Source organism: Pasteurella dagmatis (assembly GCF_900186835.1).
In the GTDB taxonomy this organism is placed as follows: Bacteria; Pseudomonadota; Gammaproteobacteria; order Enterobacterales; family Pasteurellaceae; genus Pasteurella; species Pasteurella dagmatis.
On record NZ_LT906448.1, the window covers coordinates 691000 to 806342 of the forward strand.

Consider the following 115343-nt stretch of genomic DNA (forward strand, 5'->3'; position numbering starts at 1 on the left):
ACCGAATCGCCAAGATTGAAATAACATTCGCAATAGCATTTTTTTATTTTCCCTCTTGTTGTTTAATGTAGTTTTCTGGTGCATCCCGGAAGCTGTTAAGGTTACTTTCATTGGCAAAGAAGTAGGTTTTGCCTTCGTAGCTATATTTATGTTCTGTTTGGGTATTTTTTAATTTGCTTTGATCTACGGGATCGATGACGTCAATTTCTACGATAGTTGAGAAGTAATTTAAACCGTCTTCTAAATTTTTTTTACTTAAAACCACATAATTTTCTGTTTGTTGCCAATTTTCAATCGGTACAGGGTTACAGCCACCAGGTTTGCCAATAGATGGAATAAACATTCGCACGCCACAGCCGACACAAACGACTTGGTCTCCTTCCATTACATAGCCTTGATCACCACAAAGAATACAAGCATCAAACACCGCTGCAAGACTTAAACGATCTGATAAGCGATTAATCAGGAAGAAACGTACCGCTTTACCATCATCTGCAATCCAGACAAAACGATGTAATTTGCCATCACTGACTTGCTCAATTGGAATATGAATTTGGTTATTATGATCTAAGGTGACAGGGGTAGCTGCGGATAATTGTGGGGGCTGAGAGGCTATTTTATCCCAATATAATTGGCTTCCTACAATGATTAAAATGGCAAAAATGCCCCATAAGATCAGGCGTTGAGATGTTAACAATATTGATAATTTTTTACGTTTTTCAATCGGGTGAGTCTCATTATTAAATGTTAATTTTCTCAATAGATGCACTCGTGAGAAGAATAGTATGATACATGACAGTAAGATTATGCTGTGCAAATAATTGAAATATTGGGTGAGACTGCCTGATTTTGCTACAAAACTTAACCGAACTTTGGTCAGTTCAATTTGTTGTAGTTTCATTAAATTTAATAAAATATCTCCACAAAGTGGCGTCAACAATAATAGTAAAATGATTGTGATGATCCATTTGGGAAGTGCGGTTAATTTTTGTTGCGTTTTGCTTTGTTGGATTAATACAACAAGCCAAGCAACTAAGAATAAACAAAGGAAAATCGCAAGAACGATCGCACTGATATTTAAAATGAAATCAGTATTAATGACATCTGTTTGTGTGATTGCCACAATATTAGGATCTTTACCCCAATAAATTCCTGCGATAAAAAGCAGTACGCAATGCCAGAAATAACGTAGTTTTTCAATATACAAGAAAATATTGGCATAAAACAAAATAAAAGAAAGTAATAGGAAGATATTTAGACCTAATAAAATTGTTTGTTTATTGGGTAGGTTAAGAATGAACAATGCGCCTACAAAAAAACTCAATACGCTTAGCCAAATCACTCGTTTAATTTTTATTTGTGATGAGTAAGACCACATTGAGCCGAGTAAAAGTGCAAAAGGCAGCTCATTTTGCAAGAAAAAAGTAAAGAAGTAATTCATAAAAACCTCTTGTTATCAAGGGCAATCCCAAATATACAAATATTAGAATATTTTAGAACACTATAAATACGCTAAGATTTGCCTATTTTTTATAATTTTTATAGAAAGATATGCCGAGCATTTGCCCGACATATCTTAAGCTGATCAATTTAAGCCTGTGTACTTAAATTCATAATTTACATCGAATGGTTTCCACCAGCGGCCTACACCTGTTTCTTCATCAGTGTGGCGGTGCATACCTGCTTTTGGTGGTGGCTCAATATGGTAGGTTAATTTGTAGTTACCTACGCCCATCATTTTAATATTTAAACCATAGTGAGGACCATCACTTGCCACCATTGGCATAAATGTACCTTCTTGTTTTTCATTAGTATCTGTATTGATTAAGGTATAGTTGATAGTCAAATACGGCATCCATTCACCTTCGCCAAAGCCATTTACGTTACCTTTGATAGCATGAATATCTGCTTCTAAGTGAATATCAGACGCTTTCGCAGATAATCCCATACCTCGAGGCTCCATATCAACAGGCTGTAAGTAAACTGCTGCAATTTCCATACCATTCATTTCAACAGGCTCACCAATTGGAAACTCTTTGAAAGCTAATGCAGATGGCGCAGCTAAAATGCTTGCCAGCAAGGTGGTTGTTAAGAGTGCTTTTTTCATACCTAATCTCCTCTGTTTTTAAGTATTTGATTGTGAAATCGTAGCTGCTTTTTGGCTTTGGTACTTCATATAGAAGAAAGCGAATACAGCAGCAAGAATGAGTATTGCTTGCGGAATCAAGGTTTCCACATAAGGATAAATTCCTAACCAGTTGATTTGTGGTGCGCCCTCAATCAGAGTAGGTTCAAATAATTTACCTTCGATTAATTCAAGAATACTTTTACCAGCAAAGACAAATGCCATTATGTACATAAAAGAGCCTGTGAACATAAAGAATGGTTTGAGAGGCAATTTGATAACTGAGTAACGCATAATTAAATAACAGGCGACGAGAATAATGATACCGAGAATAAAGCCTGCTAAAAGATAGAAATAACTGACCGCACTTTGTGCATCACTAACTAACGCATAGTAGAACAGGACAGTTTCGGCCCCTTCTCGATAGACGGCTAAAAAGCTCGTGAGCCATAAGCTGACTAATGATCCTGCGGTGAGCGCAGTAGAAAGTTTTCCTTCTAAGTAACGTTTCCAGTTCTCTGCTTCAACTTTTGATAACAACCAATAGCTCATCATAAACAGCATTACTACAGCGATCATCATTGTAAAACCTTCAAGCAACTCTCGGCTTGCACCTGCATTTGAAAAGGCGAACTGGAAAATTATTGCAGTAATCACACTCGCAATTAGTGCGATATAAACGGATTGGCGAATAATTGGAAGTTTATCTTGATGATTGTTTTTCACTAAATATGCCACAATCGCAGCCACAATTAGAAGAGCTTCTAAACCTTCACGTAGAATAATCAATAAACTATACAAGAACATAGACCAATGATCTTGCTTGTCACCCTGTAACATTGTGACTGCTTTATCTAAGTTTTGTGATAAGTTAGTTGCTTGTTGCTGTAAACTTTCTCTGCCTGCATTAGCTTTCATTAAACTGACTAAGCGAGTGAAATAACCTTCCAAGTCAGCTTTAAATTGACTATCACGAGAGCCAATTTTGCTTTCCATCCCGCTACTCTCAAACACGTCAAAATAGGTATCTTGCACCGCAAGCATTGCTTTTTTCTGTTCGCCTTTTTCGTATAACTGAATGGCTTGTTGAATCCGTTGGTTAATGTCATTACGCAATTTTCCCCAATTTTGTTCATTGACCGTTGTGCTAACATTCTCATTATGGGCAATTTGGGTTTCTCTGGTTGTCGGCAAATTTGGCAACTGTTCTTCAATATCTTGTAATAGCGTTGTAATTTGATAACCAATACTATTGATTTGATTAGGTTTGTCACTTAAACGAATAAGATCATAGAATTGTTGATTGATACTAGCAGCTTGGCTTGCTGAACGATTCTGACGAATCGACATTTCCATTTCGGAATTTTTATAGCCGTCATATTGTGCTTGTTGGACTAATTTTTTTGCTTTAACAAAGTCACCATTTTCATAAGCATTAATCGCATCAGCGAGTAAGTCATCTATAATTTGGAAACTGGTTTGCCAATGTGCTGCAATATTTTGGTTGGCATAAACTTCGTGTTGTCCTGAAGCATTGAGTTGGTGACCTTCACTTAATACAGGGAGGACTTCTTGGAGTTCGGTTTTAAGTGCGGTGATTTTTTTCTGAATTTCTGCATAAGGTTTTTGTTCCCCTATCATTTTGCGGATTTCGCCAAAAGTGGCTTCCATTTGGTAGCTTTTTTGTGCAGAAAAATTAATTCGGATCGGGCCTTCTAGGTTTTCAAACACTTCGAAATAGACCATCTGGACTTCAGTTTTCGCGTCATCGATTTGATTTTGTTGATATAAAAGTGCTGTCTTATCTAAGCGATTCTCAATATCTGTTACCCATTCTCGATAGTCTGGTGCAGCTTGTAGAGAGGATATACAAAATAATACAAGGATAAAGAGAATATATTTGCTCGATTTGAAATAATGCATAATTTTCCCTAATCTAAATGAAATTAATTCTTATCTTCATTTCTTAATTATCCTCTATTTATTTTCTTTATCAACTCAAAATCCCAATTAATGATGAAAATGTGACCTTGAACACAAATTTTTTAAGAAAAACTTTGAATAAGCTCTGTTTTATAAATGTACGATGAATACTCTTTTTCTGCGATAAAATCGTACTTTTTGTGATTCACATCACGAAATTGACATCTTAATTTCCTCTTTTAATTTTTAACTTACATAATGGGGGTTATAGCTAGCATGTAATATGTTTTATTTAATGGAGGAGTCAATAATGAAACAAATGTTATTAATGAGCGGTTCAAAATATAAAGAAACTGACTATCTAGTTCACACTATTCCTTGGCTAAAGTCATTTTTAGCAAAATATGAAGGGAAAAAAATTGCTTTTGTGCCTTATGCGGGTGTACGCCAAACCTATGCTCAATATGAACAAAAAGTACAAAAAGCACTTGCTGATTTGAATATGGAGATTATCTCTGTGCATCACGGAGAAAAACATATTGATATTATTGCACAAGCTGATGTGATTGCTATTGGCGGGGGGAATACGTTCTGTCTATTAAAAGGGCTATATGAGCATCAATTATTGCGTTTAATTCGAGATAAAGTCACTGCAGGTACACCTTATTTTGGTTGGAGTGCAGGTGCAAATGTAGCAGGATCTTCAATCATGACGACAAATGATATGCCAATTACCTATCCACCATCTTTTGAAGCATTAAATTTATTTCCTCATCAAATTAATCCGCACTTTATTTCAGGAAAAATGCAAGGTCATAATGGTGAAAGCCGTGAAGAGCGTTTAGCAGAATTTTTAATTGTGAATCCAGATGCAAAAGTGTATGCCTTGCCAGAAGGAACAGCATTACATATTCATGGTGATGATATGACTGTTTTAGGTGAACAAGATGTATTGTGTTTCACTGAAAATATGCAACTGACGACGATTCCAACAAAAACAACATTAACCTACTAGAGGTGAGCAATGAGCGAATTAAAATCCATTATCGCAATTCTTGGTATTATTTTGACCATTTATTTACTGATAAAAAAATATGAAACACGTACCGTATTAATTGGTGTGGGTTTATTAATGTCCATTGTGACACTTAATCCAATGGGGGCATTAAATGCATTTGCTAAAACAATGACATCAGGTGGCTTAATTATGGCGATCTGTTCAAGTATGGGTTTTGCTTATGTGATGAAATACACCCGTTGTGACACACACTTAGTTCACTTGTTGACCAAGCCATTAAGTGGGTTGAAATTCTTTTTAATTCCAATAGCTACTATCATTACATTTTTCATTAACATTGCAATTCCTTCTGCCGCAGGCTGTGCAGCAGCAGTCGGTGCAACATTGATTCCAGTACTAAAAAGCTCTGGTGTTCGCCCTGCAACGGCGGGTGCGGCAATTCTTGCGGGCACATTTGGCTCAATGATGAGTCCAGGTTCTTCTCACTCTGCAATGATCAGTGAAATGTCTGGTTTAAGTATTCCAGAAGTCAACCTTTCTCATGCGCCTTACACTATTATAGCTGGTGCAATTGGTGCATTCGTGTTAACGGTTTTAGCAGTTATCCTCAAAGACTATGGTAAAGAACATAGAGATGCTTATTTAAATGAGAACAAAGAAGCTGAAGCGAGCTTTGGTAAAGTCAATGTGCTTTATGCGTTAGCACCATTAGTCCCGTTAGTGATCTTAGTTATCGGTGGTACTTCATTACAAAAAGTACCAGGTCTTGAATGGACAAAAATGGGCGTTCCACAAGCAATGTTAATCGGTGCAATTTATGGCTTAGTTGTAACTCGTATTTCTCCAGCAAAAATTACAGAGGAATTTTTCAATGGTATGGGGAATGCTTACGCTAATGTATTAGGTATCATTATTGCTGCAAGTGTGTTCGTTGCTGGTTTGAAATCAACAGGTGCAGTAGATTCTGCGATTGAATTCTTGAAACATTCAAATGAGTTTGTGCGTTGGGGGGCAACAGTTGGACCATTCTTAATGGGGGTTGTTACTGGGTCAGGCGATGCGGCAGCAATAGCGTTTAATACTGCGGTTACACCACATGCTCCAGAACTTGGGTATACCTATGTGAACTTAGGTATGGCTGCAGCAATTGCAGGCGCAATTGGTCGTACTGCATCACCAATTGCAGGGGTGACTATTGTTTGTGCAGGTCTTGCGATGGTGAGCCCTGTTGAAATGGTAAAACGTACTGCGCCAGGTATGGTACTTGCTATTTTATTTTTAGCATTATTTATGCTTTAAGCACACTTATTTTTTAATGATATATCTGCATTCTATTTACAAATAGAGTGCAGATTTTTTATTTAATGCTTATAATTAGTCAGATTTTTTGATTGATGGAGAACAATAATGACTGCACAAAGCGGAGTTTTACTGGATCACAGTAAAGCAGCAATTTTTTTGGAAGCTAATATTACGGATTTATCTATTATTCCTCAAGCAAGTCGCAGATTTTGTGAAAAATTAGCGCAATTACAGCAACAATATCCAGATGCGAGATTAGGGGCTGTAGTTGCTTTTGGGGATAGAGTATGGAAACAGCTTGCTGGTGCACAAAGTGCGGTAGAGTTAAAGCCATTTGTGACTTTAGGTCGAGGTGATCTATCTGCACCTTCAACACAAAATGATTTACTCGTACATATTCAATCTTTACGTCCTGATGTGAATTTTTCAGTTGCTCAAGCTGCAATGGCTGCATTTGGCTCTGCTTTAGATGTGCATCAAGAAATTCATGGTTTCCGTTGGGTAGAAGAGCGAGATTTCACTGGTTTCATTGATGGTACGGAAAATCCACAAGATGCTAAATTAGCCGAAGTTGCATTAATCGCAGATGGTGAAGATGTGGGCGGAAGCTATGTGTTTACACAACGTTATGAACATAACTTAACGAAATGGGAAAAATTAAGTGTAGAAAAACAAGAAAATGTGATTGGACGCACGAAGCCAGATAGCGTTGAGTTAGATGATAAAGCAGATACGTCACACGTTGGGCGTACAGACTTAAAAGAAAATGGTGTTGGTTTGAAGATTTTACGTCATAGCTTGCCTTATGGTACTGCTAGCGGAAAACATGGTTTATTTTTCGTGGCGTACTGTGCGAAACTATATAATATAGACCAACAATTACTGAATATGTTTGGTGAGAAAGATGGTAAAACAGATCGTTTACTAGGTTTCACAAAAGCCGTTACAGGTAGCTATTATTTTGCCCCTTCATTGGAAAAATTAATGAACTTGTAATTACTAATATTAATGATAGATAGAGGAAACTAAACGTTTCCTCTTTTTGTTTTAAAATTTACTCCATCATGACAGAATTTTAGCTATTTTGAATAAAGAGCGGTCATTTTTTAAGAATTTTCATTTGTCAGCTATAAAGGGATAGAGGAGAAGAATACCAATAAAATTGGTGGCAAAATATTGGTAATAAAACCAAAACTAATTGCTAGTGGTAAAACTTCGATCCCGCCTGATTTTTGAATAATTGGTAAGGAGCAATCTAGTGCAGTTGCACCAGATATACCTACGGCGGTTGAGCGGTGTTTAAACATCAAAAAAGGAATTAAGAATAAGCTGACAATTTCACGTGAAAGATCGTTAAAAAATGCAATACTCCCAAATACCGGTCCCCAAGCATCATTAATCACAACACTAGACAGTGAATACCAACCAAATCCAGAGGCAATCGCTAGGCCTTGAGTTAATGGTAAATCTAAAATCAAGGCAGCAACGACTCCACCAAAGAGAGATGTTGTAATAAAAATGAAGCCTGTCGCTAATCCTCGCTTATTGAAGAAAACCTCACGTAGTGTGATACCGTTATTACGTAGTTGTACTCCTACACAGAAAATCAAGCAAATTAACACATAAGTACTTGTACCAAAAGGCAATGTGAAAGTGGATTTCAACACAAAACCAAGAATAAAACCGATTACGACCATTCCACATAATTTGCCGGAATCTAGCAACAATTTCCAACGAGGTGGAATTTCTTTCGTGGACAACTTGATTGGTTTAGGAAATAATCTATCGTAAATCACTAAGCCAGTGATATTTAATGATTGAATGATCACTGCAAAAGTTAATGCTGAAATTGCAATAACAGGGAGCTTTTGAGCTAGGTTATCTAGTTGACCTAATGAGAAGCCCATTAAAAATAAGATGATATATAATAAAATCATCACAATTTTGTTAATTGGGGATAATATTTTTTCATTTTGTGTTTTGATGAGATACCCAGCAAAAAGTGGGCACAAAACAATCAGCAATCCTTCATACATAAATGTTTTCCTTTGATAGTACAGCTTTTCCATTCTAGGCAAGGCGAGGAAAAAAACAAGAGGTGATTATGTATTTACGACAATTAGAAATTGTAGGGTTTCGTGGTATTAATCGATTATCTATAAAATTTCGCCCAGATATGGTGTTAATTGGTGAAAATATGTGGGGTAAATCCAGTTTACTTTCTGCATTAAGTTCTATTTTTAATCCTGAAAAAACGTTATATCAGTTTTCACTGAAGGATTTTCATATTTCCAATGCAAATCAACAACCTGTGCAAAATATTACCTTGCTTTTTACTTTTTGTGAGCACGAAAAGAATGAAGATAACGCAGATTATAATCTCCCTTATGTAAGGCACCATTTATTTATTCATCATCCCGATGGATACCAACGATTATATTTGCGTGTCGAGGGAGAGAGAAATGCTGAAAATGAAGTGACCACAGAGTATTCATTTTTAGATCAAAATGGTGATTCGGTTGTCGTAGATAATATTGAACAGCTGGTTTTTTCTTTGATTTCTCGCCACCCTGTTTATCGTTTCCGAGATGCTAGACTCAATAAAAATCCACATACTTTAAGGCTAATTAAACAAAACTCAGCTATTCAAGATCCGCTACAAAGTGAAATTCAGGCTGTCATTTTACTTTTACGTTATTACTTTTTAAATCGCCATAGCAATGGTGAGTTAATGCAAGATACTACAGTGTTATGGCAGAAGGTAAAATCATTGTGTGGTAGGCTTCAACAAGATGAAACCCAACGCTTACGTCGTAAAGTGTTTTTTTCTTTAGCTTCATTATTTATTGAAAGTGAATTTGTGCATTTTGGGAAATTTACTCACCCTATCATCTTATTTGAAGATCCTGAAGCACGTTTACATCCTCGTATGGTAGCAATTTTATGGGAATTAGTCAGTTATTTGCCAGTGCAACGTATTACCACTACTAACTCGGTTGAGCTGATTTCACAAGTGCGATTAACGTCAATTTGTCGCTTAGTTCGAACACCATTGAGAACTGAAAGTTTCCAATTAAGCCGCCGTGATTTAGGTAAAGAAGATTTCCGCAGATTAAGTTTCCATATTCATCATAATCGGAGTTTAGCCTTATTTGCACGTATGTGGATCTTAGTAGAAGGGGAAACAGAAGTGTGGATTCTATCAGAATTGGCTAAGCTATTGTCGATTAATTTGGATATTGAAGGGATCCGTATTGTTGAATTTGCACAGAGTGGCTTAAAGCCTTTGATTAAATATGTCAAAGCAATGGGTATTGAATGGTATGTTTTAGTCGACGGTGATGAGGCTGGGAAAAAATATCGAGAAGTTGCGACTTCTATGTTAAATAGTATGGAGCATATTAGCGATAGATTAACGATTTTACCACGTCGAGATATTGAACACTTTTTCTATGTTAATGGTTTTTCAGAGGTATTTATTCGTTTAGCACAATGGCAAATGAATAAATCAAATTTTTTGCCGACTAGTAAGATTATTCAACGTGCGATTCAGAGAACATCAAAACCAGATTTAGCTTTGGCGTTATCGAGTGAAATGGAAAAACGAGGAGTTCAGTCAATTCCTTTGTTATTTAAACGATTATTTTCTAAGGTGTTGAGCTTAGCCAAATTATAAAATCAAAAACAATATAAAAGGCGGTTATCAATGAGATAAACCGCCTTTCTATTATTGGGATTGAATTAAACGATTAGATCTTACAAGCACCACCTGCACACGCATCATCAATATCATCTTGACCGTCATCTGCACCATCGCGAGTGTTTTGATAGTAAAGTGTTTTTAAGCCATATTTGTAAGCGGTTAATAAATCTCCAAGTAATCGTTTCATTGGAACTTTACCATCTTCAAAACGTTGTGGGTCATAGTTGGTATTTGCTGAAATGGCTTGATCCACGAATTTTTGCATAATACCCACTAAGTGCAAGTAACCATCGTTATTTGGAAGTTCCCACAATAATTCGTAGTTTTCACCAAGTGTTTCATATTCAGGAACAACTTGTTTCAAAATACCGTCTTTTGATGCTTTCACGCTGACGTGTCCACGTGGAGGTTCAATACCATTTGTTGCATTCGAAATCTGTGAAGATGTCTCTGATGGCATTAAGGCGGTTAACGTTGAGTTGCGTAAGCCAAACTCTTGGATCTCTTTACGTAAAGTTTCCCAGTCATAATGTAATGGTTCTTGTGTTAAAGTATCAATATCTTTCTTATAGGTATCAATTGGTAAAATGCCTTTTGCATAAGTAGTTTCATTGAAGTATTCACAAGGACCAATTTCTTTTGCTAAATTCATTGAGGCTTTCAATAAATAATATTGGATAGCTTCAAAAGTACGGTGAGTTAAATCGTTTGCGCTGCCGTCTGAATAGCGTACTCCATTTTTCGCCAGATAATAAGCGTAGTTAATTACACCAATACCTAATGAACGGCGGCCCAATGAGCTACGTTTTGCTGCACGAACAGGGTAGTCTTGGTAATCTAATAATGCATCTAATGCACGAACAGCAAGATCCGCTAAACTCTCTAATTCATCAAGATTCTCTAATTTACCTAGGTTAAAGGCTGAAAGTGTACATAATGCAATCTCACCATTTTCATCGTGGAAATGTTGTAATGGTTTAGTTGGTAATGCAATTTCTAAACATAAGTTTGATTGACGAACTGGTGCAACTACAGGATCAAACGGAGAGTGAGTATTACAGTGATCCACGTTTTGAATATAAATACGGCCTGTTGAAGCACGCTCTTGCATTAATAAAGAAAATAACTCAACTGCTTTTACAGCGCGTTTGCGAATTGTTGGATCTTGTTCGTATTTTAAATATAACTCTTCAAATTTCGTTTGATCTGCGAAGAATGCTTCGTAGAGTCCCGGTACATCAGATGGGCTAAACAATGTAATGTCAGCACCTTTAATTAAGCGTTGATACATTAATTTGTTTAGCTGTACACCATAGTCCATATGGCGAACTCGGTTGTCTTCTACACCGCGGTTATTTTTTAATACTAATAAGCTTTCAGCTTCTAAATGCCATATTGGGTAGAACACTGTTGCAGCACCACCACGCACTCCACCTTGCGAACAAGATTTCACTGCTGTTTGGAAGTATTTATAGAATGGAATACAACCAGTGTGGAACGCCTCACCACCACGAATTTGGCTACCTAAAGCACGAATTGCACCCGCATTAACACCAATTCCCGCACGTTGAGAAACGTATTTCACTATTGCAGAAGCTGTTGCGTTGATTGAATCTAAGCTATCGCCACATTCAATTAATACACAAGAACTGAATTGACGTGTAGGGGTTCGTACACCCGCCATAATTGGTGTTGGTAACGAGATCTTAAATGTTGAAGTTGCATCATAGAAACGACGAATGTAATCCAATCGAGTTTCTTGCGGATATTTAGAGAATAAGCTCGCAGCCACTAATAAATATAAGAACTGTGCTGACTCATAAATTTCACCAGTTACACGGTTTTGAACAAGGTATTTACCTTCTAATTGTTTCACTGCTGCATAAGAGAATGTCATATCGCGCCAATGATCAAGGTAAGTATCCATTTCATCCCATTCTTCACGACAGTAGTCCGTTAATAATGAGGCATCGTATTTGCCCATACGTACTAATTTTTTCACGTGCTCATAAAGACGTGGTGGGTCGAAATGACCATAGGCTTTTTTGCGTAAATGAAATACAGCAAGGCGAGCAGCCAAATATTGATAATCAGGACTTTCTTTACTGATTAAGTCTGCAGCAGCTTTGATAATGGTTTCGTGGATATCTGAGGTGCGAATACCTTCATAAAATTGAATGTGTGAACGTAGCTCAACTTGTGAAACAGAAACGTTCTCTAGACCTTCAGCAGCCCAAGTAATAACACGGTGAATTTTATCAAGATCAATTGGCTCAAGATGCCCGTCACGCTTAGTGACCATCAGTGCTTTATTCATTGTTGCAGACCTGTTTGTTAAAAGTGAAACACTATATAGGCTAAAAATACTATATGTAGTGTTAGGATGTAAGTTTCGATACAAGATAATGGGATGAAAAGGAAAATTCAAGCTTTAAATTTTTTATAGTCATTATTGACAGAGAATAACTTATTTATAAATAAGTAAAATTTTTTTATATCTTAAAATTGAATTATTAAATTTTGTGCACTGGATCAAGTTTTACTCATTGGCGTTAATTGAGCATAAAGTGCGGTTAATTTTCCTTGATTTTTTTGTAAACATAGAACAGTTGTTTAAAGGTTAGTTAGAGTAGCTGAAGTTCATCACCTACATAAATTACACCAGAGTTTAATGGGACTAAATTAATTCCAAACAAAGGTTTCCCTTTTTCATTTGGATTGATTTTTTTTAATGTGCGAAATGGCTCCATTTTAGGGTGCATTTGGGCATTATGTGGATCTCGAGTAGTTAATATGCAACGTTCACAAGGTTTCGTATGGATAAATATGACTTCACCAATCTGTATTCTTTGCCATTCTTGCTCAGCGAAAGCGACTTCACCATCAATCACAATATTAGGACGGAATTGTTGCATTTGAATTGGCTGTTCACAATATTCTTGAATAGATTTTAAAGAAGTATGCGAAGTCAGTAAAATAGGATAACTATCGGCAAAAGAAACACTTTGTTCAGTATTTTTAATATACCGTTGAGACGTTTCGCCTAACCAGCGTAATTGAACGTCTCTCCCCATTTTTGCACTAAACCATTGATTGATGGTCTCAGGTGCAATCCAAGATGGAAAATGATTACCCCACACTTCACATTGTTCTTGTTGCTTGAAATCACGATAGGCAATTTGAATAGAATCGCCTTGACGATGATGCACTGATAACCCTAAAGGAAGTGGAAATGCTGAAAAAGAAAAAAGTTCCGCCTCTTTTCTGGCAGTAATAAATGTACCATCAACTTCGGTGAGCATAAATTCACGGTCAAAATTTAACCCTTGTGGTTGTACAAAGGCCTGTGATACTTGATAAGCTCGTGTTGATTTAATTGGATAGATATAAAGTTGTTGAATACGCATATTATTCCTTATACAAAGTGTTATAAAGCCCACTTTCGAACTGCACTAATGGCGCACGTTTTGTTTTACTTTCGAAGTCCCCCGTGGAATAACCGTTGATAAATTGTACGAATGCTAGGGTTTCATTTCGTGAGTTTGTCATAAAACCAGCAAGATTATAAACGCCTTTTAACGCTCCAGTTTTGGCAATAACATTTTTAACGAGTGGCGGATTAATTAGCGATCCTCGCCCACTTAGAGTACCATCAACGCCTGCGATTGGAAATGAGTCCATTAATTTCAATGTAGCTTCGTTTTTCGCAATATAATCGAGTACTTGTAACATTAAATTCGCTGAAATTAAATTGTGGCGAGAAAGTCCTGAACCATCAGCAATAATGCTATTACTCAATTTAATTCCCGCTTTTGAATGTAAAATTTGGCGCATTGCTTGGCTGCCTAGTTGGAATGACGCAGGGCGTTTATAGTAATGAAATGCCACACTACGGAAAAGTGCATCTGCAATTTGGTTGTCCGATTTTTTCATCATTTTTTTGATTAAATCAGGTAATGGTTTTGAAAAATGCTGTGCTAGCAATTGTCCTTTTTGTTGCATTAACGGTGTTTGCACTTTGCCATTAAACTCAATGCCTAAACGTTTTAATTGGCGTTGAATCATCGCCGCACCATAAGCACTAGGATCTTGTATCGCAAAACTCAACCCGAACGGCTTATTTTGGCGAGCAAGACAACCTTTGACTTGATAGCGGTTATTGTCATTTACCATTACATCTAATTGGCAATAAGGAGCTTCTTGTTGGCTTGCTACATACACTTGTCCAAACACTTGTACTGGATATTGTGCTGGAATATTAATTTTAACTGACTCACCGATAGCTTGATTCGCATCGAGTTCCAAATAAAAACAATTATTATCAATATTCACTGCGGCTGGAGGTGCATTAAAACACATTGTTAAATCATTCCAAATCCAACCTAATCCACGATCGTGGCTAGTAAAAACAGCGGTATCTAAAATTAAATTACCAGTGATTTTAGTAATTTTTTGTTTTTTGAGTTGTGCGAGTAAATTTGAGAGTTGACCGCTTGTTAAATCAGGATCACCTGTAAAACGAACGATTAAATCACCTTTTAATGTATTACCTTGTACTTTCCCATTGGTCAATAAACTGGTTTCAAAACGAAATTCATCACTTAATGCTAATTTAGCTGTAAGTGCAGTTAATACTTTTTGAGTGCTGGCGGGTAGCATAAATGTATTTGCTTGATGTTCAGCGATAATTTCATTGCGAGTTAAATTTTTAGCAATAACACTGGAGCTTGTACCGTCAGGTAAAACTTGATTTAGCGAGGAAACATCAACACTTGTGTAAGCAAACGGAGAAAATAAACAAAAAAGGGCTAGTTTAGTGACTAGCACAGTTTTATAAGTAGGAAAAAGTGCGCTTAAGAAAGAAGATGATTTATACATAATGAATGAGTTTGGTGGTTGCTATTTTTTTTCAGACGAACAATAATAGTACCTGAATCTGAGGGAGTAAATCCTTTTCTCATTAAACAAGAATTTTAATTTGAACTTCGGCATCGTTTTTACGATGCCGCAGTTTTGTTTTATCTATAAAGGAAGAAATACACAATTATGAAACAAATTCCAATGACTGTACGTGGAGCAGAACAATTGCGTCAAGAGCTTGATTTCTTAAAAAACACCCGTCGTCCAGAAATTATTAAAGCGATTGCAGAAGCGCGTGAACACGGTGATTTGAAAGAAAATGCGGAATATCATGCAGCACGTGAACAACAAGGATTCTGTGAAGGTCGAATTCAAGAGATTGAAGGAAAATTGTCTAATTGCCAAGTGATCGATGTGACCAAAATGCCAAATAATGGCAAAGTGATTTTTGGTGCTACAGTAGTGTTGTTAAATGTAGATACCGATGACGAAGTGAGTTATCAAATCGTGGGCGATGATGAAGCAAACATCAAAGATGGTTTAATTTCAGTAAATTCACCAATTGCACGCGGTTTGATTGGTAAAGAAGTTGATGATGTTGTCGCTATTCAAACTCCAGGTGGCAAAGTTGAGTTTGAAATCATTGAAGTAAACTACGTTTGATCATTGAGAGAAGCTGATTTAAACAAAACTTATAATAAAAAAGCTATGAATTTTAAAGTTCATAGCTTTTTTGTTTGATTATTTACGTGGTAATTGAATTTGCGGTTCCTTGCTTGCACGGTAAAGTACAAGAACGTGTCCAATAGTTTGTACTGCAGTTGACTTTGTTTCACGCACAATAGCATCAATGATTAACTGTTTAACTTCACGATCTGCACCTGCAATTTTCACTTTAATGAGTTCGTGGTGTTCAAGTGCGTTATCAATTTCGGCTAATACGCCCTCAGTTAAGCCATTGTTACCAATCATTACCACTGGGTTAAGATGATGAGCAATGCCTTTTAAAAATTGTTTTTGTTTAGTAGATAATGTAATTGACATAATTTATCCTAGTAAAAGAAAGTGCGGTCTATTTTTGAAAAGTTTTTGTAAAATTGACCGAATACAACTCAATTGAGCAATTTTAACCGTAAATTGTATTTATATAAAGTCATTTGACTCAAGATTAGGTCGTATAACAATGAATAATGCCGATTTTTTCTCTTCTTTTGGGTTTTCAATGAGTGTCACAATGCCTACTGTGTTTATGTTAGTTTTGGGCATCGTATTACGTAAACGCAAAATGATTGACGATAAATTTACTGGACAAGCGACAAAAATCATCTTTATGATCACTTTACCATTCTTGCTTTTCCTTAATATCATTAGTAATCCTGTCGATTATCGTTCACAATTACTTCCTATTTTGGCCAGTATTGTAGGTACCTTGATTTTATTTGTATCAGCTGAACTTTTTGCGGCTAAATACATACCTGAAAAACAAGAGCGAGGTACTTTTGTGCAGTCGGTTTATCGTGGTAATAACGGCATTTTAGGTTTAGCACTTTGTATTAATGCTTATGGTGAGGCGGGTTTGGCACCAGCTTCAATTTATGCAGCAGCGACTATTTTTCTTTTTAATGTATTAGGCGTGATTACTTTAAGTCGATCTTTTGCAAGAGGTAAAGTGAGTTGGTGGGAAGTTTTAAAAAATGTAGTGAAAAATCCGTTAATTATCGCCATTGTGCTAGGTTATATTGTGAATGTGTTGGAATTGAGTTTACCGAAAACATTATTAACTACTGGTAATTATTTGGCTAGTATGACCTTACCACTAGCTTTGATCTGTACTGGCGCAAGTATTCGTATTAAAGGCTCATTTTTTTCATCGTCAGTGGTGATGTGGGGGAGTTTTGCGAGAGTCTTGATCGCACCTATTTTTATGGTGATTGTTGGCAAACTCTTTGGTTTGTCGGGAATGCAAATGGGGATTTTATTTTTAATGGCAGCAACACCAATGGCAACGGTAGTATATACAATGGTGAGAGGAATGGGGGGTGATGGTACAAATGCTGCAAACGTCATTGCATTGACAACTTTAGGCGCTATTATCACATCTTCTTTGGGGCTAATGATTCTAACTCAGCTCGGTTGGGTTTAATTATAAATAAAGCGACAATAAAAAAGAAACGATAGACTTTATCGTTTCTTTTCATTTTTAATAGACAAAACTTTATAAAAGAGACCGCACTTTTTATTTTACTTTGAATAAGACTGATACTTGTTCACTTTGTTGTAATGGTTTGGAAATACGAGCAGTTTCTACACAAACCATTGTTTGATAGCCTGTTTCACTCATTCCACTGGTCGTTTTATGCCAAGGATTCCAAAGTACAACATCACTGGAATTTTGTTGTTCGATCTTAATGTGACGTTGTAGCACAGGGTCAATGATGGTATTTTGTGCATTATTAATTTGATAAATACAATCTACATTTTCAGCAATTTTGCGTGGTGAGGGAACGGTTTCTTGTTGTTTAGTCAGATTACTTAAACAGTTTGTTGTCAATCCGTGCACTTCGATTTGTTCAATATTACCGACATTAAAATAACTGTGTAGCGCTAATTGAGCTTCCTTCTCTCCGTAATGAGTAAAAATTAACTCGCAAGTTTCACTAAAGATCATGGTGATTTTTGCTTCGATTAGAAGATCTTCAGAAAATAATCCAAATTCTAACCGCACTTTTTCATCAGCGATTTGATAATCTATTAGTTGCCATAAACGAATGCGTGCAGTGCCGTGAGATGGGTTTTTTATTGTTCCAAACCAAGGGTAGCAAATGGGGACGCCACCACGGATGGCGTTGCCTAATTGAAAGGGTTCAACGTCACTTAACCAAAGTACTCCTTGTTCTGCTGCTGCAGGTTGCCATTGCAGTAATTGCGCTCCCTGTAATGCAATTAATGCTGAGCCTACAGGATGTTGTAGTGAAAGTGCAGGGATTTGATTATATTCAACTAAACTTAATGAAGGGGCAATTTTCTTGATAAATTTGGCTTGAATTGAGCTATTCATAGGACCTCTTATACTGTTTTTTTATTCAGTGTATTATTTAGTGGCGACATAAAATCTGATACACTATGTCGCAATTTTTATATGAATCTGAAAAATAATGGCGAATATTGATAAAATAATCAAGGTCTTTTCTGAACAAGGTGCGTTAAGCCAAAGTATCAAGGGGTTTCGCCCTCGTTCTGAACAATTGGAAATGGCCACAGCAGTTGGACAAGCAATCAACAACAAAAATTCACTAGTTATTGAAGCAGGGACTGGTACTGGTAAAACTTTTGCTTATCTTGCACCAGTGCTATTAAGTAATAAAAAAACCATTATTTCTACAGGGTCAAAGAATCTTCAAGATCAGTTATTTAATCGAGATCTTCCCGCTATAAAAAAAGCATTAAATTACACAGGTAAAATTGCCTTACTTAAAGGGCGCTCAAATTATTTGTGTTTAGAACGCTTGGATCAACTGATTGCACAAGGCGTACTTGGTGATCGTTCTGTATTGGCTGATTTATCAAAAGTACGAAAATGGAATAACTCCACCAAAACGGGCGACTTAACAGAATGTGTTGAGTTAGCAGAAGATAGTCCTATTTTGCCACAACTCACTAGTACGACTGAAAGTTGTTTAGGTGCAGATTGCCCCAATTATACTGATTGCTATGTGGCTGCAGCGCGCAAACGTGCATTAAATGCTGATTTGGTAGTTGTCAACCATCATTTGTTCTTTGCCGATATAGCAGTCAAAGAAACAGGATTTGGTGAGTTGATTCCACAAGCAGAAATCGTGATTTTTGACGAGGCACATCAATTACCTGATATTGCTAGCCAATATTTTGGTCAGTCGATTACTGCTCGTCAACTGTTTGAAATCTGCAAAGATATTAATATTGTTTACCGCACTGAAGTGAAAGATATGGCGCAATTAGGAGTGGCATCGGATCAATTGCTTAAAAGTGTACAAGATTTCCGTTTATTATTGGGTGAAAGCAATATTCGTGGCAACTGGCGAGAGATATTGTCACAAAATGTGGTCAAAAATGGCTTTGAGCATTTGATAGATAAGCTTGAGTTTGTATCGCAAGTCATCAAATTAGTGCTTGGTCGTTCACAAACGTTAGATAGCATTTTTGAACGTATAGAGGCTGTAAAAATTCAATTAAAACGCTTATCTGAAACGGAAATTACAGGCTATTGTTATTGGTATGAGACAGTTGGTCGTCAGTTCGGTTTGTATATCACACCATTAACCGTTGCAGATAGATTTGGTGAAGAAATGCAAAAGCGAGAAAGTACGTGGATTTTCACTTCAGCAACATTAGAAGTGGGGGGAACATTTGATCATTTTTGCCAGCGTTTAGGCATTATGAGCGCGGAACAAAAAATTCTACAGAGCCCATTTAATTATCTTGAACAGTCTTTATTATGTGTGCCTCGTTATTTACCAAGTAGCAATCAAAATCATACAATGAAACAGTTAGCGCAAATGTTATTACCTGTGATTGAAGCAAATAGAGGGCGCTGTTTTGTACTGTGTACATCATATTTAATGATGCGTGGTTTAGCAGAATATTTTCGTGAAAATAGTGGGTTATCGATTTTATTGCAAGGTGAAACCTCAAAAGCCAAATTACTCGATCAATTTATTTTGGAAGAACATTCTGTTTTAGTTGCAACTTCCAGTTTTTGGGAAGGAATCGATGTGCGAGGTGATGCTTTATCTCTCGTGATTATTGATAAATTGCCATTTACCTCCCCTGATGACCCCTTATTAAAGGCGCGTATCGAAGATTGTAGATTGCAAGGAGGCGATCCTTTTAATGATATTCAAGTGCCAGAGGCGGTGATTACCTTAAAACAAGGTGTAGGACGATTAATTCGAGATGTGACAGATCGTGGTGCGGTGATTATTTGCGATAGTCGTTTGGTCATGCGTACTTATGGTGCAACGTTTTTGAAAAGTTTGCCTAATGCAAAACGTACCCGAGATTTGAACAAAGTGATACAATTCTTGATGAATACAAATAATGGATAACAACAATGAACAATGTGACTTTATTAGCCTTAGACACTTCAACCGAAGCTTGTTCTGTAGCATTGCTTTATAAAGGCGAAAAAACAGTTTTAGATGAATTAGCTCAGCGTACGCATACACAGCGTATTTTGCCAATGGTGGACCAAATCCTTTCACAGTCGGGGATCTCATTAAAACGAGTTGATGGTTTGGTGTTTGGTCGCGGGCCCGGTAGCTTTACGGGGGTGCGTGTGGGGGCTGGCATTGCACAAGGCTTAGCCTTGGGGGCTGATTTACCCGTTATTCCTATTTCTAATTTAACAACAATGGCACAAGCTGCTTATGAACAGCTCAGGGTAGAAAAAGTGCTTTCTGCCATTGATGCTCGAATGAATGAAGTGTATTTTACACAATTAAAAGCGGAAAAAGTGCGGTTAAATTCACAAGAATTTATTGAGTGGCAAACTGTAATTGAAGAACAAGTAGCTAGTCCTGAAAAAGTGTTAGTAAAAGTTGGACATTTAGAAGAAGATTGGAAAACAGTTGGTACAGGTTGGTCTGCTTATGCACAATTCTCGTCGATTATTGAAAATCGTGAAACTGAAATTTTATTGCCTTCAGCGCAATATATGCTCTCGTTAGCGCTACCAAAATGGTACAAGAAAGAAATACTCAGCGCATTAGAGATTGAACCAATTTATTTACGTAATGAAGTGACTTGGCAAAAATTACCAGGTCGTGAATAAACGAGGAAAATGTTCTTTATGTAAGGAGGTAAATAATGAAAAAAATGACCGCACTTTTCAGCGCATTGTTGCTAACAGGTTGTATCATGCCACCTAAAGGATTAGAGCGAGATGATTTTACCTTACAGCATTTAGATAAAGTCCAACTAGAGGATTATGCTTGCCAATGTAAACAAGCACGTTTTGGTGGAAAGATTTTATCTGCACAAGCCTTAGCTGGCAAAATGCGACTTGAGATTTTAAGTTTACCACTGGTATCTTTATCCGCTAAGCCACAACTTTCTGCACAAACGAATGGCCGTTTTATTGCCTATCTTGATGGGTTTATTGATCCGGAAGTGTTAAAAGACCAGTACATTACGGTTAAAGGCACGCTGAAAAAACAAGAGAAAGGTAAGATTGATCAAGTAGATTATTCATATCCGGTAGTCAATGCTGAGTATTATAAGCAATGGCAACTCGTCCAAGAATATTATTACGATCCTGATGAAATGGCAGATTGGCGAGAAAGTCGCCGTCGTGGTTGGGGCTATCCATTCTGGCAACCTGAGCCACGTTTACGTTATGTATTATACTAACCTATTATTTTATTAACGGATAAAGAATTAACTATGGATAATAAGCCTGCCTTAAATCAGTATTATTGGTTAGTATTTGCCGCATTTGTTCTATTGGGTGGAGCATTAGGTGGTTTTTCTATCATGTTCATTTTTACAAGTATTGAAATGATTTACTCTGGTTACGTAAATGACTGGTCAGGAAAATTAGCATTTGCTGCTATTTTAGGTGGTATTTATGGTACAGTGCCTGCTACCTTAACTGGGGCAGTCACTATACTGTGGTTAAGATTAGTTCGTAGTTGGGTAAGCACCTTAGTCACTATGGTTATAGGTATGTTATTTGCCGGTTTGACTTTTATTGTGCTTTCTAAGGGTGAGGTACAGGATACCAGTTTATTTCTTTTTCCAGCAGCAATTTCAGGCGCAATTCTGAGTGTTTTCTATCCGGCTAAAGATAAAGTTGAGCGAAAAATTGACTGTAACAATAATGACCACAATATTTCTAGTTAACAGAAGAGAATTATTTACGTTATAATTTCCAATATTTTATAAAAAGAATAAGGATGTGAGATGGAAAAGCCTTGGTTTAAGAATTATCCAGATGGTTCGCCTCGCGAGCTAGATTGTTCAAAATATGAATCGTTGCTTGATATGTTTGATAATGCTGTGCGTGAGCATCCAGACCGTGCTGCGTATATCAATATGGGACAAATTTTAACGTTTCGTAAATTAGAAGAACGTAGCCGAGCTTTTGCTGCTTATTTACAAAATGAATTAAAACTTAAACGTGGTGACCGAGTGGCATTAATGATGCCCAATTTATTGCAATATCCTATCGCATTATTTGGTGTGTTGCGTGCAGGTATGGTAGTTGTGAATGTGAACCCGCTTTATACACCACGTGAACTTGAGCATCAATTACAAGACAGTGGAGCAAAAGCCATTGTTGTTGTATCAAACTTTGCGTCCACCTTAGAAAAAGTTGTTTTTAATACAGATGTTAAACACGTTATTTTAACTCGTATGGGTGACCAACTTTCATTTGGTAAACGTACATTAGTGAACTTTGTCGTGAAGTACGTTAAAAAATTAGTGCCAAAATACAAATTACCTAATGCAGTAACTTTCCGTGAAGTATTGAGTGTGGGTAAACACCGTCAATATGTTCGTCCACAAATAGAACGCAAAGATCTCGCATTTTTGCAATATACAGGTGGCACAACAGGTGTTGCAAAAGGTGCAATGCTGTCTCATGGCAACATTATTGTGAATGTTTTCCAAGCCAATTGGATCGCAGAGCCTTTCGTAGGTGATCGTTCAAGAGAACGTAAGGCAATTATTGCACTACCGCTTTATCACGTATTTGCGTTGACAGTAAACTGTCTATTATTTATTGAGTTAGGTATTACGGCAGTTTTGATTACTAACCCTCGCGATATTGATGGTTTTGTTAAAGAACTGAAGAAGCACCGCTTTATTGCTATCACAGGTGTGAATACATTATTTAATGCCTTATTAAATAATGAAAATTTCAAAGAAATTGATTTTTCAGCACTGAAATTATCTGTAGGTGGCGGTATGGCTATTCAACAATCTGTAGCAACTCGCTGGCACGAAACAACGGGTTGTAACATCATTGAGGGTTACGGTATGACTGAATGTTCACCATTGATTGCTGCTTGCCCGATTAATATGGTGAAACACAACGGTAGTATTGGTGTGCCAGTGCCTAATACTGATGTTCGTGTTATTAGAGAAGATGGCACAGAAGCTGAACTAGGTGAAGCAGGTGAGCTTTGGGTGAAAGGCGAACAAGTGATGCAAGGTTACTGGCAACGTCCTGAAGCAACAGCAGAAGTGCTCCAAGATGGCTGGATAGCAACTGGTGACATTGTGGTGATGGATTCTGACCACTATTTACGTATTGTCGATCGTAAGAAAGATATGATTTTAGTATCAGGTTTCAACGTATACCCAAATGAAATTGAGGACGTTGTAATGTTGAACTATAAAGTGGCAGAAGTAGTCGCAATCGGTGTCCCAAATGAAGTTTCTGGCGAAACTATTAAAATCTTTGTAGTCAAAAAAGATGATAGTTTAACTCGAGATGAGTTACGTAAACATTGTCGCCAACATTTAACTGGCTATAAAATTCCGAAAGATATTGAATTCCGTGACGAATTACCGAAAAGTAATGTTGGAAAAATTTTACGTAGAGTGTTACGTGACGAAGAGTTGGCAAAACGTCCTGCTGAAGAAGAATAATGATTCATTTCATTTTTTTGGGGGCGTTTAATGCCCCCAATTTGTCGTATTAAGATGAACAAACAAGTAAAAGAAATTAAAAATCCACCGCACTTTCAGCTCATTACAACTGATCAAGCATTAGCTGATGTGTGCGTTTTTGCTCAACAAAAAAGTGTAGTTGCTTTGGACACAGAATTTGTTCGAATTCGTACACTGTATCCTCAATTAGGGCTTATTCAATTATATGATGGCGAACGGGTGAGTTTAATTGATCCTTTAAGTATTCAAGACTTTTCTCCTTTTATCGCCTTGTTAGCTAATCAAAATGTTTTAAAAGTACTACACGCTTGCAGTGAAGATTTAGAGGTGTTTCAACATTACTATCAACAAATGCCAACACCAATGATCGACACGCAAATTATGGCTAGCTTTTTAAGTTTTCCAAATTCGACAGGGCTAGCAACTCTTATCCAACATTATTTTCAACTTGAAATTGATAAAGGTGCCTCTCGAACAGACTGGCTTGCTCGCCCTTTATCAGATAAACAATTAGTATATGCTGCAGCAGATGTATGGTATTTGTTGCCTCTTTATCAACGAATGCAACAAGATTTGCAACAAACTCCTTGGCAAAGTGCGGTCGAAAATGATTGTGAAATGTTATTGGCCAAAAGAGAGCAGGGAAAAGATCCAGAATTCGCTTATTTGAATATTCCAAATGCTTGGCGCTTAAATCAGCAAGAATTAATGCGTTTAAAAGTGTTAGCTAAATGGCGTTTAGAAGATGCAATGAAACGTGATTTAGCCTTGAATTTTGTGGTAAGAGGTGAGCATTTATGGGCAGTAGCGAAAAACAATCCTAAACATACTTCTGAATTGTTAGCACTCGGTTTAACGGCATTGGAAGTACGAATTCACGGTAAAAAAATCTTACATCTTTTATCACAAGCGAATCGAATGGAGGAGGCGCATTATCCAAATTTAATTACGCGAGTAGTGGATGATTCTCGCTATAAAAAAGCTTTAAAACTTCTACAGCAACAATTGAAAACCTTGCAACCTATGGATTTAGCAAGAGAAGTAATCGCAAGTAAACGGATGTTAGATGGTTTAATTAAATGGTACTGGATAGAACAAGAGGATCCAAATGCATTGCCTGAATTACTAATAGGTTGGCGTCGTGATTTTGGTTTAGCCTTTTTAGAAACGTTGAAAGGTTTATAAAACATAATGCTTTCTAAGTAAGTCATTCAACTTGATTTCTCTAAAATTATGTAAAAAAATACCGCACTTTGCTTTCACAAAGTGCGGTTTATTTTTAACAAGTGTTAGCTGCTTATTGTGTTGCTTGGATTGCTGTTAACGCAATTGTGTACACAATGTCATCAACTAATGCACCACGAGATAAGTCGTTCACTGGTTTACGCATACCTTGTAACATCGGTCCGATAGACACTAAGTCTGCAGAACGTTGTACCGCTTTATAAGTGGTATTACCTGTATTTAAGTCAGGGAAGACAAATACAGTTGCTTTACCTGCAACAGGTGAGTTCGGTGCTTTTGAACGAGCCACATCTTCCATCACTGCTGCATCATATTGTAATGGACCATCGATGATAAGATCTGGGCGTTTTTCTTTTGCTAAACGAGTCGCTTCTTTCACTTTCTCAACATCAGCACCGCTACCAGATGTACCAGTTGAGTAAGAGATCATCGCTACTTTTGGATCAATGCCAAATGCTTTTGCAGAATCTGCTGATTGAATTGCGATTTCAGCTAATTGTTCTGCTGTTGGATCTGGGTTAACAGCACAGTCTCCGTAAACTAATACTTGATCTGGTAATAACATAAAGAAGATTGAAGAAACAATCGAGCTACCAGGCGCAGTTTTGATGATTTGCATTGGTGGACGGATAGTATTTGCAGTTGTGTGAACAGCACCTGATACTAAGCCATCAACTTCGTTTGCTTCTAACATCATTGTACCTAATACTACAGTATCTTCTAATTGCTCACGCGCTGAATCTTCAGTCATACCTTTGTTTTTACGTAATTCAACAAGGCGAGCAACGTAGTTTTCACGTACAGTTACAGGATCAATGATTGTGATACCTTTACCTAATTGAACACCTTGGGCTTCAGCAACACGCATTACAGAATCTGGGTTTGCTAATAGTACACATTCTGCAATACCTCGTTCTGCACAAAGCGCAGCCGCTTTCACTGTACGAGGTTCATCACCTTCTGGTAATACAATGCGTTTTTTCGCTTGGCGAGCCAATTCCGTTAATTGGAAACGGAAGGCTGGTGGAGATAAACGACGTAAACGTGAAGATGCCGCAACTAAAGAATCAATGAATTGAGTATCAATTTGTTCGCTCACATAGTTTTTGATTTTTTCGATACGTTCTTTATCGTCCACTGGTACTTCTAAATTGAAGCTTTGTAATGCTAATGCAGTTTGCCATGTATTACCTTCAACTCGGAATATTGGTAAACCTGTGCTTTCGATAGCATGTTCACATAATTTCTTGATTTGAGCATCAATTTTATAACCGCCAGTTAAAAGTACACCCGCAATTTCCACTCCGTTCATTGCTGCTAATGATGCAGCAACAAGAACATCAGGACGGTCAGCAGAAGTAACTAGTAGGCTACCTACACGGAAGTGATCTACCATATTGGTTAAGTTACGTGCACAGAATGTAATACCACGAATACGACGTTCGTTGATTAAACCTTCATGAATAATAGCGGCACCCAAATGTTTTGCTAAGTCGCTAGCACGTGTTGCAATTAATTCAGCACTCCAAGGGATACATGCAAGTACCTTAATTGGACTTTTCTCAAATAAGTGATAAATTTCAGAAACTTGGTTTTGTGTATGTTGGAATGAATCGAAAATTTCTGCGAGATCTGGGCGAGTACGACCGGATTCATCGATTGGTGCATTGAACTTATTGATTACAACACCTAATAAGTTAGGGTTATTCTTGCCACCGAATAATGATGCAGCTGCTTTGATGCGTTCTTTTAATTCCGCAGGCGTTTCAGTTGCAGGCGCAGCAACTAAAATGATTTCCGCATCGAGTGCTTGTGCAATTTCATAGTTAATACTATTCGCATAGCTGTGTTTACGAGTAGGTATTAAACCTTCAACGACAATGATGTCATTATTTTTTGCTAATTGTTGATGATTTTCAACGATTTTTTCTAATACAACATCAGATTGATTTTGACCAATTAATGATTCAGCCACGCTTAACATAAATGGCTCTGCTGTATCTAATGAGGTGTTTGTACGTACGATAGATGTTGTACGATCAATAGTATCCTCACCAGAGTATGGTTGAGAAATTGGCTTCATAAAACCAATTTTTGCGCCTTTTTGCTCTAATGAGTGAATTAAACCAAGACTGATGCTAGTTAAGCCAACACCAGAGCTGATTGGAATAAGGATAATTGTACGGGACATAATAAACCTTAACTTGTTGATTATTTATTAAAACAGAAACTGCCGAAAGATCGGCAGTTTACTATTTCTGATTAGATACAAAGACGAGCTGTATCTTGAGCAATCACTAATTCTTCATTTGTTGGAATTACGATTGCTACTGGAGTGTTATCTGTTGTAATCACACCTTCGTTACCGAAACGTGCTGCTTTGTTTTTCTCAGCATCTACGCTATAACCGAATAGTTTTAAGTGATTTAATGTTAACTCACGTACAAGTGATGAGTTTTCTCCGATACCGCCAGTAAATACGATAGCATCTAAACGGTCACCGATAACAGCCATATAAGAACCGATATATTTTGCTAAACGGTAGCTGAATACATCCAAAGCACGTTTTGCAGCTTCTTCTTTATCATAGTTATCTTCTGAATAACGGCAGTCACTTGTTACTTCTGTTAATCCTAATAAACCAGATTTTTTGGTCAATAATGTATTGATTTCATCTACTGATAAGCCTAAGTTATCGTGTAGATAGAATACAATTGCAGGATCTATATCACCTGAGCGAGTACCCATTACTAAACCTTCTAATGGTGTTAAACCCATAGAAGTATCGATACATTTACCATTACGAATTGCGGCGATTGACGCACCATTACCTAAGTGACAAGTAATTACGTTAACTTGATCTGCAGGTACATTTAAACGCTCTGCTGCTTGTTGGCTAACGAAGAAATGGCTAGTTCCATGAGCACCATAGCGACGAACACCATGATCTTTGTATAAAGAGTATGGAAGAGCATATAAATAAGCTTGTTGAGGCATTGTTTGGTGGAATGCAGTATCAAAAACAGCCACATTTTTATCTTTTAAATGTGGGAACATTTTAAATGCTTCTTCGATACCAATTAAGTGAGCTGGGTTATGTAATGGGGCAAATTGAACAGCGTCTTTAATGCCTTGAACAACTTCATCATTAATAACAACAGAAGAAGTGAATTTCTCTCCACCGTGAACGATACGATGTCCGATTGCAACAATATCATCTTTTAATGATGGATCTAATGGGAAAATATGGTTCACAATAAAGTTAAGTGCTTCACTATGTGCAGCACCTGCACCTAAATCAGCATTACCTTTTTCACCGTGTAGCTTCCATTTGATACGAGCATCATCTAAATGAAAAGCTTCTGCTAAACCTGATAATTTTTCATCACCAGTTTGCGGATCTAAAATAGAGAATTTTAATGAAGAACTACCACAGTTTAAGATTAGGACTAATTTTTGAGACATAAGAGACCTATTAATTTGATTTTAAGTTAAAAGAACTTATTTGATCATCTTGAACAAATAAGCAGATGAAAATCTGATTGCCATAGGATACACCTTTCGGACGATAAAATAAATTCACTAGAAGCCAAAAATGAGACTTTCATCAAAAAATTTATGAATTTTTAAACATTTTTTGTAAAGGCTGAGTGGGTTTATCAGAATAAAAGCTGAATATTTAATCTATTTATGGTATTTTTATGTCTCAATTTTCTTTTCATAAATGAAATAATTATGTATTTTTTTTCGACTCTAAAACAGGGGCAACATTATTTAAAAACTTGGCCTTTGGAAAGTAAATTAGGAATGATTTTTCCTGAAAATCGTATTATTAAAGCAACGTTATTTGCACAGAAATTTATGCCATTTTTAGCTGTATTTTCAGTAGTTTGGCAACAATTCTATGCTAAACAAGAAATTGCCGCATTGGCTGTGGCAGTGATAACAGGGCTTTTTGCGTTATTCATTCCCATTCAAGGGTTATATTGGTTGGGCAAACGGGCAGCAACCAAATTATCGCCTGAAAGTGCGGTCTGGTTTTATCAAATTTGTGAACGTCTAAAACAAGTAAATGAAGCTGTACCCTTAGTAAAAGAACAGCCAACTTATCAACATTTAGCTGATGTTCTCAAAAAAGCACAACGCAAATTAGACAGCCATTTTTGGCAAGAACTATAAAATAACATTCACTTTATTTTATGATGGGGTGTGAAAATAATTTTTTCGCATTTGTTAAATTTTATTGAATTTTTAACTACGCAAACGTTTTCTTTTTTTGTAGAATAGCGCGGTAAAAAATTCATATACTCTTAGAAAGAAGAGAGCTACCAATGATTGATTACATTATCATCGCTATTATTGGATTTTCCATTATCGTGAGCTTATTACGTGGATTTGTTCGAGAAGTGATGTCTTTAGTGAGCTGGATCTGTGCGTTTCTTGTCGCAAGCCATTTTTATCCTTATCTTGCTAATTACTTAACCCAGATTGAATCGCCTTATATCCGCAATGGTAGTGCGATTGCAATTTTATTTATTGCGACATTAATTGTTGGCGCTATTGTTAATTATACAATTGGACAGTTAGTGGACAAAACAGGGTTAAGTAGTACAGATCGTGTATTAGGTGCATGTTTTGGTTTATTGAGAGGTGTGTTGATTGTTGCTGCATTGCTCTTCTTTGTGGATAACTTTACAAACTTCAGCCAAAGTGAATTGTGGAAAGAATCAAAATTAATACCGCACTTTGGCTTTATTGTTGAATGGTTCTTTCAACAAATACAAGCAAATTCTACTTTCTTAAATTCAACTTTAAACAAATAGGGGATCAATACGAATGTGTGGTATTGTCGGTATTGTTAGTCAAACACCAGTGAATCAATCTATCTATGATGCATTAACATTGTTACAACATCGTGGGCAGGATGCAGCGGGTATCGTTACTGTAGATGATGAAAATCGTTTCCGTCTGCGCAAAGCCAATGGATTGGTAAGTGATGTATTTCAACAAGTACATATGTTACGCTTACAAGGCAATTCTGGTATCGGACACGTTCGTTATCCTACCGCAGGTAGCTCAAGTGTATCTGAAGCTCAACCTTTTTATGTAAACTCACCTTATGGCTTAACCCTAGTACACAATGGTAATCTCACTAACTCACTGGAGTTAAAAGACAAATTATTCAGTCTTGCACGCCGTCATGTGAATACCAATTCAGATTCAGAGTTACTGCTTAATATTCTTGCTAACCATTTAGATCAATTTAAAAAATATCAACTTGAGTCAGAAGATATCTTTGATGCAGTGAGCAAGACACATCAAGATATTCGAGGTGCTTATGCTTGTGTGGCAATGATTATTGGACACGGTATGGTGGCATTTCGCGATCCGAATGGTATTCGTCCATTAGTATTAGGTAAACGTGAGGAAAATGGACATACAGATTATATGTTTGCTTCAGAAAGTATTGCATTAGATACGGTGGGTTTTGAATTTGTACGTGATATTCAACCTGGTGAAGCAGTTTATGTGAGCTTTGATGGTAAATTATATTCAAAACAATGTGCAGAAAATCCAAAATTAACGCCTTGTATTTTTGAATATGTGTATTTTGCCCGTCCAGACTCTTGTATTGATGGTGTGTCTGTTTACGCTGCGCGTGTACATATGGGGCAGCGTTTAGGTGAGAAAATTGCACGCGAATGGTCAGATGTTGATGATATCGATGTGGTAATTCCAGTGCCAGAAACTTCAAATGACATTGCGTTACGCATTGCACGTGTATTAAATAAACCATATCGTCAAGGTTTTGTGAAAAACCGATATGTAGGTCGTACATTCATTATGCCAGGTCAAGCACAGCGTGTAAGCTCAGTAAGACGTAAATTGAACACTATAGCTTCTGAATTCAAAGGCAAAAACGTGTTATTAGTGGATGACTCAATTGTACGTGGTACTACCTCCGAACAAATCGTAGAAATGGCAAGATCGGCGGGAGCAAAGAAAATTTATTTTGCATCTGCTGCGCCAGAAATTCGTTATCCGAATGTGTACGGTATTGATATGCCTACTAAAAACGAATTAATCGCTTACGGACGTAACGTCGATGAAATTGCAAAATTAATTGGTGTAGATAAATTAATTTTCCAAGATCTTGATGCGTTAACAGGTTCAGTACAGCAAGAAAATCCAAACATCCAAGATTTTGATTGTTCAGTCTTTACCGGTGAATATGTCACAGGTGATATCACACCAGATTATTTAGACAATATCGCAGAGCAACGTAACGACAGTGCGAAACGTAAACGTGAAAAAGATGCAACTAATTTAGAAATGCATAACGAAAAATAGTTGATGTCATAAGAAATAGGGCGGTAATGAAACCGCCCTTTGTTTTTGTAGTATTAGACTGAAAATGAATACATAATCTCTTCATTTTCTTGTAAGAAAATGTGCTAGAATCAGGCTATTTTTGAAAATATACGATTTATGTTATGAAAAATGAGAAAAAACGCTTAGTTATTGGAATTTCAGGGGCATCGGGAGCGATTTATGCAATCCGATTATTGGAAGTACTAAAACCATTAGAATATATTGAAACTCATTTAATTATCAGTAATGCAGCTAAACAAACCATTGCAGCAGAAACAGAGTATAGCATTCAAGATGTCAAAGCGCTGGCGGATGTAAATTATGATGTGCGTGATATTGGCGCAGCAATTTCATCAGGATCTTACCGCACTTTAGGGATGATTATTTTGCCTTGCTCGATTAAAACCTTGTCTGGTATCGCATATAGTTATACAGATGATTTAATCACCCGAGCGGCAGATGTTTGTTTAAAAGAGCGTAAACCTTTAGTGTTATGTGTGCGTGAAACACCATTACATTTAGGGCACTTACGTTTAATGACCCAAGCTGCAGAAATTGGTGCTCAAATTACGCCACTGATGCCTGCGTTCTATCATCACCCCAAAACGGTGCAAGATATTGTGGATCAAAGTGTTAATCGTTTATGCGATCAATTTGAGATTCAATTAGAACAGGATTTATTTCAGCGTTGGGGCTGTGAAACAAATTAAATAGATAAAGAATGCCTGTATTTAAACAGGCAATTTTATTTCTCGAATTGACATTGTCATGCCATCAATCATCAGTAACCTTCCACACAAATTTTTACCGACTTTCAACCGCACTTTGATCGCTTCTAACGCTTGAATTGAGCCAACAACGCCAACAATAGGGGCAAGTACACCAGATTCCACGCAACTTAACACATTTTCACCAAACAATTGGCTTAGATTGTGATAAGTTGGGGTATTTTCTTCATAAGTGAATACTGTGACTTGACCTTCCATACGAATGGCAGCTCCAGAGACTAAAGGTACTTTGGTTTGTTGGCAACAGCGATCAAGTTGATTGCGGATGTCAACATTGTCGGTACAATCTAATACCACATCAAAGTGCGGTATTATTTTTGCAAGTTTTTGTTCCGATAATTTTTCATTAATAGTATCTATATGAATATGTGGATTTAAACGTTGCAATGATAAACGAGCAGATTCTACTTTAGGCATATCTAAACGGCTATCATCGTGTAACACTTGGCGTTGTAAATTAGAAAGTGACACTGTATCAAAATCTAATAAAGTTAAATGCCCAACGCCCGCTGTCGCTAAATATTGACTTGCTGCACAACCTAAACCGCCTAAACCAACAATCAACATTTTGCTGGCTTTTAAGCGTTCTTGACCGTCAAAATCTACCGCTTTGAGAATAATTTGACGGTTATAGCGCAATTCTTCTTGATAACTTAATTCTGTCATATTAGCTGATCAAATGATTAAAAGGCTCAATAGTGACTGTTTCACCCGCTTCCACATTGCCACGTTCACGCTCTAACACGATGAAACAGTTACTTTTTACAAATGAACTGAATAAATGCGAGCCTTGGAAACCTATTGGTTGTACTTCAATTTTTCCGTTGCCATTTACTTGATAATAGCCTCGTTGGAAATCTAAACGACCTGGTGCTTTTTTCATTTTAGTCGTTGCAATAGCAGAAAAACGTTGTGGTGCTTTCCATTGGCTATAACCGCTGAGTTTTGCAATAACGGGTTGCACCAATTGATAAAACGTGGCTAATGCAGATACAGGATTACCCGGTAAACCGCAGAACCACGCATTTTCTAATTTACCAAAGGCAAAGGGCTTGCCTGGTTTCATTGCAATTTTCCAGAAATTGATTTTTCCGACTTTTTCTAAAACAGTTTTGGTAAAGTCTGCTTCACCCACAGAAACACCGCCACTAGTAATGACAAGATCTGCTTGCTGTTGTGCTTTCACAAAGGCTTTCTCAAATTCTTGTTCATTGTCAGGTAATAAACCGAAATCCAAAATTTCACAATTCAATTTTTCTAGCATCAATTTTACCGTGAAACGGTTAGTATCATAAATTTGCCCCTCTTTCAATGGTTGGCCTACTGGCACAAGCTCATCACCTGTGGATAACACGGCAACTTTCAAACGAGGAAATACCTTCACTTTATCAATACCCAAAGAGGCAAGTAGAGGTAATGAAACTGTATTTAACAAGCTTCCTTTGGCTAAAACAACATCGCCTTGTTTAACATCTTCACCAATTCTTCGAATATTTTGACCGCACTTGATATTGGCTGGAAAAGTCACAGAACCATCTTCATTTACAATCACATCTTCTTGCATTACCACCGCATCTGCCCCCACTGGCAACATCGCCCCCGTCATAATACGTACAGTGCTTTGCGCAACCCATTCTCCAGTAAAAGGCGCACCCGCAAAAGATTTACCCGCCACAGATAGGGTTAAACTTTGTGCTAAATCGGCTAAACGCACTGCATAACCGTCCATTGCAGAATTATCGAAAGAAGGCACATTGATCGGTGAAATTATATTTTCCGAACAAATACGATTTACCGCTTGTTCTAAAGAAATTTGCTCATCTTGTTTGCTATCAGGCGAAGGCAGAGCATTCAGCATTTGTGTCAGTGCTTGTTCAAGAGGCAACATAATAGAGTCCTTTGTTGAATTAAATGAGCATTATTTTATACCAAAAACGTAAAAATAGGTTTGACAAGCCTGATTATTTATAAAAAATTTGAAAAATGGACCGCACTTTTATTTAAAGTCTAACTCTAGCTTAAAGGACTAGCTTTAATTTAAAACTTTTCATACGAGATACCATTTATTCTCATTTTATTCTTAAGCAAGAGTTTGCTAGAATGTGTAGGTTATTTATCGGGAGTTTTAAATGAACAAGATTTCACCAGAAGCAGAAAAAGTCCGCAACGCATTGTTAAGTAAAGGGATTGAAACCCCAATGATTCGCTTAGAGCAAGATAAAGAATCTCGCCGAGTGGGAATTGAAAACCATATGCGTGAAGTGATGAAACTGATTGGTTTAGATTTACGTGATGATAGCTTAGAAGAAACGCCAGTCCGCTTGGCAAAAATGTTTGTGGATGAAATTTTTAGTGGGTTGGATTATGCCAATTTCCCTAAAATCACTAACATTGAAAATCGTATGAAAGTAAGTGAAATGGTACTCGTAAATGATGTGACGTTGACTAGTACTTGTGAGCACCATTTTGTGACAATTGATGGTATGGTTTCTGTGGCATATTATCCGAAAAAATGGGTGATTGGTCTTTCAAAAATCAATCGAATTGTGTCGTTTTTTGCACAGCGTCCCCAAGTGCAAGAACGTTTAACTGAGCAAATTTTATTAGCATTTCAAACGATTTTAGAAACTGAAGATGTGGCTGTCTATGTGAAAGCGACGCATTTCTGTGTAAAATGCCGTGGGATTAAAGATACAAACAGCTATACAGTAACTTCTGCATTTGGTGGTGTATTCTTAGATGATCGTGAAACACGTAAAGAATTTTTAACCTTGATTAATAAGTAGTTTAAAACTTATTAAAAAAATCGACCGCACTTTTTAACAAAAGCCCCTTGAGTTGTTACTCATGGGGCTTTTATTATGTAGTAAACAATCCTATTTTCAATAGTTTTACAGTCCTATATCTAAATCTGCATTGATGGTTGCTTTTTATGAAATAATTTTCCACCACTTAAGAAGTTGTTAGCTGTAATGACTAATTTTATTTCTGTGTTTTCAATATGAACATGAAATGCACTTATAGAAAATCTACCACATGTTACTGAAATGATATTAAGTAGAGAAAGCAAAACCCAAACCCAAACCCAAACCCAAACCCAAACCTAATCAAATGCAGGTAAATAGCTCTTGAAATCATAGTCACTTATTAATACAAGAGGAAAAAGTGCCAGTTTTATCTTTTGGTCTAGCTAGGTTATTCGGTATAATGGCACGCTTAAACTATCCCAAGTGAAAATAGGAATACTTAGAAATGAAAATTATCTCTTTTAATATTAACGGATTGCGTGCACGCCCTCATCAATTAGAGGCTATTATTGAAAGATATCAGCCTGATGTTTTAGGGCTACAAGAAATTAAAGTTGCGGATGAAGTCTTTCCTTATGAATTGGTTGAGCACTTGGGCTATCACGTTTTTCATCATGGTCAAAAAGGGCATTATGGTGTTGCACTTTTAACTAAACAAGAGCCAAAAGCAGTTCGTAAAGGTTTTCCAACTGATGCAGAAGATGCTCAAAAACGTATTATTATGGCTGATTTTGAAACTGATTTTGGTTTATTGACTGTGGTTAATGGTTATTTCCCTCAAGGGGAAAGTCGTCAACACGAAACTAAATTCCCAGCAAAAGAAAAATTCTATGCAGATTTACAGCAATATTTAGAAAAAGATCATAATGTAGATAATCCAATTATTATTATGGGTGATATGAATATTAGCCCAACAGACTTGGATATTGGTATCGGTGATGAAAATCGTAAACGCTGGTTGCGCACAGGAAAATGTTCATTTTTACCTGAAGAAAGGGAGTGGATGAATCGTCTATATGGTTATGGTTTAGTAGATACTTTTCGTCATTTAAATCCTGATGTAAACGATAAATTCTCGTGGTTTGATTATCGTTCAAAAGGGTTTGATGATAACCGTGGTTTACGTATTGATCATATTATTGCCAACCATAGTTTAGCCGCTCGTTGTGTTGATACTGGGATTGCGTTAGATATTAGAGCAATGGAAAAACCTTCAGATCACGCACCGGTGTGGGCTGAATTTAGATAAGGTAACATAATGGATTACGAAAAAAGTTGGCAAACTTACCGGTCAATGGTGAATGATGCATTGGCAATTTTTTCAATCAATTTGGATATTTTGAAAGAATTTCCCTCTGATTATATGCATAAAGTTGTGCAGTTTTCATTGTCATATCAAGCAGATAAAAACGGATTGCCTGATGCTAATCATTATCAAGAATTGATGAATCAGATTTTTAAAATTTTGGTTCAAGTGGGTGCACTTTCTAACACATTATATGCAGGTCATGTCTTTTCTTTAGGTAAAGCACAATTGTATTTTTATTGCCAAGAGCAAGAGCCAATTTTAGAGGCGTTAAAACAGTTTGAGCAGATTGATGCAAGTTCAGTGCAAGATGATCCAAATTGGGATACTTATTTTGATTTCTTATTACCATCACCCTTAGAAATGAAAATTAATGCGACAGAAGAAGTACTTGAAATGTTGAGGCAAAATGGTCGTGATCTTTCGGATACGTTTTTAGTTGAGCATAATTTTCATTTTGAAGATGAAAATAGTATGTATCGTTTTATGGAGCATCTGAATTTACAAAATACTGATTTTACTGTAATGAAATATAGCAATTCACCTGTTGTCATAGATGATGAAGAACCTTTCTATGTCATCAAGCTAGAACAAGAGTTAATGCTAAATACATTAGATATTTTCGGCTATGTTGAAGAGTTTGAAAATATAGCGTCACAATTCGGTGGTGAGTATATCGGTTGGGAATGTGATGCAATTAATGCAGATAAAGGTCAGTTAAATTAAGAAGAGGGTAAAATCCCCTCATTCTTAATTATTATATATTCTATAAATAAGATACAAAGTCTTCAATATTTTGGATTTTTTTCTCACGCTCATTTTTTTCTTCAGCTGTGCCAAGCATAACTAATCCTATGACTTGATCATACTCTTCACAACTAAAGGCTTTACGTAGTGCGTTACCGTTCACCCATTTGCCTGAGATCCAAACATTAGCAAAACCCTGAGCATTGGCGGCTAATTGAATAGCATAAGTAGCACAACCTGCGCTCAACATTTGTTCCCAACCTGGTACTTTAGGAATATCTTTTTTTATTTTAGCTACAACACCAATGACCATTGGGGCTCGATGAGCAAGATTTTCTGCTTTTTTTAATGCCTCTTCACCCAACTCAAATTCCTCAACAGCTGCTTGTAAAAGCGTTTTAAATTTATTTAGCCCTTTTCCTTCAATAATAATAAATCGATAAGGGTGTAATCGACCGTGATCTGGCACATTTAAAGCTGCTTGGAAGATCTGTTTGAGTTGCTCTTCGTTAGGTGCTGGTTCCGATAATCTTTTTTCTGAACGACGTGTTGTCAATAATTGCAATATTTCCATTGGCTTTTCCATTTAAGCAAAGTGCGGTCAATTTTAGCATATTTTTTATTGGGTGTTTTATTGAAACTCAACTTTATGCTATGTTAATGAATATTATTTTGTTATTTAATTGAGGTTATATGAATCCTATTTTGGTAGTTATTCGTTTTGTATGGAGAGCAATTAACTTTATTCGTGATCTTATAATGAATTTAGTTTTTCTAACTTTTGTTTTATTGTTAGCGCTCTCGATTGGTTTGTTTATTTCCGGTGATAGTAAAAAAGCTCATGGTCCTTTAGTCGGCGATCAAGGTGCGTTATACCTAAATTTAGATGGTTATTTAGCTGATAATAGAGAAGAACCTTCTTGGGAAAATGCATTAAAAGAATTTAATGATCAACATATTCCACGTCAGATTTCGACCTTTGATGTTGTTTATGCAATTACTAATGCAGAAAAAGACGAACGTATTAAAGGCCTAGTATTTGATTTGAATTTCTTTGAAGGGGGCGATTTACCAGCTTTAGAATATATTGGTAGAGCAATTAGTGATTTTAAACGAAGTAAAAAACCAGTGATTGTTTTTGCTGATAATTACAATCAAAAGCAATATTTATTAGCCAGTTATGCCGATCAGATTTATCTTAATCCCGTAGGTAAAGTTAGTATTCTTGGGATGAAACAGCAAAACTTGTATTTCAAATCAATGTTAAATATGTTGGATGTGACAACAAATGTTTTTCGTGTAGGTACTTATAAATCAGCGGTTGAGCCGTTATTACGTGATGATATGTCAGAAGCTGCAAAAGAGGATATGAAATCCTGGCTTAATCAAATGTGGACAAATTATGTAAGTATTGTGGCAGATAATCGACAAATAGAACCAAGAGCTGTTCTTCCTGATGCAAAAACTTATGTAGAGGAATTACGAGTATTAAAAGGAGATAGCTCAGCTTATACAAAACAAAGAGGACTGATTACTGAATTTGCAGATCGTTTGACTGTTGAAGATAAACTTATTGAAATCTTTGGTCAGACAGAATTGGGTGAATTAAAAATGGTTGAATTCGATCGTTATTTAGCTGATTTACCTGATCGTATGACAAGTTCTGATAAACATAAAATTGCGGTTGTGAATGTTGAAGGCGCAATCATTGATGGTGAAAGTTTTGAAGATGATGTCGGTGGTGACACAATAGCACGTTTATTACGCCAAGCAAAAGATGATGAATCTGTAAAAGCTGTTGTATTACGTGTAAATAGCCCAGGCGGTAGTGCGTTTGCTTCTGAAATTATTCGTCAAGAAGTGACACATTTACAAAAAGCGGGTAAGCCAGTCATTGTTTCTATGGGGGGAATGGCTGCTTCAGGTGGTTATTGGATTTCAAGTACTGCCGATTATATTGTTGCAGATAAAAATACAATTACAGGTTCCATTGGTATTTTTGCAGTATTACCAAGTTTCGAGAAAACGATTAAGAAAGCAGGGGTATCAGCAGATGGTGTTTCAACTTCACCGCTAAGTGAACTTTCACTATTTAGCCCACTTTCAAATGAATTAAATGATGTTTTCCAATTAGAAATTGAGCACGGCTATGACAAGTTTATCTCTTTGGTGGCAGAAGGGAGAGCTCTTGATAAAGCAGATGTAGAGAAAGTTGCACAAGGTAAAATCTGGTTGGGTCAAGAAGCGTTAAAGCATAATTTAGTGGACCAGATTGGCACATTTGACGATGCTGTTGATATTGCTATTATTAGTGTAAACGATCTATTAGAGCCAGATGAAAGAATCAAGGATTTTGGGATTGAGTGGATGGTTGAAAAGGATAGTAGCTGGTGGAATATGTTAATTGGTGATTTTAAACATAGTACACAAAGTTTAGTGAAAAATACACTCATTGATTTTTTAGGTTTGCCAAAAGAATATCAACAAGTGAAAAAACAGTTAGGTATTTTAAATAGTATAAATGATCCAAAAGGTCAATATTTGTATTGTTTGAATTGTAGTAACGTGAAATAAAGTTTATTAGGCAGTGCAACAATTGGTATTTTATAAGTAAATTGTTGCAATATTTTATTTTATCCTGTTGGAGAACATTATGAAAAGATTAAAACAAATATTATCAATCGCACTATTTACTTGTGTGCTAGTGGGCACGGCAAACGCACATGTACGTACTGAAATGAACCAAATGAAAGGTGCTGCTAGTGCTTTAACTCAAGCGAGTGATGTAATGGCATTTGAGAAAGCTGCAATGGAATTACGCGCGTTAGCAGTGCAGTCTTCAGAGAAAAAACCAGCGAGTATTGATAATGATGAGGATTTCAAAGGTTATCAAGTTGGTATGCAAGAATTTATCACTGTGCTAGATGAAGCGACAAAACAAGCTAAGTCTGGTGATCTGGAGGCTGCAAAAGCAACAAGTAAAAAATTATTTGATATAAGAAATGAATATCATAAAAAATATAAATAACGGATTTTAAATCAAAAGAAAATAGCCTGTTTTGACAGGCTATTTTTTATTAAAATTTTTCTTTAAAATTGACCGCACTTTATAGGCTTAACTATCTTGCTTTTGGGGTTTAATAGCTAATAAATTACAACTTAAGCGATTAATAACATGCTCTGCAGTATTACCAAGGAAAGCTGCTGAAAGACCGGTTCTTCCAATTGTGCCTAGTACGACTAATTCTGCTTCTAACTCTTTTGCTACTTCAGGGATGACTTCTTCAGGAAATCCTTCTTTTACATGAGTATGATCTTCATCAATCCCAAATTGTTGCCGTAATGCTTTCATATTAATTAGATATTGGCCACGAATATTTTTTTCATATTCACCACCGTTAAACTCAGGCAGGTCAATTGCCATATTAACTGGTGTTGGAGGATATGCTGTGACTAAATGTACATTACCACGTTCTAAATTAGAGGCAAGGTCAATACCTAATGCAACAAGTTGTTGGTTTATCATACTGTGATTACGATCCTCATCATCGTCACTGGTATTGACTGCAATTAAAATGCGTCTTTGATGTTTCCAATCCCCATCTCTTACCATTAACAAAGGTGTAGGGCATTTACGTAAAAGTTGCCAATCCATAGGAGTAAAAATCAAGGAAGTAATGCTTTCTTCCTCTTTTGTGTATTTCACTACTAAATCATAAGCGTTTTTTTCCACTTCAGCGGCAATGGCTTCTGCTTCATTACTGTGCCAAATCACTAAAGGTGTGAATTCAATGTTTGGATCAGCATATTTTTCCAAATAAGGTTGAATTAATTGTGTGCGTTGTGTAATAACACCACGATGCATTTCTTCACGTTCTTCGGAAGAAAGTAGCGCAGACATTTCATAGGAGAGATCATAAACAGCCAAAAAGACTGTAATGTGAATCTTTTGTTCACTCTTTTGTTCCTTTACTAAACGAACCGCTCTTGCTAAAGCATATTGTTTTTCATTTTCAGGATTAAGAACGACCAATATATTGTTAAATTTCATAACAACCTCCATTTTTGATGTACTACTAATAGGATAGAGAAGATTCTTTGAAATGACAAGGGAGGATTTTAAAAAGAAAAAGGCGCAATGTTATTTACGCCTATTTAACTGCTTAGAAGAGTTTAAATTCCCATTCGAATATTAGTTTTCATTGTCCCGGATAACTCAATGAGTTCATTCATATTGTTGATAGTTATGTATTTTCCTTGTACAGAAAGGATACCCATTTTTTGTAGACGACCTAGTAAACGACTAATAGTTTCGACGGTTAAGCCAAGATAGTTACCAATATCGCCGCGAGTCATTGTTAAACGGAATTCTCTGGGTGAGAAGCCTCTAGCTGAATAACGGCGAGAAAGGTTGTAAATAAACGCAGCTAGACGTTCTTCTGCATTCATTTTTGAGAGTAACAGAATCATTTCTTGATCATTTTTTATTTCATTACTCATCAAACGCATAATTTGTTGACGAAGTTTAGGCATTTTACCAGATAAATCATCCAAAATATCAAATGGAATTTCACACACCATTGATGTTTCGAGTGCTTGTGCAAAACTTGGATGCTCCATATTCATAATGGCATCGAAACCCACTAAATCCCCAGGTAATTGAAAAGAGGTAATTTGTTCTTCACCAGTTTCACTTATAGTATAAGTTTTAATTGTGCCAGAACGAATTGCATAAAGCGATGTGAGAGGATCACCAGCTTTAAATAAAACTTGAGATTTTTGTATTGGCTTTTTACGCTCAATGATATTATCTAGCTGATCTAGTTCATGTTCATTGAGTGTAAAAGGAATACAAAGCTGGCTAATACTACAATCTTGGCAATGTATTGCACAGCCACCAGATTGCACTTTGCGCCCAATTTTAGTATCCATTGAGAAAACTTTCATTTAATCCTCTAAAAATGCCGAGAAAATAACTTAAACTTGATCTACCTCAAATAATATCATTAAATGTTAAAATTAAGAAGTATTAAATAGACTGAAAAGGAATAAAAAATGGCCGCAGAGAAATTGACCAAGAAACGTTTAATCCAAATCTTGGTGATGCTATGTATTTTGATTTTTCTCTTTTTTTACCGCACTTATAACTATTAGAGTTTCAACGACAATTTTCAATGAGAAATTAGACGTTTCACACTAAAAAAGGACGCAATAGCGCCCTTTGATATCAATGTGTTGCGAATTATTTAACGGTGTTTGCAGCTTCACCGAGATCTTTATCAATTAAGAATAGACCTTTGCCATCTTCACCAAGTAAGTGAAATTTATCAAGAATACCGCTAAATAATTTTTCTTCTTCGTGCTGTTCAGCCACATACCATTGTAAGAAGTTAAATGCAGAGTAATCTTTTTCTTCAAAAGTTTTCCCTACAAGTTCATTAATTTTTTCTGTAATTAACTTTTCGTGACGGTATGTCATTTCAATCACTTCTTTTAATGATGAATATTCATGTGCAGGAGCTTCAATTTCACCGATGATTGCTAATGCGCCAGTCTCATTTAAATAGGTAAACAATTTCCGCATATGTTGCATTTCTTCTGCTGCGTGTGCTGCTAAGAATTTTGCCGTGCCATCGAAACCATTTTGTTCACACCACGCACTCATTTGTAAATATAAATTGGAAGAATAGAATTCTAAATTCATTTGATCATTTAATAGCTTGATCACATTTTTTGATAACATCGTTTTCTCTCCTACAATTATAATGTCGATAAATCACGGTCAATGAAATACAACGAACGACCATCTTCGCCTAATAAGTTAAATTTGTCGATGATACTATTAAATAACATTTCTTCTTCGTGTTGTTCAGCTACATACCATTGTAAAAAGTTAAAAGTTGAGTAGTCTTTATTAGAAAAAGTCACTTCAACTAACTCATTGATTTTTGAAGTGACAAATTTTTCGTGTTCTAAAATAATTTCAAACACTTCTTTTAAAGAAGCATAGTTATTTTTTGGTGCTTCAATTTTACCTAATAATGGCATACCGCTTGTTTCGCTTACATAAGTAAATAATTTATGCATATGTTCCATTTCTTCATCAGCGTGGCGTAATAAGAATGCTGCCGCACCTTGATAACCGTTATGTGCACACCATGCGCTCATTTGTAAATAAACATTAGAAGAATAGAACTCTAAATTAATTTGTTCGTTTAGCTTATCTGCGATGTTTTTATTTAACATAGCTAACTCCTTTGTTTGGAATGTTAAGAAACCGTAAAAATAGATTGATATTTAACCTATAACTGAGACAAATTGTATAGTTGTTATTGAGAATAAGCAAGTTGTATTTTGTTTATTTTGATTATAAATATATAATTTATAATGACTTTTTAACAAAAAGCATTCTCATTTAGATGTGGTAATTGAAAGAGATTATCACTTCTGCTTTTACAATAAATATTAACAATTATAAAACAAGAACATAGCCAAAATACTCATAAAAAGTGCGGTCCATTTTGTCAGAATTTATTGCAAATTGGTTGATTAGGTTATTGAACTCTTGTTTTATTTGGTGTAATTTAATTTATACACAATTGTAATAAAATGTTTACAATGTTGATTTTTTGATGTGTACTCTGTTTGATAATTGTTACTGAAGGAAGAAATAATGAATAAAGACAGTATTCATAATGTCAATATCGTTGGTGAAAAAGTGTTAATTACGCCTAGTGAGTTGAAAGAAAAATTGCCACTAACTGCTGTACTTCGTCATCAAATTGAGCAATCTCGCCGTGATATTGCGAATATTATTCATAAAAAAGATCCAAGATTGCTAATTGTCATTGGTCCTTGTTCCATTCACGATACTGTGGCTGCATTAGAATATGCTCAGCGTTTAAGAGTGTTAGCAGAAGAATTAAAAGATACACTTTATATTGTTATGCGTGTTTACTTTGAAAAACCAAGAACCACTATTGGTTGGAAAGGTTTGATTAATGATCCGAAAATTGATGGCTCTTTTGATGTGGAACGGGGTTTACATATTTCTCGGGATCTTTTGTTACAGCTAGCTGAAATAGGATTACCTTTGGCAACAGAAGCCTTAGATCCAATTACGCCACAGTATATGGCAGATTTGTTCAGTTGGTCAGCTATTGGTGCACGTACAACAGAATCACAAACCCACCGTGAAATGTCATCAGGTTTGTCCATGGCGGTAGGTTTTAAAAATGGTACAGATGGTAGTTTGTCAACAGCAATTAATGCAATGAAAGCCGCATCAATGGGACACAGTTTTATTGGTATTAATCAACAAGGGCAAGTGAATTTATTACATACTGCAGGTAATCCGCACGGTCATGTGATCTTACGTGGTGGTAAAATGCCAAATTATCAAGCTGAATTTGTTCAACAATGTGAAAGAGAACTTGAACATGCAGGCCTAGAAAGCGCTATTATGATTGATTGTAGTCATGGTAACTCAAATAAAGATTATCGCCGTCAACCTATCGTTGCAGAAGATGCTTTACAGCAAATTGTTGATGGAAATCAGTCAATTATTGGCTTAATGTTAGAAAGTCATTTGTTTGCGGGAAATCAAAGTGCAGAGCAACCTGTGAGTAAAATGAAATACGGTGTTTCTATCACTGATGCTTGTATGGATTGGGATACTTCAGAGAAATTATTGCGTCAAATGGCTAGAAAACTGAAAAGAATTAAATCAAATCAAAGTAAGCAATGAAGGAAGGCGTAGTGGAAGCTTTAGTAGAATTAAGAGATAAAATTGATCAAACTGATCGTCAATTATTACAACTTTTGGCAAAACGTCTTGAATTAGTAAGACAAGTCGGTGAAGTAAAACATCGGCACGGCTTACCTATTTATGTGCCAGAGCGAGAATTGAGTATGCTTCAAGCAAGACGTGATGAGGCCGAACAATTAGGTATTTCTGGTGATCTTATTGAAGACATATTACGCCGTGTAATGCGTGAGTCTTACACTCGTGAAAATCAGTTTGGTTTTAAAACAGTAAACAGTGACATTAATAAGATTGTCATTGTGGGGGGGAAAGGCAAACTTGGGAGTTTATTTTTACGTTATTTTGCTTTATCAGGTTATTCTGTTTCAGTATTAGAGAGAGATGACTGGGGAAATGCTGGTGAGATTTTAGAAAATGCAGACGTAGTTATCGTATCTGTGCCAATATCTTGTACTATCGAAACTATTGAGCGACTTGCCCCTTATCTCACTGATAATATGCTATTGACAGACTTGACCTCAATTAAACGTGCTCCGTTAGAGAAAATGTTAGAAATACATAAAGGGGCTGTATTAGGCTTACATCCTATGTTTGGGCCAGATATTGCCAATATGGCAAAACAAGTGATTGTCCGCTGTGATGGACGCTTCCCAGAACGTTATCAATGGTTATTAGAACAAATGCAGATGTGGGGTAGCCGTTTATATCAAGTCAGTGCTGAAGAACACGATAAAAATATGACTTACATTCAAGCATTACGCCATTTTTCAACCTTTGCGAATGGATTGCACTTATCTAAACAACCCATTAGTCTTGCAAAATTATTGGCGTTGTCATCACCTATTTATCGCCTTGAATTGGCTATGATTGGAAGACTATTTGCACAAGATTCAGCGTTATATGCAGATATTATTTCAGATAAGCCTGAAAATTTGGCTGTCATTGAGAGTTTAAAACAAACCTATGAGGAAAGTCTGAAGTTCTTTATCAATGATGATAAAGAGGGTTTTATACATAGTTTTGAGCAGGTTAAAGCATGGTTTGGTAACTATTCAGACGTATTTTTGAAAGAGAGCCGACAATTACTGCAGCAAGCAAATGATGGCCGTGATATTAGCGAATAAATAAATACTAAAACTTAGATTACCTTCAAATTTTTTGACAAAAAACAATCCCTCTTTTTATGCAAAAAGTGTATAATAAATTCTCATTTTTTGTATAAAGAGAGTGGATAATGAGTCAATTTTTCTATATTCATCCTGAAAATCCACAAGCAAGATTAATTAATCAAGCAGTCGAAATTTTACGACGTGGTGGAGTGATCATTTACCCAACTGATTCTGGCTATGCGTTAGGTTGCATGATTGGTGATAAGCACGCAATGGATCGTATTGTCCAGATTCGTCAATTACCTGAAGGACACAACTTTACCTTAGTGTGTAGTGATCTTTCTGAATTATCAACTTACTCTTTAGTGAATAATACAGCATATCGTTTAATTAAAAATAATACACCAGGACGATATACCTTTATTCTTGCTGCAACAAAAGAATTACCACGTCGCTTGATGACGTCAAAACGAAAAACCATTGGTATTCGCGTACCAGATAATCAAATTGCATTGGATTTATTAAAGGCATTAGGCGAACCAATTCTATCCTGTTCTCTGATGTTACCAGGAGAAGAGTATATTACTCAGTCTGATCCGGAAGAAATCCGTGATCGTTTAGAACGCCAAGTAGATTTGATTATTCACGGAGGTTATTTAGGACAAGAACCGACAACAGTGGTTGACTTGACCGAAGATACTCCCGTGATTTTGCGTGAAGGCAGCGGTTCTATTACACCATTTATTTAATAAAGACGCTTGGGAAAGCGACAATAGAGGAAATATGAGATCAAACAACACAAATTCTCGTCAAAATCGACCGCACTTTAAAAAAGAAGAAAGAAAAAAAGTCGTTAATAAAATGATAAAAACAACTTCTCTAAAAAAGGAAGATGAGAAAAGCTCGGTAAAAAATACGGTGAAAAAACCAAAAGTTGAGGGAGAAAAACTACAAAAAGTCTTAGCTAGAGCGGGACAAGGCTCACGTCGTGAAATTGAAGCAATGATTGCGGAAAATCGAGTGAGTGTTGACGGCAAAATGGCAACTTTAGGTGACCGTATTGATGTGCGTTCTGGCGTTAAGGTACGTATTGACGGGCATATTGTAAATTTAATGCATGCACAAAAAGAAGTGTGCCGTGTGTTAATGTATTATAAACCTGAAGGTGAGCTTTGTACTCGCCATGATCCAGAAGGTCGTGCAACTGTATTTGATCGTTTGCCTCGTCTAACTGGTTCACGTTGGATTGCAGTAGGTAGATTGGATATTAACACATCAGGTTTATTATTATTTACTACAGATGGAGAGTTGGCTAACCGTTTAATGCACCCAAGTCGTGAAGTGGAACGAGAGTATTCTGTACGTGTTTTTGGCCAAGTGGATGATGCTATGCTTAATCGCTTGAAAAAAGGTGTGCAGTTGGAAGATGGACCTGCAAACTTCAAGGAAATTAAATTTGCCGGAGGTGTAGGAATGAACCAATGGTTTGATGTTACGCTAATGGAGGGACGTAATCGTGAAGTTCGTCGTTTATGGGAATCTCAAGGTGTTCAAGTAAGTCGCTTAATTCGTACACGCTATGGCAATATTTCGTTAATGAAATCGTTACCTCGTGGTGGGTGGGAAGAAATGGATTTAACCAATGTGAATTATTTAAGAGAACTTGTTGGTTTACCACCAGAAATGGAAACGAAGCTTGATGTCACGAAACCTCGTCGTAGAGCGAAAACAAGTCAAATTCGTAAAGCAGTTAAACGTTATACGGAGTTGAGTAAACGTTATAAAAAATAAATTTTTTCTTTCTTAGTATATGTGAGTCTACAAAAAGGGAGCGAATATGAAGATCCAGCAACTACGTTACATTGTTGAAATCGTTAATCAGAATTTAAATGTTACAGAGGCCGCCAATGCGCTTTATACTTCTCAACCAGGTATTAGTAAACAGGTTCGGTTATTAGAAGATGAGCTCGGTTTAGAAATTTTTGAGCGAAATGGTAAACATATTAAATCGGTAACACCTGCTGGAAAGAAGATTATCGCAATTGCGCGTGAATTGCTGGTGAAAACACAAAGTATCAAAGCTGTGGCGAATGAGTATACTCAACCTAATCATGGCGTACTACGTATTGCGACCACCAATACACAAGCACGCTATGTGTTGCCGCCTGTGATTGAGCGTTTTTCAAAACAATATCCTGATGTTAGCTTGCATATTCACCAAGGTTCGCCTACACAAATTTATGATGCGTTACTTTCTGGGGAAGTGGATTTAGCTATTACAACGGAAGCTCAGTACTTATTTGATGATGTAGTATTGCTACCTTGTTATAAATGGAATCGTTCTGTTATTGTGAAACCCGATCATCCATTATCAGAATGTAAAAATCTAACTATAGAAGAGCTAGGTAAATATCCGCTAGTGACTTATACATTTGGCTTTACTGGTGTTTCAGATTTAGATTATGCGTTTAACACTGCAGGTATTTTGCCTAATATCGTATTTACTGCAACAGATGCAGACGTAATTAAAACTTATGTTCGCTTAGGCTTAGGTGTGGGTATTATGGCATCGATGGCACATACCAAAGATGATACAGATTTACTTGCAATTGATGCGCATCACTTATTTAACTCAAGCACTGTGCAAATTGCATTTAAACACAGTACCTTCTTGCGTACCTATATGTATGACTTTATTAATTATTTTTCACCGCACTTAACTCGTCAAGTGGTTGAAAAAGCAGAGAGATTACGGGATAATAGTGCAGTAAAGCGCTTGTTCGAAGGGATTGAATTAGAAACTCGTTAATATTTTAGACAATCTCAATATCTAAAATCACTTTATTTTAAGTCAAAAAGAATGCCCAGATTTGATACTGGGCATTTTGTTTATCTGAAATATGGTTATTTTTCCACTTTAATTTGTTTTTCTTTTGCAGTATATGCTTTAATCGAACGATCATACATACTTTCTGCATAGGCTGGTGGAATTTGGTAAGTACCTGCATTCACCGCTTTTAATTGATAAACAAATGTATTGGATTCACTGCTAACATCACCATAGCTAATAATGCGATCTTCTCTTAGCTCATAATGTGTTGGTGACCAATATTCTGTTTCACCTTCTTCAACATCGGATTGCCAGATAACCTCAAAGCCAGCAGGGTAGAGGTCAGTAATCACAACATCAGAAACAAAGTCAGATGCAGTACGCACTTTAACAGTCACATTGATGACATCACCACGTTTCACGCTAGTCACTGGCTTACCGTCTTTATCGGTATAAGTGCGGTGAATTTCTAAGCCGTTTGATAATGCTTTCTCATCAGCTTGTTGCGGATAACCTTGTTGGCTTAATGCGAACCAAACCGGTTGTTGGCTTTGGTTGATAAAGCTTACATCTGCTTGGTTATCTTTTAATTCAGCTAAGCGGAAAATGCCTTTATCTTGATCTACGTCTTGATTGGCTACTTGGATCTTCAAGTTAGCCACTTGTGCTTGGTTGTGTTGACCATAAGCATCCAATGCTAATAATACCATTGCAGAAGAAAGCGTATTATAACGTTGTTGGTTTAAGTCTTGCGCAATTCGCTCAATTACCACATCACCTACTTTGTTCAAATGTTGTGGAAAATGACGAGCGATGACATACAACATTGTGCTATCTTTAATTAATGGGTCATTGTAATTCTCGTAAGCCCAATTTTCTTTACGTGGTTTATTGAGTTGTTTTAACGTAAACTCAATTAATGCATTTGCTTGATCATCTTGTTTCAACATTTTGTATGCTGCTGCAAGCCAAGCGGTGCTTGAGTCATTTTGCCAATCCTCAGGCTCAAAGTTATGTTCTAACGCAGAACGGATAGACATTAACGCATTTGATGGCACTTGACCTAAACGAGTGAGTAGATAGGCTGAATATGCACGATCACGTAATTCACTTAAGCTACCTTCACTTTCTTCAGTGCTTTGTGCTTCAAGGGCTTCAATAGTTTTATTAAATAAACCATATTGACCAAACCATGCTTTTGGTAAGCGAACTTGACGCTCTTGTGCTTCAATTAAGAAATGGCTGACGTACGCCGTCAAGAAACCACCTTCCACATCTAAATTATTCCACACACCATAAGCGCCAAATTCATTTTGACGGCTTGGTAGTATTGATAAAAGTTTATCAAGTGCGGTCTGAATTTCTGCAGAATTTGCACTACTTAATTGTTTATCATTTACAAATGAAAGAGTTTTAAATAAAGGTTGATATTCTTTATTTTGTGCAAACAAGAGCGTTGGTATTGCTGCACTTATCATTTGTTCTGTGCAATAGTTGTCATATTGTGCTAAGTAAGTCGCAATACCTTGTGTTAATGCAAGTGGTACAGGCGACATTAATGCATGTTGTTGACGATATTGGGGGAATAGCATGACTGGTAATGTTTGTGTTACCTTTTCACCTGCATCAATACGACCAATTTTTGTGACAAATTGTTGTGTCATAATTGGACGCACAGAGAGGCTCATATTACGAACAACATTAGCAGTTTGTTGTTGCTCATTTTGGTAAGTAGCAGTGACTTTAATATTTGCTACACCTAAGGTATCTGTTGCTTTTAAACCAAAACTGACAACACCTTCAGACATTGCGGCGATATCGACAATTTTCTCTTTCTCACCTTCAATTGCAACTTGAGGGTCGCTTTCTACTTTAACAGTCACTCTTTGTGCCATTTTCGTATTATTCGCAATGGTTAAGTTCATTTCAGATTGATCCGTTGGTGTTAAGGTCAACGGCATATTTGGAGAAAGGATTAAATCACTACGTACAACAGTGTTACTTTCAGCTTTACCAATCTGGTTACCTTTTTCACTCACGGCAATTGCCATCACTTTTAAGTTACCGTTAAATGATTCCGGTAGTTGATATTTCACAGAAGTATCACCGTTGAGATCAATGACATCTGACCAATAAGCTACTGGTTTATCAGCTTTACGTTTGAATGGGTTTGTATTGGCCATCGCTAATTTTGCCATAATGCCCATTTCTTCACCTATATCACCACCAGTTTGAGCAAAGCGCATTACTTTACTAAATTCAGGTAATAACAAGTCTAAAATTTGTGAGGTTTTCACTTGTAGTGCTGGTTTTGGGAAAAAGTAGCGTAGTGGGTCAGTAAATTTATAACCTGATACTTGCAAAATACCTTCATTTACTGCATACACAATAGCTTTACCAGGCTTATTGCTGCTTAATTTAAACTCAACAGTTTCTCCAGCTTTCACCATTTTAGGAGCATTAAGTGTCAATTGTAGACGGCGATTATCCACATTGACACTGAACGGTACTACGCCATAACTTAATGGACTTGAGAAGATGCCATCAGAATCAATATCACGGGAGAATTGAACATTAATATAGCCACTGCCCTCAAAATTCTCTGGAATTTGAATTCGTTGTATAGAGCTATTTGTGGTTGCATTAAACCATTTGTATGCATAGACACGATCGCGTTCAATAGTGATTAAACCACTGCCTGCATAAGGTGCTTGAATAGCTATTTCAATTTCTTCATTTGGTTGGAATTGTTTTTTGTTTAAGCGCAATTTCAATTCAGTGTTCTTATCCATTGAAACAGCCATATCTTTATTACCTACAACGGTATAATAAATACGGTTTACTTCTTGATCGTGTTCATTGGTTAAAACTAACACAAAATCGCCGCTCTTTTGTGTATTAAGTTTAAAGTCTAAACCACTTTGTGAGAGGTTAATTGGTGTTTGCTCCACTTCAGTTTCAGCTAATTGAGACTCATATTTGTAAGCGCCAGAGCTTTGCTGTGTTAATACAGAAACATAATTACGTGTCATTAAGGTGGCTTTCAGTTTTTCAACTGTAACAGCCTCAAGTTTTGGATTAATTGCAAGGAAATGCACGCTTTCTTCACTATTTTGTTTTAAATAAGCCAAATCATTTTGATTTTTATAACCTAGTAACCAAGGTTGTGCAGAAACCATGATAGATTTAACTGTTGATACTGAACGACCACTTTCATTTTCAAATCCATCGGCAGTGAAATAGAGCATTTGTGTCGTATTTTCTGCATATTGGCTTAAATCAATAGGGAATTCAGCAATGCCGTGAGCATCAGTTTTCTGACTGTTGAGCTCAGTTTCATATAAAATTGATGATTTATTACGCTGGTTATCGAAGAAGTGATAATCCTTATATTGGCTGAATTTAGGTAACAATGAATGTAATACTAAATTGGCATTAACATTTCGATTTTGTGCTGGCGTACCAAATAAATTGGTTACATTAACGGTAGCGACTAAATCAGACGGTGACACCCAACCATCTACGTGTGATTGATTAAATGATGCTTTAATTTTTAGTGTATCAGGTTGGAATTCTTGTACCTGGAAGGTATTTGAACCAATTGAGATTTGATTGTTTTCATAACTGATTAATAAATCCACAGACCATTCACCCGTTTCAGCATTTTCTGGTAGGTTGAAACTCACAGAATTTAGACCGCTCTTATCTAAGCGAAGAGTATGGTTGAATACAGCAAAACCACTTGGTGAGACTACACTCAATTGCAGTGGTACATTCGTTAGTTCTGTTTTCCAATCCAGTGATTTAGTCAACGCTCCAATATGAACAGTCTCACCTGGGCGATAAATGCCACGGTCATTGAATAGATAAGATTTTAAGCTCGCCTCGCTTTCATCAACCATTACACCATCAATATCAAAGCGTGAATAATCAAGATTACGGCTATATTGGTTAATTGGTAAGAACGACATTTGATCTATCGTTGTAACGAGGTACATCACAGGGTAGTGGGATTTAGTATAATTCTCTAAATTACCGAAAGTGACCATTCCATTTTCATTGGTATAAGCTTTCTGTATTACATCACCATTACGACCAATAATGGACACATTAGCACCTAAGACTGGCATTCCAGAACGGATAGATTGTACAAAGATAATCTGTGAACCATCAGTAGCTTTTTTTGCGATTATGCCCAGATCGCTGACAACAACTAAACGATAATCGGTATATTGATTTAGTTCATCATTACGCCAATCCTCACTTTGAGAATTATCTACTGTGTTTAAATTATCAGGCTCTTCATCATAACCAGTTACCTTCACCCAATACACACCACCTTGTTTAGTTTTTGGATCGTTATTAATAGATTCTGCTAAATTAGCACTAAAATAGCTTGCTTCTTGTGGTTTCTTATTGTTGATTGTGTAAGTTTTAGTTTTGAAGGTTGCAATATGATCAAATTTCAATCCCTCTAAGCTTGGATTTTGGAAGTCACCAGAGTTTAATGCAGCAATGTGACGTAATTGTTCTGCTTGAACTTTACCAACTTCTAATTGTACGTGTTTGAAGTTACGTGCGCTGAATGTTAAACGCTGATCACCAAATGTAGATAATAACGAGCCTTTTCCTACAAAGCCGACATATTTCGGATAATTTGGTGCACAAACTACTTCACCTACAGGTTGTGATAATTGATATCCGCCCATCGCAGAAATATTGTTTGTTACATAAAGATATAGGCAACGTTTATCTGGCACATCAATACGGAAGTTATGTACATTCGAATAAGTAGTCGTATTTGGAATATAGTCGAGTTGAATTTCTTCTGCGTTATTCAATACTTCTTGTGTAACTTGGTTGAAATACCACACTTTACCTTTTTTGGGGTTTTCTTTCGGGAGTAGGAATGCACGCAAGTTCTCCATTACTTCTTTTCCTCTTACTGAGTGGTTGAAGTTCAAACGAAGAATTTGTTCAGCAAGATTTTTTTCATTATTTACAATAGAAATATTGCTGTTTAAGGAAAGGCTAAATTTTGTAGGCACTATAACCTGATTAACTAAGTCCTCTTTTAACTCATTCTTACCCCAAAGTGCGGTAAAATTTTTAAGAATTTTAGTTTCAATCACTTGATTATTACTGGTAGCAAGATTGATGTTATCAGAACTAATCCACGCAGATAAATCATTTTCAGAGTAACGTATTTTGAATTTGAGTGGTGAGATAGTGCTATACGTTTTATCTTGATTTTTACGCATCAAATTAACTTGAATGCTTTGTTCAAACTTTTTGCGATCAACTGGGTGGCTAAAATTTACTTGTACGATACTTTGACGAATATGTGCCTGATTTGGATCTTGATAAAATTCGGAGTTTTCAATATTTGCTGAAAAAGGTGTTGTTTCAACCGTAATTGGTTGTTTAACAGCCTGTTTATATCTGATTTTGGGATTGAGTATTTTATCGTTGAGATAAATTTTATAGTGCTCACCTGCGACCCAATCATTTTCAGGTTGGAAAGTTAGCATTGTATCGTTCTGCCATTTCCAAGTTCCTCGAATTTCAGGCTCAATCTTCACATCTTTTAATGGTTTATTCATCATTTCAAGTGGTGCAGCTGATCCAGAAAAGGTCAATACGAGAGGATAAACTTCTTTAGGACTTGCAAAATAGTTGGTTGGCTCAATAGGATTGACTGTGAATCCAATCGCTTGTGGATCATCCTTTACTGTATTCTCATCACAGCTTGTAAGAGTAAAGATCATTACAAATATTGTGGTGATGGCATACAACGTTTTTTTCAGCATAATATGCTCCTTATTTTTACGCATTTTTTCGATTTTACTGAAAGTTCATTATTTCTTCAATCACTGTAAATTTTATTTCTCAAACGTTTTAGCATAAAAATCGATTTTTCTTTTTAAATTAAAAGATGAGTTTTAAAATGAAATATGATAAAAATAGAAGTTTAGTTTTAACCCATTAAGGAAAAGAAAATGTCATTACAAAATATTATTGAAGCAGCTTTTGAAAAACGTGCAGAAATTACCCCAAAAACAGTGGATGCACAAACTCGTGCAGCGATCGAAGAGGCTATTGAAGGCTTAGATAGCGGTAAATATCGCGTTGCAGAAAAAATTGATGGGGAGTGGGTGACTCATCAATGGTTAAAAAAAGCAGTTTTATTATCATTTCGTATTAATGACAATGAATTAGTCTCTGGTGGAGAAACTAATTATTACGACAAAGTGCCAATGAAATTTGCTGATTATGATGAAGCACGTTTTCAACAAGAGGGTTTCCGTGTTGTACCACCAGCGGCTGTGCGTAAAGGTGCATACATTGCTAAAAACACTGTCTTGATGCCATCTTATGTCAATATCGGTGCACGTGTTGATGAAGGCACAATGGTTGATACTTGGGCTACTGTAGGATCTTGTGCACAAATTGGTAAAAATGTCCATTTATCTGGAGGTGTTGGTATTGGTGGTGTGTTAGAGCCGTTGCAAGCAAACCCAACAATTATTGAAGATAATTGTTTTATCGGTGCGCGTTCTGAAATTGTAGAGGGTGTGATCGTTGAAGAAGGTTCAGTGATTTCTATGGGAGTATTTATCGGTCAATCTACTAAGATTTATGATCGTGAAACAGGTGAAATTACTTATGGTCGTGTGCCAGCAGGTTCTGTGGTAGTTTCTGGTAGCCTCCCATCTAAATGTGGCAAATACAGCTTATATTGTGCAGTCATCGTGAAAAAAGTTGATGAAAAAACAAGAGGTAAAGTTGGTATTAATGAATTACTACGTACAATTGATGAGTAGTGAGTCTATATTACTAGCTTAAAACTTAATTAAAACTGACCGTAGTTTACTTAAGAAGAGTAAAGTGCGGTTAGTTTTTTGTTAGCTTATTTGCAGTTAGTATGCTAATTCATTGTACGACACTGAACAGTATGATTTTTTATATGAGGGTAGATTATGTATGATCATATCTTAAATGCATTAATTAACATTGAAGCATATTTAGATAATGAGAGCTACAGTGTTGAAATACCTAATAACCTATTTAAAACAGACATTTTGCTTGATTACTATTATTATCCAACGCATTTTGTTGATGTCGATGATGATGAAAAAGAAATGATTGTACTCACCTTAGCAGATGCAGGTTATACAGATCATTATGATGCTTTAGCCGAATTGTTATGGAAAGTAAATATAGAACCTGTTCCTAAAACAGAATTAATTGATGGCAATAATTATTGTTTTATTATGATCAGTTTTGGTACAGCACCGATTCAAGCATATTTGAAAGCAAAAAAAGCAAAATATGAACAAGTGACTTTCTTTTGTACACCTTATACTGATCGGCAAGGAGATCAGCGCTTTAAAATTTTAGTTGTGCCAAATAAATTTGGTAGCATTTTTGAAGAGATGAAGCATGCTCGTAGCTTAGAAATAGACAGTGAAGAAAAATTAGATCAAACATATTGGTCATTATTAGAACAGGCAATTGGACAGATATGTCAATTTCTTTCTATTGAGGCAGAAGGTTTTTCCTTACCAGAAATGCCACTTAAACAAAAAAACTTGGAAGCCTATTCATTGTATTTAGAACAGTTTTGTCAATTGACAGGGATTCAAAATATAGAGGGGTTTAAAGCGCGTTGGATCGACATTCAACAGCAACAAAAACAGTTAATTCAGCAAGTGAAAGATGAAGGTTTTTATGGAACCGTCAAGCCTCATTTTTTAAATTATCGCTTTCTATTATGTGAATATTTAACTTCAACATATGAAGACCATTGGCAAATGGATTATGAGGAATTAGTTAATTATCTTGCTAAATATCAAGATAAACCTTTTGAATTTAATGAAGAAGAGAACTTGCAGCTTGATGAGCTTGCTAGAAAATTTGAAACAGGATCAAATTATAGTTTATTAGATATTGAAACCTGTTTAGAAAGTTACTGCTTTTTACCCTGCCTAAAAACGGACGTAGAAACAGTACTGAGTCTAGCAGAAATTTTAGATTTCCCAATCCGAAAATTAGGAGATTAAAGGAAATAAAACGCCCTAGTAACAGGGCGTTGTTGCTTATTTTTTCTTTGCTAGCATAGTCACAAATTTCATTTTAATTCGATTACCATTTTCATCAGTTTTATGTAATTCACCCATTTCTTCATTATATTTAATCAACTCCCAATCTTGATAATATTGTTTTAATTCCCCTGCTTTAAATGTAAAAGAAAAAGGTATTGGGCAAGGCACATCATCGGTAGACATTGCTGCAACAATTAAATTATAACCACCAATATTAGTATGGCTTTGCATATTTTCAATAATCTGTGGAACTCGGTCACGATTTAAGAACATAAAGACTACAGTAGAAAGAATAAAGTCATAGTTTTCTTGAATATTGGCTGAATTAATATCATAAAGTGCGGTCTGAATTGGCAAATTTTCTTTTTCAGCTGTGTCAGTTAAGAATTTAATACTATTTTCATTATGATCCCAAGACGTGACATTGTAACCTAATAGACTCAAAAAGAGGGAATTTCGACCCTGACCACAACCTAAATCTAACACTTTGCAAGGTTTTAATATTTCGACCGCACTTTTTACTTCTGAGTGAGTAGGAGTCATATTATATTTTTTACTGAAGAAATCTTCTTTTTTACAATAAAATTCCAGATAACATTCTAAATCGTCAGAAATAGGTTCGACTTTATGCCAGACTTGTGGTTCAACTAATGGAATGTCACTTTTAGAGGTAAAAAAATGTTCACTTACAACTGTTCCGTCTTCTGTTAACTCGTAGAATTTGAGTTGCCCCCTTAAAATAGTAAGTTTTCCCCAAGTTCCTACTTTTGTATTGTGTTTTTCTTGAAACATTTGTGGTAAAGATTTTGCTGTCCAAACTGGCATTTTTTTATAACAAATTAGTTCATTTTTCATAACTTACCCTTTGATATTTTTAATAGTTGACTCAAAAAGTAGGATAATGAAAAAGTTTTAGAAAAGCAAGGTATTGGAAAAAAATCCACATTTATAGGTAGAGCTTTTTTAACTCTATGAAAAATAGTTGTAAATATAGTTTGCTTTAATTATGGTAACGTGTTCTAATGCTTACCGCTAAACCCGTCTTTATATAAGTTAGTTAGTACAGTTCTTCCTCATTTACAAGCGTTATTTGTTACTTGAAAAGCACTTTTACTCTTTCTATTTAAGTAACAGTTATTAGCACTACGCTTGATTCAAGCATGATATCTTTAAATTTTAATTCATAAGAGGAAGACAAAATGTCTAAATTCAATGGTACAGTAAAATGGTTCAATTCTGATAAAGGTTTTGGTTTCATTACTCCAGCAGATGGTGGTAAAGATTTATTCGTACATTTTTCTGGTATTATCGGTACAAGTTACAGAACATTAAATGAAGGCGACCGTGTGCAATATAGTGTACAAGATTCACAACGAGGACCTTCAGCAATCGATGTACAAGTTATTTAATTAACTGCTGGATATAAAAATCCCCCAACTATTTAGGGGATTTTTTGTTTTTAGAATTTTATTTATTTGATTTTTCTAATACTTCATCCAAATCGAAAGGTGAACTTAATATGACGGTTTCGCCAACATCTTCATATACCCATAAGGCATCGGCAGAGGCGTTAGAAAGTTTAAGTTTTAATTCTTCTTTTGGTTCTAATGTTACGTTTTCAAGTGTTACTGGAGAATCATCAACATAAGCTGAGTAGACGTTGAATTCGTGTTTTACATCAGTGTCGTTTTTCAAGGTAACTAAAATATTGAAATCCAAGTTATTGATAAATTCATTTTCCACAAAACTACGGATGTTTTTAGCTAATTTTGGGCTTGTTCTAACATTCATTTGACGGTACTTATAACTATAAATACTCACATCATTTTTCAGCTCAGATTCATTTTTCATATTGCCAATATCAATGGGGATCTCAAAGCTAGCAAAAGAATCGAACTGTTTAGAAAAACACTCTTTATATTTAGCTTGTGTGAAAACGGTAGGAATTTTTTGTTGAATTTTGGTTAAATCTTCTGATGGTTTTCTTGAGTCTTCATGATCGTGACAAGATGTAATTTGCACATTTAATGTAGCCGATTCGGTACGAACGGGATCGTTTAATAGCGATTTAAGAGAAACGTCTTTTTCAATTTCTGTTTTACACGCTGTTAAAGCGAACACACAGCAGGTAAGTAAAAATAGCTTTTTCATATTTTTCCCCTATAGTTTGTTATATGGAATTAATGTATGAATAAATGAATCAACATTGATGAATTAATGAATATGCTGAAACAGAACCCAACATTGATTGTACACAAATTACTCTCAAATAACAGTATCTGAAACTATAAAATAGTTAATTTTTATATGCTAGTTGTAGCAATATAAGCAGAAATGTATAAATAAAGTCTAGCAATAAATTATGCTATTTATTCATATAAACAGAAAAATTGCTAGTGGATGTGTATATAAAAAATTCTATATAATACTAATCCCTTTTCTCAAATTTATTTTATAGGAGATATTATGTTTGCAGACTGGAAAAATGATGTTTCACACGTCAAAAAATCATTTGGTGCATTAGGTCAAAAATACCCTAAAATGTTACAAGCTTATGGGGCATTAAATACAGCAGCTGCTGAAAATAACGTATTAGATGTAAAAACCCGAGAATTAATTGCATTAGCTGTTGCAGTAACAACACGTTGTGAAAGTTGTATCGGTGTTCATGCGGCTGAAGCTGTAAAAGCTGGTGCAACAGAAGAAGAGGTTGCTGCTGCATTAGCAACTGCAATCGCACTTAACGCAGGCGCAGCATACACTTATTCATTGCGAGCATTAGAAGCATTTAATGAACAAAAATAATAAGTGATATTTCAAAAAGCTCACATCATAGTGGGCTTTTTTGTTCTCTGGTTGCTGATTTCTCTATTTCATCAAATGCGCAATAAGCATATATCCTGCGATGGCTAATAAGATTATGCCTAAGAGTTTTTTTGCTACGTCTGGATGTAAAATGCCACGGATTTTCATTGAAAGAAAGCTAGTAGCGAATGAGCTTAATACCACAATCGCAACAATTGAAAAATTGACATATCCAATTTGCCAGCCATAATCCAAGTGAAATGGTGGCGTTTTGGATAAATAACCATATAGGCTACCGAACCCACCAATTACCATCATATAGTTAGTATATGGTGCGATTTGATGAGGTTTGATGCTATGGAGTTGTCCAATTAATGGTGCCATAATTGAACCCCCACCAATGCCTGTCATTCCGGCTACTGTGCCGCCAAATAAGCATAAGCCTGCACCTTTAAGATTCTCATTTTTTTCGACGCTATCGGCTTTTGTCGATTTTGAAAAGAAGATCGTTCGAATCGCTAATATCGTTAGCACGCTAATAAAAACGACAATAATGAAAATATCTGGTAAATAGAAACTGGCTTCAAACCCTAATTGAACTCCGATAATCATTCCTAAAGACCAAAGTAACATTGCTTTAAAATTAATTTGTATTTTTTGTTTGTAAAAGTAAGTTAAATTAATTAATGCCGATCCAATTACAATGGTAAGTGAGGTTGCTGCGATCATTTGTAAGGGAAATTCAGGAAAGAGCGTATATAAGATAGGGACCATCAGTACACCACCTCCAATCCCAAATATTGCGGACATTAAGTTTGTCATCGCTCCACATATAATAAGGATAAAAATTAACTGCAAGCTCATAAAATGACTCCATTTTTTATTTTATTATGCCCTTACATTAAAAGGCGAGTTTATGATCACGCTCATATCGTGAAACATTTTTTGAATTCTGATTAAAATCTGTGATCAAACTCACTATGGTTCTATGATGATTATCATAAGTCTTCATTTTCGGCTGTATTATCCTAATCCTGTATCTTTTTAGATGCCTTTATTTTGGACTAAATATAAGAAAAGGAGGACGTTATGTTCATTACAATCGCCAGCTTTCTCGTTGTAACGGGAATTGTGGCATATATCTCGTGGAGAAAAACAAAGGGTGATGATTTAAGCACCTCAAAAGGCTATTTTTTAGCTGGCCGTGGGTTGAGTGGACTTGTGATTGGCTGCTCAATGGTATTAACCTCACTATCAACTGAGCAACTTATTGGTGTAAATGCGGTTTCTTATAAAGGTAATTTCTCAATTATTGCGTGGACTGTACAGTCAGTAATTCCTTTGTGTTTTTTAGCTCTTTATCTATTACCGAAATACATTAAAAATGGTTACACAACGATTCCAGAATTCTTTGAAAATCGTTTTGACCGTCAAACTCGTTTAATTATGTCAGCACTTTTCTTAGTGTTCTATCTTTTCATCGTTATTCCGACCGCACTTTATACCGGTGCAATTGCATTTAATAAAATTTTTAACTTAGAAACGGTATTTGGTATTACTTATGGACAATCTATTGTTTATACCGTAGTCGCAATTGGTATAGTAGGTGCAATTTATGCTATTTTTGGTGGATTAAAAGCAGTCGCAGTTTCTGATACGTTGAATGCAGTCATTTTAGTTATAGGTGCGTTATTGGTGCCAATCTTTGCATTAGCTCACTTAGGTGATGGTAGTATTTCTGAAGGTCTTAAAGTTATTACCACTACTCACGTTGAGAAATTTAATGCTATTGGTAATGCAACAGATGCGGTGCCTTGGCCAGCAATGTTTACCGGTATTTTAATTGTAAACTTCTTCTATTGGACAACTAATCAAGCGATAGTACAACGTGCATTAGGCGCGAGAGACCTAAAATCAGGTCAAAAAGGTATCCTTTTAGCAGCCTTATTCTTATTAACTTTACCTGTGATCTTGAACTTACCGGGTTTATTAAGTTTTCATATTCTTGGTGATGGCTTAAATCCAATTGATACGTCTTACCCAGCATTAGTCAATAAAGTATTGCCAACCTTCTTACAAGGTTTCTTTATTGCAGCATTATTCGGTGCGATTTTAAGTACATTCAACTCATTCTTAAACTCAGCGGCGACTATCTACTGTAAAGACTTATTACCATCAATCAGTAAAAAACAACGTACAGAGCAAGAATTAATCGCTCATGCAAAAAAAGTATCAACCATTATGGCGATCTTAACCATGATCATTGGACCATTATTGATGTTTGGTACAGACGGTATCTTCTTGTTAACTAAACGTTTTGCTGGATTTGTGAATATCCCAATCGTTGCATTATTTGCAGTAGGTTTATTTAATAAAACAGTTTCTGGTTTAGCTGCACGTATTGCCTTGTTATTACACGTTATTTTATATTTCAGTATTGTTTGGGTATTCCAAGTGAAAGTAAACTTCGTTTATGTAATGGCTGCATTATTCGTATTCGATGTTATTGTAATGTTAGTATTAGGTCAATTCTTAAAACGTGAACCATATCAAGAAAGCAAAGAAAACAAAGAGGGAGTAGACTTAACATACTGGGAACATGCTCGTGTGACGGTAGCTTCTTTAGTACTTGGCTTAATTTCACTACACGCATTCTTATCGCCAATTGGTTTAGCTTCACCAGACGGTCAGCCAGGATTAATTTTGGGTATCTATGCTGTGTTACAAGTGATTGTATTATTTGTATTCCGTATGAAAAAAACGGCGATGTAGATCATCGTAAAATAGAGGTGTAAATAATGAATATTGTCTATATTCTCTTAGATCAAGTGAGAAAAGATATGCTTGGTGCCTATGGGCACCAAGTAGTAAAAACCCCTAATATTGATAGGTTAGCCCAAGAAGGGATTCGCTTTAATAATGCGTTTACCCCAGCTTCTGTTTGTGGACCAGCAAGAACTTCATTGTTCACTGGGTTAATGCCTTCAACACACGGTATTATCAAAAATGGGGAAAAGGGTGGAACTGGTGAAATTAGTAAACAGGCACCAAATATTGCGAGATTAGAGGGATATAACAGCTATGTTGTAGGAAAATGGCATGTGGGTACTAAGTCTGTCCCGGAAGATTATGATATTAAAGGTCATAATTTTGATGGTTATGGTTACCCTGGTAGTGGTGTGTATAAAAACTTAGTTTTTAATCAACCTCCAACCCACTCTAACCGCTATCACGAATGGTTATTAGAAAAAGGACATCCAATCCCGGAAGTTAGTCGAGCATATTTTGGTGATAATCCACATTTACGTGTTCAAGAATTATGTGGTTTATTATCTGGTACAAAAGCAGAAACAATCCCTTATTTCATCATTGATGAAGCAAAACGTTATATCAAAGAATCACTTGATGAAAATAAACCGTTCTTCACTTGGATTAACTTCTGGGGTCCACATACACCTTGTATTGTGCCAGAGCCTTATTATTCAATGTATAGTAAAGATGATGTTGTGCTTGATGAAAGTTTCTTCAAACCACTTGAAGGAAAACCAGGTCACTTCCGCACGATTTCAAAAATGTGGGGAATGTGGGAAGCAAGCGAAGATCATTGGAAAGAAGTGATTACTAAATTCTGGGGGTATATCACGTTAATTGATGATGCAATTGGTGAGTTATTGGATTATTTAGAAGAGCACAATCTATATGAGAACACATTTATTGTTGCAACCGCTGATCACGGTGATGCAATGGGTGCCCATAGAATGATTGAAAAAGGCGAATTTATGTTTGATACGACCTATAATATTCCATTGATTGTCAAAGATCCTAAATCTGATCGCATAAATGAACAAGATGATAATTTAGTTTATTTACATGACTTGACTTCAACGGTTTATGATATTGCAGAACAGCAAATTCCAGAAGTTTTCCAAGGGGAAACCTTACTGCCAATTACACGTGAAAAACAACAAAATGATCGTAAGGGTATTTTGGCACAGCTTGCAGGGCATTTTGTCTATTTTGAGCAACGTATGTGGCGTCGTAAAGATTATAAATTAGTTTTTAATGCAACTGATGTGTGTGAATTATATGATGTTCATAACGATCCTGGAGAAATGCATAATCTTTTCTATGATGAGCGTTATCGTGAAGTTAAAAAAGAAATGCTAGAAGAAATGCGTGTAGAAATGAAACGGCTGGGTGATCCACTTGAAAACTGGCTTTATCGTATTATTGATGAAGTGTAATCATAAAAAGGCGGACAAAAGTTCGCCTTTATCACTATAATAAATCATAGGACGAAATTTTAAACACAATATCAATAAGCTAAGGAAATGATACGATGGAAAGCTATAATATCCAGCCAGAAGAATTAAAACATTGTCAACTTACTCACCTTCATCAATTAACAAAGGGAATGACTGTTTATCAACAAGGTGAAGTCGCACAAGAATTTTATTATATAAAACAGGGTTTAGTTGGGTTATATCATACATTGGATAATGGTAAAGAAAGCCTTGTACGACTGTATCGGCAAGGGGATTATTTTGGTTTTAGAACATTATTTGGGCTAGGGGATAGTCGTTATCACTGTAATGCAAAGATCCTAATTGAAGCGGAAATTATTCGTATTAAACCGGAAGATATTGAGCAATTTTTCTTACATAACGTCCAACTAAGTAAATCACTTTTACAAACATTAGCCAATGAACTACGTGATGCAGAGCAACGCTTAGCCAAAAGTGCTTATTTACGCACATTAGATCGAGTGATTGATAGCCTATATTTTTTAACGAGTAATTTTCCTTATTATAACTGGACGTATCGTGAAATTGCTGAATATGCAGGTTGTGAAACCGAAACAGCAATTCGTATTGCTAAAGAACTAAAACAAAACGGCTTATTTACCGAATTGTTGCCTTCTTATAAGAAATAGTCTTTTTTATGCTGATTTTGGAGCGAGAAATGTCATTTTTTTCACCAAAACCACATTTCCACTTAATGGCAAAGCCAAGTAGCTTCCATTGTAATATTCAATGTGAATATTGTTTTTATTTGGAGAAAGAGCAGGATTTTGGCAAACAAGCACGGTTTATGTCTCAAGATACTCTCAAAAACTATATTAAGAACTATATTGAAGCACATGCTGGCAATCAGGTGGATTTTGCGTGGCAGGGGGGAGAGCCTACTTTATTAGGTTTAGATTTCTTTAAAAGTGCGGTCAATTTTCAGAGAGAATTTGCAAAAGGTAAAACCATTACTAATGCCTTCCAAACTAACGGTATTGCGCTTAATCGCCAATGGGCAGAGTTTTTTAAACAAAACGATTTTTTGATTGGATTATCGATTGATGGATTAAGTGCCGTGCATAATCGTTATCGTATTACTAGTTCAGGGCAGCCTACTTACGATCGCGTTGTCAAAGCTCTTGAATTATTAAAAGAATATCAAGTGAACTTCAATACGCTTACGGTAATTAACGATCAAAACTGGCAAAAAGGAAAAGAAACCTATCAAGCATTAAAAGCATTAGGCTCGACCTTTATGCAGTTTATTCCTATTGTGGAAAAAACAGATTGTCCTAGTAAAAATGCTACTACTTCATTTTCTGTACCGCCAGAAGGTTATGGCGTATTTCTATTTGATGTTTTCCAAGAATGGTTAAAAGAAGATGTTGGGCGCATTTTTGTATTGGAATTTGATAATTTACTTGGACAGTGGCTAGGGTATCCATCGAGCAGTTGTATTCATCAGCCAACCTGTGGCAAATCCCTCATCGTTGAAGCTAATGGTGATGTGTATTCTTGTGATCATTATGTGTATCCAGAGTATCGTATTGGTAATTTAAATCAACAATCGCTGGTGGATTTAGTTTTATCACAGCAACAACAGCAATTTGGTTTAGCGAAACAAAACCAATTAACCTCTATTTGCGAATGCTGTGAGTTTAAATCTATTTGTTATGGTGGCTGTCCTAAACACCGTATTATCGAAGTCGCTAGCAATGAATTTAAACATAATTATTTGTGTCAGTCATATCGTTATTTCTTTAATAAAACTGCACCACATATGAAGCAAATGAGACAAAAAATTTTAAATGGTCAATAATTTTAATGGAGTCTGCTATGAGCGTACAGCATATCAAACAAATTACGCCAGAACTGAATTTATATCACTATAATCAAATGCCAGTCTTGGAGCTTAAACACGCTGTTGGACAAGCAAAAATTGCACTACAAGGCGCACAGTTATTGCAATGGCAGCCCAAAGGGGAGCGTGAATTGTTATGGCTTAGTAAGATTGAATCTTTTGAATTAGGTGTGCCAATTCGTGGTGGTATACCGCTTTGTTATCCTTGGTTTGGTAATAAAAAACAGCCTATTCACGGCACAGTGCGTTTATATTTATGGTCTTTGAGTGATTATGCGATCGAAGAAGATAAAGTGCGGTTAGTTTTTTCATTATTTAATGAATTGAATTGTATTGAAGCAAAAGTCCTGATGGTATTTACACAAGATTGCCAGATTGAATTTACCCATTATGGTGAAACACCTGCACAAGCAGCATTACACACCTATTTTAATGTGAGTGATATTGCACAAGTTGAAGTCAACAATTTACCTCAAACAGGACTAAATGCGATTACACAACAAATCGAAGTATTACCTTCAACACGTAAAATCGCTGGAAATGTGGATTGTGTTTATACTCTAGAGAATGTACAAAATTATACAAATAGCATCAATGATCTTGGTTTTACGCGCCAAATTGTCTTAGAACATCAAAAAATTAGCGATCTTGTATTATGGAATCCTTGGAATAATACAGTGAGTGCAATGCAAGACAGTGATTATAGGCAAATGTTATGTTTAGAAAGTGCAAGGATTACGAAACTTTTGCAAACAGGTGAAAAAATCGGAGTTAAAATTAGTACTAAGAATATTAGGTAAAATGTGTATTTCTAGGGCAAATTCTCCTTATTTTAAAAGTGACATAGTGTATTACTTATTGCATAAATCATTAAAATAAAGTAAAATTGCGCCCGTTTTGCTCATATGAGAGCACTGAATCATCTTCTTCTGCTAAGTAGATGATGTTATGTCAACCAATAGAGGAATAAGACTATTAAAACCGTAAAAAAAGCACCAGTTGCTAATCGTCCGAATCGCATTAATGATGAAATTCGAGTGAAAGAAGTTCGTTTGATTGACCAAGATGGCGAACAAGCAGGTATTGTATCAATTCAACAAGCATTAGAAATGGCTGAGCAGGCTGAGTTAGATCTTGTTGAGATTAGCCCAAATGCAGAGCCTCCAGTGTGTCGCATTATGAATTACGGTAAATTCCTTTATGAAAAAGGTAAAGCGGCAAAAGAGCAGAAGAAGAAACAGAAAGTTGTACAAGTGAAGGAAATTAAATTCCGTCCTGGTACAGATGAAGGCGACTATCAGGTAAAACTACGCAGCCTGATTCGCTTTTTAGAAGATGGGGACAAAGCTAAAATCACAGTTCGTTTTCGCGGACGTGAAATGGCTCACCAAGACATCGGCTTAGATGTATTAGAGCGTGTTAAAAACGATCTGGCGGATATTTCTGTTGTAGAATCTGCACCAGGTAAGCTCGAAGGTCGTCAAGCTGTTATGGTACTAGCCCCTAAAAAGAAATAATTAGTGCAAGATCAAGTAATTAAGTGCGGTTGAAATTTCAAGAATTTCGACCGCACTTTAATTCGCCTAATTATCCTGTATTAACTTAAAAACAATGCGGAGTTATTCAACAATGCCTAAAATTAAAACAGTACGTGGTGCTGCGAAGCGTTTCAAAAAAACAGCTTCTGGTGGTTTCAAACGTAAACAATCTCACTTACGTCATATTTTGACTAAAAAGACAACTAAGCGTAAACGTCATTTACGTCACAAATCAATGGTTGCGAAAGCTGACCAAGTTTTAGTAGTAGCGTGCTTACCATACGCATAAACTGCGTTTTAAGTACAGTCGTACGATTAGTTAAATTTTAGATTAAATAGACAATAGGAGATTAAATAATGGCTCGTGTAAAACGTGGTGTTATTGCAAGAGCACGCCATAAGAAAGTTCTTAAGGCTGCTAAAGGTTATTATGGTGCTCGTTCACGTGTTTATCGTGTTGCGTTCCAAGCAGTAATTAAAGCTGGTCAATATGCATACCGTGACCGTCGTCAACGTAAACGTCAATTCCGTCAATTATGGATTGCACGTATCAACGCTGCAGCGCGTCAAAACGGTTTATCTTACAGTAAATTCATCAATGGCTTGAAAAAAGCTTCTGTTGAAATCGACCGTAAGATCCTTGCTGATATTGCTGTATTCGACAAAGTTGCTTTCGCTGCATTAGTAGAAAAAGCAAAATCTGCACTTTAATTTCAAAGTAAAGATGAATTAGGACGCTATTTAGCGTCCTTTTTTATATTAACTAGATATAAGTTGATAATAAAAAGCCACTTTATAAAGCAGCTTTATTATAAATAGAGTAGTTTAGAACGTATAGCTTGCAGTAAAGCGAGCATCTCTTCCTTTACCAACTAAGCTATTATGACCTGCACGTTGGCTATGGCTACGGTAAGTTTTATCAAAAATATTATCAATAGAGATATTTAAGATTAAGCTATCATTTGCTTTCCAGCTAGCATAGAGGTCATGTAAGCTATAACCAAGTTGTTTGACTTTTGTTTGATTACCACCAGAGTTACGGCTTGGTGAACCCGTAGTACTCTCAACGAAACGACCTTTCCAACCAATTTCTAAGTCTGGATTGTCGAAATGATAAGATAAACCAGCCGTCCAAGTTCTGCCTGTTTTTACAGCAAATACAGTATTGTCAGCAGTATTTCCATAAACTTCAGGAGAACTATCCGCAACACCTAAACGGGTTGTAAAACCTGCTTTTTTGTAACTAGTACTGATTTCATAACCTTTATTACGTAATAAAGCGCCATTGTATATTTCACGTTGTTCATTGCCAATGCTTCTCATTGAGTGAGCATTTTTTACGCGTTGCCAGAAATAACTACCTTCTAAGCTTAGCTCATTGTTAAGGTTATAGTTAAAGCCAATTTCTGTATTACGAGCTTTTTCTGCTGTAATATCATCAGCAATACTAATATTTCCATTTCCAGCTAGCATGATTTCATATAAACGAGGACTACGTGTAGCATAGTTTAAGTTTGTGTTTAAACTGAAATCTTGCTTAATTTCCCAAATTAAGCCCAGACTAGGGTTAAAATGTCCTTTGCTGACTTTTTTACCATTAGATGCTCTAAAATCAAAATGATCATAGCGTGCGCCTGTTGTTAAAGTAACTGGACCTATTCCCCAGATTCCTTCAAGATAAATACCCGTATCTTGTTTTTTCTGATTATGTGCCTTTGCTGCTAATTTGTTTGGTTTACCTACTTGTTGGCGGTAATTTAAGCCATATTTGATCATATGATTATTGCCAATAACAGAATCAAAATTGATATTTGCACCTGTTGTTTCTAGTCTAACTCTGTTATTTTGCATTGGTTCTTCACGATTACGATGAATATGGTAAATATTCGCTTTTATTTCACTAATAAAGCCAAGATTTTTACCAGACCATTCTAGATTTGTAGTATCTTGCGTTGTAATGCGATATCTAGGATTATTATTTGCACCATTTACGATATAGTTACCTTTTTCATCTAATACATAATAAGTATTACCGCCTTTACGATCTTTGCCAGCTACAACATCGCTTAGGGCTTGTCCAGGCGCTAGGGGATCGTTTTTTGATTTTGTTAGATAAGAATTGGTAAAATCAAATTCTTCTCGTAAAGCTCTTTTTCCGTGATAATGCTCTTGGCGGTGACTTAGAACAATGCGATGATCTTCATTTACATCAGCACCGGCTTTAAATAATAGACCACGTTGATTCAATGCACTATTTTGGACACGTTGTTCACCAGATAAATTACGATACTTTTTTCCACCAAGATAATCTTTTTCATATATCCAGTTCCCAGAAACTAAAGTATCAAATGCGCCATATTTAGCATAAACACTAGCACCTTGGTGATATCCTTTATTACTATTTATGCCCGTATTTAGTTTAAAACCAATCTGTTGATTTTCTTTTAAGAGATCTTTAGCATCTTTGGTGATTGCTTCAATCGAACCACTTGTTGCACCAATGCCTGAACTAGCGGAGCCAGCTCCTTTTTGCACATTTATTTTTTTAATTAAACTAGGATCTAAAATAAAACGAGCCTCATGATGAAAGAGCTGTGAGTCTGAATAGGTATTATCAACTTTGATATCAATTTGATCTTGTCCCATTCCTCTAATTGTTGTCCATTGAGATGTTCCACCAACACCCCCTCCAAAGTTAATAGAAGGCTCGGCACTTAATAAGCCTCGCAAATCCGTTTGTGTATTACGCTCTATTTGTTTTAACGTAACAACATTTGTTGCATTTTTTGTACCTGAGTGCAAGGTAACATCAATAACCTCTAAATGTGCTGTATTTGACAACGCATAATTAGTGTACATCGCACAAAAAATTACCATGGACAATTGAGTTCTCTTGAAAGACATATTTTCTCCGTTTGATTGATTAATAAAAACACATAAAATGCACGCAATATACACAAAATATAAATGATAATCAATATTACTTGCGTTTATTTTTTAAAGCTTGATTTACAAATAAAAAATTGATTTTTAATAGAATTTTATTGCTCTAATACATGAATAGGATAGCGTATATCTATTGACAAGTTTAAATTAATAACAATTATCCATATAAAATGTAGTGTTAATTTTTATATAAAGTGTTAAGTAATGCTAATGATTTCACTGCATTAGTGAAAAAATTTTTATCATAAATTAAATTGATGAGATGATTTAGATAGGGTTATTAAATTTTATTGAGCAGGGTGGTTTAATAACTGAAATATATAAAAAGAGCTATTTCATAATGAAATAGCTCTTTTGATAAGGAATGTTTTGTTATGAATTAGAATTCAAAATTCACACCAACATTATATGATGTTCCACTACCGTTAGGTCCCATTGAGAAACCTGCTTTCGCAGCAACATTTTTGCTAAAGCGGTAACCAGTACCCACTGCCACTGCAGTTTTACCTTTATAACCACCTACAGCTGCACTTACGTTCACTTTTCCTACGTTATATGGTTGGAATAAGCCACTTAATGCTGCTTGAGTTGCAAGGCCAGTTTGAACCTCTTTATTTAAGCGATTAACACTTTGATCAAGTCTTGCAATACCAGCTTTGTTGACTTCGATGTTTTTCGCATTTGTCTCAACATTTCCTGCATTCACATTAATATTTGATTTAATGATCTGAATTTCTTTGCGGTTATTCGCAATATTCACAGTATTTTGTTGAATGTTGTTTTGGTTAATAGTGATATCTTTGCGGTTTTGTTCAATATTCACTGCGTTATTGTGAATATTAGTTTGGTTCACTTGGATATCAGTACGGTTTTGTGCGATATTCACATTATTATTGTGGATGTTAACGCTGTTGTTATGAATATTTTGTTGGTTATTCGCAATATTCGTTGCATTAACATTAATATCCTTACGGTTATCAATCACGTTAACAATAGTTTTGTTGATATCGGTACGGTTATTCGCAATATTTTGCGTATTCGCATTAATATCAGTGCGGTTGTTTGCGATGTTTTGAATGTTCACATCAATATCAGCACGATTGTTCGCGATATTTTGTGCGTTTACGTTGATATCATTACGGTTATTCACGATATTTTGTGCGTTTACGTTAATATCAGTGCGGTTAAGCGCGATATTTTGAGTGTTTGCATTAATATCAGTGCGGTTGTTCACGATATTTTGCGTATTCACATTAATGTTATTGCGGTTATGTGCGATATTTTGAATATTCGCATTAATATCGGTACGGTTATTCGCGATATTTTGAATATTCGCATTAATATCAGTACGGTTACTTGCAATATTGCCTGCATTAATATTGATATTGTTGCTGTTGTTAGCAATGTTACCCGCATTAATGTTGATGTTGTTTGCATTGTTAGCAATGTTGCCAGCATTTACATTAATGTTATGAGAGTTGTTTGCAATGTTACCTGCATTCACATCAATATCGTGACGGTTATTCGCAATATTCACAATGTTTGTGTTGATGTCTGTACGGTTGTCTTTGATATTCGCAATGTTTGTATTGATATCAGTACGGTTATCACGAATATTAGCAGTATTACGGTCGATATCGGTACGGTTATCGCGAATATTAGCAATATTGCGGTTGATATCGGTACGGTTGTCTGCAATGTTTTTCGCATTATTAATAATATGTGAACGATTTACATTAATATCTGTGCGGTTAGCGTTGATATCTGTGCGATTGTCTTTGATATTCGCAATATTACGATCAATATCAGTACGGTTATCACGAATATTAGCAGTATTACGGTCGATATCGGTGCGGTTATCGCGAATATTAGCAATATTGCGGTTGATATCGGTACGGTTGTCTGCAATGTTTTTCGCATTGTTAATAATGTGACCACGGTTATCCGCAATGTTTTTCGCATTATTAATAATATGTGAACGATTTACATTAATATCTGTGCGGTTAGCGTTGATATCTGTGCGATTGTCTTTGATATTCGCAATATTACGATCAATATCAGTACGGTTATCACGAATATTAGCAGTATTACGGTCGATATCAGTACGGTTATCACGAATATTAGCAATATTACGGTTGATATCGGTACGGTTGTCTGCAATGTTTTTCGCATTGTTAATAATGTGACCACGGTTATCCGCAATGTTTTTCGCATTATTAATAATATGTGAACGATTTACATTAATATCTGTGCGATTGTCTTTGATATTAGCAATATTACGATCAATATCAGTACGGTTATCACGAATATTAGCAGTATTACGGTCGATATCGGTACGGTTATCGCGAATATTAGCAATATTGCGGTTGATATCGGTACGGTTGTCTGCAATGTTTTTCGCATTGTTAATAATGTGACCACGGTTATCCGCAATGTTTTTCGCATTATTAATAATATGTGAACGATTTACATTAATATCTGTGCGATTGTCTTTGATATTCGCAATGTTTGTATTGATATCAGTACGGTTATCACGAATATTAGCAGTATTACGGTCGATATCAGTACGGTTATCACGAATATTAGCAATATTACGGTTGATATCGGTACGGTTGTCTGCAATGTTTTTCGCATTGTTAATAATGTGACCACGGTTATCCGCAATGTTTTTCGCATTATTAATAATATGTGAACGATTTACATTAATATCTGTGCGATTGTCTTTGATATTAGCAATATTACGATCAATATCAGTACGGTTATCACGAATATTAGCAGTATTACGGTCGATATCGGTACGGTTATCGCGAATATTAGCAATATTGCGGTTGATATCGGTACGGTTGTCTGCAATGTTTTTCGCATTGTTAATAATGTGACCACGGTTATCCGCAATGTTTTTCGCATTATTAATAATATGTGAACGATTTACATTAATATCTGTGCGATTGTCTTTGATATTCGCAATGTTTGTATTGATATCAGTACGGTTATCACGAATATTAGCAGTATTACGGTCGATATCGGTGCGGTTATCGCGAATATTAGCAATATTGCGGTTGATATCGGTACGGTTGTCTGCAATGTTTTTCGCATTATTAATAATATGTGAACGATTTACATTAATATCTGTGCGATTGTCTTTGATATTCGCAATGTTTGTATTGATATCAGTACGGTTATCACGAATATTAGCAGTATTACGGTCGATATCGGTGCGGTTATCACGAATATTAGCAATATTGCGGTTGATATCGGTACGGTTGTCTGCAATGTTTTTCGCATTATTAATAATATGTGAACGATTTACATTAATATCTGTGCGATTGTCTTTGATATTAGCAATATTACGATCAATATCAGTACGGTTATCACGAATATTAGCAGTATTACGGTCGATATCAGTACGGTTATCGCGAATATTAGCAGTATTACGGTCAATATCAGTACGGTTATCGCGAATATTAGCAATATTGCGGTTGATATCGGTACGGTTGTCTGCAATGTTTTTCGCATTGTTAATAATGTGACCACGGTTATCCGCAATGTTTTTCGCATTATTAATAATATGTGAACGATTTACATTAATATCTGTGCGGTTAGCGTTGATATCTGTGCGATTGTCTTTGATATTAGCAATATTACGATCAATATCAGTACGGTTATCACGAATATTAGCAGTATTACGGTCGATATCGGTACGGTTATCGCGAATATTAGCAATATTGCGGTTGATATCGGTACGGTTGTCTGCAATGTTTTTCGCATTGTTAATAATGTGACCGCGGTTATCTGCAATATTCGCTGCATTATTGATGATGTGAGCACGGTTTACATTGATATCGTGACGATTGTGTGCAATGTTGTGTGCATTGTTAATAATGTGACCACGGTTATCTGCAATATTCGCTGCATTATTGATGATGTGTGCACGGTTTACATTAATGTCAGCACGATTGTGTGCAATATTGTGAGCGTTGTTAATAATGTGACCACGGTTATCTGCAATATTCGCCGCATTATTGATAATGTGGGTGCGGTTCACGTTGATATCGTGACGATTGTGGTTGATGCGTGATGCATTCACATCAATGCGGTGACTATTGTGATCAATACGAGCAGAATTAATGTTAATACGTTGGTTATTATGCGCAATATTATGTGCATTATTAATGATATGAGCACGGTTTACATTAATGTCAGCACGATTGTGTGCGATATTGTGTGCATTGTTAATAATGTGACCACGGTTATCTGCAATATTCGCTGCATTATTGATGATGTGTGCACGGTTCACGTTGATATCGTGACGATTGTGTGCAATGTTGTGAGCATTGTTAATAATGTGACCACGGTTATCTGCAATATTCGCCGCATTATTGATAATGTGGGTGCGGTTCACGTTGATATCGTGACGATTGTGGTTGATGCGTGATGCATTCACATCAATGCGGTGACTATTGTGATCAATACGAGCAGAATTAATGTTAATACGTTGGTTATTATGCGCAATATTATGTGCATTATTAATGATATGAGCACGGTTTACATTAATGTCAGCACGATTGTGTGCGATATTGTGTGCATTGTTAATAATGTGACCACGGTTATCTGCAATATTTGCTGCATTATTGATGATGTGAGCACGGTTCACGTTGATATCGTGACGATTGTGGTTGATGCGTGATGCATTCACATCAATGCGGTGACTATTGTGATCAATACGAGCAGAATTAATGTTAATACGTTGGTTATTATGCGCAATATTATGTGCATTATTAATGATATGAGCACGGTTTACATTAATGTCAGCACGATTGTGTGCGATATTGTGTGCATTGTTAATAATGTGACCACGGTTATCTGCAATATTCGCTGCATTATTGATGATGTGTGCACGGTTTACATTAATGTCAGCGCGATTGTGTGCAATATTGTGAGCGTTGTTAATAATGTGACCACGGTTATCTGCAATATTCGCCGCATTATTGATAATGTGGGTGCGGTTCACGTTGATATCGTGACGATTGTGATTGATGCGTTGGGTATTATGCGCAATATTTACACTGTTATTATGAATGTTGTGTTTATTAGCTTGGATATTGCCTGTATTTTTTTGTATAGCACCTTTATTTTTATTTATTTCAATTTGAGCATTTAAAATATCTTTACTGTTTTTTGAAATATTTATTTGATTCGCTTTAATATCTTGACGATTATTGACAATATTTACATTGTTTTTGTTGATATTATTTTGAATGTTCTTAATGTCTTTCTTATTTTGAGCAATTTGAGCGGTGTTTTCTTTATTATTTCCGTGATCAATTCTAATATTATTAATTTTAATATTGTTATTTTGAGTGATTGATAATGTATTATGAACAACAGCTGAAACAATATTTGTTACATTTGTTTGATTATGTTTATTGATTGTAACATTAGTAACACTAGGTTTTTGTACTTGAGGTTTATGTTGAATTTGTTGCTGTGGAATTTGTACTATCGGTAGGCTTTGTTGTTGAATTTGTCTATCGATAATATCATTTCTGTGTTGGTTAATTTGACCTTTCTTTTTAGCTAAATTAAGGGTTCTATCTGTTAATGCTAATTGCATTTCAACAGAATTGAAGCCATGCTGTAAGTATGATCTTCTATTTGGAAGAATAGCTTGTTGATGGTTCATAATTGGCGCAGTGCCTGTAGTAGGCAACTGTGCTCCCATAATGTTAGCTCTATATTGATTGTTACTTACTGGTATAAGGTCAGGTGTTACTGCAAAACCTTCCGTTGTTAACATCCCTGTTACCAATAAAGTAAGTAAGCTATTTTTAAATGTTAAGTTTTTCATTCGAAAGCCTCTTAAATATCTTATATTTGATGCCTATACATCACTAGCTTTTTATTTGAACAAAACTGTTATATTTTATGTTCTATAATAAAATACTCTTATACTAGATATTATTAAAATGACTTTTACAAACTTTTACACATTAAAAAATGAACTTTTTAATAATGACAAGCCCTTATTTAAAAGCTTGTTTGTTTATTAATCTTATTATTGTAAATTTATTTTACTTATATTTAATTAATGTAAATAAGGTAAGTTGAATATAAGTTATGAAAATAAAAAGCCGAAATTTTATTTAAATTTCGGCGTAAGTTAAATATAAAGCAAAATAGCCTTATTTATTTCCATATTTCTTCAAATTTTACTTTTGCTTTTAAGAATTTAGGGGTAGCCACAAGGGTACAATACGTATTTTGAGGATTTTGTAAGAGGTATCCCTGGTGATATTCTTCAGCAGAGTAGAATATTTGAGCTGGAAGAACTTCAGTTACAATAGGAGCTTCGAAGTGCGGTTGTAATTCTGCTATTTTTTGTTCTGCAAGTTGTTTTTGTTGATCGCTTAAATAATAAACTCCACTACGATATTGTGTACCAATATCTTCCCCTTGATGATTTAATTGTGTTGGATTATGAATAGAAAAGAAAATCTCCAATAATTTTTCATAACGAATCACAGATTCGTCAAATTCGACTTTCACCGCTTCTGCGTGTCCCGTTTCGCCTGTACAGACTTCTTTATAAGTTGGGTTCTCAGTGGTTCCATTAATATAACCAGAGGTCGCTTTTTTCACACCTTTAATTTGATTGAAGACGGCTTCGACACACCAGAAACAGCCACCAGCGAAGATTGCTTGTTGAGTCATATATTCTCCTTCGTATTAGTTTTCTCTTTTATTTTGTCGTTCCAATTGTTTTATTCTTACACAATAACAAAGTATTATTGAACTTGTTTAAATTGGATCATTTCATTTTCTGAAAAATCATTCTGATCTTCGTCATCAATTAAGACTTGGGAAGAGAAGTCTGGTTTGTCAAAAGCAATATCGCCTTCAATATTCTCTAAAATTTGACCGCGCTTAATGTCTTTAAAATTAAAGAGTGCTGTGTCACATAAATGAGAAGGTACAATATTTTGCATTGCGCTAAACATTGTTTCAATACGACCTGGATATTGACGATCCCATGTTTGTAACATTTCTTTGACGACTTGGCGTTGTAAATTCGGTTGAGAACCACAAAGGTTACAAGGGATAATCGGGAATTGTTTTGCTGAAGCATATTTTTCAATGTCTTTTTCTTTACAATAGGCAAGTGGACGAATCACAATTTGTTTTCCGTCATCGCTAATTAATTTAGGTGGCATACTTTTTAATTTACCGCCATAGAACATATTTAAGAATAAGGTCTCTAACATATCATCACGGTGATGACCTAGTGCAATTTTGGTCGCCCCTAATTCAGTTGCAGTACGATATAAAATACCTCGTCTTAAACGTGAGCAAAGTGAGCAGGTCGTTTTACCTTCAGGAATTTTTTCTTTCACAATACCATAGGTGTTTTCTTCAACGATTTTATAATCAACACCAATGCTTGCTAAATATTCAGGCAAAATATGCTCAGGGAAACCCGGTTGTTTTTGATCTAAGTTAACCGCCACAATATCAAAATGGATCGGGGCATTTAAACGTAAATTTAATAAAATGTCTAACAGCGTATAGCTATCTTTTCCGCCTGAAAGGCAAACCATTACTTTGTCGCCATTTTCAATCATATTGAAATCAGCAATAGCGTTGCCGACATTGCGACGTAAGCGTTTTTGCAACTTATTAAAGTTGTAAGTCTGTTTTTTATCTTGTTGAGTTGTTTCTGTCATTCTCTTTATTCGTCATTCGTTAAAAAATCTGCGTATAGTAAGGCTTAATCCGGATTTTTCCAATAAAAATTCGTAAATGAGGAAAAGTGCGGTCGATTTTTTGTGAATTTCTTCACTGTTAGAATGGACAAAATCCTGTATAATCAACCAAATTTTTTTGCGTAATTTACCCCCGTTGTGAGACTTTTTTAATGCTTGAAACATCACAAACAATTCCTGAGCTCGTTTCTTGGGCAAGAGAGCGTGAGTTTTCTTTAAATTTATCGACAGAGCGTTTAGCCTTTCTATTGGCTATTGCGATTTATAATAACGAACGCCTTGATGGCGAGATGCTAGAGGCAGATTTAGTCGATATTTTCCGCCATATTTCGAGTGCGTTTGAGCAGTCCTCAGAAACCATTTCTACACGTGCTAACAATGCTATTAATGAGCTTGTAAAACAGCGTTTTCTAAATCGTTTTAGTAGTGAATTTACTGAAGGGTTATCGATCTATCGTTTAACTCCATTGGGTGTAGGGGTGTCAGATTATTACATTCGCCAGCGTGAATTTTCAGCATTGCGTTTATCTGTTCAACTTTCTATTGTGGCTGATGAAATTCAACGTGCTTCAGAAGCAGCAGAAGAGGGAGGTGATGAGCATCATTGGCGTCGTAATGTGTTTGCTCCACTGAAATATTCTGTGGCAGAGATTTTTGACAGTATTGATTTATCTCAACGCGTGATGGATGAAAATCAGCAGAGCATTAAAGAAGAAATTGCTGAATTATTAACAAAAGATTGGCAAGCGGCAATAGCAAGCTGTGAACGTTTATTAGATGAAACATCAGGCAACTTACGCGAATTACAAGATACGTTAAATGCCGCAGGGGACAAATTACAAGCACAATTATTACGTATTCAAGATTGTGTGATCGGTCAGGAAAATTTGTATTTTGTGGAACAATTAATTACCGATTTGCAATCAAAACTCGACCGTATTATCAGCTGGGGCCAGCAAGCTATCGATTTATGGATTGGCTACGATCGCCATGTACATAAATTTATCCGTACCGCAATTGATATGGATAAAAACCGCGTATTTTCACAACGTCTGCGTAATTCTATTCATCACTATTTTGATCAGCCTTGGTTCTTATGGACGGCTCAAGCAGAGCGTTTAATTGATTTACGTGATGAAGAATTAGCACTACGTGAAGAAGATGCCTTAGGTGAATTGCCAGAAGAGTTACAATATGAATCCCTTGCGGATTTACACGATCAAATCGTGGAACATATGCAAGGCTTATTAATTGATTATCGAGAGCATAACCGCCCAATTAATTTAAGTTTAGTGTTAAAAGAACAATTAGAAAATTACCCTGTCACAAAACATTTTGATGTAGCACGTATTATCGTTGATCAAGCAGTCCGTTTAGGTTTGGCAAAAGATGATTTAAGTGGTATTTATCCGCATTGGGAGCCAATCAACCAACGTGGTGCGGAAGTGCAGGCTCATCCAATTGATGAGTATAAATAAGTGCGGTAAGTTTTAGCGAAATTTTATAAATAGAGAACAAACAATGACAGACAATCTTCAAGATCTCATTTCAACTAAATTGGCAGCGGCGATTGCAAATCCGCTATTTCCTGCTGTGGATAGCCAATTGCGTTCAGGCAGACATATTAGTATTGATCAATTAGACAATCACGCATTTTTAATGGATTTCCAAGGTGAATTAGATACTTTCTACCGCCGTTATAATGTGGAGCTCATTCGTGCGCCAGAAGGTTTCTTCTATTTACGTCCCAAAGCAACGACATTAATCGCGCGTTCTGTGTTGACTGAGCTCGAAATGTTAGTAGGAAAAGTGTTATGTTATCTCTATTTAAGCCCCGAGCGTTTAGCCCAGCAAGGTATTTTTAGTACACAAGAAGTGTATGATGAATTATTAAATTTAGCGGATGAAAACAAACTATTAAAAGCAGTAAACCAACGCTCTTCAGGTTCTGATTTAGATAAACAAAAATTAGCAGAAAAAGTACGTGCAGCGTTAAACCGTTTACGCCGTTTAGGTATGATCCATACAGTTGGTGAACAAAATAGCGGTAAGTTTACGATTTCAGAATCAGTATTCCGTTTTGGGGCAGAAGTGCGCTCAGGCGATGACCCACGAGAAGCACAATTACGCTTAATTCGTGACGGGGAAGCGGCAACACCAGAATCTTTAGCATTAGAACGACAAGCCAACGCAGAAAGTGCGGTCGAAAATGAAGAAATTGAAGATGAATTAGATGATGAGGAATAAAGAGAATGTCTGAAGAATTAGCCCTTGAAAACATCGAACAAGCAGAATCTGTTGTTCCTCAAGCTACCCTTAACCACGCTCACAATGTGCCGCGTGGTAAATTCCGTTCATTAACTTTAATTAACTGGAACGGTTTTTTTGCACGTACTTTTGATTTAGATGAATTAGTGACGACGCTTTCTGGAGGTAATGGTGCGGGTAAATCTACCACAATGGCAGGCTTTGTGACTGCATTGATTCCTGATTTAACCTTATTACATTTCCGTAATACCACAGAGGCGGGCGCTACTAGTGGTTCACGTGATAAAGGGTTACACGGTAAGTTACGTCCAGGTGTGTGTTATGCGGCATTAGATACGATCAACTCACGCAACCAACGAATTATCGTCGGAGCAAGACTACAACAAGTGGCAGGGCGTGATAAAAAAGTGGATATCAAAACCTTCTCTATTCAAGGTTTAGCCTTATCTGAAAATCCAACAGCTGTTTTCACTGAAATTGTTGGCGAACGCCAAGCGCGCGTGCTTTCATTAAATGAATTAAAAGACAAAATGGAGCAGGTGGGCGCACAGTTTAAGCAATATCATTCTATTACGGATTACCATGGAATGATGTTCGATTTAGGGATTATCCCTAAACGTCTGCGTTCTTCTTCTGACCGTAGCAAATTCTATAAATTGATCGAGGCTTCTCTTTACGGTGGTATTTCAAGTGCGATCACCCGTTCTTTACGTGACTATTTATTGCCTGAAAACTTAGGCGTGCGTAAAGCGTTCCAAGATATGGAAAGCGCATTACGTGAAAACCGTATGACTTTAGAAGCGATCAAAGTGACTCAATCTGATCGTGATTTATTCAAACATTTAATTACTGAAACTACCAACTATGTGGCCTCAGACTATATGCGTAATGCAAATGAACGTCGTGGCAACATCGAAAGTGCGGTGCGTTTTCGCCAAGATTGGTATAAAGCCAAATCAGAACAACGTCTTTCCCAACAACGTTTAGTCGAATTAAGTCGTGAGTCAGCAGAATTAGCAGAAAACGAAAAAACATTGGAAGTGGATCACCAAAGTGCGGTTGATCACTTGAATTTAGTACTCAATGCGTTACGCCATCAAGAAAAAATTTCACGTTATCAAGAAGATGTTGCAGAAATTGTTGAACGTTTAGAAGAGCAAAAAATCGTTGTTGAAACCGCAAATGAGCATTTAGAAGAAGCGCAAATGCACGTTGAGCAAACTGAGCACGAAGTGGATCAAATTCGTGCACAATTAGCGGATTATCAACAAGCATTAGATGCACAACAAACCCGAGCATTACAATATCAACAAGCTATCGCTGCACTTGAAAAAGCAAAAACATTATGTGGCTTAGCGGATTTAAGTGTTAAAAATATTGATGCGTATCATGAAGAATTTGATGCTCACGCAGAAAGTTTGACTGAACAAGTGCTTGAACTTGAACATAAAATGTCAATTTCTGAAGCCGCAAAAACGCAATTCGACAAAGCTTATCAGCTTGTGTGTAAAGTGGCTGGCGACATTCCACGTTCAGCGGCATTTGAGCAAGCAAAAGAATTGTTACGTGAATATCCAAGCCAAAAAGTACAAGCCCAACAAACACCACAATTGCGTGCTAAGTTACACGAACTTGAACAGCGTTATGCACAACAACAAAGTGCGGTGCGTTTATTAAAAGATTTTAATCAACGTGCAAACTTAGATTTAACGACCACAGACGAGTTGGAAGAATACCACGCAGAACAAGAAGCATTGTTGGAAGATGTGAGCGCAGAATTATCTGAACAAGTGGAACAACGCTCAACTTTACGTCAAAAACGCGAACAATTGACCGCACTTTATAACGAAAATGCACAAAAAGCGCCAGCTTGGTTGACTGCACAATCTGCGTTAGAACGCTTACAAGAGCAAAGTGGACAATCGTTTACAGATAGCCAAGATGTCATGAATTTTATGCAATCACAATTGGTGAAAGAACGTGAATTGACGATTGAACGTGACCAATTAGAGCAAAAACGCCAACAATTAGAAGCACAAGTTTCACGTTTAAGCCAGCCAGATGGTTCAGAAGATGCTCGTTTGAATGTGCTTGCAGAGCGTTTTGGTGGTGTGTTGCTTTCAGAGCTTTATGATGATGTACCAATTGAAGATGCGCCTTATTTCTCAGCACTTTATGGACCTGCACGCCACGCGATTGTGGTGCGTGATTTGGAAGCTATCAAAGCACAATTAGAACAATTAGAAGATTGCCCAGATGATCTCTACTTAATCGAGGGCGACCCAGCAGCGTTTGATGATAGTGTTCTATCTGCTCAAGAACTGGCACACGGTGTAGTTGTTCAGGTGTCTGAACGTGAATTACGTTATTCAAAATTCCCTGACATTCCATTATTTGGACGTGCAGCGCGTGAGAAATATTTAGAAGAGTTACAAGTACAACGTGATGAAGTTGCAGAGCAGTACGCACAGCGTGCATTTGATGTCCAAAAATGCCAGCGTTTGCACGAACATTTCAGCCAATTCGTGGGGTTACATCTTGCATTAGCCTTCCAACCAAACCCTGAAGAATTAATGGCAGAAATTGCTCAGCAACGTAATGAAATTGAACGTGAATTAAATCACTTTAATACAACAGAACAGCAATTACGTATTCAGTTAGACAGTGCAAAAGAGAAAATGCAACTGTTGAATAAAATTCTTCCTCAGTTAGCCTTGCTTGCAGATGAAAGTTTAATTGATCGTATTGAAGAATGCCGTGAGCAACTAGATATTGCAGAGCAAGATGAGTTATTTATTCGTCAATACGGCGCTACGTTGTCACAATTAGAACTAATTGCGAATACTTTACAAAGCGATCCAGAAAATTATGAACGCTTAAAAGCAGATTATGAGCAAGCCATTTCTCAACAAAAACAGGTTCAACAACGCTTATTTGCATTGGCTGATGTGGTACAGCGTAAACCACATTTTGCTTATGAAGAACGAGTCCAATCTGAAACGTCAGAATTAAACGAACAATTACGTGCACGATTAGAGGAAATGCAGCAACAGCGTGAACTTCAGCGTGAGCAGTTACGCCAAAAACAAGCACAATATAGTAATTACAACCGTGTATATATTGAGCTACAAACTTCATTCAATAACAAAAATCAAATGTTACAAGAGTTGTTGCAAGAAGTTGGCGAGTTAGGCGTGAGAGCAGATGAAGGCGCAGAAGAACGAGCACGACAACGCCGTGATGAATTGCATCAATTATTATCGACGAGCCGTACTCGCCGCTCACAAGTCGAAAAACAATTAACCTTAATTGAAAGTGAGGCAAATGGTTTAGCTGCACGCATTCGTAAAGCAGAACGTGATTATAAAACACAGCGTGAATTAGTGGTTGCAGCCAAAGTGAGCTGGTGTGTGGTGATGCGTTTATCTCGAGGAAGTGATGTGGAAAAACGTTTAAATCGCCGTGAGTTTGCTTATTTATCTGCAGATGAATTGCGTTCAATGTCGGATAAAGCGTTGGGTGCATTACGTACTGCAGTGGCTGACAATGAATATTTACGCGACAGCCTGCGTTTATCAGAAGATAACCGTAAGCCAGAAAATAAAGTCCGCTTCTTTATTGCCGTGTATCAACATTTACGTGAGCGTATTCGTCAAGACATCATTAAAACAGATGATCCAATTGATGCAATTGAGCAAATGGAAATTGAGTTGTCTCGTTTAACCGATGAGTTGACACGTCGTGAGCAAAAATTGGCAATCAGTTCTGAAAGTGTGGCAAACATTATGCGTAAGACTATTCAACGTGAACAAAACCGTATTCGTATGTTGAATCAGGGCTTACAAAATATTGCGTTTGGTCAGGTGAAATCGGTGCGTTTAGTGGTGAATATTCGTGACACCCACGCAATGTTGCTTGATGCTTTATCAGGCACACAAGAAGAGTATCAAGATCTCTTCACGGATAATCGAATGACTTTCTCAGAAGCTATTGCCAAACTTTATCAACGTTTAAACCCACATATTGATATGGGGCAACGTACTGCACAAACTATTGGTGAAGAGTTACTCGATTATCGTAATTATCTCGATCTTGAAGTGGAAGTGTATCGTGGTGCTGACGGTTGGTTGCGTGCAGAAAGTGGCGCATTATCAACAGGTGAGGCGATCGGTACAGGTATGTCAATCTTATTAATGGTTGTACAAAGTTGGGAAGAAGAATCCCGTCGTATTCGCGGTAAAGATATTGTGCCTTGTCGCTTATTATTCTTAGACGAAGCTGCACGTTTAGATGCCAAATCCATTTCAACCTTATTTGAATTATGTGAGCGTTTAGATATGCAATTGCTTATCGCTGCACCTGAAAATATCAGCCCAGAAAAAGGCACAACCTATAAGCTGGTGCGTAAAATTGCAGGCAACCAGGAACACGTTCACGTGGTTGGCTTGCGTGGATTTGGTGCAACAGAGTAGTTAAAGACGAGAAAAAGTGCGGTCAAAACTTTCAATATTTTGACCGCACTTTCTGTTTCAATGATAAGAGAAAATGAATTACTTTTTAGTAACAATGCTTGGAATTAATTTCTCTGCACCTTTTAATTTTCCATATATGTCTTCAGATAAACCGTGTTTTTTACCAATAGTATCAGTATCATTTAAGGTTACAAATACTTCACCCGTTTTATCTTCCCAAACAAGTGCTTTGATAGGTAAATCAATTGCTAAAGTTGGCGAAGCAATCATCATTGGAGTTCCCACTTTGGGTGTACCAAAAATCACTACACTGGCAAAAGGCATAGTTAAACCAGCCTCTTTAGCCGCCGCTTGATGATCAATAACCGTAAAGACTTTCATGCCTTTTTCAGTCACAGCATTTTTAATTTTTTCTACAGTTTCGACTGCAGTATATTCACTTTTGACTGTTTTAAGTGCCGTATTCTCAGCTTGAGCAAACATTGTTGTTAAAGCTAAAGGTAATGCGAGCAGCAATGATTTGAATTTCATATTTATCTCCATTTATTGATATAAAAGTCCTTCGTATTCTAGGCATATTAAATATACATTTCAACTAACAAATAAGATTGAAACGTATTTAAATTTTTTCATTGGTTCTTTCTTCATAAACAAGAAAAAGATTATAATCGAACCTTTCTAACCACTTAAGGAAAGCAAAATGCATAATCTTATTATTGCCGTTCTCTGCAGTGTAGCGGTTTCAGTTTTACTTAAAGTTGCACGTAAAAAAAATATTGTAATTCAACAAGCGATTGCCTTTAATTATATTGTCGCACTTGGGTTAAGTTACTTTTTATTAAAACCTGACTTTAAAGGATTAGGTTTCACAGAGTTTGTGGTGCAAAGTGAAAATGCGCCAGTATTTTTCGCACTCGGTATCTTATTACCTACAGTGTTTATCATTATGTCGAAGGCTGTTGAATTTGCGGGCATTGTTCGCTCTGATGCAGCACAACGGCTATCGTTATTTTTACCTATCGTTGCTGCCTTTTTAATTTTTGGTGAACAACTAAGCCAAGCACGTTTAATTGGCATTATATTGGCGTTCGTAGCGTTGTTCTGTCTATTAAATAAACCGACAGATACAGAAAGCAACATTAAAGGTATGGTTGGACTTATTTTAGTTTGGTTTGGTTACGGTATTATCGATATTCTGTTTAAACAAGTTGCGAAAAGTGGCGGTGCATTCCCAGCAACGTTATTTATTTCCTTTGTGTTAGCAGCCTGTGTAATGTTTGGTTATTTATTACTAAAACGTGAAGTGTTTACAGTACCAAGTTTTGTTGGAGGGATTATTCTCGGTGGTTTAAACTTTATGAACATTCTTTTCTATATTAAAGCGCACCAAAGCTTCAGCGAAAATCCAACATTAGTTTTTGCGGGAATGAACATTGGCGTGATTTGTTTAGGCACGATTACCGGGGCATTAGTCTTTAAAGAAAAAATAAGCAAAATCAATGGGGTAGGGATAGCCATTGGAATTTCAGCTATTTTCTGCTTATTCTATTTAGATAAAATCATCAATTAACCCTCAAATTTATGATAAGAGCCGCACAAAAGTGCGGTTTCTTTTTTCTCAATTTTCTCTGTTGTGTTAGAATCCCTTTTATTTTCAATCGAGTTTTCCTATGTCCACAACAGGTGATTTCAGCTTTTTTATTTACGATTATGAAAGCTTTGGTGTCAATCCAGCTTCTGATCGCCCAGCTCAATTTGCTGGCATTCGTACTGATATTGATTTCAATATTATTGGTGAACCAGTAATGCTGTATTGCAAGCAAACTAACGATTATTTGCCTTCACCAGAAGCTGTTTTAGTGACTGGCATTACACCACAAGAATGTAATGAAAAGGGGATTTCTGAACCCGAATTTGCTGAGCGAATTTTGCAAGAATTTAGCCAGCCAAATACTTGTGTCATGGGATTTAATAATATTCGTTATGACGATGAAATGACCCGTTATACGTTTTACCGTAATTTCATTGATCCTTATGAATATAGCTGGAAAAATGGTAATTCACGTTGGGATTTACTTGATCTTGTCCGTGCTTGTTATGCACTTCGTCCAGAAGGAATTAATTGGGCACATGATGAAAATGGTATGCCATCATTTCGCTTGGAAAAATTAACACAGGTAAATGGCATAGAACATAGTAATGCACACGATGCAATGGCCGATGTTTATGCAACGATTGCAATGGCAAAACTAATCAAAGAAAAACAACCGAAACTTTTTCAGTTTTTCTTTGAGAATCGTGGTAAGAAAGAAATTGAAAACCTAATTGATGTTGCTAATATGACACCTTTAGTTCACGTGTCGGGTATGTTAGGTAATTATCGTGGAAATACTGCTTGGGTTGTGCCACTTGCCTGGCATCCAATCAATCAAAATGCTGTAATTGTTTGCGATTTATCGGCAAATCTTGATGATTTACTCACTAAAAGTGCTGCTGAATTACGTCAAAATTTATATACGCCCAAAGCAGAACTCTTAGAAAAAGGGATTTTACCTGTTCCATTGAAATTAGTTCATATTAATAAATGCCCAATTTTAGCCCCCGCTAAAGTTTTATTGCCAGAGAATGCACTGCGCTTGGGAATTGATAGAGAATTCTGTTTGCAAAATTTACAACGCTTAAAAAATTCTGCAAACATTCGTGACATTGTCACTGATATTTTTACAAATGAAGATAAAGTGTTTGAACCAAGCTTAAATGTGGAAACTGAGCTATATAGTGGATTCTTTGATTTTAGCGATAAAAACAATATGGCGATTTTGAGAAATTTACCAGTAGATAAACTTGCTGAGCACGGTTTGGCATTCAAAGATAAACGAATACCTGAATTATTATTTCATTATCGAGCAAGACATCATTTCAGTACATTAACACGTGCAGAACAAATCAAATGGCAAAAATATCGCCATAAGAAACTTGAACAAAGTGCGGTCGAATTTGAGCAAAATTTACAACGCTTAATTGAAGAGAATCATAATAACCCTGAGAAGTTGGAATTATTAAAAAAAGTTTATGAATATGGTGCTAAATTATTAGCCTAATTATGAGAAAATAGTGATAACGCTAGATAAATAATTCAATACATCAGATAAGATAAAATTTCAGATTTTACGTAGCGCAATCAAAAAAATAAAAGCCGTAGCGAAAAAAGCTACGGTTTTTTATTTTCCCTCCAACAAAAATGCAATCTTTATATTTAAATTTAGCTTACATTGTAAATATGTCAGGGTATAACTCTGTAAACATACCTGTGACAAGGTGCTATAAACCAATATTTAACATTGCTTAGATAGTAAATGTGACTTGTGTATAAGTCTGTGATTTTCTTAGTACGTAGTTTTTACTAACCTTATAACTAATTTCGCATAATGTATATTATGTTAAATTAAATGTTAATGTGACACTATTGTTCAATGAACTAACTACCCTAGGTATAAATTTGTATATAGGAATATAATTTTAAGAAAAGATTATTTGAATAGAGTTAATTTAGATCACTTCTATTTTATGAATTTATATAGGAAGCTATAAGATAATTTTCCTTATAGAAAAATCTAAGAAATAAAACCATTTATTATATAAAGGTTCATCAAAAGTAATTTGATGAAATAAATTTGTTATCTGTGACATCGTCACCAGGATAGAAATAAAAAACCATCTTTGTATTAGAGCAAAGATGGTTTTCTTTATCTTTAATTTATAGATGAGCTTTTTTAAAATGGTTGATTGGCTTCTCTGACCAAAATCCCCCATTTTTGCGATGCTGATTCAAACGCTTCTTTTTGATTTTTTAAAATTGTAATTATACAGTAAGAATCGCTATTGGTCTCTGCATTGTATAAAAGTATGCCTTCTTTATAAAAATATTCATGAGCTATTTTCATCAATTCTTCAGGTAAATCTTCTTCTAGATTTTTTTGTGTCCATTCTATCTCTTTTATGTGATAAAACTTTGTAATTTTACTAACTCGCCATATGAATTCATCACTATCACGCCAGTCGATAAAAAAGAGAGCTATTTCACTTGGCAAATGTTCTGATAAAGCAAAATTGAGCAGTTCTTCTGGCTTCCAACTATCCTGTTCCCCTAATTTATTTATAATTTCATCTGCTAATTTTTCAAAACTATAAACAGATTTTAACCATTGCCGAAAATTTTCTTTATCTGAAGTTGTTTCATCTCCAAATAAAATTCGTACGACAAGGCAAGGCATGATGAAAAAGAAAGTGAGAAAAACAGAACTTAATCTCATCAAAAATGAGGATTCTTTATCAATGAATAAATTTTTAATGGCAGCAAAAGGCAGTACGAAAACGGTAATAAGTGAAGTGATAATACGTTGAAAACAATTCATTTGAGCTCCTAGATCATCTAATACTACTACTTTCACTATAACCTAGAAATCATATGATATATAGCAGTTTCTATATTCTTTATGGTGTTATAATTTGACCAATTATGTGCTAATTCCTTTAAAAAAGAAGGTTATTTTAATATCATTTTTTATGCTATCAATTTGACTTTTTGATTCAGATCAGTTTAGTATGGATCTGTCTAGCTTATTTTTTGAGTTAGATCATTCCTTAAAAATTAATGGAGGTATCTATAAATGAGTAAAGAATTCGATAAGAAACGCGATGAGTTATTAAGTGAAATCCGTGATATTTTAGATAATGCGGAAGAGCTTTTTGATGAGAAATCAAAAGCTGGTGCAGATGAACTCAAAAAACTTAAATCGAGTCTTGATTCACGAGTTTCTAAATTACAGAAACAATTCGGTTCATTAAAAGAGGATGCTGTAGCGGGAACTAAAGAAGTTATCAAGCAAACTGATGAATTAGTACAAGACAATCCTTATAAAGCGATTGGTGTTGCTGGAGTGATTGGTTTATTGTTAGGTGTCTTAATCTCTAAGAGATAAGTCTTTACGGTTGTAAAAGGCTACAAAATGTAGCCTTTTCTTACAATTTAGGACGATAAATGCAAATTTTACATAAAGTTAAAAATATTACCCTAACCTCATTAGAGCTAATTCATGTTCGTTTAGAAATGGCGAGAATTGAGCTCGTTGAACAAAAGAATTTTCTCGTAACCTTGTTTACAGCATTATTCTTGATCTTAATTTTATTATTAATTTCTTTTATAAGTTTATTGTTTGGTTTAAATAGTATTATTGCACCAGAAATTAAACACCTTGTTTTCTTTGGTATAAGTGCGGGTGCTTTTTTGATTATTTTGATTTTATTACTGGTAATGCGTAATACCGTAACAAAACAACGTAATTTTATGGTGACTACCCTTGATGAAGTGAAAAATGACATCCAGGCACTGAAAGGTGCTTTAAGTAGCCAAAACAAGAAAGGATCTAGTAGTGATACGGAGCTTTTATGAGAACAGAACTTGATGAAGAAAAAGAATTATTAATTATGAAGGGAAATGCATTACGTATGAAACTTTACGGGCTTGCTAAGAAACCTAAAGCAGATAATTCATCTTTTCTAGCCGATTCGGTTTCACAAATCGCATCTTCATTAAATCAGCCTGTTGTGCGCTCTCTTGCAGTCTCTCTTTTGAGTAAAAAACTCTTAAGTTCCAAGTTTTTGGCTTACTCTGCATTGGGGGCTATTGCTTTATTTTTATTAAATAAGAGTGATAAAACAGAATAAGCATTCATTCAAGAAGAAAAGACTAGCAATTACTCTAGTCTTTTCTTTTTGCAAAAATTATTTTTTTCTTTCAACCCATTGATTATCAAGATAATCAACAATCCACTTAGTCGCTTTACCATTCTTTTCAGAAGTTACATATTGGCGTTTTTCTTTTCGGCTAAAACGGATAATAGCATCATTTCCTTCTGGATCTAATTGTGGAGCATCCGCTAAATAACGTAATTTTTCAGGTAAGCGATCGCGATATAATGCTAATTCGGCTACTTTTGGTGCACGTGTTTCACGAGATTTTGGGAAGTTATGTGCTGACATAAACACACCGCTTGCTCCATCACGTAATACAAAATAAGCATCTGATTTTTCACATTTTAATTCAGGGAAATGAGTTGGCTCTTCTTTTGGTGGAGCAACTTCGCCATTTTTGAGAATTTTACGGGTATTGTCACAGTTTGTGCAGCCCATATATTTACCAAAACGACCAAGTTTCAAATGCATATCTGCACCACATTTATCACATTGTACGATTGGACCATCATATCCTTTAATTTTGAAACTTCCCTGCTCCAATACATAGCCATCACAATTTGGGTTATTACCGCAAATATGTATTTTACGTTGAGGATCAATTACATAACTATCCATAGCAGTACTACATTTTGGACAGCGTTTACGTTCCATTAAGGCTTTTGTTTCAGAAGATTCGTCTAATACGTTTAATAATTCAACTTCTGGAATCAAATTGATTGTTGTTTTACAACGTTCTTTTGGAGGTAATGCATAGCCAGAACATCCTAAAAATACGCCAGTGCTCGCTGTACGAATTGCCATTTTACGGCCACAAGTTGGACAATCTATATCAGTTGGAACCAAACTATTTGGTTTCATTCCACCTTCAAGCTCATCTAATTCTGCTTGAGTCAATTTTTCAGAAAAATCTTTAAAGAATTGATCTAATTCTGTTTTCCAATTTTTCTCACCATTTGCGATTTGGTCCAAAATATTTTCCATATTCGCTGTAAAATCATAGTTCATCAAATCTGCAAAGGATTGATTTAAGCGATCTGTCACAATTTCTCCCATTTTTTCCGCATAGAAACGACGGTTTTCTACACGAACGTAACCCCGCTCTTGAATAGTCGAAATAATAGCTGCATAAGTTGATGGGCGACCAATACCACGTTTTTCTAATTCTTTAACTAACGCTGCCTCACTGAAACGCGCAGGTGGTTTTGTGAAATGTTGTTCTGGTAATACTTCTTTTAGAGTAAGTTTATCGTTCACAGACACATTTGGTAGTACTTGATCTTCAGCACTTTTACTCATTGCTGGCAACACTTTTGTCCAACCATCAAAACGTAAAATACGCCCTTTCGCTTTTAATTCATAGTCTCCTGCTTTTACTACCAGTGTTGTGCTGTCATATTGTGCCGCAGGCATTTGGCAAGCAACAAATTGGCGCCAAATTAAATCATATAAACGAATTGCATCTTTTTCCATACCCGCCAAGCTTTCTGCTAATGTATTTACATCAGAAGGGCGAATAGCTTCGTGAGCTTCTTGAGCATTGTCTTTGCTTGAATAGAAATTAGGTTTTGTTGGCAAATATTGATTGCCATAATGTAACTCAATATAACCACGCACCATATTTAATGCATCTTGGCTTAAATTAGTTGAGTCTGTACGCATATAAGTGATGTAACCTGCTTCATATAAGCGTTGTGCTAACATCATTGTCTTTTTAACCCCAAATCCTAAACGCGTACTTGCAGTTTGTTGTAAAGTTGAGGTAATAAAAGGTGCTTTGGGTTTAGAGCTTGTTGGCTTGGTTTCTAATTCTGAAACGACATAATCAGATTTTTGCAAGAAATCGACCGCACTTCGAGCATCTTTCTCATTTTTTGGATCGAATTTCTTACCTTTAAATTGAGTAACTTCTAAGTGAAGTGCATCTTTTACTTGAGTTTGAGTAAGAACATCAACTACCCAATATTCTTCAGGCTGAAAAGCTTTAATTTCACGCTCTCGCTCTACAAGTAATTTAACTGCAACTGATTGTACTCGACCAGCTGATAAACCACGTGCAACTTTTTTCCACAATAATGGAGACACCATAAAACCTACAACACGGTCTAAGAAACGGCGCGTTTGCTGCGCATTTACACGATCTAAATTTAGGTGTTCAGGTTTATCAAAAGCTTGTTTAATCGCATTCTTTGTAATTTCATTAAATACTACACGGCTGAAACGTGAATCATCACCACCGATAACTTCACGTAAATGCCACGCAATCGCTTCTCCTTCTCTATCCAAATCGGTTGCTAGGTAAATATGATCAGCCTTTTTGGCGAGGGATTTGAGTTCAGAAACAACTTTCTCTTTGCCCGGTAAAATTTGATAATTGGCTTTCCATTGGTGATAAGGGTCGATTCCCATACGTTTCACCAATGCATTACGATCTTTTTCTTGTTTGAGCGCTAATTTTTCTTCTGTACTTAATCCTTTTGTTGAAACCGGTTTTGCTTTTTCGCCCGTACTTGAACCTACCGTTGGCAAATCACGAATGTGACCAACACTAGATTTAACAATATAATCGCTACCTAAATATTTATTAATGGTCTTCGCTTTAGCTGGCGATTCCACAATAACCAGGGATTTACTCATTATTTATTACCCAATTTACTCAAACTTATATAAAATAGTCGCTATATTGCTAACTATCTGCTTTCAGGTCAACTCTTTTTTTAAAAAAGGTATATAAATGGACAAACTCAATGCAATCTCTGTCTTTTGCAAAGTCATCGAAACGCAAAGTTTTACACAAGCTGCAGCGCAGCAAAATATTTCGGTTGCTATGGCAAGCAAATTAGTTGCTCAACTTGAAGAACAACTTAAGACAAGATTATTACAACGTACAACTCGGAAAATCTCACCTACAGAAGCTGGACTTGTTTACTATCAACGCTGTCTGCCAATTTTAGTTGAGCTAGAAGAAGCTGAATCAAGTATAAGTTCACTAGCCACTGCATTACAGGGAAACTTGACTATTTCCGTACCACGTGATTTTGGCTTGCTCTTTATTACGCCAAATCTTGCTTCTTTTATTAAAGCACATCCCAATTTGCACATAGACATTTCTTTTAATGATCGAATGATGGATTTAATTTCTGAAGGTTATGATCTCGCCTTGCGAATTGGTCATTTACAAGATAGTTCGTTAGTAGCAAAAAAAATAGCCACTGCTTCAATGCATGTTGTAGCTTCTCCTGAGTATTTAGAAAAGAATGGTACACCACAAACACCGGAAGAATTACACAAGCATCATTGTTTATTGTATAAAGCACGAGGCAACCAAATTTATTGGGAATTTCAGCAAAAAAAACAACTTTGTCGTGTCAAAATGCAATCAAGAATGGTATGCAATAATGGTATGACTTTAATGGAAATTGCAAAAACAGGCTTAGGGATTATTAATACACCAAGCTTTTTCATTCAAGAAGCCTTAAAAAATGGAGAACTTGTAGAGATTTTAGCTGATTATGAACAGCAACCACTTGATATTAATGTGGTTTACCCGCATCGACGTCATTTGCCAGCCAAAACCAAAGCATTTATTGAGTTTTTACAAGATTTAAAACTCTGCCAATTTTGATAAGGTTAGCAATTTATTAATTTATCCCAAATAGGTTCACAACCATCTGGTAAATGTAAGGATTTACCTAATTCAATCCAACTGCAAGGGAAATGAAAATCTGACCCCACAGAACTTAATAATTCATTTTCCTTTGCCCATTTGGCTAATAACAAACGTTGATCTTTAGTTTGACCACAACCGGAAACTTCAATTCCATCACCACCCCATTGTTTAAAATCTGTGATCAGTTTTTTTAGCCACTTCGTTGTCATTGTATAACGTAATGGGTGAGCTAATACAGCCAAGCCTCCTGCTTGATGAATAGTATCAATTGCGGTTGGAATATCACACCACTGTGATTTCACATAGCAGGATTTTCCTTGTGACAAGTATTTTTTAAAGGCCTGATTTTCATTGCTAACCTTACCTAGTCGTACTAATAAACGAGCATAATGGGCACGAGTTACTTCGCCTGTAGCAAATTTTTTAGCCTCATCAAAGGCATTCAATACACCAATTTTTGCTAGTTTCTCACCTATTTCAATCGCTCTTTGATGACGTAATGCTGCTTGTTGACCTAAAAGTGCGGTCATTTTTTCACAATTTTCATTAAAGCCTAAACCAACAATATGAATTGCTCGATTTTCCCAATAGGTAGAGATTTCGACACCGTTGATTAATTGAATGCCTTGTTGATTCGCGGCTTGTTTGGCTTCTGCTAGGCCTGATACAGTATCGTGATCTGTAAGAGCCAAAACATTGACACCTTTTTCAGCAGCTCTATTCACAACATCAGTTGGTGATAAAACACCATCGGATGCTGTACTATGACAATGCAAATCATAAATTACTGTCATTTTTGATTCCTAAATAAAAAGTGCGGTCATTTTTCAAAAAATTTCCCGCACTTTATTGAATAAGTATAGAAAATTATTTGATTGTTTCCACTAATTGTTTGATTAATTTTGGACCGTGATAAATCAATCCAGAATATAGTTGTAATAATTCTGCGCCTGCACTGAGTTTTTCTTGTGCATTTTGTACACAATCAATACCGCCACTGCCAATAATCGGAATACTGCCTTTAAGTTCTTGATGTAAATAAGCGATGATTTCGGTGCTTTTATTTTGCAATGGTTTACCACTTAAACCGCCTTGTTGTTCTGCATTTTTAAGACCGTTCACGGTATCACGTGAAATTGTTGTATTAGTCGCAATGACCCCATCCATTTTGTGACGATGTAACGTATCTGCGATTTGTACTAACTCCGCTTTCGTTAAATCAGGAGCGATTTTCACTGCAATCGGCACATATTTATTATATTGCTGAGTTAAAATTTGCTGTCTTTCTTTTATGCTTTGCAATAAATCATCTAATGCATCGCCATATTGTAATTGGCGTAAGCCTGGAGAGTTTGGGGAAGATATATTGATTGTGATGTAGTCTGCGTAGTTATAAGCTTTATTTAAGCAGAAAATATAATCCGCCTTGCCATTTTCTACGCTAGTAAAGGTATTTTTACCAATATTAATGCCTAAAATACCGTCATATTTTGCTTGTTTGACATTTTCGATCAGATAATCAATACCATAATTATTGAAACCGTTGCGATTAATAATACCCTCTGCTTCAGGTAGGCGGAATTGACGAGGTTTTGGGTTGCCGTCTTGCGCCAATGGTGTTACGGTACCAACTTCAATAAAACCAAACCCCATTGCACCAAAGCCGTCAATCGCCTCACCATTTTTATCAGCGCCTGCAGCTAAACCAATTGGATTCTTAAATTGTAGTCCCATTACTGTTTTTGGAGAACCAGTCGGGCAAGATAAAATCATTTTCAAAAGGGGATTTAAAGGCGATTTTCCAATAATTTTTAACGCCTGAATAGTAAGATCGTGTGCTTTTTCAGCATCAAGGGAAAAAAGTGCCTTGCGGACTAATGAATACATACTCGTTTATCTCTCTGGATAGTTTAACTGTGAATACGCACTGAATTATACGCTTTTCAACATAAAAAGTAATGAAAAAATTCTAGTATTTTTAGCTAATTAAGTTTGAAGCAGGTCATAAAAAAGTGCGGTCAAAATTTTACTTTTTTAACCGCACTTTGGGTTTCTATGAATTATTGCAAGGCTTTTTCGATTTTCTCATATAAATCACGAGAAACCTTTTCTAGCTCACTTATACGCTCTAAACCACGTTTCATCAAAGTTTGGCGTTGACCGTCATAACGAGAGAAACGAATTAATGGCTCTATTAAACGAGAAGCTACTTGCGGATTACTTTCATTTAAACGGATAAGAACATCAGTCAAGAACCGGTAACCTGAACCATCAATAGCGTGGAACGCTTTGAGGTTTTGATTTGCGAAACTACCGACCAATGCACGTAAACGGTTAGGGTTATTAAAATTGAAACTTGGGTGATCCATTAATTTCATTACATTTAACAATACATCTTCATCGGGGCGTGTTGCTTGTAGTGCAAACCATTTATCCATCACTAAACCATCATGCTGCCATTTGCTTTCAAAATCAGCTAATAACGAATCACGGCAAGGTAATTGCGCTTTAGTTGCTGCACTCAATGCTGCAAGTGTATCAGTCATATTGTTCGCATAACTATAATGCTTGTTAACAATATTATTCCCTACAGTGGTATAAGCCAAGTAGCTCACACACAGATTACGCAGAGCACGTAACGTAATATCTTCTGCTGTCACACGGTATTCGTCCAAACGAATTTCGTTATACACTTTCAATAGCGTTTGTTTGAGGCTTTCTGCAATCGTACGTACCATAAAATCACGCACAAATGTAATTCCCTCTGGGTCTATAGTTTTGAATAGCTCTGCAAATTCAGTGACTTTAGGTAATGTAAGAATTAATGTAGCAAGTTCAGGATCTTGTTGATAATGATCTAAGACTTGATACAACTCTGATAAAATTTCAGCCGAAAACTCAAGTGTTTTACTCTGTTGATGACGAGTTAAGTTACGACGTAACTCCATAGAATAAAGCATTTGCGCAACATCCCAACGAACAAAATGATTTTCTGCATGACGAAGTAACGTTACTAATTGTGCAGTACTATATTCGTAATTTAATTTCACTGGTGCAGAAAAATCACAGAGTAATGCCGGCACTGGTTTACTATGAATATTAGTAAAAGTAAAAGTTTGTTCCGTTTGTTTCACATCTAAAACTGGATTAACCTCTTTGCCCTCATTTTCTAAGGTGAGAGGTATGCCAGATTTATCATATAAGGCAATTTTTAATGGAATATGTAAGTTCACTTTTTCCATTTGATCTGACGTTGGTGGTGTCATTTGCGAAACATGTAGAGAATAAACCGCTTTTTGTTCATCATAACTATCAGAAATAGTCAATTCTGGTGTACCTGATTGACTATACCAATGGCGGAACTGTGTTAAATCAATACCTGATGCACGTTCCATTGCAGAAACAAAATCTTCACAAGTGGCGGCCTTACCATCTTGCTCTTCCACATAAAGACGCATTCCTTTTTGGAAACCTTCTTCGCCTAATAACGTATGCATCATACGAATGACTTCAGCCCCTTTTTCATACACTGTCATTGTATAGAAATTATTCATCTCAATGACTTTTTCAGGGCGAATTGGGTGAGACATTGGGCTTGCATCTTCGGCAAATTGTGCTGTGCGTAATAAGCGAACATCCTCAATACGTTTACCTGAACGAGACCATAAATCTGAAGTAAACTCTTGATCGCGGAAAACCGTTAAACCCTCTTTTAAGCTTAGCTGGAACCAATCACGACAAGTAATACGGTTACCTGTCCAGTTATGGAAATACTCATGAGCAATGACACTTTCAACAGCTAAATAATCTTCATCTGTGGCTGTGCTCGGGTTAGCGAGCACAAATTTTGAGTTAAAAATATTTAACCCTTTGTTTTCCATCGCCCCCATATTGAAGAAATCGACTGCCACAATCATATAAATATCTAAATCATATTCTAAACCAAATCGCTCTTCATCCCATTTCATTGAGCGTTTTAAACTTTGCATTGCCCAAGCAGCACGATCTAAATTGCCACGGTCAACATAAAGTTCGAGTGCGACCTCGCGTCCACTTTTCGTGATAAAGGTGTCTTTTAATAGATCAAAATCCCCTGCCACTAAAGCAAATAAATAGCTTGGTTTCGGGAATGGGTCATTCCATTCAACCCAGTGGCGACCGTCTGGTAACTCGCCGCTTGTGATGCGGTTACCATTCGATAATAAATAAGGATATTTGCTTTTTTCTGCTGTAATTCTAGTAGTATAGCGTGCAAGCACATCTGGGCGGTCGAGCATATAAGTGATTTGCCGGAAACCTTCTGCTTCACATTGAGTACAAATGCCCTCACCTGATTGATATAAGCCTTGTAATGAGGTATTTTTTTCAGGGTGTAAGATCGTAACAATTTCTAGTTCAAACTGATTTTCTTTTAATTGGCTCAGATCTAAAGTTAAACTTTCGCTATCTTGCTTAAAATGTTTGAAATCTTTGCCATTTAATTTAATGGTCGAAAATTGGAAACTATGACCATCTAAACGTAATTTTATTGCTTCTGGATTTAAACGCTTATATTGGCTAGTCGCGGTAACAATTGTTTTCTTAGAATTGAGTTGAAAATCAAGGAAAATATTGCTGACAGTGAAATCAGGCGCCTTATAATCTTTTCTATATTTTGCTTTAGCTTGCATAAAAAAACCTATTTCTTTTTTCGAACTGAAAAACTTGATTAGGATATGACTTTATATCCTAAGTTGCAATCAGATTTTACTTCATCAAACCTTAACCAAACACTAAGCAAACGTTTGCTTATTGTTTATAGTATGCTATCCTAGGTAGGTTTTTATTTTTTGATTTTATAAGGAAAAAAATGTCACACACCCCCTCTTCAACAGAACCTCAAATTGCGATTGTAATGGGCTCAAAAAGCGATTGGTTGACAATGCAAGAAGCCACTCAAATCCTTGATGAATTACAACTGTCTTATCACGTTGAGATCGTTTCTGCACACCGGACTCCCGACAAACTTTTTAAGTTTGCAGAAAGTGCGGTTGAAAAAGGTTATAAAGTGATTATTGCAGGTGCTGGTGGCGCAGCACATTTACCTGGAATGATTGCAGCAAAAACTTTAGTGCCTGTGTTGGGTGTACCAGTAAAAAGCTCTATGTTAAATGGTGTGGATAGTCTTTATTCTATCGTACAAATGCCAAAAGGAATCCCAGTAGGAACATTAGCTATTGGTCCCGCAGGTGCAGCGAATGCAGGTTTGCTAGCTGCACAAATTCTAGCGTCGTTTGATAGCGCGCTTTTGGATCGTTTAATACGATTTAGAGAAAATCAAACTAATACAGTGTTGGACAATCCCGATCCACGTGTCCAATAATATTTTCGTTTGTCTGATGATTCCTGCTATTTTAAATTTTTCCAACTGGTTTTTATTTTATGCAAAAAAGTGCTTTATACCCGACGGTTTATGTTCTTGGAAATGGTCAACTTGGTCGTATGTTACGTTATGCTGGGGCACCATTAGATATTCATGTACAGCCTCTTCCTTTTGATGCACCTGTCTTTGATTTACCTCAGAACAGTATTATTACCGCAGAAATTGAGCGTTGGGAAAAAACACCTTTAACAGAAATGTTAGGCAATCATAAGCTTTTTGTGAATCAAAGCGTATTTGCAACACTAGCTGATCGTTTGTCACAAAAGTCACTCCTTGATGAATTAGCATTACCAACTTCACCTTGGTGCCTATTAAAAGAAGAAAATCAATGGCAACAGGTTTTTACTGATGTAGGTGAAAAAGTTGTTGTTAAACGCCGTATGGGTGGTTATGACGGTCGTGGTCAATGGATTGTAGATCAAACGAATATACAATCCATAACACAAGACTTATATGGAGAAACAATTGCTGAAAAATTTATTCCATTTGATTACGAAGTATCTATCGTAGGAGCTCGTTTTAGAAATGGCAAAACTCGTTTTTACCCAGTAACTCACAACTTACAACAAAATGGTATTTTACGTTATAGTGTGGTCGATACCAATTTTCCTCAACAAGCGCATCAGCAACTACAGGCTGAAGCCATGTTAGGCAAAATTATGCATAGACTAAATTATGTTGGTGTAATGGCGATGGAATGTTTTGTCGTTGGGGATCAATTATTAATTAATGAACTTGCGCCACGTGTACATAATAGTGGCCATTGGACACAATTAGGTTGCTCAATTAGCCAATTTGAATTGCATTTACGTGCATTATTAGACTTACCTACCCCAGAACTGACATCAATTGAACCAAGTGTGATGATAAACTTAATTGGTACAGAACATAATGTTAATTGGTTGAATACTGCATTTAGCCAGTTACATTGGTATGGTAAAGAAGTCCGCCCTGGTCGTAAAGTCGGACACATCAATTTAGCACACCCCGATAAACAAGTATTAATTTTATTACTTGAAAAATTAAGTAGAGAACTACCTGAAGATTATAAATCTGGTCTAAATTGGGTGATAGAAAAACTAAAATAATTCAATTTATCGAATAGTTTTTTAAAAATATTCTAAACAACTGAATTAATTTTTAAATTTCCTTGATGCAGGCTTGATAATATTTTCCTCGTGCAGTATAACATAGCTGACTATGACGAAATACAACAATGTAAGGATTTAATTATGTTTGAAAACATTACCGCAGCACCCGCAGATCCGATTTTAGGTTTAGGAGAGTCGTTTAAAACTGAAACTCGTGATAATAAAATCAATTTAGGAATTGGTGTTTATAAAGATAGTCACGGTAATACACCTATTATGAAAGCAGTTAAAGAAGCTGAAAGACGCTTGTTTGAGCTTGAAATAACCAAAAATTATTTGGCTATTGATGGTGTGGCAGAATTTAATGTTTATACAAAAGAATTATTATTTGGGGCAAAATCTGATGTAGTTAAACAAGGGCGTGCCAAAACTGTACAAAGTCTAGGTGGTACAGGTGCATTACGTATTGCAGCAGAATTCATTAAACGTCAAACCAAATCACAAAATGTTTGGATCAGTTCACCAACTTGGCCAAATCATAATGCAATATTCAAAGCAGTTGGTATGACTATCCGTGAATACCGTTACTATGATGCAGATAAAAAATGTTTAGATTGGGATAATTTAATTGCCGATTTAAGTCATGCTGGAGAAGGTGATGTTGTGTTGCTTCATGGTTGCTGTCATAATCCAACAGGTATCGACCCAACACCAGAACAATGGCAAAAACTTGCAGATTTGTCGGCAAAAAATGGATGGCTACCACTCTTCGACTTCGCATACCAAGGGTTTGCAAATGGCTTGGACGAAGATGCATTTGGCTTACGTACTTTTGCGAAAAACCATAAAGAATTATTAGTCGCAAGTTCCTATTCGAAAAACTTTGGTTTATATAATGAACGTGTTGGTGCATTCACATTAGTCGCCGCTACAGAAGAAATTGCAACCACTGCATTAACTCAAGTAAAAACCATTATTCGTACATTGTACTCAAATCCAGCTTCTCATGGTGCAACAACTGTTTCTATGGTATTGAAAGACGCTCAACTTCGTCAAGAATGGATAGATGAATTGGCAGAAATGCGTGACCGTATTAAAACGATGCGGAGCCAATTTGTAGAATTGTTGAAAGAATTTGGTGCAGATCGTGATTTTAGCTTTATCATAGACCAAAACGGTATGTTCTCATTTTGTGGTTTAAACCCAGAACAAATGGACCGCTTAAAAGACGAATTTGCAGTTTATGCAGTACGTTCTGGCCGCATAAATGTGGCTGGTATTACTGAAGATAACATCCGTTACTTATGTGAAAGTATTGTGAAAGTATTATAATTTTCTTATTATGATAAATAACCGCACCTTAAAGTGCGGTTATTTTTTTGAACATTTTTCTATTTTTGACTTTGCGTCACCAACGTTCTAATGCTTCCTGATCGCTATCACGACTTTCAATCCAGCGTTCACCTTTTTTAGTTCGTTCTTTTTTCCAGAACGGAGCTCTACTTTTCAAAAAATCCATAATAAATTCATTAGCCTGATAGGCATCACCACGATGTGCAGAACTGACTCCGACTAACACGATTTCATCACCAGTTTGCAATAACCCTACGCGGTGAATCACTGAAACTCGTTGGATATCCCAACGGGCTTTAGCTTGAGTCACAATTTCATTTAATGCTTTTTTAGTCATGGCTGGGTAATGCTCAAGATAAAGACTAGACACTTCATCGCCTAAGTTCAGATCACGTACTTTACCGACGAAAATCACAATTGCACCTACTGAGTTTTGTTCAGACAACCAGCGATAAACCTCATTTTGATCGAAGGGCTGTTCTTGTACCGCAATTTGAATATTGTGCATTTATCCTCCTGTAACAGGTGGAAAAAATGCAATTTCATCACCCGATTTAACTGCACTTTCTAATGGCATTAAAGATTGGTTAATCGCAACTAATAATTTGCCTTGTTCTAAAGCTAATGCCCAGCAATCACCTTTTTTTACTAGATGTTGGCGAACTTGTTCTGCCGTTTCAAACATCGCAGGCAATTCCAAACTATCAACACCAATTAATTCTCTTGTTTGTGCAAAAAATAAGATTTTTAACATTGTATTTCCTTATTTCGCGATAAAATGACCTGATTTTCCACCGCTCTTTTCTAATAAGCGGACTTGCTCGATCACAATATCTTTTTGTATTGCCTTGCACATATCATAAATAGTCAGTGCAGCAACGCTCGCAGCCGTTAAAGCTTCCATTTCTACACCTGTTTTTCCACTTAATTTGCATAAGCTTTCAATACGAACCTGATTATGTTCTACAATTGGCGTTAAGATAACTTCAACTTTTGATAATAACAATGGGTGGCATAATGGAATTAAATCCCAAGTACGTTTTGCTGCCTGAATCCCCGCAATACGCGCAGTTGCAAACACATCACCTTTATGATGTTGGCCTGACATAATCATGGATAAAGTTTCTGGTGACATTGTCACGAATGCTTCTGCTCTTGCTTCTCTTACCGTATCCTGTTTGGCAGAAACATCAACCATATTGGCTTCGCCTTGACTGTTAATATGGGTAAATGTGCTCATAAATTCTCATTATAAAGTTAGATAATAGATGAAAGTGCGGTTAAATTTCTGAAAATTTTAACCGCCAATACTCGCTAAATTTGCACGTACACCACTGTCACCATTATGTAGGAAGTGATGTTCACGTTTGCCCTGTAACGCAGAATAAATGCGAGCTTGTAATTGAAGTTGTTGATCATCGGACTGTAATAAATCGCGTAGCTCAATCCCTTCTTCACCAAATAAGCAAAGATGTAATTTGCCTTTAGCAGAAACTCTCAATCGGTTACAACTTGCACAGAAGTTCTTTTCATAAGGCATAATCAAACCAATTTCGCCCACATAATCTGGGTGTCTGAATATTTTTGCTGGACCATCTAATAAACCTCTAGATTGCAAAGTCCAACCTGAATTCAACAATTTATCTGCAAGCACTTGACCTGATAAATGATGTTTTTGGAAGAAGCTATCCATTTCACCAGTTTGCATTAATTCGATGAAACGCATTTGAATAGGTTTGTCTTTAATCCAAGCTAAGAAACTCGCAAAATCGGTATCGTTTAAATCTTTCATCAATACGGAATTGACTTTGATTTTTTGATAACCAACCTCAAACGCACGTTCAATGCCTCGCATTACATCATCAAATTTATCTACACCCGTAATACGATGAAACATTCTTGGATCAAGACTATCAATACTCACATTAATTGAATTGATTCCAGCACGTTTCCACGCTTCAACATCTTTGGCTAAGCGATAACCGTTAGTTGTTAATGCGATTTGTTGAATGTTCTCATTTTGTGCGATTGTTTCCACGATAGGAATAAAATCTTTGCGTAATGTAGGTTCACCGCCAGTAATACGCACTTTTTCTGTACCCATAGCAGAAAAGCTATTCACGACTCGGCGAATTTCGTTTAGGCTAAGAAAGCTCGGTTTATTAGCTTCAGGTTGATAACCATTTGGTAGGCAATAATTACAGCGGAAATTACAGACGTCCGTAATTGAGAGCCGCAAATAGTAATATTTGCGTTGAAAAGCATCCATTAATGGATTATTTCCAATATTTTTAATCTGGATTGTTTGCATTTCACACCTTTCTAAAATACGAGAGGATAAACCGTTTCCAGCGTATCCCTGATAGCACGATTTTTATGCTATTGGCATTACCACCTTATTCTTCTTTTGAAAAACTTAGGTTAAGTAAGCTCGGAGTTATGCGATAATTAAGACGTTATCTTTGTTGGTTTGTATTGTAAGAGATATCTTTCATCCATTGCAATCAATTAATATGATCTAGCTCATGAAAAAAGAAAATTCTTTAAAATCAATTATGTAAAAAAATATATAACGTTATATTCTGGTATAATTTCTACTACATTTTGTATAGAAAAGAACTTTATTTTGACATAAATGTCTTTATTCATAAGCTAATATAACAAGGAACAGAAATGTCAAAATTTACCCGCCATATTCAATATGAAAATTTAGACCAAATAAAAAACATTGTGGCTATTGGTGGAGGTCACGGTTTAGGTCGTGTAATGTCTGCTTTGAGCTTCATGAAAGAAAGATTAACAGGCATTGTGACGACAACAGATAATGGTGGCTCAACAGGCAGAATTCGGCTTGAACATGGAGGGATTGCTTGGGGAGATTTACGTAATTGTTTAAATCAAATTATTATTGAACCAAGTACAGCATCAGCACTATTTGAATATCGTTTTACAGGTAATGGCGAATTATCAGGTCATAACCTTGGCAATTTAATGTTAAAAGCACTGGAAAATATGCATATTCGTCCGATTGAAGGTGTCAATTTAATTCGAGATTTGCTACATGTGAAATCACATATTATTCCAATGTCTGAAATACCTGTACATTTGGCAGCCGTATTGCCTTCTGGAACTGCTGTAGTTGGTGAGGTGAGCATTGATAATCTTACAGAACTCCCTTCATCTATTTTTTTGGTGCCTTTAGTAGAAACCACACCTGAAGCCATTGATGCCTTAAAAAAAGCAGAAGTGATTTTATTTGGACCGGGTAGCTTTTTAACAAGTATACTACCACCAATTTTATTACCAGAAATCATTACAGCATTACAACAAAGCCAAGCGAAAAAGATCTTTATTGATAATTTAGGTGTAGAACAAGGGCCAGCCTCGCAGTTAACATTATCTGCTCGCATTAATTGGATTAATCATACTGTAGGAAAACCAGTGATTGATGGTGCAATTGTGTCAACAAGTGCGGTCGATTTTTGTGAAGGTTTGAATATTAAATTGATGAAAAGACCATTACATGCAGATGATATTTCTTACCGTCACGACCGCACTTTATTGTGTAAAGCTATCGATGAATTAATTGGTGAGCTATAAATTAAATACGGCGTGCCTGCCAATATTTTTTTGACCAATAAGGACTATTTAAAGAGGAATAAATAACGCCCCCTTTGGTTGATGCGTGTAAGAATAAATCATTTTTCACATAAATTCCCACATGGTAGCCGTTTGGACCTCTCCCTGTTTTGAAAAAAACTAAATCTCCTGTTTGGATATCACTTTTCGACACTAATTTTCCGTATTTAGCTTGATCTACAGTCATCCGAGGCAACTGAATATTAAAGCGTTCTAAAAAGGTTTTTTGTACAAACCCAGAACAATCAATGCCTCTTTGAGATTGGCCACCTAAACGGTATGGCGTACCAGCCCATTCGCGTTGTTGTTCACTTAATAACGCAATTGCCATAATTGGATCATTTAGAGAACCAGTATATTGAATTGATGTATCTTGTGTCTTATTTGAGCCACTACAAGCAACTAAAATTGACGCTAAACTGATGATAAAAAAAGACTTAAAAGAAAAAGCCATTTTGTCTCCAATAATAAAAGTAAAGCTATCTATGGATACCATAGATAGCTTATTAATATCAGTACATTAATAAAAACTTAACTTTTTGGTTTAGTTTTTTCTACTCTTGTGCGTAATTTCTGACCTGGTTTAAATGAAACAACTCGACGGGCAGAAACTGGTACTGACTCGCCTGTTTTTGGATTTCTCCCTGGACGAGAAGCTTTATCACGTAATTCAAAATTACCAAAACCTGATAACTTTACATCTTCGCCCGTTTCTAATGCAACACGAATTTCTTCAAAAAAGTTTTCAACGAGTTCTTTCGCATCGCGTTTATTCAAATTCAATTTTTCAATCAAATTTTCCGCGAGTTCTACTTTGGTCAGTGTCATAATTTAATCTCTCAAATAAGCATTAAAACGTTGTTTTAATTCAGATAATACAACAGAAACCACTGCGTTGATATCATCTTCTTCAAGGGTCTTCTCGGTATCTTGGATAACTAAGCTGATTGCTAAACTTTTATGATTTTCAGCAACGCCATTACCTTGATATACATCGAATAAATTAACTTGAGTTAATTTATCGCCAGCCACTTCTCGACAAGTATCAATAATATCACTTGCAGCTACATCATTTGCTACAACCACAGCTAAATCACGACGGTTTGCTGGAAAACGAGAAATTTCTTTTGCTTGGACAATATTACGGTTTGCAATTGCACTCCATAAGATTTCAAAAACAATTGCTTTTCCATTTAAACCAAGTTGCTGTGCAACTTTCGGATGAATTGTGCCAATAAAGCCAATTTCCTCACCATTTAAAAGAATTGCAGCAGATTGTCCAGGATGTAATGCTGAATATGATTTTGCTACAAATTTAACCAAATTACCAGTACCAGTTAACGATAAAATGCTTTCTAAATCACCTTTTAGATCAAAGAAGTCAACATTTTCCGATTTTCCAGTCCAATGTTCAGATTTTTTCGCACCAGTAATCACTGCTGACAATACAAATTCTTGGCGAACACCAAATTCTGCATTGCTATCAGGTACAAAGCGTAAACCTGTTTCAAATAAACGAACACGTGTTTGTTGACGGTTTTGGTTGTATTGCACCGCACCTAATAAACCACTTAACAATGATAAACGCATTGCTGACATTTCTACAGAAATTGGGTTTGGTAACACAAACGCTTCTTGTTGTGGGTGTAATAAGCCTTGTACTTTTGGATCAACGAAGCTATAAGTAATGGCTTCCTGATAGTCAGCATCCACAAGTGCGGTCTTAATACGCGCCAAATCTAAATCTGCCTCTTTGTGTTCACGCATACGTAAATGCGCTAATGGTGCATTGTTTGGAATACTGTTATAGCCATAAATACGCGCTACTTCTTCAATTAAATCTTCTTCAATGTTAATATCAAAACGCCAACTTGCTGAAGTCACCGTCCAAATATCATTGGCATAGCTTACATCTAAACCTAAACGTTGGAAGATTTCAGTCACAGTTTCAGTTTCAATATGGTGACCGAGTAAGGCATCTAATTTTTCACGACGTAATTTCACTTGATTTAATTTAGGTAAAAATTTGTCGCTTTTCACTTCACAAATTTCACCAGCTTCACCACCACAAATTTCAACTAAAAGTGCCGTCGCTCTTTCCATTGCTTTGTGTTGTAATTCAAAGTCCACACCACGTTCAAAACGGTGAGAAGAATCAGTGTGTAAACCGTATTGTCTTGCGCGACCTGCAATCGCTAATGGAGCAAAGAATGCAGCTTCTAAAATAACGTCTTTAGTTTCAGTATTTACACCACTTGCCTCTCCGCCAAAGATCCCCGCTATTGCTAATGGGCCATTTTGATCGGCAATTAATAAAGTATTTTCTTTTAATTTCGCTGTTGAGCCGTCTAATAAAACTAATTCTTCGCTCTCTTTCGCCATACGTACTTGTATTGGCTCTGCTACTTTTGCCGCATCAAAAGCATGCATTGGTTGACCAAGTTCTAATAATATATAGTTGGTAATATCAACCACAGGATCAATTGAGCGAATACCACAGCGACGTAATTTTTCTTGCATCCACATTGGTGATTGTGCGTTGACATTCACATTTTTCACCACACGTAATAAATAGCGTGGGCAAGCTTCAGGTGCTTGTAATTGAATTTCAACTTTGTCTGCGATAGTTGCTTTCACAGGCTCAAAGTGCGGTGCTTTTACAGCAAGTTTGTTCACTACGCCAACTTCACGCGCGATCCCCGCCATACTTAAGCAGTCTGCTCGGTTTGGTGTTAAGCTGATTTCTATTGCATTATCATCGAGTTTTAAATATTCACGTAAATTTGTGCCAATTGGCGCATCTTGTGGTAATTCGATGATGCCGCTTGATTCAACATCAATACCTAACTCACTGAATGAGCAAAGCATACCTTCTGACGGTTGACCACGTAATTTAGTTTTCTTGATTTTAAAATCGCCTGGTAGCACCGCACCCTCTGTAGCACAAGCCACTTTTAAGCCTTGGCGACAGTTCGGTGCACCACAAACTATGTCTAATAAACGTTCAGCACCAACATTAATTTTTGTTACCCGCAATTTATCTGCATCTGGGTGTTGAGCACATTCAACAACTTCACCAACCACTACACCAGTAAAATCGCCAGCGACTTTTTCGACGCTGTCCACCTCTAAACCAAGCATAGTGATTTGATCACATAATTGTTCTGTGCTAATTGCTGGATTTACCCACTCACGCACCCATAACTCACTAAATTTCATTTATATTCTCTCTTATTTTAAAATTCTGAATGATAATCCTTTAAAAACGGTCTCATTAAATTGTATTTCTAACTGATAAGTACCAATAGGATCCGTTTTCGCAAATTGCCAGCATTGTGTAATTACATCACCTTCAAGTGCACTTTTCGGCAAATTAAAGATAACTAAATGTTCTTTATTATCCGCGCTTGATCTAATTTCAGCACCTTCTGCATTCATTTTCATTGCAGCCGGCGCTTTAAAATATTCAGCTAAAAGATTTTGTTCAAGTTTTTCTACATTGCTAATAAATAAGCATAAATTACGCTTTTTAGAACGAGATAATGCATTACCTTTCAATAGCTTAGGTTCTTTATTTGTAGTATCAAACACCCTTAATACGGCAATAGGTGGCTGTTGTTTAGCTTGTTGCTGTTCTGGTTGTGCATTGTTTTGTGTATTTGCAAAGGTCATTGATGAAATCAATGATAACAAACTCACAGCCATCAGTTTTTTCATAACAAATTTCCTATTTGAATTGTTTTAAGAAACGGAGATCATTTTCAAAGAATGAACGTAAATCTGTGACGTTGTAGCGTAACATTGTTAAGCGCTCAACACCCATACCTACTGCGAAACCTGAGTACTCATTTGGCTCAATACCTACATTGCGAAGTACATTTGGGTGTACCATTCCACAACCTAATACTTCCAACCATTTACCGTTTTTACCCATTACATCAACTTCAGCTGATGGCTCAGTGAATGGGAAATAAGATGGGCGGAAACGTACTTGTAAATCCTCTTCGAAGAATGCACGTAAGAAATCGTGGAGCAAGCCTTTCAATTCAGTAAAGTTCGCTTTTTTATCGACATATAATAATTCGATTTGGTGGAACATTGGCGTATGTGTTTGATCATAATCATTACGATAAACACGACCAGGAGCCATAATGCGAATTGGTGGTTGCATTTTTTCCATTGTACGAATTTGTACGCCGGAAGTTTGGGTGCGTAATAACAATTCAGGATTAAACCAGAATGTATCGTGGTCTGCACGTGCTGGATGATGTTTTGGAATGTTCAATGCGTCGAAATTGTAATAGTCGCTTTCAATTTCAGGACCGCTTTCCACAGAAAAACCTAATTCAGAAAAGAATTTTGTGACACGATCAATCGTAATTGTTACTGGGTGCAAACCACCCGTTTCGACTTTACGACCTGGCAATGAAACGTCAATTTGCTCTTTTGCTAATTGTGCATTTAACTCTTTAGCTTCAAGTTGTGCTTTTTTCTCATTTAATGCGTTTTGTGCAATCTGTTTTGCATCATTAATTTTTTGGCCTACTGCGGGACGATCTTCTGGTGAAACATCGCGCAAGCCTTGCATTAATGCTGTAAATGGGCCTTTTTTACCAAAATATTCAACACGAATGGCATCTAATGCTTTGCCATCTTCCGCTTTAGCAATAGCTTCCAACGCCTGTGCGGTAATTTGTTCTAGGTTTTGCATACCTGTCCTCTAAAAAATTCAATTATGCTATGAAAAATACTATTAATGATAATACTAACCGCCTAGAAAATCACGTATTTCTTCTGGCTTTTATGGATTTTTAAATGAAATAAATGAAGTTAAACAGAAGTTAGTTGTTCAAATTGAGCTTGCACTGAATTTCTTTGAAAAAATGAACCGCTCTTTGGTAAATATTGGATATCGAAAAATTGACCTTTATATTCGAATTGTAAGCGGTAAGCATGCAAATAAGTGCGGTTAACTTTATCGAAATTTCCTCCATAAAGCGCATCACCAAGAATAGGACTACCTAAGCTTTTCATTGCAACACGTAACTGGTGTGTTTTGCCTGTTTGTGGTTTTAAAATAAATAGGCGTAAATTTGGCTCACAGTTCACCGAATAAAATCGAGTAATTGCAGGGTTTTGTTTTGTTGTACATAGTTTCCACGCACCACGTCGCGCTTTTTCCATATCTCCGATAATTAGCCCTTGCTTTTTCTTTGGCTTTTGCGTAGATAACGCAAGATATGTTTTTTGAATACGATGCTCTGCAAATAATCGAGATAATTCACTGGCTGCATTTTGATTTAATGCAAGAATTAATAGCCCTGAAGTGACTTTATCTAACCGATGCACTAACCAAACTTGTGGGACATTGAGCTGTTGAGCAACTAAGCTTGTTAGACCAATTTTTTCAGCATCTTTATGTACACTGATATTAGTTGGCTTATCGATCACAATAAAATCAGAATGTTGATAAACGATAGGGATTGAATGCATGGTTCTCTAAGAATTGGGGGTTAAGACGTAGGGATTTTATCATAAGATTGACCATTTTCCTATTTGACTTATTTTCACTGTCATTATTTACGTGGAGGAAACGTAATGAAAACATTAACATTTTATTTGGTTCGTCATGGTAGAACAGAATGGAATGAGCAAGATTTGTTACAAGGAGGTGGCAACTCGCCCTTAACTAAGCAAGGCATTGAATCAGCAAAGCTGACTGGGAAAGCATTAGCAAAGATACCCTTTGTAGCAGCCTATTCAAGTATGCTACAACGTGCGATTGAAACAGCAGAATATATTTTAGAGAATACGAATACCCCTTTATTCTGTCACTCTGGCTTAAATGAGCTATTTTTTGGAAGTTGGGAAGGCCGATCTGTAGAAGAACTCTCCTTATTACCTGAATTTCGCCAAATGCGAAAAAAACCGGGGGAATATCTAGCTCAGTCCAATCAAGGGGAAACTTATGATAAATTGGCAAAGCGAGTTCTAACAACGCTTCATGATATCATTTCAAAATATTCTAGTGGTAACATTTTGATAGTTTCCCATGGGCATACTTTACGTATGTTATTAGCATTATTGAGTGGTGGAACATGGCAAACCCATCGAAAAGACAGTAAAAGTGTTCTAAATACATCGATAAGCATTGTGCGTTATGAACAAAAAGGAAATGAAAACGGGCAATTTTTTGTCGAAAGTGTCAATGATGTAAGTCATTTAACAGAATAAAACGAATACATAAAAAGAAAGCCTTTGAGAAATCCAAAGGCTTTTTGTTTTTATAGCAATTGTAGAAACTCGCCTACTGTATGGAATGAACCAAACACGAGGATAATATCATTTTTATCTGCTTTTTTAACCGCACTTTTTACCCCACTCTCAACAGAGTTTTCGCTATTTGCGACAATGTTATAATTTGTAGAGCGAGCAATTTGTTGCAACGTCACGGAAAGTGCTTCGCCTGTTTGACCACGATACCCCGTTAATGTCACACATTGCCATTCATCAACAATTGGCAGTAATGGCGAAAGCACACCTTGTGCATCTTTATCTTTCAAAATACCACAAACAGCGATAATTTTTCCGTGGTTTTGATCTTTAAGTGCAGTCAATTTTTCGGCAAGATAGTTCGCTGCGTGAGGGTTATGTCCAACATCAATAATTATACGTGGAAAATCAAGTAAGTCTTTATCACATAGCTGTGCAAAATGAGTTAACAACTCTGGTTTTAAAGTTTGGAAACGCCCCACTAGTTCAACCTCTTGCAATGATTGGCGAAGAGTTACTTCCGAAATGGAGAAAGGCAACTGTTCAATTGTTGCAAGTGCCGTTGCTGCATTAGCAAGTGGAATTTGGCAAAGAGGGAGATTTTCTAACCTTACATTTTGCCCAATCCAATCCCAACTATTTTCATTTGCTACAAATTTCCAATCAATGTCACGACAAACAGTTTTACATTCAAGTGATTTTGCGTAATTAATCAGTTTTTGTGGAATATTTGGCTCACCAATAATAGCTGGTTTGTTAGTTCTAAAAATACCTGCTTTTTCAAAGCCAATTTGCTCTCGATCTGAACCTAAAAAATCAATGTGATCAATATCGATGCTAGTAATCACTGCCACATCACTATCGATAATATTCGTTGCATCTAAACGCCCACCAAGTCCAACTTCTAAGATTATAATATCTAGTTGCGCTTGCTTAAATAAATGCAATGCAGACAAGGTACTAAATTCAAAATAAGTGAGTGATTGCGTTTTATGCTCTTCAATAAAAGCAAAAGAAGCCGTATGTACTTCATCAAGTAATTCTTGATTTTGGATACGCACACGCTCGTTATAACGAATTAAATGCGGTGAAGAATATACTCCAACACGATAGCCCGCATTTAGCAAGATTGTTTCAAGCAAACGACACGTGGTGCCTTTACCATTTGTACCACCAACAGTAATCACAAAAGGGGCTGGAGTTAATAAATCTAATCTTTCCGCAACAGATTTAATCCGTTCTAAGCCTAAATCAATAGCTTTAAAATGACTGTTTTCTAAATAAGAAAGCCACTGCGCTAGTGGCGAAGTGGCTGTTAATGAATTATTTGAGTTATGCATTTGTTTCTTGAGTTTCTTCAACCAATAATTCAGGTTCAACAAAAGGGGATGGTTTATTACTTAATTTACTTAATACGCTTGCTAAAGTATTGCGCATATCACCACGTTTAACAATCATATCGATTGCACCTTTTTCTAATAAGAATTCACTGCGTTGGAAACCTTCCGGTAATTTTTCACGCACAGTTTGCTCAATTACACGAGGACCAGCAAAACCAATTAACGCTTTAGGTTCAGCGATATTAATATCACCAAGCATCGCAAAACTTGCAGAAACCCCACCTAATGTTGGATCAGTTAAAACTGAAATAAATGGCACACCTTTTTCACGCATTTTTGCTAAAACGGCACTCGTTTTTGCCATTTGCATTAACGAGAATAACGCTTCTTGCATACGTGCACCACCACTTGCAGAAAAACACACAAATGGGCAATTTTCCTCAATAGCTTTTTCTGCTGCCTGTACAAATTTTGCACCAACCACTGACCCCATTGAACCACCCATAAAGCTAAAGTTTGATGCAGCCGCCACAATTGGCATCCCATATAAAGTACCAAACATTGAAATTAATGCATCTTTCTCGCCAGTTTCTTTTTGGGCAGCTGAAATACGATCTTTATATTTTTTTAAGTCTTTAAATTTCAAAATATCTTTTGGTTCAAGATCAGCGGATAGCTCTTTCGTACTCTCTTTATCTAAGAGCGATAAAAGACGTTCTCTCGCATCAATGCGCATATGGTGTCCGCATTTTGGACAAACTTCTAGATGGCGTTTTAATTCATCACGATATAATACTTGTTCACAAGAAGTACACTTTGTCCAAACGCCTTCTGGTACGTTAGATTTACGAGAACCTGTCGAAGAAGTATTTTTACTAAAAATTCGATCAATCCAGCTCATATTAATCCTTTTTATTAACGGGAAAATTTGGCTTATTACACCATAATTTAGGGTAATTGGCTAGCAATAAAGGTCTAATGTGGCTAGCATAATTCATTTTCTAAAAACAGTGGACCCAATGGATTTTTTGGTAATTGAAATTGTTCTGGATAAATTACATTCACCAAATAAAGTCCCTCTGGTTTTGCTGTTGGTGCAGCTAAAGTGCGGTCTTTTTGCGCCAACAACCAACTCATCCATTCTACTGGCTGATGACCAGCCCCAATCTCAATCAAACTACCTACAATATTGCGCACCATATGATGTACAAAAGCATTAGCTTGAATATCCACAATAATATATTGTCCTCGACGAATTACATTCAAATGATGCACATTTCGAAATGGTGTATGTGATTGACATTGTGATGCACGAAATGAGGAGAAATCATTTTCGCCAAGCAATACTTGTCCTGCTTGATGCATCAATTGATGATCCAATTCTAAATGGCAATGCGTAATACCCTTTGGCAAAATGGCAGAACGTAATTTATTACAATACAAAATATAACGATAACGACGTGCATTAGCGCTAAAACGAGCATGGAAATCTTCATCCACAATTTTCGCCCAGCTCACTGAAATATCATCAGGTAAATTGGCATTTACACCAAAACTCCATGCTTTTTCAGGGCGATTAGCATTGGTTTCAAAATGAATAACCTGACCTGTTGCGTGTACACCTGAGTCAGTTCGACCTGCGCAAAAAATTTGACAGTGTTCATTTGCTACAAAAGAAATCGCTTTTTCTAATTCTTCTTGTACACTCGCTACTCTTTCTTGACGTTGCCAACCAAAATAATTTTTTCCGTTATATTGTATGCCTAGTGCCACTTTCATAATTTAATCTTTTCTCACAATCAAATAAGTGCCTTATTATAGAGGAGATTTATGCTAGCGATAAGCAGAAAAATAAGGCAAAATTTGATTTGATGATCGAATGTTAAATTAAAAAAGTGCGGTCGATTTTTCAAAAATTTTGATAAAGGATAAAAAATGAAAGTTGGTTTAGTATTAGAAGGCGGAGCAATGCGAGCAATGTTTACTGCAGGTGTGCTTGATATGTTCCTTGATGAAAATATTCCCATTGATGGTATTGTTGCAGTTTCTGCAGGTGTATTATTCGGCGTAAATTTACCCTCTAGACAACGTGGACGTGCGATTCGTTATAATAAGGAATATCTCAATGACAAACGCTATCTGGGATTGCGTAGCCTCTTAACCACAGGGAATATCGTCAATAAAGATTTTGCTTTTTACGAAGTG

Annotated in this window: 99 protein-coding genes and 1 riboswitch (2 of these 100 only partly in view); of the genes, 53 read left to right on the top strand and 46 right to left on the bottom strand. The window is 36.2% G+C overall.

What is annotated here, in order from left to right:
• From CKV78_RS03230 to CKV78_RS03245, 4 genes are all read right to left on the bottom strand, one after another.
• On the bottom strand, positions 1–39 hold the beginning of the coding sequence (locus CKV78_RS03230; RefSeq protein WP_032855120.1) for an ABC transporter permease. The gene continues 1281 nt to the left of window position 1, outside the view; 39 of the gene's 1320 nt are visible here — the first part of the coding sequence; the start codon lies at positions 37–39; its stop codon lies off the left edge, out of view.
• Between the two features lie 4 nt (positions 40–43).
• Positions 44–1441, bottom strand: coding sequence for a Fe-S-containing protein (locus tag CKV78_RS03235; RefSeq protein ID WP_005762048.1), 1398 nt, complete (start codon positions 1439–1441; stop codon positions 44–46).
• Between the two features lie 144 nt (positions 1442–1585).
• On the bottom strand, positions 1586–2107 hold the full coding sequence (locus tag CKV78_RS03240) for an iron transporter (RefSeq protein WP_005762049.1): 522 nt from the start codon (positions 2105–2107) through the stop codon (positions 1586–1588).
• Positions 2108–2125: 18 nt separating this feature from the next.
• Positions 2126–4048, bottom strand: coding sequence for an FTR1 family iron permease (locus tag CKV78_RS03245; RefSeq protein ID WP_005762050.1), 1923 nt, complete (start codon positions 4046–4048; stop codon positions 2126–2128).
• A 310-nt stretch (positions 4049–4358) separates the two neighbouring features.
• Between CKV78_RS03245 and pepE the strand changes: the two genes are divergently transcribed.
• The 3 genes from pepE to CKV78_RS03260 all read left to right on the top strand — a co-directional run bounded on the left by pepE (position 4359) and on the right by CKV78_RS03260 (position 7364).
• A complete protein-coding gene (gene pepE / locus CKV78_RS03250) occupies positions 4359–5063 on the top strand; it encodes a dipeptidase PepE (RefSeq protein WP_032855122.1) in 705 nt (234 codons plus the stop codon).
• Positions 5064–5072: 9 nt separating this feature from the next.
• Entirely contained in the window at positions 5073–6365 is a 1293-nt protein-coding gene (dcuC, locus tag CKV78_RS03255; protein ID WP_005762053.1) for a C4-dicarboxylate transporter DcuC, read from the top strand.
• 108 nt (positions 6366–6473) lie between these two features.
• Positions 6474–7364, top strand: coding sequence for a Dyp-type peroxidase (locus tag CKV78_RS03260; protein ID WP_005762054.1), 891 nt, complete (start codon positions 6474–6476; stop codon positions 7362–7364).
• Positions 7365–7495: 131 nt separating this feature from the next.
• Here CKV78_RS03260 and CKV78_RS03265 read toward each other — a convergent pair whose 3' ends face one another.
• Positions 7496–8404, bottom strand: coding sequence for a lysine exporter LysO family protein (locus CKV78_RS03265; protein ID WP_032855124.1), 909 nt, complete (start codon positions 8402–8404; stop codon positions 7496–7498).
• A 68-nt stretch (positions 8405–8472) separates the two neighbouring features.
• Here CKV78_RS03265 and CKV78_RS03270 point away from each other — a divergent pair, with 68 nt between their 5' ends.
• A complete protein-coding gene (locus tag CKV78_RS03270) occupies positions 8473–10044 on the top strand; it encodes an ATP-dependent nuclease (RefSeq protein WP_005762056.1) in 1572 nt (523 codons plus the stop codon).
• A gap of 73 nt (positions 10045–10117) precedes the next feature.
• Here CKV78_RS03270 and nrdA read toward each other — a convergent pair whose 3' ends face one another.
• From nrdA to dacB, 3 genes are all read right to left on the bottom strand, one after another.
• Entirely contained in the window at positions 10118–12388 is a 2271-nt protein-coding gene (nrdA, locus tag CKV78_RS03275; protein WP_005762057.1) for a class 1a ribonucleoside-diphosphate reductase subunit alpha, read from the bottom strand.
• Between the two features lie 307 nt (positions 12389–12695).
• Positions 12696–13478: an MOSC domain-containing protein gene (locus CKV78_RS03280; protein WP_005762058.1), complete on the bottom strand. Its 783-nt coding sequence runs from the start codon at positions 13476–13478 to the stop codon at positions 12696–12698.
• 1 nt (position 13479) lies between these two features.
• A complete protein-coding gene (gene dacB, locus CKV78_RS03285) occupies positions 13480–14949 on the bottom strand; it encodes a serine-type D-Ala-D-Ala carboxypeptidase (protein WP_005762059.1) in 1470 nt (489 codons plus the stop codon).
• A 168-nt stretch (positions 14950–15117) separates the two neighbouring features.
• On the opposite strand from dacB, the gene greA reads away from it, so the two are divergent.
• A complete protein-coding gene (greA, locus tag CKV78_RS03290; protein ID WP_005762060.1) occupies positions 15118–15594 on the top strand; it encodes a transcription elongation factor GreA in 477 nt (158 codons plus the stop codon).
• 78 nt (positions 15595–15672) lie between these two features.
• Here the strand turns inward: greA and yhbY are convergent, their stop codons facing one another.
• A complete protein-coding gene (gene yhbY, locus CKV78_RS03295; RefSeq protein WP_005762061.1) occupies positions 15673–15975 on the bottom strand; it encodes a ribosome assembly RNA-binding protein YhbY in 303 nt (100 codons plus the stop codon).
• A 139-nt stretch (positions 15976–16114) separates the two neighbouring features.
• On the opposite strand from yhbY, the gene CKV78_RS03300 reads away from it, so the two are divergent.
• Positions 16115–17074: an AEC family transporter gene (locus CKV78_RS03300; RefSeq protein ID WP_005762062.1), complete on the top strand. Its 960-nt coding sequence runs from the start codon at positions 16115–16117 to the stop codon at positions 17072–17074.
• A 93-nt stretch (positions 17075–17167) separates the two neighbouring features.
• On the opposite strand, the gene CKV78_RS03305 is transcribed toward CKV78_RS03300, so the two are convergent.
• Positions 17168–17989, bottom strand: a complete 822-nt coding sequence (locus tag CKV78_RS03305; protein ID WP_005762064.1) for a D-hexose-6-phosphate mutarotase — start codon at positions 17987–17989, stop codon at positions 17168–17170.
• Between the two features lie 97 nt (positions 17990–18086).
• Between CKV78_RS03305 and CKV78_RS03310 the strand changes: the two genes are divergently transcribed.
• From CKV78_RS03310 to rnd, 6 genes are read left to right on the top strand one after another with little or no spacing between them, the layout of a single operon-like run.
• The gene (locus tag CKV78_RS03310) at positions 18087–20015 is read left to right on the top strand and encodes an ATP-dependent DNA helicase (protein ID WP_005762065.1); all 1929 of its coding nucleotides are present in this window, start codon (positions 18087–18089) and stop codon (positions 20013–20015) included.
• A 5-nt stretch (positions 20016–20020) separates the two neighbouring features.
• A complete protein-coding gene (tsaB, locus tag CKV78_RS03315; RefSeq protein ID WP_005762066.1) occupies positions 20021–20740 on the top strand; it encodes a tRNA (adenosine(37)-N6)-threonylcarbamoyltransferase complex dimerization subunit type 1 TsaB in 720 nt (239 codons plus the stop codon).
• Positions 20741–20775: 35 nt separating this feature from the next.
• Complete coding sequence (locus CKV78_RS03320; protein WP_005762067.1) at positions 20776–21318, top strand: Slp family lipoprotein; 543 nt, start codon at positions 20776–20778, stop codon at positions 21316–21318.
• Positions 21319–21351: 33 nt separating this feature from the next.
• Positions 21352–21810: a hypothetical protein gene (locus CKV78_RS03325; RefSeq protein WP_005762068.1), complete on the top strand. Its 459-nt coding sequence runs from the start codon at positions 21352–21354 to the stop codon at positions 21808–21810.
• A 60-nt stretch (positions 21811–21870) separates the two neighbouring features.
• Complete coding sequence (fadD, locus tag CKV78_RS03330; RefSeq protein ID WP_005762069.1) at positions 21871–23565, top strand: long-chain-fatty-acid--CoA ligase FadD; 1695 nt, start codon at positions 21871–21873, stop codon at positions 23563–23565.
• A gap of 54 nt (positions 23566–23619) precedes the next feature.
• Positions 23620–24771, top strand: a complete 1152-nt coding sequence (gene rnd / locus CKV78_RS03335) for a ribonuclease D (protein ID WP_005762070.1) — start codon at positions 23620–23622, stop codon at positions 24769–24771.
• A 112-nt stretch (positions 24772–24883) separates the two neighbouring features.
• Here rnd and pta read toward each other — a convergent pair whose 3' ends face one another.
• A complete protein-coding gene (gene pta, locus CKV78_RS03340) occupies positions 24884–27022 on the bottom strand; it encodes a phosphate acetyltransferase (protein ID WP_005762071.1) in 2139 nt (712 codons plus the stop codon).
• A 71-nt stretch (positions 27023–27093) separates the two neighbouring features.
• A complete protein-coding gene (locus tag CKV78_RS03345) occupies positions 27094–28296 on the bottom strand; it encodes an acetate kinase (RefSeq protein WP_005762072.1) in 1203 nt (400 codons plus the stop codon).
• Positions 28297–28566: 270 nt separating this feature from the next.
• Between CKV78_RS03345 and yfbV the strand changes: the two genes are divergently transcribed.
• The 4 genes from yfbV (at position 28567) to CKV78_RS03365 (ending at position 31913) form a co-directional block, all read left to right on the top strand.
• The gene (gene yfbV / locus CKV78_RS03350; protein WP_032855126.1) at positions 28567–29010 is read left to right on the top strand and encodes a terminus macrodomain insulation protein YfbV; all 444 of its coding nucleotides are present in this window, start codon (positions 28567–28569) and stop codon (positions 29008–29010) included.
• Positions 29011–29162: 152 nt separating this feature from the next.
• Entirely contained in the window at positions 29163–29654 is a 492-nt protein-coding gene (locus tag CKV78_RS03355) for a CvpA family protein (RefSeq protein WP_005762075.1), read from the top strand.
• A 13-nt stretch (positions 29655–29667) separates the two neighbouring features.
• Complete coding sequence (gene purF, locus CKV78_RS03360) at positions 29668–31182, top strand: amidophosphoribosyltransferase (RefSeq protein ID WP_005762076.1); 1515 nt, start codon at positions 29668–29670, stop codon at positions 31180–31182.
• A gap of 143 nt (positions 31183–31325) precedes the next feature.
• The gene (locus CKV78_RS03365) at positions 31326–31913 is read left to right on the top strand and encodes a UbiX family flavin prenyltransferase (protein ID WP_005762077.1); all 588 of its coding nucleotides are present in this window, start codon (positions 31326–31328) and stop codon (positions 31911–31913) included.
• A gap of 21 nt (positions 31914–31934) precedes the next feature.
• On the opposite strand, the gene moeB is transcribed toward CKV78_RS03365, so the two are convergent.
• Both moeB and moeA read right to left on the bottom strand, forming a co-directional pair.
• Positions 31935–32657, bottom strand: coding sequence for a molybdopterin-synthase adenylyltransferase MoeB (moeB, locus tag CKV78_RS03370; protein ID WP_005762078.1), 723 nt, complete (start codon positions 32655–32657; stop codon positions 31935–31937).
• Position 32658: 1 nt separating this feature from the next.
• A complete protein-coding gene (gene moeA, locus CKV78_RS03375) occupies positions 32659–33879 on the bottom strand; it encodes a molybdopterin molybdotransferase MoeA (RefSeq protein WP_005762079.1) in 1221 nt (406 codons plus the stop codon).
• Positions 33880–34120: 241 nt separating this feature from the next.
• Between moeA and folE the strand changes: the two genes are divergently transcribed.
• The 3 genes from folE (at position 34121) to CKV78_RS03390 (ending at position 36830) form a co-directional block, all read left to right on the top strand.
• Positions 34121–34777 (top strand): GTP cyclohydrolase I FolE, encoded by a 657-nt coding sequence (gene folE, locus CKV78_RS03380; protein ID WP_005762080.1) that lies wholly within the window; start codon positions 34121–34123, stop codon positions 34775–34777.
• A 466-nt stretch (positions 34778–35243) separates the two neighbouring features.
• Complete coding sequence (gene xthA, locus CKV78_RS03385) at positions 35244–36047, top strand: exodeoxyribonuclease III (RefSeq protein ID WP_005762081.1); 804 nt, start codon at positions 35244–35246, stop codon at positions 36045–36047.
• Positions 36048–36056: 9 nt separating this feature from the next.
• A complete protein-coding gene (locus CKV78_RS03390; protein ID WP_005762082.1) occupies positions 36057–36830 on the top strand; it encodes a TIGR01619 family protein in 774 nt (257 codons plus the stop codon).
• A 40-nt stretch (positions 36831–36870) separates the two neighbouring features.
• Here the strand turns inward: CKV78_RS03390 and CKV78_RS03395 are convergent, their stop codons facing one another.
• Positions 36871–37425 carry an NAD(P)H nitroreductase gene (locus CKV78_RS03395; protein ID WP_032855128.1) on the bottom strand — a complete coding sequence of 185 codons (555 nt, stop codon included), beginning with the start codon at positions 37423–37425 and terminating at the stop codon, positions 36871–36873.
• A gap of 119 nt (positions 37426–37544) precedes the next feature.
• On the opposite strand from CKV78_RS03395, the gene sppA reads away from it, so the two are divergent.
• On the top strand, positions 37545–39425 hold the full coding sequence (gene sppA, locus CKV78_RS03400) for a signal peptide peptidase SppA (RefSeq protein WP_005762084.1): 1881 nt from the start codon (positions 37545–37547) through the stop codon (positions 39423–39425).
• A gap of 79 nt (positions 39426–39504) precedes the next feature.
• The gene (locus CKV78_RS03405) at positions 39505–39879 is read left to right on the top strand and encodes a cytochrome b562 (protein WP_005762085.1); all 375 of its coding nucleotides are present in this window, start codon (positions 39505–39507) and stop codon (positions 39877–39879) included.
• A gap of 87 nt (positions 39880–39966) precedes the next feature.
• Here CKV78_RS03405 and uspE read toward each other — a convergent pair whose 3' ends face one another.
• From uspE to ftnA (CKV78_RS03425), 4 genes are all read right to left on the bottom strand, one after another.
• The gene (gene uspE, locus CKV78_RS03410) at positions 39967–40902 is read right to left on the bottom strand and encodes a universal stress protein UspE (protein ID WP_032855129.1); all 936 of its coding nucleotides are present in this window, start codon (positions 40900–40902) and stop codon (positions 39967–39969) included.
• A gap of 122 nt (positions 40903–41024) precedes the next feature.
• Positions 41025–41783, bottom strand: a complete 759-nt coding sequence (locus CKV78_RS03415; protein WP_211205009.1) for an FNR family transcription factor — start codon at positions 41781–41783, stop codon at positions 41025–41027.
• A 310-nt stretch (positions 41784–42093) separates the two neighbouring features.
• Complete coding sequence (ftnA, locus tag CKV78_RS03420; RefSeq protein WP_005762089.1) at positions 42094–42594, bottom strand: non-heme ferritin; 501 nt, start codon at positions 42592–42594, stop codon at positions 42094–42096.
• Positions 42595–42611: 17 nt separating this feature from the next.
• Entirely contained in the window at positions 42612–43097 is a 486-nt protein-coding gene (gene ftnA / locus CKV78_RS03425) for a non-heme ferritin (protein ID WP_005762090.1), read from the bottom strand.
• 427 nt (positions 43098–43524) lie between these two features.
• Here ftnA (CKV78_RS03425) and CKV78_RS03430 point away from each other — a divergent pair, with 427 nt between their 5' ends.
• The 5 genes from CKV78_RS03430 (at position 43525) to cysB (ending at position 48534) form a co-directional block, all read left to right on the top strand.
• On the top strand, positions 43525–44598 hold the full coding sequence (locus tag CKV78_RS03430; protein ID WP_005762091.1) for a 3-deoxy-7-phosphoheptulonate synthase: 1074 nt from the start codon (positions 43525–43527) through the stop codon (positions 44596–44598).
• An 11-nt stretch (positions 44599–44609) separates the two neighbouring features.
• On the top strand, positions 44610–45740 hold the full coding sequence (gene tyrA / locus CKV78_RS03435) for a bifunctional chorismate mutase/prephenate dehydrogenase (RefSeq protein WP_032855259.1): 1131 nt from the start codon (positions 44610–44612) through the stop codon (positions 45738–45740).
• 110 nt (positions 45741–45850) lie between these two features.
• A complete protein-coding gene (locus CKV78_RS03440) occupies positions 45851–46474 on the top strand; it encodes an L-threonylcarbamoyladenylate synthase (RefSeq protein WP_005762093.1) in 624 nt (207 codons plus the stop codon).
• A gap of 112 nt (positions 46475–46586) precedes the next feature.
• Positions 46587–47516: a 23S rRNA pseudouridine(2605) synthase RluB gene (rluB, locus tag CKV78_RS03445; protein ID WP_407946522.1), complete on the top strand. Its 930-nt coding sequence runs from the start codon at positions 46587–46589 to the stop codon at positions 47514–47516.
• Positions 47517–47562: 46 nt separating this feature from the next.
• Positions 47563–48534, top strand: a complete 972-nt coding sequence (cysB, locus tag CKV78_RS03450) for an HTH-type transcriptional regulator CysB (protein WP_005762095.1) — start codon at positions 47563–47565, stop codon at positions 48532–48534.
• A 95-nt stretch (positions 48535–48629) separates the two neighbouring features.
• On the opposite strand, the gene CKV78_RS03455 is transcribed toward cysB, so the two are convergent.
• Positions 48630–54365, bottom strand: a complete 5736-nt coding sequence (locus CKV78_RS03455; RefSeq protein WP_032855133.1) for an alpha-2-macroglobulin family protein — start codon at positions 54363–54365, stop codon at positions 48630–48632.
• Between the two features lie 189 nt (positions 54366–54554).
• On the opposite strand from CKV78_RS03455, the gene dapD reads away from it, so the two are divergent.
• Together dapD and CKV78_RS03465 are read left to right on the top strand one after the other, a co-directional pair.
• Positions 54555–55379 carry a 2,3,4,5-tetrahydropyridine-2,6-dicarboxylate N-succinyltransferase gene (dapD, locus tag CKV78_RS03460; protein WP_005762098.1) on the top strand — a complete coding sequence of 275 codons (825 nt, stop codon included), beginning with the start codon at positions 54555–54557 and terminating at the stop codon, positions 55377–55379.
• Positions 55380–55535: 156 nt separating this feature from the next.
• Positions 55536–56618 carry a DUF7821 domain-containing protein gene (locus tag CKV78_RS03465; RefSeq protein WP_005762099.1) on the top strand — a complete coding sequence of 361 codons (1083 nt, stop codon included), beginning with the start codon at positions 55536–55538 and terminating at the stop codon, positions 56616–56618.
• 36 nt (positions 56619–56654) lie between these two features.
• On the opposite strand, the gene tehB is transcribed toward CKV78_RS03465, so the two are convergent.
• Positions 56655–57515 carry an SAM-dependent methyltransferase TehB gene (gene tehB, locus CKV78_RS03470; RefSeq protein WP_005762100.1) on the bottom strand — a complete coding sequence of 287 codons (861 nt, stop codon included), beginning with the start codon at positions 57513–57515 and terminating at the stop codon, positions 56655–56657.
• Between the two features lie 344 nt (positions 57516–57859).
• On the opposite strand from tehB, the gene cspE reads away from it, so the two are divergent.
• Positions 57860–58069, top strand: coding sequence for a transcription antiterminator/RNA stability regulator CspE (cspE, locus tag CKV78_RS03475; protein ID WP_005762101.1), 210 nt, complete (start codon positions 57860–57862; stop codon positions 58067–58069).
• A 58-nt stretch (positions 58070–58127) separates the two neighbouring features.
• Here cspE and CKV78_RS03480 read toward each other — a convergent pair whose 3' ends face one another.
• Positions 58128–58811, bottom strand: a complete 684-nt coding sequence (locus CKV78_RS03480) for a DUF7424 family protein (protein WP_005762102.1) — start codon at positions 58809–58811, stop codon at positions 58128–58130.
• Positions 58812–59126: 315 nt separating this feature from the next.
• Here CKV78_RS03480 and CKV78_RS03485 point away from each other — a divergent pair, with 315 nt between their 5' ends.
• Positions 59127–59465: a carboxymuconolactone decarboxylase family protein gene (locus CKV78_RS03485; RefSeq protein ID WP_005762103.1), complete on the top strand. Its 339-nt coding sequence runs from the start codon at positions 59127–59129 to the stop codon at positions 59463–59465.
• Between the two features lie 63 nt (positions 59466–59528).
• Here CKV78_RS03485 and CKV78_RS03490 read toward each other — a convergent pair whose 3' ends face one another.
• Positions 59529–60329, bottom strand: coding sequence for a sulfite exporter TauE/SafE family protein (locus CKV78_RS03490; protein WP_005762104.1), 801 nt, complete (start codon positions 60327–60329; stop codon positions 59529–59531).
• A gap of 225 nt (positions 60330–60554) precedes the next feature.
• On the opposite strand from CKV78_RS03490, the gene CKV78_RS03495 reads away from it, so the two are divergent.
• The 8 genes from CKV78_RS03495 (at position 60555) to rplT (ending at position 67861) form a co-directional block, all read left to right on the top strand.
• Positions 60555–62237, top strand: coding sequence for a solute:sodium symporter family transporter (locus CKV78_RS03495; protein ID WP_005762105.1), 1683 nt, complete (start codon positions 60555–60557; stop codon positions 62235–62237).
• 26 nt (positions 62238–62263) lie between these two features.
• On the top strand, positions 62264–63709 hold the full coding sequence (locus CKV78_RS03500) for a sulfatase-like hydrolase/transferase (RefSeq protein ID WP_005762106.1): 1446 nt from the start codon (positions 62264–62266) through the stop codon (positions 63707–63709).
• A 95-nt stretch (positions 63710–63804) separates the two neighbouring features.
• Positions 63805–64398 carry a Crp/Fnr family transcriptional regulator gene (locus CKV78_RS03505; RefSeq protein ID WP_005762107.1) on the top strand — a complete coding sequence of 198 codons (594 nt, stop codon included), beginning with the start codon at positions 63805–63807 and terminating at the stop codon, positions 64396–64398.
• Positions 64399–64427: 29 nt separating this feature from the next.
• Positions 64428–65570, top strand: coding sequence for an anaerobic sulfatase maturase (locus tag CKV78_RS03510; RefSeq protein ID WP_032855136.1), 1143 nt, complete (start codon positions 64428–64430; stop codon positions 65568–65570).
• 17 nt (positions 65571–65587) lie between these two features.
• Positions 65588–66412, top strand: coding sequence for a D-hexose-6-phosphate mutarotase (locus tag CKV78_RS03515; protein ID WP_032855138.1), 825 nt, complete (start codon positions 65588–65590; stop codon positions 66410–66412).
• A 174-nt stretch (positions 66413–66586) separates the two neighbouring features.
• Positions 66587–67129 carry a translation initiation factor IF-3 gene (gene infC, locus CKV78_RS03520; RefSeq protein WP_081442231.1) on the top strand — a complete coding sequence of 181 codons (543 nt, stop codon included), beginning with the start codon at positions 66587–66589 and terminating at the stop codon, positions 67127–67129.
• A gap of 112 nt (positions 67130–67241) precedes the next feature.
• On the top strand, positions 67242–67439 hold the full coding sequence (rpmI, locus tag CKV78_RS03525) for a 50S ribosomal protein L35 (RefSeq protein ID WP_005596065.1): 198 nt from the start codon (positions 67242–67244) through the stop codon (positions 67437–67439).
• Between the two features lie 68 nt (positions 67440–67507).
• Positions 67508–67861 carry a 50S ribosomal protein L20 gene (gene rplT / locus CKV78_RS03530; RefSeq protein WP_005596075.1) on the top strand — a complete coding sequence of 118 codons (354 nt, stop codon included), beginning with the start codon at positions 67508–67510 and terminating at the stop codon, positions 67859–67861.
• 114 nt (positions 67862–67975) lie between these two features.
• On the opposite strand, the gene CKV78_RS03535 is transcribed toward rplT, so the two are convergent.
• The 4 genes from CKV78_RS03535 to ttcA form a co-directional block, all read right to left on the bottom strand.
• A complete protein-coding gene (locus tag CKV78_RS03535) occupies positions 67976–70054 on the bottom strand; it encodes a TonB-dependent receptor domain-containing protein (protein WP_032855140.1) in 2079 nt (692 codons plus the stop codon).
• A 421-nt stretch (positions 70055–70475) separates the two neighbouring features.
• Positions 70476–75944, bottom strand: a complete 5469-nt coding sequence (locus CKV78_RS03540) for a YadA-like family protein (protein WP_095075281.1) — start codon at positions 75942–75944, stop codon at positions 70476–70478.
• Positions 75945–76282: 338 nt separating this feature from the next.
• On the bottom strand, positions 76283–76807 hold the full coding sequence (gene msrA / locus CKV78_RS03545; protein WP_005762114.1) for a peptide-methionine (S)-S-oxide reductase MsrA: 525 nt from the start codon (positions 76805–76807) through the stop codon (positions 76283–76285).
• A 74-nt stretch (positions 76808–76881) separates the two neighbouring features.
• On the bottom strand, positions 76882–77817 hold the full coding sequence (gene ttcA, locus CKV78_RS03550; protein WP_005762115.1) for a tRNA 2-thiocytidine(32) synthetase TtcA: 936 nt from the start codon (positions 77815–77817) through the stop codon (positions 76882–76884).
• Between the two features lie 191 nt (positions 77818–78008).
• Between ttcA and mukF the strand changes: the two genes are divergently transcribed.
• Genes mukF through mukB form a run of 3 tightly spaced genes read left to right on the top strand, consistent with a single transcriptional unit; the run spans position 78009 to position 84596 of the window.
• Positions 78009–79334, top strand: coding sequence for a chromosome partition protein MukF (gene mukF / locus CKV78_RS03560; RefSeq protein ID WP_005762117.1), 1326 nt, complete (start codon positions 78009–78011; stop codon positions 79332–79334).
• 43 nt (positions 79335–79377) lie between these two features.
• Positions 79378–80103 (top strand): chromosome partition protein MukE, encoded by a 726-nt coding sequence (gene mukE / locus CKV78_RS03565; protein WP_005762118.1) that lies wholly within the window; start codon positions 79378–79380, stop codon positions 80101–80103.
• A gap of 5 nt (positions 80104–80108) precedes the next feature.
• Positions 80109–84596 carry a chromosome partition protein MukB gene (gene mukB / locus CKV78_RS03570; protein ID WP_005762119.1) on the top strand — a complete coding sequence of 1496 codons (4488 nt, stop codon included), beginning with the start codon at positions 80109–80111 and terminating at the stop codon, positions 84594–84596.
• 78 nt (positions 84597–84674) lie between these two features.
• Here the strand turns inward: mukB and CKV78_RS03575 are convergent, their stop codons facing one another.
• On the bottom strand, positions 84675–85127 hold the full coding sequence (locus tag CKV78_RS03575; RefSeq protein ID WP_032855145.1) for a DUF302 domain-containing protein: 453 nt from the start codon (positions 85125–85127) through the stop codon (positions 84675–84677).
• 169 nt (positions 85128–85296) lie between these two features.
• Here CKV78_RS03575 and CKV78_RS03580 point away from each other — a divergent pair, with 169 nt between their 5' ends.
• Both CKV78_RS03580 and sbcB read left to right on the top strand, forming a co-directional pair.
• Positions 85297–86166 carry a hypothetical protein gene (locus CKV78_RS03580; protein WP_005762123.1) on the top strand — a complete coding sequence of 290 codons (870 nt, stop codon included), beginning with the start codon at positions 85297–85299 and terminating at the stop codon, positions 86164–86166.
• A gap of 100 nt (positions 86167–86266) precedes the next feature.
• Positions 86267–87697: an exodeoxyribonuclease I gene (sbcB, locus tag CKV78_RS03585; protein ID WP_005762124.1), complete on the top strand. Its 1431-nt coding sequence runs from the start codon at positions 86267–86269 to the stop codon at positions 87695–87697.
• Positions 87698–88369: 672 nt separating this feature from the next.
• On the opposite strand, the gene CKV78_RS03590 is transcribed toward sbcB, so the two are convergent.
• Positions 88370–89011, bottom strand: coding sequence for a DUF6630 family protein (locus CKV78_RS03590; RefSeq protein WP_032855146.1), 642 nt, complete (start codon positions 89009–89011; stop codon positions 88370–88372).
• A gap of 255 nt (positions 89012–89266) precedes the next feature.
• Between CKV78_RS03590 and CKV78_RS03595 the strand changes: the two genes are divergently transcribed.
• The 3 genes from CKV78_RS03595 to CKV78_RS03605 are packed head-to-tail and all read left to right on the top strand — an operon-like array spanning position 89267 to position 90323.
• The gene (locus CKV78_RS03595) at positions 89267–89578 is read left to right on the top strand and encodes a DUF883 family protein (RefSeq protein WP_005762126.1); all 312 of its coding nucleotides are present in this window, start codon (positions 89267–89269) and stop codon (positions 89576–89578) included.
• Positions 89579–89637: 59 nt separating this feature from the next.
• Positions 89638–90048, top strand: a complete 411-nt coding sequence (locus CKV78_RS03600) for a phage holin family protein (protein WP_005762127.1) — start codon at positions 89638–89640, stop codon at positions 90046–90048.
• Positions 90045–90323: a hypothetical protein gene (locus CKV78_RS03605; protein ID WP_005762128.1), complete on the top strand. Its 279-nt coding sequence runs from the start codon at positions 90045–90047 to the stop codon at positions 90321–90323. The genes CKV78_RS03600 and CKV78_RS03605 overlap by 4 nt, the downstream gene beginning before the upstream one ends.
• 57 nt (positions 90324–90380) lie before the next feature.
• Here the strand turns inward: CKV78_RS03605 and topA are convergent, their stop codons facing one another.
• A complete protein-coding gene (gene topA, locus CKV78_RS03610; RefSeq protein ID WP_005762130.1) occupies positions 90381–92987 on the bottom strand; it encodes a type I DNA topoisomerase in 2607 nt (868 codons plus the stop codon).
• A 97-nt stretch (positions 92988–93084) separates the two neighbouring features.
• Between topA and CKV78_RS03615 the strand changes: the two genes are divergently transcribed.
• Entirely contained in the window at positions 93085–93975 is an 891-nt protein-coding gene (locus tag CKV78_RS03615) for a LysR family transcriptional regulator (protein WP_005762131.1), read from the top strand.
• 5 nt (positions 93976–93980) lie between these two features.
• Here CKV78_RS03615 and rnm read toward each other — a convergent pair whose 3' ends face one another.
• From rnm to pepN, 3 genes are all read right to left on the bottom strand, one after another.
• A complete protein-coding gene (gene rnm / locus CKV78_RS03620) occupies positions 93981–94814 on the bottom strand; it encodes an RNase RNM (protein WP_005762132.1) in 834 nt (277 codons plus the stop codon).
• A gap of 73 nt (positions 94815–94887) precedes the next feature.
• Positions 94888–95907 (bottom strand): quinone-dependent dihydroorotate dehydrogenase, encoded by a 1020-nt coding sequence (pyrD, locus tag CKV78_RS03625; RefSeq protein WP_005762133.1) that lies wholly within the window; start codon positions 95905–95907, stop codon positions 94888–94890.
• 173 nt (positions 95908–96080) lie between these two features.
• Complete coding sequence (gene pepN, locus CKV78_RS03630; protein WP_005762134.1) at positions 96081–98690, bottom strand: aminopeptidase N; 2610 nt, start codon at positions 98688–98690, stop codon at positions 96081–96083.
• Between the two features lie 179 nt (positions 98691–98869).
• Here pepN and purE point away from each other — a divergent pair, with 179 nt between their 5' ends.
• From purE to CKV78_RS03645, 3 genes are all read left to right on the top strand, one after another.
• On the top strand, positions 98870–99382 hold the full coding sequence (gene purE / locus CKV78_RS03635) for a 5-(carboxyamino)imidazole ribonucleotide mutase (RefSeq protein WP_005762135.1): 513 nt from the start codon (positions 98870–98872) through the stop codon (positions 99380–99382).
• Between the two features lie 59 nt (positions 99383–99441).
• A complete protein-coding gene (gene purK / locus CKV78_RS03640; RefSeq protein ID WP_005762136.1) occupies positions 99442–100530 on the top strand; it encodes a 5-(carboxyamino)imidazole ribonucleotide synthase in 1089 nt (362 codons plus the stop codon).
• Between the two features lie 144 nt (positions 100531–100674).
• Entirely contained in the window at positions 100675–101865 is a 1191-nt protein-coding gene (locus tag CKV78_RS03645) for an amino acid aminotransferase (protein ID WP_032855147.1), read from the top strand.
• 76 nt (positions 101866–101941) lie between these two features.
• Here the strand turns inward: CKV78_RS03645 and moaE are convergent, their stop codons facing one another.
• From moaE to moaA, 4 genes are all read right to left on the bottom strand, one after another.
• Complete coding sequence (gene moaE, locus CKV78_RS03650) at positions 101942–102394, bottom strand: molybdopterin synthase catalytic subunit MoaE (RefSeq protein ID WP_005762138.1); 453 nt, start codon at positions 102392–102394, stop codon at positions 101942–101944.
• Positions 102395–102640: a molybdopterin synthase sulfur carrier subunit gene (moaD, locus tag CKV78_RS03655; protein ID WP_005762139.1), complete on the bottom strand. Its 246-nt coding sequence runs from the start codon at positions 102638–102640 to the stop codon at positions 102395–102397.
• A gap of 9 nt (positions 102641–102649) precedes the next feature.
• The gene (moaC, locus tag CKV78_RS03660) at positions 102650–103126 is read right to left on the bottom strand and encodes a cyclic pyranopterin monophosphate synthase MoaC (RefSeq protein ID WP_005762140.1); all 477 of its coding nucleotides are present in this window, start codon (positions 103124–103126) and stop codon (positions 102650–102652) included.
• A 57-nt stretch (positions 103127–103183) separates the two neighbouring features.
• On the bottom strand, positions 103184–104197 hold the full coding sequence (moaA, locus tag CKV78_RS03665) for a GTP 3',8-cyclase MoaA (RefSeq protein ID WP_005762141.1): 1014 nt from the start codon (positions 104195–104197) through the stop codon (positions 103184–103186).
• A riboswitch (molybdenum cofactor riboswitch) is annotated at positions 104186–104335 on the bottom strand. (Overlaps the previous gene by 12 nt.)
• 224 nt (positions 104336–104559) lie before the next feature.
• Here moaA and CKV78_RS03670 point away from each other — a divergent pair.
• Positions 104560–105486: a gluconeogenesis factor YvcK family protein gene (locus tag CKV78_RS03670; RefSeq protein ID WP_005762142.1), complete on the top strand. Its 927-nt coding sequence runs from the start codon at positions 104560–104562 to the stop codon at positions 105484–105486.
• Position 105487: 1 nt separating this feature from the next.
• Here the strand turns inward: CKV78_RS03670 and CKV78_RS03675 are convergent, their stop codons facing one another.
• From CKV78_RS03675 to CKV78_RS03700, 6 genes are all read right to left on the bottom strand, one after another.
• On the bottom strand, positions 105488–105979 hold the full coding sequence (locus CKV78_RS03675; RefSeq protein ID WP_032855148.1) for an NlpC/P60 family protein: 492 nt from the start codon (positions 105977–105979) through the stop codon (positions 105488–105490).
• A gap of 77 nt (positions 105980–106056) precedes the next feature.
• Positions 106057–106353 (bottom strand): integration host factor subunit alpha, encoded by a 297-nt coding sequence (locus CKV78_RS03680; RefSeq protein WP_005762145.1) that lies wholly within the window; start codon positions 106351–106353, stop codon positions 106057–106059.
• A 3-nt stretch (positions 106354–106356) separates the two neighbouring features.
• On the bottom strand, positions 106357–108744 hold the full coding sequence (gene pheT / locus CKV78_RS03685) for a phenylalanine--tRNA ligase subunit beta (RefSeq protein WP_005762146.1): 2388 nt from the start codon (positions 108742–108744) through the stop codon (positions 106357–106359).
• Between the two features lie 12 nt (positions 108745–108756).
• Positions 108757–109242 (bottom strand): hypothetical protein, encoded by a 486-nt coding sequence (locus CKV78_RS03690; protein WP_005762147.1) that lies wholly within the window; start codon positions 109240–109242, stop codon positions 108757–108759.
• A 10-nt stretch (positions 109243–109252) separates the two neighbouring features.
• The gene (gene pheS / locus CKV78_RS03695; protein ID WP_005762148.1) at positions 109253–110236 is read right to left on the bottom strand and encodes a phenylalanine--tRNA ligase subunit alpha; all 984 of its coding nucleotides are present in this window, start codon (positions 110234–110236) and stop codon (positions 109253–109255) included.
• 119 nt (positions 110237–110355) lie between these two features.
• Positions 110356–111018, bottom strand: coding sequence for a TIGR01621 family pseudouridine synthase (locus CKV78_RS03700; protein WP_005762149.1), 663 nt, complete (start codon positions 111016–111018; stop codon positions 110356–110358).
• 105 nt (positions 111019–111123) lie between these two features.
• Here CKV78_RS03700 and CKV78_RS03705 point away from each other — a divergent pair, with 105 nt between their 5' ends.
• Entirely contained in the window at positions 111124–111759 is a 636-nt protein-coding gene (locus tag CKV78_RS03705; RefSeq protein ID WP_005762150.1) for a histidine phosphatase family protein, read from the top strand.
• 50 nt (positions 111760–111809) lie between these two features.
• Here CKV78_RS03705 and folC read toward each other — a convergent pair whose 3' ends face one another.
• From folC to truA, 3 genes are all read right to left on the bottom strand, one after another.
• Positions 111810–113138, bottom strand: a complete 1329-nt coding sequence (gene folC, locus CKV78_RS03710) for a bifunctional tetrahydrofolate synthase/dihydrofolate synthase (RefSeq protein WP_005762151.1) — start codon at positions 113136–113138, stop codon at positions 111810–111812.
• Positions 113131–114039, bottom strand: a complete 909-nt coding sequence (accD, locus tag CKV78_RS03715) for an acetyl-CoA carboxylase, carboxyltransferase subunit beta (RefSeq protein WP_005762153.1) — start codon at positions 114037–114039, stop codon at positions 113131–113133. Before accD ends, folC begins: the two co-directional genes overlap by 8 nt.
• Before the next feature lie 83 nt (positions 114040–114122).
• The gene (gene truA / locus CKV78_RS03720) at positions 114123–114917 is read right to left on the bottom strand and encodes a tRNA pseudouridine(38-40) synthase TruA (protein ID WP_005762154.1); all 795 of its coding nucleotides are present in this window, start codon (positions 114915–114917) and stop codon (positions 114123–114125) included.
• 156 nt (positions 114918–115073) lie between these two features.
• Between truA and CKV78_RS03725 the strand changes: the two genes are divergently transcribed.
• Positions 115074–115343: the beginning of a patatin-like phospholipase family protein gene (locus CKV78_RS03725; RefSeq protein ID WP_005762155.1), read on the top strand. 573 nt of this gene lie beyond the right edge of the window; the window shows 270 of its 843 coding nt (coding positions 1–270); it begins with the start codon at positions 115074–115076; its stop codon lies beyond the right edge, outside the window.

What these genes read in the sequence shown, in the direction of transcription:
- purF (WP_005762076.1), top strand. Translation starts at nt 29,668, where the DNA reads ATGTGTGGTATTGTCGGTATTGTTAGTCAAACACCAGTGAATCAATCT.
- pta (WP_005762071.1), bottom strand. Translation starts at nt 27,022, where the DNA reads ATGTCCCGTACAATTATCCTTATTCCAATCAGCTCTGGTGTTGGCTTA.
- CKV78_RS03645 (WP_032855147.1), top strand. Translation starts at nt 100,675, where the DNA reads ATGTTTGAAAACATTACCGCAGCACCCGCAGATCCGATTTTAGGTTTA.
- CKV78_RS03580 (WP_005762123.1), top strand. Translation starts at nt 85,297, where the DNA reads ATGCATAATCTTATTATTGCCGTTCTCTGCAGTGTAGCGGTTTCAGTT.
- pepE (WP_032855122.1), top strand. Translation starts at nt 4,359, where the DNA reads ATGAAACAAATGTTATTAATGAGCGGTTCAAAATATAAAGAAACTGAC.
- tsaB (WP_005762066.1), top strand. Translation starts at nt 20,021, where the DNA reads ATGAACAATGTGACTTTATTAGCCTTAGACACTTCAACCGAAGCTTGT.
- CKV78_RS03690 (WP_005762147.1), bottom strand. Translation starts at nt 109,242, where the DNA reads ATGAAAAAACTGATGGCTGTGAGTTTGTTATCATTGATTTCATCAATG.
- moaC (WP_005762140.1), bottom strand. Translation starts at nt 103,126, where the DNA reads ATGAGCACATTTACCCATATTAACAGTCAAGGCGAAGCCAATATGGTT.
- CKV78_RS03595 (WP_005762126.1), top strand. Translation starts at nt 89,267, where the DNA reads ATGAGTAAAGAATTCGATAAGAAACGCGATGAGTTATTAAGTGAAATC.
- CKV78_RS03440 (WP_005762093.1), top strand. Translation starts at nt 45,851, where the DNA reads ATGAGTCAATTTTTCTATATTCATCCTGAAAATCCACAAGCAAGATTA.
- CKV78_RS03680 (WP_005762145.1), bottom strand. Translation starts at nt 106,353, where the DNA reads ATGACACTGACCAAAGTAGAACTCGCGGAAAATTTGATTGAAAAATTG.
- yhbY (WP_005762061.1), bottom strand. Translation starts at nt 15,975, where the DNA reads ATGTCAATTACATTATCTACTAAACAAAAACAATTTTTAAAAGGCATT.
- CKV78_RS03235 (WP_005762048.1), bottom strand. Translation starts at nt 1,441, where the DNA reads ATGAATTACTTCTTTACTTTTTTCTTGCAAAATGAGCTGCCTTTTGCA.
- sppA (WP_005762084.1), top strand. Translation starts at nt 37,545, where the DNA reads ATGAATCCTATTTTGGTAGTTATTCGTTTTGTATGGAGAGCAATTAAC.
- CKV78_RS03325 (WP_005762068.1), top strand. Translation starts at nt 21,352, where the DNA reads ATGGATAATAAGCCTGCCTTAAATCAGTATTATTGGTTAGTATTTGCC.
- CKV78_RS03260 (WP_005762054.1), top strand. Translation starts at nt 6,474, where the DNA reads ATGACTGCACAAAGCGGAGTTTTACTGGATCACAGTAAAGCAGCAATT.
- ftnA (WP_005762089.1), bottom strand. Translation starts at nt 42,594, where the DNA reads ATGTTATCAAAAAATGTGATCAAGCTATTAAATGATCAAATGAATTTA.
- CKV78_RS03280 (WP_005762058.1), bottom strand. Translation starts at nt 13,478, where the DNA reads ATGCGTATTCAACAACTTTATATCTATCCAATTAAATCAACACGAGCT.
- sbcB (WP_005762124.1), top strand. Translation starts at nt 86,267, where the DNA reads ATGTCCACAACAGGTGATTTCAGCTTTTTTATTTACGATTATGAAAGC.
- CKV78_RS03390 (WP_005762082.1), top strand. Translation starts at nt 36,057, where the DNA reads ATGGATTACGAAAAAAGTTGGCAAACTTACCGGTCAATGGTGAATGAT.
- CKV78_RS03495 (WP_005762105.1), top strand. Translation starts at nt 60,555, where the DNA reads ATGTTCATTACAATCGCCAGCTTTCTCGTTGTAACGGGAATTGTGGCA.
- rpmI (WP_005596065.1), top strand. Translation starts at nt 67,242, where the DNA reads ATGCCTAAAATTAAAACAGTACGTGGTGCTGCGAAGCGTTTCAAAAAA.
- moaA (WP_005762141.1), bottom strand. Translation starts at nt 104,197, where the DNA reads ATGCAAACAATCCAGATTAAAAATATTGGAAATAATCCATTAATGGAT.
- CKV78_RS03265 (WP_032855124.1), bottom strand. Translation starts at nt 8,404, where the DNA reads ATGTATGAAGGATTGCTGATTGTTTTGTGCCCACTTTTTGCTGGGTAT.
- CKV78_RS03700 (WP_005762149.1), bottom strand. Translation starts at nt 111,018, where the DNA reads ATGCATTCAATCCCTATCGTTTATCAACATTCTGATTTTATTGTGATC.
- truA (WP_005762154.1), bottom strand. Translation starts at nt 114,917, where the DNA reads ATGAAAGTGGCACTAGGCATACAATATAACGGAAAAAATTATTTTGGT.
- rplT (WP_005596075.1), top strand. Translation starts at nt 67,508, where the DNA reads ATGGCTCGTGTAAAACGTGGTGTTATTGCAAGAGCACGCCATAAGAAA.
- CKV78_RS03365 (WP_005762077.1), top strand. Translation starts at nt 31,326, where the DNA reads ATGAAAAATGAGAAAAAACGCTTAGTTATTGGAATTTCAGGGGCATCG.
- moeA (WP_005762079.1), bottom strand. Translation starts at nt 33,879, where the DNA reads ATGTTGCCTCTTGAACAAGCACTGACACAAATGCTGAATGCTCTGCCT.
- CKV78_RS03395 (WP_032855128.1), bottom strand. Translation starts at nt 37,425, where the DNA reads ATGGAAATATTGCAATTATTGACAACACGTCGTTCAGAAAAAAGATTA.
- CKV78_RS03430 (WP_005762091.1), top strand. Translation starts at nt 43,525, where the DNA reads ATGAATAAAGACAGTATTCATAATGTCAATATCGTTGGTGAAAAAGTG.
- dacB (WP_005762059.1), bottom strand. Translation starts at nt 14,949, where the DNA reads ATGTATAAATCATCTTCTTTCTTAAGCGCACTTTTTCCTACTTATAAA.
- fadD (WP_005762069.1), top strand. Translation starts at nt 21,871, where the DNA reads ATGGAAAAGCCTTGGTTTAAGAATTATCCAGATGGTTCGCCTCGCGAG.
- greA (WP_005762060.1), top strand. Translation starts at nt 15,118, where the DNA reads ATGAAACAAATTCCAATGACTGTACGTGGAGCAGAACAATTGCGTCAA.
- CKV78_RS03415 (WP_211205009.1), bottom strand. Translation starts at nt 41,783, where the DNA reads ATGGATACTAAAATTGGGCGCAAAGTGCAATCTGGTGGCTGTGCAATA.
- cysB (WP_005762095.1), top strand. Translation starts at nt 47,563, where the DNA reads ATGAAGATCCAGCAACTACGTTACATTGTTGAAATCGTTAATCAGAAT.
- rnd (WP_005762070.1), top strand. Translation starts at nt 23,620, where the DNA reads ATGAACAAACAAGTAAAAGAAATTAAAAATCCACCGCACTTTCAGCTC.
- CKV78_RS03480 (WP_005762102.1), bottom strand. Translation starts at nt 58,811, where the DNA reads ATGAAAAAGCTATTTTTACTTACCTGCTGTGTGTTCGCTTTAACAGCG.
- CKV78_RS03240 (WP_005762049.1), bottom strand. Translation starts at nt 2,107, where the DNA reads ATGAAAAAAGCACTCTTAACAACCACCTTGCTGGCAAGCATTTTAGCT.
- msrA (WP_005762114.1), bottom strand. Translation starts at nt 76,807, where the DNA reads ATGACTCAACAAGCAATCTTCGCTGGTGGCTGTTTCTGGTGTGTCGAA.
- cspE (WP_005762101.1), top strand. Translation starts at nt 57,860, where the DNA reads ATGTCTAAATTCAATGGTACAGTAAAATGGTTCAATTCTGATAAAGGT.
- CKV78_RS03345 (WP_005762072.1), bottom strand. Translation starts at nt 28,296, where the DNA reads ATGTCTCAAAAATTAGTCCTAATCTTAAACTGTGGTAGTTCTTCATTA.
- CKV78_RS03245 (WP_005762050.1), bottom strand. Translation starts at nt 4,048, where the DNA reads ATGCATTATTTCAAATCGAGCAAATATATTCTCTTTATCCTTGTATTA.
- CKV78_RS03455 (WP_032855133.1), bottom strand. Translation starts at nt 54,365, where the DNA reads ATGCTGAAAAAAACGTTGTATGCCATCACCACAATATTTGTAATGATC.
- CKV78_RS03270 (WP_005762056.1), top strand. Translation starts at nt 8,473, where the DNA reads ATGTATTTACGACAATTAGAAATTGTAGGGTTTCGTGGTATTAATCGA.
- CKV78_RS03300 (WP_005762062.1), top strand. Translation starts at nt 16,115, where the DNA reads ATGAATAATGCCGATTTTTTCTCTTCTTTTGGGTTTTCAATGAGTGTC.
- tehB (WP_005762100.1), bottom strand. Translation starts at nt 57,515, where the DNA reads ATGAAAAATGAACTAATTTGTTATAAAAAAATGCCAGTTTGGACAGCA.
- CKV78_RS03675 (WP_032855148.1), bottom strand. Translation starts at nt 105,979, where the DNA reads ATGGCTTTTTCTTTTAAGTCTTTTTTTATCATCAGTTTAGCGTCAATT.
- rnm (WP_005762132.1), bottom strand. Translation starts at nt 94,814, where the DNA reads ATGACAGTAATTTATGATTTGCATTGTCATAGTACAGCATCCGATGGT.
- CKV78_RS03515 (WP_032855138.1), top strand. Translation starts at nt 65,588, where the DNA reads ATGAGCGTACAGCATATCAAACAAATTACGCCAGAACTGAATTTATAT.
- mukF (WP_005762117.1), top strand. Translation starts at nt 78,009, where the DNA reads ATGCTTGAAACATCACAAACAATTCCTGAGCTCGTTTCTTGGGCAAGA.
- xthA (WP_005762081.1), top strand. Translation starts at nt 35,244, where the DNA reads ATGAAAATTATCTCTTTTAATATTAACGGATTGCGTGCACGCCCTCAT.
- CKV78_RS03305 (WP_005762064.1), bottom strand. Translation starts at nt 17,989, where the DNA reads ATGAATAGCTCAATTCAAGCCAAATTTATCAAGAAAATTGCCCCTTCA.
- uspE (WP_032855129.1), bottom strand. Translation starts at nt 40,902, where the DNA reads ATGAAATTTAACAATATATTGGTCGTTCTTAATCCTGAAAATGAAAAA.
- moaD (WP_005762139.1), bottom strand. Translation starts at nt 102,640, where the DNA reads ATGTTAAAAATCTTATTTTTTGCACAAACAAGAGAATTAATTGGTGTT.
- CKV78_RS03670 (WP_005762142.1), top strand. Translation starts at nt 104,560, where the DNA reads ATGTCAAAATTTACCCGCCATATTCAATATGAAAATTTAGACCAAATA.
- CKV78_RS03465 (WP_005762099.1), top strand. Translation starts at nt 55,536, where the DNA reads ATGTATGATCATATCTTAAATGCATTAATTAACATTGAAGCATATTTA.
- CKV78_RS03600 (WP_005762127.1), top strand. Translation starts at nt 89,638, where the DNA reads ATGCAAATTTTACATAAAGTTAAAAATATTACCCTAACCTCATTAGAG.
- yfbV (WP_032855126.1), top strand. Translation starts at nt 28,567, where the DNA reads ATGTATTTTTTTTCGACTCTAAAACAGGGGCAACATTATTTAAAAACT.
- purE (WP_005762135.1), top strand. Translation starts at nt 98,870, where the DNA reads ATGTCACACACCCCCTCTTCAACAGAACCTCAAATTGCGATTGTAATG.
- pepN (WP_005762134.1), bottom strand. Translation starts at nt 98,690, where the DNA reads ATGCAAGCTAAAGCAAAATATAGAAAAGATTATAAGGCGCCTGATTTC.
- pyrD (WP_005762133.1), bottom strand. Translation starts at nt 95,907, where the DNA reads ATGTATTCATTAGTCCGCAAGGCACTTTTTTCCCTTGATGCTGAAAAA.
- CKV78_RS03605 (WP_005762128.1), top strand. Translation starts at nt 90,045, where the DNA reads ATGAGAACAGAACTTGATGAAGAAAAAGAATTATTAATTATGAAGGGA.
- CKV78_RS03535 (WP_032855140.1), bottom strand. Translation starts at nt 70,054, where the DNA reads ATGTCTTTCAAGAGAACTCAATTGTCCATGGTAATTTTTTGTGCGATG.
- CKV78_RS03320 (WP_005762067.1), top strand. Translation starts at nt 20,776, where the DNA reads ATGAAAAAAATGACCGCACTTTTCAGCGCATTGTTGCTAACAGGTTGT.
- folE (WP_005762080.1), top strand. Translation starts at nt 34,121, where the DNA reads ATGAACAAGATTTCACCAGAAGCAGAAAAAGTCCGCAACGCATTGTTA.
- mukB (WP_005762119.1), top strand. Translation starts at nt 80,109, where the DNA reads ATGTCTGAAGAATTAGCCCTTGAAAACATCGAACAAGCAGAATCTGTT.
- rluB (WP_407946522.1), top strand. Translation starts at nt 46,587, where the DNA reads ATGATAAAAACAACTTCTCTAAAAAAGGAAGATGAGAAAAGCTCGGTA.
- CKV78_RS03490 (WP_005762104.1), bottom strand. Translation starts at nt 60,329, where the DNA reads ATGAGCTTGCAGTTAATTTTTATCCTTATTATATGTGGAGCGATGACA.
- CKV78_RS03500 (WP_005762106.1), top strand. Translation starts at nt 62,264, where the DNA reads ATGAATATTGTCTATATTCTCTTAGATCAAGTGAGAAAAGATATGCTT.
- dcuC (WP_005762053.1), top strand. Translation starts at nt 5,073, where the DNA reads ATGAGCGAATTAAAATCCATTATCGCAATTCTTGGTATTATTTTGACC.
- folC (WP_005762151.1), bottom strand. Translation starts at nt 113,138, where the DNA reads ATGCATAACTCAAATAATTCATTAACAGCCACTTCGCCACTAGCGCAG.
- dapD (WP_005762098.1), top strand. Translation starts at nt 54,555, where the DNA reads ATGTCATTACAAAATATTATTGAAGCAGCTTTTGAAAAACGTGCAGAA.
- CKV78_RS03510 (WP_032855136.1), top strand. Translation starts at nt 64,428, where the DNA reads ATGTCATTTTTTTCACCAAAACCACATTTCCACTTAATGGCAAAGCCA.
- CKV78_RS03540 (WP_095075281.1), bottom strand. Translation starts at nt 75,944, where the DNA reads ATGAAAAACTTAACATTTAAAAATAGCTTACTTACTTTATTGGTAACA.
- nrdA (WP_005762057.1), bottom strand. Translation starts at nt 12,388, where the DNA reads ATGAATAAAGCACTGATGGTCACTAAGCGTGACGGGCATCTTGAGCCA.
- topA (WP_005762130.1), bottom strand. Translation starts at nt 92,987, where the DNA reads ATGAGTAAATCCCTGGTTATTGTGGAATCGCCAGCTAAAGCGAAGACC.
- moaE (WP_005762138.1), bottom strand. Translation starts at nt 102,394, where the DNA reads ATGCACAATATTCAAATTGCGGTACAAGAACAGCCCTTCGATCAAAAT.
- CKV78_RS03505 (WP_005762107.1), top strand. Translation starts at nt 63,805, where the DNA reads ATGGAAAGCTATAATATCCAGCCAGAAGAATTAAAACATTGTCAACTT.
- CKV78_RS03355 (WP_005762075.1), top strand. Translation starts at nt 29,163, where the DNA reads ATGATTGATTACATTATCATCGCTATTATTGGATTTTCCATTATCGTG.
- CKV78_RS03485 (WP_005762103.1), top strand. Translation starts at nt 59,127, where the DNA reads ATGTTTGCAGACTGGAAAAATGATGTTTCACACGTCAAAAAATCATTT.
- moeB (WP_005762078.1), bottom strand. Translation starts at nt 32,657, where the DNA reads ATGACAGAATTAAGTTATCAAGAAGAATTGCGCTATAACCGTCAAATT.
- ftnA (WP_005762090.1), bottom strand. Translation starts at nt 43,097, where the DNA reads ATGTTAAATAAAAACATCGCAGATAAGCTAAACGAACAAATTAATTTA.
- CKV78_RS03310 (WP_005762065.1), top strand. Translation starts at nt 18,087, where the DNA reads ATGGCGAATATTGATAAAATAATCAAGGTCTTTTCTGAACAAGGTGCG.
- ttcA (WP_005762115.1), bottom strand. Translation starts at nt 77,817, where the DNA reads ATGACAGAAACAACTCAACAAGATAAAAAACAGACTTACAACTTTAAT.
- mukE (WP_005762118.1), top strand. Translation starts at nt 79,378, where the DNA reads ATGACAGACAATCTTCAAGATCTCATTTCAACTAAATTGGCAGCGGCG.
- CKV78_RS03405 (WP_005762085.1), top strand. Translation starts at nt 39,505, where the DNA reads ATGAAAAGATTAAAACAAATATTATCAATCGCACTATTTACTTGTGTG.
- CKV78_RS03615 (WP_005762131.1), top strand. Translation starts at nt 93,085, where the DNA reads ATGGACAAACTCAATGCAATCTCTGTCTTTTGCAAAGTCATCGAAACG.
- pheS (WP_005762148.1), bottom strand. Translation starts at nt 110,236, where the DNA reads ATGCAAAACCTAGAACAAATTACCGCACAGGCGTTGGAAGCTATTGCT.
- pheT (WP_005762146.1), bottom strand. Translation starts at nt 108,744, where the DNA reads ATGAAATTTAGTGAGTTATGGGTGCGTGAGTGGGTAAATCCAGCAATT.
- CKV78_RS03590 (WP_032855146.1), bottom strand. Translation starts at nt 89,011, where the DNA reads ATGAATTGTTTTCAACGTATTATCACTTCACTTATTACCGTTTTCGTA.
- CKV78_RS03705 (WP_005762150.1), top strand. Translation starts at nt 111,124, where the DNA reads ATGAAAACATTAACATTTTATTTGGTTCGTCATGGTAGAACAGAATGG.
- CKV78_RS03575 (WP_032855145.1), bottom strand. Translation starts at nt 85,127, where the DNA reads ATGAAATTCAAATCATTGCTGCTCGCATTACCTTTAGCTTTAACAACA.
- purK (WP_005762136.1), top strand. Translation starts at nt 99,442, where the DNA reads ATGCAAAAAAGTGCTTTATACCCGACGGTTTATGTTCTTGGAAATGGT.
- accD (WP_005762153.1), bottom strand. Translation starts at nt 114,039, where the DNA reads ATGAGCTGGATTGATCGAATTTTTAGTAAAAATACTTCTTCGACAGGT.